We start from the raw sequence: 115,343 nt of genomic DNA on the forward strand, positions 1-115,343 counted from the left end.
TTCATTAGCCACTTTCAATTGATGTGGGCATTAGTACGCTTCAAACCCTCAACAAAAGATGTTCCTAAAATCCCTGTCTACAACTTAAATAGTTTGCTGCGAGAATCGGATCTTGTCCCGTTATTGGGAGAAGGATTGTTAGCTCCCGGTTCCGCAGATCGGGATAGCAAGCAGTGGAAATATATCGTGGGTAATCCGCCTTATATCCGGGCAGAGCGAGTGAAGTATAATGACGAAATGCGCGGTTTGTGGCATCAGGTTTGGGGACCGAATGCTGATACAGGCTTTGTGTTTCTCTACCGCGCTTTAACTGAATCGCTGCAATCAGGTGGATTTTTAGGCATGGTAGTCAGTGGCGGCTATGCTAATTCAGAAGCAGCAGCAAAAGTTTGGAAGTTGCTTTATCCTGCAAGGGAAGCGGCGTTACGTAAGATCGTTTGGTTAGAGTTTGCCGGGAAACAGTGGGATGCGAATGTGATTCCAATGCTCTTGGTTATTGAAAAAACTTCAGCACAGGAAAATGATGAGATTGAACTTTATGTTCCTTCTACCTGGCCAAGCAATGAACCACCTGCTAAAATCAAGTACAAAGATTTTTTTGATGCCAAAGTTAGCCCTAGAGTAACAGAAATCGATCCAAGCAATCCACTCGAAGCCTTCTGGGGAAATTATTTACTACCACTGTTGCATCCCGAAGATATCCCCATTCTCAAGAAGCTGTATCCAAATGGTAATGGTGGCAATGTAGTCGAGCTAAAGGAAGCCGTTGCAAGGCAACTTAATCGGAAAAATCAACCAATTTGGTTTACGTATGGGATTCAAGCAGGTAGAGAAGCACAAGTTACTGAAAGCCCTACTGGTAACCGCCCAATTCAAACAATTCTAGGTAGAAGCATTTCTTTAGGTTGGCATGGAGAACCAGAAGGTTGGATTAATCTTGAAGATGTGCAGAAGTTAAGTATTTGGGGAGATCGGAAAATTCCATCGTTTATTGCTGTTGCTGAAGTGGCACTTGTACCATTTGCTTGCTTAGTCGATAGAGAAGAAGTTGCAGCTCGCAATAGTGTTGTTATTGCGTTGCCAAAAATAGATGGGCCGCCTTCAAAGGCAATTGTAGCTTTTCTTAATAGCAAGTTAGTTCGTTTTTATTACTTGATTAGACTAAGGGCGGGCGTATTGGAAGGCTCATCACGTGCTCATATATACCCTCGTGTTCTTGATGCTTTGCCTTGGATAAAAAATCCAGATTCAACCATCGAGCAACGGTTAGTAGAGAGTTATAATCGGCTAGCACGGTTAGCAGTTATCGCTAAGAATAATCCCGATGAATGGTTGTTATCTGAGGTTGAAACCCGAATTGCTACAAGTCGATATAAATTAAGCGACAAAAGTTTAGGGCTTAACTTCTCCAACTGGAGTCCTGAAGATGTACAAGTGGAAGAACTGAGTTTAGATGGAAACTGCATTCGAGCAGGTTTATTTTCTCTAGAATTGATAAATGCTGATATCGCTGAGTTAGTTAATAAGCTTTTGACACTCAATGCTGATGAAGACACAACCATTTCTAGAGCTATTATTCAAAAATTGCTCGTTCCCCAAGACTATACTGTTGTGATGCAAAACTATCGACAACGATTAGCCAGCTTTCAACAAGTTGAGTCTGATTTCTTTTCAGTACTGGCACACATTGATGAAACAGTTTACGAAATGTTTGGATTAACGGATGAGGAGAAAACCCACATTGAAACCCGTCTTGCCAGTTTTCCCCTCAACAAGCTACAGCCTCGCTATCCCTGGCAAACTGTTAAACCTAGACCTATTAAGGCTTACACAAGCGATCGCTTTGCATGAGGGAAAACACGAATCCTCCATGTAGTCTATTAACCTGCTGAAAATTCTACTTTGTCGTAAAGGTCGATGAGGGATATTTGAAATGGAATGGAGGTTAGGTTGAGGATGGCATTTTCTCCTTCATAACTTGAAAAGAGCCATTTATTGCTTTCGGTTTTTGTATATTGTTCTGCATAAATTTCTGTTTGAGAAATTAGGATATATTCTTTTAGTGTGGGAATGGCACGATAGAGTTTGAATTTTCCAACTCTGTCATACTTTTCTGTGGATTCTGATAGAATTTCTGCGATCGCAATCGGGTTGGTAATTATGTCTTTACGTCCTTCTACCAACTCTATTTGACCGGCAACAACCATGATGTCAGGATACGTATATAGACTATTGCTTGGAATCCACAAGCGCATATCGGTCATGAAGACATCGTAGGGTTGCTTTTTGAGGGCAAAGTTGAGTGCAGCATAAAAGTTGCCTGCTATCCTATTATGATTTGGGGTTCCGCCTGCCATGGGAAATATTTGACCGTTGTAATATTCGCTTCTGTACGTTGCTGCAGTTTCTAGCTCTAGATATTCTTCAGGTGTGTAGTAGTCTTGTTGCTGGGCTTGCATAGTTTTTGGCTTCTTATGTCACTGGTCACTGGTCACTGGTCACTGATACAATACCGATCGCGTCCCTGCTGTTTTGCTTGGTATAATGCCATATCTGTTGTTGCAATTAACGCTGCTGGGGAACTGTTTTCATTAGGAAGAATACTAGCTATACCCAAACTGACAGTGACATAATTCTTAATATCTGAAGATAGATGAGATATCTGAAGTTGGGCGACTTGTTCTTGAATATTTACAGCCACTTGCACTGCTCCTGTCACCGTAGTATTCGGTAGAATAACAGCAAATTCTTCCCCACCGTAACGTGCTACTAAATCTGCTGGGTATTGCACGGCACGGGTAATTGCTCGCGCAATTTCTACTAAGCAGGTGTCTCCTACTGGATGCCCGTAGTTATCATTGTAGGATTTAAACCGATCGATATCGCATAAAATTAAAGAAAGAGGTTTTTGCTCTCGTGTCAATCGCTCCCATTGTTGCTGTAAGTACTCATCGAAGCGGCGACGATTGGCAACATGGGTTAATGCATCAATCTTGGCAAGGCGTTCTAGTTGCTGTTTTGCCTGTTGCAGTTTTTGGTAAAGTTCTGACTGGTGTAGGGCGATCGCTAAATTACTGGCAATTTGACGCAGTAAGTTTACTTCCTCTGTTTGCCATAACCGACGATTGTCACAAGCATGAACGATGAGCAAACCCCATAATTTTACTGTTTGAGATTTGGGGCTTGTTGTATCAATGCTTTCTGAAGTGTTTTCCTCAACACCACTGACAGTTACTAAATGTTCGGAGTGTTGAATAATAGGAGTCACAACCTTAGATTTCACCCCTATCTGCTGCATAAAGCTCTTCAAACAATTGCTTAAATCGTCTTGATTTGTATCAAAAATTATTTGTGACTGTCCCCGCCAGTAAAAGTCATAACACTCAGAGGGAAAACATCGATCTAAAAATTTGAGTCCCAATGTTGTCGGGAAGGCTGGATCTACTGATTCTTGAATCACAACTCCCGATCCATCTGAATTCAACTGAAAAATTAAGACCCGATCGACCTGAAGAATTTGACGCGATTGAGTGACTGTTGCGGTCAAAATTTCATGGAAATCTAAAGATTTGTGAATTTGTTGGGTGATTTCAGCTAATAATCGCTGGCGCTGCATTTGGCTTTGCAAGGCAAGTTCTGTAAGTTTGCGATCGCTTATATCTTCTATTAACCCATCACAAATAATTTCTCCATTATCCTGTCTCGTTAGTCGGCTAGCAATCTGGATCCATTTTATCTGCTGGGAAGGAATAACAATGCGCCCCTCCCATTTCAGGGGTTGCATCGTTTCCAAAGCAACATATACCGATTCTTCTAAAGAACTGACATCATCGGGGTAAATAGAGGCTTGTATAAACTCACCTCCCTGTTGGAAAGACACAAGATTTATTTCAAACAGGTTTTGGAAACCGGGACTGATGTAAAGCCATTGATTCGCTCCATCTAGCTGATGCAGCACCCTATAAATCACACCAGGTAGGTTAGCTGCTAGCTCTTGAAATCTGGCTTCACTTATTTGTAACTGTCTTTCCAACTGAGAACGCCGCAAAGCTGTGGTGATAGTCGCGTGCAGTTCATTACTTTTAAACGGTTTAATAAGATAACCGTAGGGATCGGTAGCCATCGCCCGCGCTATAGTTTGCTCATCAGCGTGTCCTGTTAAGTAAACAATCGGAATATGCAACCGCTCGCGAATTCTGGCAGATGCTTCTATGCCATCCATGTTACCCTGTAGTTGGATATCCATGAGTATCAAATCTGGCTTGAGAGTTGCGGCAAGATCTACTGCCCTTTCACCAGATGCAATGTTACCTGCAACGGTATACCCCAACTTTTCTAAGGTAGCTTGAAGATTCCGTGCGACGACTCGCTCATCTTCAACTATCAAAATGCCAGCCATATATAATAGCTTAGGACAGCTTGAAAAAGGTGATTCCTTATTGTAATCTTTTTATCTGTCTAAAAAATTGCGCTTTTGTTGGAAATAAGCTAATCACTCTCGCTCCCTCACAACGAGGTAATAAAAAGAAGAATTCTGCCACCACTCCCTACTCCTTACTCCCCACTCCCTCTTTCAAGCAAATTAATTTTTCAAGTACTTCTGCCACAAATTCTCAGTTAAATTTTGTTAAGATTAAAGTCGGTACTAACACTTTCGCCTTAAGCGCCAATACCCTACCTTGGAGATACTCAATGCTGCGACTAGAACATATCAGTAAAATATACCCCACAGGCGAAGTTCTCAAGGATGTTAACTGGGAAGTTAAACCGGGCGATCGCATAGGTTTAGTTGGTGTCAATGGTGCCGGAAAATCGACTCAGCTTAAAATTATCTCTGGGGAGATTGAACCAACCTCTGGTGAGATAATACGTCCTGCTAGCTTGCATATTGCTTACCTGAATCAAGAATTTGAGGTCGATCCCAGTCATACCGTTCGCGAAGAATTTTGGACAGTCTTTAAAGAAGCAAATCAAGTGCAACAAGATTTGGCGCAGGTACAGCGAGACATGGAAAGCGCCAATCCAGAGCAACTCGATCGTTTGATTAATAAGTTAGACCGTCTGCAAAGGCAGTTTGAGGCATTAGATGGCTACGTGTTGGAAACAAGAATAGGTAAGATTTTACCAGAAATGGGTTTTCAGATAGAAGATGGCGAGCGTCTTGTGAGTGCTTTTAGTGGCGGTTGGCAAATGCGGATGGGTTTGGGCAAAATTCTTTTGCAGCAACCAGATTTATTACTCCTAGACGAGCCGACAAACCATTTAGACTTAGAAACCATTGAATGGTTGGAGAATTATCTCAAAGGGTTGACAACTCCAATGGTGATTGTTTCTCATGACCGGGAATTCTTGGATCGGCTTTGCACCCAAATTGTGGAAACCGAACGTGGAGTTTCAAGCAGCTATCTTGGCAACTACTCATCATACCTACAGCAAAAAGCTGAAAACCAAGCAGCACAGTTATCTGCTTACGAACGCCAGCAAAAAGAACTAGACAAACAACAAGCTTTTGTCGAGCGCTTCCGTGCTAGTGCTACCCGCAGTACTCAAGCAAAAAGCCGGGAAAAACAACTCGAAAAGGTAGAGCGCATTGACGCACCAACATCTGACGTAAGAACGCTTCACTTTCGGTTTCCACCTGCACCTCGGAGTGGGCTTGAGGTGGTGAAAATTAAAGATTTAACCCATACTTACGATGATAAAATCTTGTTTTTAGGTGCAAATCTTTTGGTTGAGCGTGGCGATCGCATAGCTTTTGTTGCTCCTAACGGTGCTGGCAAATCCACTTTATTACGCCTAATTATGGGTCTGGAAAAACCTACAGAGGGTAACGTGGAACTGGGTCAGCATAATGTAATTCCCGGTTATTTTGAACAAAACCAAGCAGAAGCTTTGGATTTGAAAAAAACAGTCATGGAAACAATCCATGATGAAGTTCCCGATTGGAAAAATGAAGAAGTACGGACAATTTTGGGACGATTTTTATTTAGTGGTGACACTGTATTTAAACAAGTAGCAGCATTAAGCGGTGGAGAAAAAGCGCGGCTGGCATTGGCAAAAATGCTTTTACAGCCGGTGAATTTATTAATCCTTGATGAGCCGACAAATCACTTGGATATACCTGCCAAAGAAATGTTAGAAGAAGCCATCCAAAATTATGATGGCACAGTTATAGTCGTATCTCACGATCGTTATTTCATAACACAAGTAGCCAACAAAATTGTGGAAATTCGCGAAGGTGAGTTTCGTGTATACTTAGGGAATTATCACTACTACTTAGAGAAAATAGAAGAGGAAAAAGAACAAGCAAGGTTGGCAGCGATCGCAGCCGAAAAAGCAGCGAAAAAAGCAGCAAAAGCATCAGGAAAGAAAAAGTAACAAAATGTTAGCGGTTAGTGGTTAGTAGTTAATGGTATAACAACTAACAACTAACAACTAACAACTAACAGCTAATCACACTTAAATAAGCACAAATTCACTTGCGGTTGTGATTAGCAGTGGTATCATTCGGGTATTACAAAAAGTAAAGGGCAATTATACTATGACCAAAGCACCTATTGCTCCCGTGGTGCTAGTCATTTTAGACGGATGGGGCTATTCTGAGGAGACTCATGGAAATGCTATCGCCGTTGCTAAAACTCCGGTAATGGATAGCTTATGGGCGGCTTATCCTCACACCCTCATACGAACATCAGGGAAAGCGGTGGGGTTACCAGAAGGTCAAATGGGCAACTCAGAAGTTGGTCATTTAAATCTGGGCGCAGGAAGAGTTGTACCCCAAGAGTTAGTACGCATCTCAGATGCTGTAGAAGACGGTTCCATCCTCAAAAACCCAGCACTTGTCAAAATCTGCCAGGAAGTGTCTAGTCGCCAAGGCAAGTTGCATTTAATGGGTCTTTGTTCCGAGGGTGGAGTGCATTCGCACCTCAGTCATCTATTCGGATTAATTGACTTAGCCAAATTACACTTAATTTCAGAAGTTTGCATACACGCTATCACCGACGGTCGCGATACTACCCCAACTGACGGGGTAAAAGCATTAGCACAAATTCAAGACTATATTGACCGTATAGGTGTTGGGCGCATAGTGACGATTAGTGGTCGCTACTACGCCATGGATCGCGATCGCCGTTGGGATCGCGTCAAACGTGCTTACGATGTGATGACACAGACAGAACCAGGTGATGGTCGCAAACCTGTGGAAGTTCTACAGGATTCCTATGCAGAGGGTGTCACTGACGAATTCGTCGTTCCAGTGAGAATAGCACCTGGAGCCATCGAGCCAGAAGATGGAGTTATTTTCTTTAACTTCCGTCCCGATCGCGCCAGACAACTCACCCAAGCGTTTGTCAGTCCAGAATTCGACGGTTTTGAAAGACAGCACATAAAGCCACTGTCTTTTGTTACCTTTACACAGTACGAGCCAGAATTAGCAGTTGGGGTTGCCTTCGAGCCTCAAAATTTAAGCAATATTCTGGGTGAAGTTATTGCTCAGAACGGTCTAAAGCAGTTCCGAACTGCAGAAACCGAAAAATATGCCCACGTTACCTACTTCTTCAACGGTGGTTTAGAAGAACCATTTGAGGGAGAAGAGCGGGAACTGGTGAGCAGTCCAATGGTCGCGACTTATGATTCCACCCCAGCAATGTCAGCGCAAGCAGTCACAGATGTGGCGAAAGCAGCCATTGAAAAGCGCATTTATTCTCTAGTTGTCATCAACTATGCCAATCCAGACATGGTGGGACACACTGGAAAAATCGATGCTACAGTCACAGCACTGGAGACTGTTGACAATTGTTTGGGTCATCTACTTGCAAGTATTAGCAAAGTAGGTGGTACAGCAATTATTACCGCCGACCATGGGAACGCCGAGCACATGATAGATAGTGATGGTAATCCCTGGACAGCTCATACCACCAACCCCGTTCCTCTGATTTTGGTGGAAGGAGAAAAAGCAAAAATTCCGGGACATGGCACAAATGTTATCCTGAGAAGCGATGGCAAACTAGCAGATATTGCTCCTACAATTCTGGAAATTTTGCAATTGCCTCAACCACCCGAAATGACAGGACAATCTTTAGTACAACCAACAGGGTACGACCTGCAAGCTTCTCGCACTCCCGTACAACTAGGGCTGTAACAAAGAATATTCAACTACCCCACCCTTCTAAGGTGGGGATTGTCCGGTATCCTACGGTGTTCAGATGAATGATGAATGATGATACGGGAGTTACTAGAATTCAGGATTCATTATTTATACATCTCGATTCATAATTCATACTTCATAATTTATAATTTGTATATCCCAATTCATAATTCATACTTCATAATTTTATGACCATCACTAGCGTTGTACAGGGCATTTGGGCGTTTTCTGCACTTGGAATGATCGTTTTAGTTTTACTGCACAGCCCTAAAGGAGATGGGATAGCCGCGATTGGGGGACAAGCTCAATTATTTAGCAGCACCAAGAGTGCGGAAAATACATTGAACCGCGTTACTTGGGCGCTTACAGTCATTTTTCTGGGTTTAACAGTAGTTTTAAGTGCAGGTTGGTTGCCGAAATAAACAGTGACCAGTGACCAGTGAACAGTGACCAAAAAATTAAGGTTATATATTGCGAGCTTTGTAAGAAACTCAGTTTTTGACGTTGGTGCAAAGGAATTTCCAAGAAATAAATTATCCATCTTGTGGGGCGGGTGTCCTCGCCCGCCTGTTCTGTATCAAGGGCTAGAAGCCCGTACCACAAGAATGAAACTAGGCATTTTTAGGAAAATAAATAGAAAAATCTTTATTTGGCAGCGCTTAATTGCCTCTTTAGTCATGGCGATTGTTACAGCACTGCTTATTATTTTGACTAACCTCTCAATTCTGGCTGATTATAAAATTCCATCCCCTCAACTCTCCCACTCCCTCACTCCCCCACTCCCTCACTCCTCCACTCCCTCACTCCCTCCCTCCCTCACTCCCTCCAAACCCCATCCTCTACCACCAACACTGGCACAATGGCAAGATTCCACAAACAGTGGAGATTATTTTGCACAAGTTGCACCAGTTGAAGAAGGTTATTTAGTTTGGTCGCAATTTCCCGTTCGAGTTTATGTGGAACTGCCAAGGGCAATAAATAGCCAGCAAGCAGAGGCGTGGGTTAATTCTGTTGTACAAGCAGTGCAGGAATGGAACGCGTATTTGCCTCTGAAAGTTATTGAAAAACCAGAGGAAGCTGATATTACTATTGTGCGAAAAGCCCCTCCACTTCAAACTTCTCTTGGTAGCAAAATTAAGCGTGCGCGTTCTGCCCAAACTACCTACAAGTTATACGTAAGCAAAAATAATCTTTTGTCTCATCGCTTCACGATTTTGCTAAGCCCGAGCCAAACGGGTCAGTATGTTTTGGCAGCAGCTCGACATGAACTCGGTCACGCTTTAGGCATTTGGGGGCATAGTCCGCAACAAACTGATGCCTTGTACTTTTCCCAAGTTCGCAATCCACCACCAATTTCTTCGCGAGATGTGAACACTTTGAAGCGGGTTTACGAACAGCCAACTACTTTGGGATGGTTGGTAAATGTAGCAAACCCTAGTCCGCCACTTTGATTGCGAAAGGCAGCCAGATCCCCGACTTCTTCAAGAAGTCAGGGATCTAAATCTGTCGTTATCACTGCAAAAGTGCTTGAAACCGCTTATTTTTTCGCAAACTATCTAAATCTTTATGCTTGCCCCATTCAGCCAATATTAAGCTACGATTGTTTAAGACACGGCGATCTCTAGGGCTGAGAGCAAGAGCACGGTTAAAACTCTCCAGGGACTCTGCGTAGCGCTTCAAATGTCCTAGAGCCAATCAATGACAGCACCAGGCATCACTATAGGTGGGATCGAGCTTCAAAGCTTTTTCCAAGGAAGCGATCGCCATAGTATACTTCCTTGCCTCAAAAAGCTGAAAACCTTCATCAAACAAAGTTTTAGCTTGTGCTTCCGGGTGTTCTTGCATTTTGCTTGCAAAACTAAGATGAAAAATAGGATAACACGGTCAGTCATTCTCATTTATTCTAGAAAAAATTCTCTGAAAGGTACTCAAAGATGGCGAATATTCTAGTGCAAAAAGTCATGTTCAATGCAATTTCTTTCTCCAGATGTACGTTCCCCAATGCAATGCTTAACTCTTGACAGAGAAATTGCTTTTCTCCCTCAGCTAGAACGGATAACTAAATGTAGTGAGGATGAATAATGATTTATTTGGGATATGCGACTTTTTTTCTGATGCTACTGCTAGCGTTGTGTGGGGCAATGATTCAAATGAGTACTGCTCTAGATGAAGCTGACATTCAGGGCTTTTCTGTTTGGACAAGTATTGCGTGTGTCATTGCCGGGTTACCAATAATGCTATGGTAGTTTACTTCCAAGCAAATTGCTTGCGGTTCGGCTTTGCTCGAGTTAGCAGTTGCTGGCGAACCGCTTCTTGAAAGTTAGAGTTGCCCAATGATCGCTTCACTGCGTGGGTAGTTCAACTCAGCCACTCGCGCTTACCTCAGTGCATAGTACGTAATTGTAAAACATTTTCCCATTTTATACTTATTTCATTGTACAAGCGGCGATCCCGTGACTCCTCTACCTGGGCATTGTTCAATTCCGCTTCCAGACGAGCGATCGCAGCTTGTTGAGCTTGTCAATCTCCCTGTTAGGCAGAGAGTGTCAAATTCTGAACAGATGTAGCAGATCGGCATCGGTAAAACGCTCTAATAACCGATCCGCCACATCCTTTATATTATGAGTGACTGTTAAGCACCGCGACTGAACTGAAAGCTGCTCTGCTTTAGAACTTCAGTATAAAGTTCTACCAATTTGGCAACATTTTTATTGAGAGTATAGCCATCTAACACTCTTTGTCTGGCTTTTTGCCCTAACAAAGTTGTTAATTCTGGATGGTCTTGGAACAGTGGCAGAAGTGTTCTTAATTGGGAACGTACTGTTTTAGGATTGAGAATAACTCCTGCTCCTTTATCTAGGACTTCTCCATCAGCACCTACATCCGTTGCTATACAAGCAATTCCACAAGACATTGCCTCTAGCAGTGATAGGGATAAACCTTCTACAAGTGATGGTAAAATAAAGACATCGCCACCTCGTAAAATTTCGATGCGCCGTTGTTCATCTGCTACAAATCCCAACCAAATGATGTTGTATTCTTCACCGTAAAATGTTTCTAGTGATGGCTTTAATGGACCATCACCAACCACAAGTAACTTGCTCTTTGGACCCATATCCGCCTGCTTCCATGCTCGCAGCAAAGCTTCAACATTCTTCTCTGGGGCTATGCGACCTTGATAGACAAACAGACGGTTGGCTCGAAACTCAGCTTTGATGTGAGAAAGTCCGGGAGAATACTTAACAACATCTACACCATTGGGAATCACAGCGATATTCTCTTCTGGGACTCCCAAACGTGCTAACAAATCTCGCTGAATCTGGGAAAACACTATCGTGCGATCGTAGTTGCCCAGAAAAGGTGCGTAGAGTTGATAAGCTAAAAGTTGTGTTCCCGATACAAGTTTTGCTCCTTTACCTGCAAAGGGGGTGTGAAAAGTAGCAATTAAGGGCAAGTTCAGTTTTTCACAAATTTCCGGTAGAACAAAGTCAAGGGGAGACAGAGTCAGCGATGCATGAACTATATCTGGTTTGATGCGTCGCAACGACTCAGTTAAAACCTTAGTCGCGTTCAAAGTCGGAATTGTGTAAACCTGGGACTTGTAAATGAAGGGCAGAGTTACTTCTTGGCAATTAGGCCAATTGTCCGAATCTGATTCTTCTTGAGCAAAATGAAGAAAGCTAACTTGATGTCCCCCGTCTAGCAATGCGTTTGTAATTTCTCTGCTATAGGTGACATTACCGCAAAAGGGAGATTTTTTTCCAATCCAGGCTATACGCATTCTTTGTTAGCTATCAGGAAAGCGAAATTAATTATATTAACTTTTTGTCTTTTTTGATCGGTTCTTTTTGAGATTTTACTTGTTGGATATTGAACCATCATAAATAATTCAAAAATAACTGCCTTTACAGAAAAACTAATATCTTTCCGAACAGTCAATTTTTGACTTCACTTATTCTCTCAATATTATTAATTCCACAAGATATTTCCCAGATACTAGCGATCGTGTCCAGCAGCAGTTTTTGTCGATTCTCAACAAGTATGAGAGAACCGCACTGGTCACTGGTCACTGGTCACTGGTCACTGGTACAACAAGTATGAGAGAACTCTTCAATGTGGTAAGTTTACCATGAAAAGAGAAGCTTTCAGTCAACAAGCAAGCAATAACATCTGAATATTGACTCAAATAATCATTCAAAGATCAAGAATTCTAAGAAATAGTGGCTGGGGATTGGGGACTGGGGAATCAATCGCCAATCGCCTGCTTCGCCAAGCGCTTTTTCATCCTTTCTGATACAAGCAGTTCATGGCGATAACTTTGAGGAGTTATACCAGGTTAATATACCACCTGAAAAGACGATCGCAGCTAATCCCAAAAAGACTGCCTGCAATCCAATAAAGGTTTCTGCCAAACCTGTCAATGCTAGGGGTAGGGTAAGAGCAATGTTAATAACGTTGTTTTGCAAACCAAAAACTTTGCCACGCATTTCTGCTGGGGTTTCTGTTTGGATAGCAGTCTGCATGGGAATACCTATCAATGCGCCAAAAGCACCGACTAGCGTTACCAAAGCCAGAACAACCCAAAGCTCTTTCGTGAAGATCGATAGACCGATGAGAGATGCTCCCATACCCAAACAACCAAATAAACTGAGTTGAGTGTATGAGAAGCGCTGACAGAACAATCCTAAAATTGTTGCGCCTAAGGCTATGCCAACTCCACCAGCTGCAAGCAAAAAGCCGAATTGAGATGCTTTCAAATGAGGAATTAATTCTGCCATCCGAACTGCAAGAACGGTTAAAGCAGCAAAGACGGAGAATAATATTATAAGTTGAAGTAGGGCATTACGAAGACGAGAATTTTCTCCCAAATACCGAAAACCATCCCGCAAGTCAGCTAAAACATGAGGTGGTTCTTCGTCAGGTTGGTGAGGTTTTTCATGAGTTACAAGGAGTAACAAAATAATTCCTGCGATCGCATAGCTACCACCAACCACTATTTCTTTCCCCAACCCATGACTACCACCGAGTAGCAACCAAATTCGATCTGCCACAGCTAACAAAGGTTCCCCTACCGCAAACCCAACTATCACCGATGCCATCATTGTTGTGGTGTAAAGTGAGTTGGCAGAAAGTAAATGTTGCTCTTGTACTACCAAAGGAATTGCCGCTTGCTCTGCTGGTGCAAAAAATTGTGTCAGCGTGGACACCAAAAAAGTGACTGCCAAAATAATGACAAACCCTACTGGCAAAACTCCCAGAAATGGTTGCCAATCTTGAGTGAGCCACAAAAGTGGCGGAATGATCAAAACCAGTATGCCTCGCCAAACATTTGTTGATACCAAAACTGCCTTTTTTGACCAGCGATCGACAAATACACCTGCAAGAGAACCAAATAGCACAGCAGGAATGGTAAAAGCCATCATCAGCGCTGAAACCCAACCACTGATAGTCTGATCGCTTGCTTGGAATTGAGTACTAATGATGGCAATCATCAGTACCAAATAAACCTTATCTGCCAGTTGACAAAAAACTTGTCCACCCCAAAGAGCAAGAAAGTTGGGATTTCTCAATACTGGAAAAAATCCCCCGTCTTGTTTATCGTCTGATGCTATCTTGCCATTAGAATCAGATGCATCTATATTATTGTTATTTCTTGCTGGGGCACGTCCGGAACCGTTGCCATTGCCATTCTCATCACTATAAGTAGGTTGAGATTCCGATTTTTTTTCACAGTCATTTGTAAAATTGGTTTTGAGTACTTCCGATGTTCCTTCTCTATATTTGCCAGAAAGGTCGTTTGCTGACTTTTCTTGGAGGTAAACCTGATTAGAAACAGGTTTAGTCACACTAGTGTGATTTGTCACTTGGTGTACCGAAGCCCTACTTTGTTTCTTGACATGGCTTGGTGGCATTGGCTGGATTTTTGTATCCAAATCAGACGGTTGCATCATGGTGGGTAGCAAAATAAGAATCAATTAAAGCAGCAGAGCGAATAGGACGACCAAGGTGGTATTGAGCGTATTGGCGCAAAATTTGCTCAACAGAAAACCAGCCATAGTTTTTAGCTATATCTTGCATTATCTCTGGTTGTGATAACTGTTGGAGTATTGAAAGTTCTGTAGCATCCAACCGACTGGAAATAACTGGTAATTCTTGCCGATGAACAACGGTTTTGTAACTGGAAGTATTTTCTTTGACAGAAGGTGGAGATTGGGAACTGGCGATCAAGGAGGATATCCCCCTCTCTCCCCCTCTCCCCCTCTCCCCCTCTTCCTTCAAGCGTTTCCATGTTGTTAGGCAAACTGTTCCACCAGTTGGAATGCTAAATCCTACCTGCCAATCAGGGTTTGTAAAATCTGGAGTCAGGATGCTTCCTGTTAGACAGCAGGCTTGTACCTGTGGAGTGAGTCCTGCTATGGCTAAAAGGTGAAATAATCCATGTGCCAAATATGCTATGACAGCAGATGGCTCATGGCTTGGTAATTCTTCTATGCGGCTGAGGTGTTCGTTAAGTAACTCGTACAGTTCTTCTTGAGGTTGCTCGCTTAACGCTTGACACAGTACGACTTCTGCTAAATACTGACTGGCTGCAAGTTTTCCCAAATTTGTTGCGAGTCCTGGGTAAGTTTTTACAGTTTGGGCCTGGGTAATTTTGTCAAGCGATCGCCCCTTAGCAATCAATAACTCATTCACCACAAACATTCCACTTCTACCACCCAAACTAGAGTTATGCTTGCGAGATCCAGGGGCAACAGCGCGAATCAGACCAAATTCTCGTGTCAAAATTGTCACTAGCCTATCTGATTCTCCTATCGCTTGGGTTTTCAAATTAATTCCAGTTGTCTTATAAGTTTTACTCATTTGTCCTTTGTCCTTTGTTCTTTGTCATTTGTCCTTTGTCCTTTGTAAAAATATGAGTAACCAATGACCAATGACTAATGACCAATGACTAATGACCAATGACTACTTACTACGATCCAGCCTATCGCGCTGTCGGAGCAATTCAACACTCCGCGAGGTTCCCAACCGAGTGGCTCCCTCTAATATCAAGTCTAAAGCTTGGTCGATAGTGCGAATTCCCCCAGAGGCTTTAATTCCTACCCTTTCTCCTGCAACTTCCTTCAAAAGTCTGACATCTGCCAGTGTTACACCACCATTCCAACCTGTACTAGTTTTAAGAAATGCTGCCCCAGCTTCCATCGATAGTTCTGCCGCCAGTCTTTTTTCTTCGTCAGTCAACAAGTTTGTTTCCAAAATCACTTTTAATGTTTGCCCCGTTGCTTCACAAATTTCAGCAATTTCTCGATGCACATCATCACTTTTGCCAGCTTTCAACCATCCCAAGTTGAGCATGACATCTAATTCTGTTGCACCATTTTCCACAGCTTCTTGAGCTTCATATAATTTAGTTGCTGAAGTCACTGCGCCTGTAGGAAAGCCAATGACCGTACAGACTTTAGGCTGTTTGCCCTGCAAAAGTTCTGCTGCTTGCCTTACGTGTACCGGGTATACGCAAACTGCCGCGAAATGAAATTTGTCTGCTTCTTCACACCATTGCTTTACCTGCTCTACAGTAGCTGTTGGCATCAGCAAAGCATGGTCAATGAATGGCGCAATATCAATGTCTGTATAATCTGCTGCCATCGCTTTTTTAGTACTTGATTATTAACCTTTATAAAGAAATTTAAAACTCTTTAGATAAATTAAATCATAATTCTTATGAATTTCCGTTAAAGCTTTTTCCTTTATTAAGTGTAATCTATAACTCCGTAAAATATAGATGAACTTAGCTTAAAAACCCGGTTTCTACGAGAAACCGGGTTTCTGGAGTACCCAGATCTTCTTGAATATATTGTATTAATTTATACTAAATATAGATTCAAGGGCGAATAGAATTCGCAGCTATACAGGCAAAACCCCTCTTCGCGGGTTAAACACCAGTCCGCGCAGGCGGACTTCGTTAGTATAGTATCGAATTCTATTCGTCTAAAACTTTTCAGATATCCTCTAAAAAACCCAAAATAGTTTGAGCTAATGCCTTTGAGGCTAGGTAAGGCACACCATTACCAATTGTTTTAAACATATTAGTCAGTGACATACTCTTTGGAAGTGAAAAACTTGCAGGCAAAGACTGAATTGCTAAAGCTTCAGCAACAGAGATTCGCCGCATTTTATAGGGATGTAAATGTACCTCATTGTTGCCGTAGCAAGCTGTGGGAGAATAACGCCATCTGTGAAGGCGTTTGTAAGATTTTTTGGAAACATCTCCTTCATCAATAGTAGCGAATTTTCTGATACCTGCCCTTGGTTGAAAATAGTGCTGAGTATTGGGATGGTTCAGCACATTATTTTTTCTAAACCAGTACTCAACAGTGAGTTCTTGAGGAATATCATCAGGGCAAGGCAAAATAGAGCCTTCTTGAAAGGGTTCGGAACGACTCCAGTTATGCGAAAAAACTTTCTCTTTGGGATACACAATATATTTTTTCCAAGGAAAAGCCCCTATAGATATAAATTTTTTCCGATCTAGTTCTATACCCAAGCTCTTAATTAACGCACTTTGAAAACCAATAAGAATAATTCTTTCTCTATCTTGCGGGACGCCATATTCTATGGTATTTATTAACCGTTCTGTTAGGATATAACCAGCTTGAGTTAACTTTTGCTTCAGCCCTTCAAAAAACAAACGATGTTTTTTTGTCTTCCACAAACCCTTAACATTCTCGAACAGAAAAAAATCTGGTAAAGCTTCAGAAATTAATTCAACATAAGCAGCAGAAAGTTTGCCATGCTCTCCAAATTGCCCTTTATTTTTCCCACCAATAGAAAAATCAGGACAGGGAGGACCACCAATAAATCCCACAATATTATTAGATTTACGGCAATCAGCTACCAATTCACGCAAGCGAACAACTTTTGCTTCTTCAGTCAGTTTGGTTACGTCTCCTTCTTCCCCTAAATGATAACCGTATTCTGGCAATGGGAGGTTGAGAGTAGAACGTGAATAGCGGTATGCCTCCATGAAAGGGGAGAAAATTTCATTCACATAAACAATATTGAAACCACTCGTTTCAAAACCTAAATCAAGGAAACCCGAACCAGCAAAAAAGGAAAATATTCTGGGGCTAAAATTCATTTAACAATTGTGACACGCTTTGATAAAATTTAATGACATTTTTTACTTAATCTATTTTTATTCTGGCTGTTCAAGAAACTCAAGAACTAATGAAATATGGTATTGATTTAAGTGACCCCTGTGTTGTGACATCGCTTGGATGGTACGCCAATAAGTATCCAGAGATAGCAGAACGCTGCAATCAAGCTTTACTAGAACTTATTGATATGCAAGCTGCTGATTTTCCTCAGCGAGTAACCGTATCCTCGGAAATTGATATGGATGGGTTTTAGAATTTAATTCGTAAAGTCAATCTTGATTTGATGTAGAATGCGCTCTTGTGCATTTTATTTTAAGGTTTTACTAATTAAAGTATTCTGGTGCTCTGTAACGTATCAGATTCGGATTTGCTTGTATGCGTATTAGATTATCTGTGGGATGCGATCGCCGTTAGTAACCATAAACCCTTGGTGAAGGTGTAGTAGAGAGGTTGCCAGTGAGAGTCAGGTTTGTTTGAAACCAGTGTTAGATTCTGCCCAATCTGCGGGAAAACTGGAAATAGGCATTTAAGTCATTGCTAGCAGTTGGGTAAGAGTCAGGCATTTATGGATAGCGGTTCACAGATTGACAATGTTCAAAGTTTTGTCGAAATCATTGGTAATAACCATAACTTTTGGTGGAATGGAGTTAATTACCGTCCCGACTTTACAGTTTTTAGTGGAGACAACCAAGGGATAGTTATCGAATATTTCGGACTCGAAGGCGACCCAGATTACGATGCCATGTCTGATGAAAAGAGAATGTATTGGCACAATAACTCTAACTGGCGTTTGCTTGAATTCTCCCCGAAGCATTTAAAAAATGATACGGTAGAAGGTTTTTGTACCTTATTAAAGCAATCCCTTGAAAACTGCGGAATTACTTGCAACCGCTTGAGTGAAGAAGAAATTTGGAACCGTATCAAAAACCGCGCTATAGACCGCTTCACGAAATTAGTAGTGGGATTTACACAACGCTGCCGCAAACTTTCCCTAACTCCAGAAAAATTAGTTAAAATCATTGACAATCATATATTTGCTAGTGATAGCGAGCAACATTTTTTGGAATTAGCAGAGAAATTTTATCAGTCTTATCTGGAATACCTTAAAGCAACAGGGGAAGATGATTTTGATGGACTGATGCAAAAAGCTTCGGAAACTGTCGCATTAAAGTGAAGTCGGAAAGGTTGAAATTGTTGATCTTGGAACGTTTAAACCTACCCCGAAGGAGGAGGAATATCCAGGAGATAGCCTAACTCCTGCTGTATTACGCTTAATCAACAAAGCTATTAAGGACGACAAAGACGTTATTTTACTTAGTCGCAAGAATAGTTTACCATGGTACGTGAATTACGCAAAAAAGCAAAATATACCAAAAGATGGCACTCTCAATAGTTTCTTAACACTAGTGCGCTCTTACTTTCCTGAAGATGTAAGGCATATGGTAAATAGCTCAACGGCTCACAAGTACAAGGGGCTAGAAAAAAAGGTAGTTATCATACTTGATGCCGTTCCTCGTTGTTACCCCTTACTCCATCCCGATTTGATGTTTACTCGTATTTTTGGCGATACCATTGAACAGGTAGTAGAAGAGGAACGCCGTCTTTTTTACGTCGCATTAACTCGTGCTGTGGAGCATTTGTTTATTCTTACTGAGGCTAATAACGTATCTTTTTTCCTTGAGGATTTAAAGAGCAGAAGAACAATTCTGACAATCGATTGGTCTGACTACAGACCTTTAGTTACCTCTATAAGGCGCATCACTGTTAGGGTGGGTAACCAAAACGGACGAGGTGGAAGCAATACCTATGCCATTAGAGACTTGCTTAAGGCTGAAGGTTATCGCTGGAACACAACTGGATGGAAAGCTTGGTGTCGTACCTGTCCTGCACAGGGCTTCTCAGTACAAAAGTTTTTTGGGGAGGCTATGTGGATTTCTCGTGCTGATGGAATCGAAGTGCGGTTTTATGACGATTTAGAGAATGAGGTAGGGATTTATTATATTGACAAAGGGCAATGGACGTGCGAAGTTGATAATCTTCACATTCTTGAATAAGTTGCTAGTAAACAATAACCCAATACGGTTCAGTTAAGGGTCGCGAGGGGAGCAGAAACCCGGTATCTTGAAGATACCGGGTTTCTAAATGCCAATTCTACAGTTAAGCGATCGCGTAATGGATTGGTAAAAAGTTGCACAAAGGTCTAACTATCCTGCAACAGTCAGTTCAGCTTCAGGGACTTCTGGCAAAAGACGCTTAACGCTCTGCTTAACAAAACCCTGTAAGAAACTAATTTGCTGGCTTTGCTGAAACACCCTTTGCAAATTTTGCCCCAACTTATCAAGATTTAACGCAGTTCCAGAATTTGTAGCTATTTCCTGCTGTTGGAAATATTCAATTAAACTTAATCCCGCCAATCGGGTTAGGTAAGCTGCACTGACTCCCTGTACCAAACCACCTGCTACAAAGGTGACAGCATTACTCTTTAGCACTATACCAATTGCTTTGGAAGAAAGTTCCACTAAACCCAGTTTCACCATCAAACTTCCCATTGTTCCAGCTACAGTTTGTGCTTGTTCCAAGGAAAATTTTTGCTGGTAGATTCCACCCAAATCCATAACCATTTGGGCATTAATTGCTGCTGTTGCTAGAACATCAAGCGCTGGGACTGGGTTGGCAAATGCAGCAGCTGCTGCTATCCATTGATATTGTTCAATAATTGGTGTAGCGCGATCGCGTCTCATACCATTGAGCAAGTCTTTTGCTTCAGCTTTCAGCAACAAAGCTTTTCTCATGGTCGTTCCCCATACAAGTTGCGGTGATTGCTGTGCCAAAAGTTCAACTAAGTGCTGGGTTAACTGTTGGACATCTGGGGCTGGTACCTCCAGCCATTCTTGTATGGAACCATCTTCTTGGTGCTTGCGTACTTTGATCGGAAGGGGAGATGCTGCAGTTGCTACTACAGATGAAGGTACACGCTGTTTTAGGGACTGCAAAACGCTAACACGTTCGTCTGGCAAATACTGGTCTTGTTTGTTAAAAACCAGGACTGTGCTTTGATTTGCACCCTTTAGTTGCTGTAGTCCCTGAAATTCAGTATCTGTTAAATCCCCATTTGTTAGAAATAAGACGATATCAGATTTTTTTGCTTCTACAAAAACATTGGCATCTGACTTCTCGCCTGCTTCTACAAACAAAGGAGATGTCTCTTGGAAATGTAGGGAGGATATGTATCCTGTCTCTACATTTTGCTCAAGCACTTTAATCAAAGTAGATTTACCTACTGACTTCCCGCCAGTCACAGTAGCTAGAATCTTTTGCCTATCTAACTCCGCCGTGAGATTTGCAACTTGTTCTTCTTGTAGAGAAGCAATATGTCGCATTTCCACAGAGTTTTCTGCTTCTTGTGCTAGTTGGTTAACTACAGATTGGGTTTTTGCAATAGCAACTTCCACTGTTTCCCTATCTACAGGCATACAATCTAGCAGTTGGGAACTATCCTTAGGACGGTTTTTTTTGAACAACCACAAACCGCCGCCAACTGCCAAGAGACTCAGTAAGCCAAATTCACTCATCTGTAGCAGTGAATCTTGCAAACTGTCTAACATCCAAAGGGAAAAGGACAGTCCCAATCCTCCCACTAAAATTGGTCGCCGCAACTTCACAAAACTAGTTCTCCGTACTCTTTGGATCGATTCTCCTTAAGAATAGCTCACAAGCTCACTTCTCCAAACTCGATAGGTGAATGCACCAATTTTTCTTTACATTCAGCAACTTGCACCATTAATTTCCAAGCATCGCGGTATTTTGCAGAACGTGGCTTGCGCTGCCGTTTATCTGTTTCAACAAAGTGTATTTCGCTACCATAGCTAATGAACACTTCTACAGGGAAAACATAGAATAGATCGAGGGATTCGATATACACAAGAGCAAAATCGAAGTCTGAAGGATTATAGACGTCTCGAAGCATAAGCCGCCTATTTGTTTTAGTACGGCGATTATCTACTACATAGTTGCCAGATGGTTCATCAAACCAGGCATTCTTGACTTGGATTTTAATCAGATTTCCTTGTACATCAAAAGCTAAATCGTAAGGAAGTCGATCCCCAACAGGTTTCAAAACTCCCCAACCACGTTTAAGAGCATGAAGAATTGCGGCTTGCTCTGCTATGTCTCCTTTTAATTTTGTGTCCATTCACTACTAGGAGTCACTGTACATTCAATAAAGAAAATCCCCACAATTATATAATTGTAGGGATTTTCTTTAATTTGGTAGCGGGAAGTGGATTTGAACCACTGACCTTCGGGTTATGCTTACCATCTACAGCTTTCACTGCCTGGATTAACCAGTTTGTGGTCTGGACTGTCCCTTCACCCTCGCCTTTACGTTAGGGTGCCTGCCTACCAGTCTCTACACCTTCCCTATTTCTAGGGCTTGGTTCGGGATTACCGCGCTAATGGCTTCCCCGAGTTTGACAGGTTATCGCACACAAGTTTCTTCGTGTACCGCCCACTGCAAGACTCACTATCAAGCGTTTAGTTTGTCTTACGTATCGAGCCCGACGAGCTACCAGGCTGCTCTATCCCGCGTCGCTGCGTCTTCTTTATTCAGTATAGCAACAGATTTAGAAATTTGACAAGTCCTAAAAAGAAATTTTTAGAAGGGGGTAGAGATTGGCGGTCAGGGGTTAGGGAAAAGAATGCCCATAATTGTGCTCATCTCACACCCTAGCCTCTAACCCCTAACCCCTAACCCCTCACAAAAACGATAATTCTCCAATAACTTCTAAACGCTTGTATTTACCGAAGTTCATAAATTTCTCCGACAGGGCATCAGCTACGCTGGGAGTAATCCAGCCTAACTGCTGAAGTATATGAATGGCAGCAGCGTATTTTGCCCGCTTTGCTCCATCAATAACTTTAATTGCCAATCCCATGCCTTCACCGAGTCTGCCAATGCACTGTACCCCTTCAGCACCTGATTTACTCACCAGTTCACCTGGGATGGCGAGCATCAATTCCGTGTCAAATTCTCCCTCTCCTGCTACCATCACAGGATGATGGGTCATGGCACGGACTATCCGCTCCATATCTAAGGTGCTACGAGAAGCTAGCTGAGCGTATAGCGATCCCATTTGCCCAAGTTGTAACAAGTAGGTGGGCGCACCACAATCGTCATGGGCGCTGATAAATTCTTCGGATGGCATTCGCAGCAATTCTGATACTTTACTAAGAATCAATTGCTGCACCGGGTGTTTGCGCTGCAAATAGTTATTTAGTGACCAATTACACTGCTGACACACAGCTAGCATTCCAGCGTGTTTACCAGAACAATTGTATTCCAGAGGGCTGCGTTTCCCTTCAGGGATAGGGCATTGGAGTGCTGAAGGGTCTACATCAGCCCGCCAAAGAATATTAAATACTTGTCGTACTTGTTCTATCGTTCCCTTGTGGGAACTGGTAATAATTGCTAGGTCTTTGTCACTGAGGTCATAGCGCTCTAGTGTACCGATGCTAGTCGCAGCAAGTGCTTGAAATGGTTTCAGTGCTGAACGAACAAATGTACTTGTTTCAGCATTGCCAGCAACGGATAGAATCCGCCCGCGATCGTCACATATCACTGCTTGGACTATGTGCTTTGACTCTATAATGCCTTCTCGCAGTAACCTAACTTCTAGTGCGGTGGCTTGTGTTCGTTTTCCCATTGTCATGGGTGAAAATCTACCATAATTTTGTCAATTGTCATTAGTCATTAGTCATTGGTCATTGGTCATTAGTCCTTAGGTTTTAATTTTTTACAAAGGACGAATGACAAATGACTAATGACTATTTAAACTAAGTGCCAAACTATCGTACCAGCAACGAACAACACAGCCAAGCCAGCGAAAGAAATTTGTAATCTCTGGAGAATGGGTTTGATGGAGTAGGTCACTATCAGTCGATCGCGTGTGGCGATTTCCTGTGGTTTTGTCCAGGTTTGACCGTCGTACCAACCCGATTCTTCGTAAAAGATAATCGGACTCATCAGGCGGTCTCGGATATAAGACCAACCCAAATATAACCGCACCAGTACTAATATGACTCCGACACTCGCACCTGCGGCACTACTTAAAATAAATTGTACTGTGTGCTTGTGTGGAGCAAAACTTGTTGCCGCTATCGGTCCTGCCACTATTGACGATAAACCCCAAACGATCGCGATTTTAGTGATATACTCGCTCCAATTTAAGGTACAGTCACGAAATAGCCAGGACGATTTTAATTCTTCGTACTCATTGAGCGGTTGTTGTTCTGTAGGTACTGGGCAATTTGAGACCGAAGACTTTATCATGTTGGCTGACTCCCACCATCTGATTTACAAAGCTGATTACTCCAGTTCACGTGCTCCTGTTGCGGATGTTATATACTCTATACGTTCTGCGTGTCCCCAGAACGCTTCTAAATTATAAAACTCCCGTTCCTTGGGAAACATAACATGAACAATAACTTCGCCGTAATCTAACACCACCCATGTTGCTTCTGCTTTCCCTTCTGTCCGCAAAGGGCGTCTTGACAACTCAGTTTCTATTTTATGTTCTACTGCATCGGCTATCGCCCTGACTTGTACCCTGGAATAGCCTGTCATCATGACAAAGTAGTCCGCTAAGTAAGAGACATCGCCTACCTTAAGTATGATAATATCACCTGCTTTACGGTCAGACCCTGCCTCGGCAATAGTAAAAGCCATTTTCCCACTCGCATCGTTATCATCTATGGGTGGGCTTCCTGCCGAACTGTTTGTCACTGTGACAGATTGTCTTGGAAAATTTGATGGAAAATAATCAGTCATTAAACCTCAGCTGCTGTATCTGTTTAGTAATATTTTTTTACAAGTACTGTCAAACAATCAAGAACTGGAATGGATTTGCAACTGTGAGACTTGGTTTCTTTGAATACTAACAAAAAAACAGGTGTCTGTGCATTATGCTCTACACCTAATACCATTCCATTTTCATCGTCGGAGAAACCAATTACGCGTTGCAATGACTCGCGGATGAATTAAACTTTTTGAAAATAGGGAGTGGGGAGTGGGGAGTGGGGAGTGGGGAGTGGGGAGTGGGAAAGAGGTATTTTCATAAAAGACCTTGTGGGCGACTCTACCGTATGCTGTGTACAAAGCACACGGTAGAGTCGCAGGTCAACCACACAGCGCGATCGATATTTTCACAGCTAGTTTTTCGTAAAGCTTGCAATTCGGAGCTGTTGCCGCGTCCGGGTTCCAAGCTATTTCATAAAAACACGATACAGGAAAGCGGACTCATGCCCGGTCTACCCAAAGTGTGATTGGCTATAGCTTGCAATACTTCTTCATCATTCACACCAAATGTATCTCTTGCTAGGATAGCACTTACGTCTGCATATAACAAATGGGGATTTGCCGCCATCACTTCATCTATATCCAATCCCTCTGCCCGTGCCATCTGCAAAAGTTTTTGGGGCTTGTAGTACTTTGCCAAATCGTGCATCAAACCAGTCGTTGCGGCTTTTTGGCTATCTAAATTATGTTGTGCTGCTAAGTTGGCTGCCATTTGCTCAGCCCTAAGAATATGGCCCTTGTCTGGGCAATGGAACATTTTCTGCAAGCCAAGCTATCACTTGTTCGCCCATAAGCCATTGTGCATTTCCACGGCAGTTAGCGACAGAAAAGCTCTCTCGGTAATTTAAATCTTCATAATTCTATATTAACAAGCGCGATGTACAAAACCGTCGCCAAACTTGGCTATCAATTACCAAATAGGTAGGCTAACTCCAACGCTGGTTTTTGAGATTTGTTATGAGGGGTACTCTGTACCTACAAGGTATCCCTATTCCCGCAGGAACAGTTTGTTTGCTGTCTTCTTGCCCTGTAACAGACAGTTAGTCTGTGCCTATTTGTGACCAGAACTACTCTGGCGACCAAACCTGCACGTCTCGACTCCAATAGATCCTCTGGTCTTTCAGAGTTGGGATGGTACAAGCGACGATGCTTATCTCTTTAATTATTGCACGTTAAACAGGTTTAGGCAACAATAGATGATTCTGGGTAAGAAAACGGCTATCTAGTACTGTACGATCGCAAATCTTGTTGATTGTTGACTGTGGACTGTCAACAGTTAACAGTTAGCAAGCAACAACCCATTGCAATAGCCGCAACCATTTGCAAATTAAAATAGCAAGGCTGTGTAGAGTGTACCCTGTTGTGGAGAAAATTAGCCCTACTTTTTAGTTGCAATGGTCTAGCTATATAAAATTCACAATGTTACAAATGCCCCTAATGTGTTACACTTCCTGTTCCGAAACAATTGTTGGCTCAATAACTGAGTTCTCCTCTGTCAGTGAGTAAAACAGTGATTCATACTGGCTTAAGGCTTGCTCAAAAGAATATTGCTCAACAGCAAATTTCCGGCTACTATATCCCAAAGTTTTGACTTTTTCTGGATGTTGATACAAATCTAAAATTGCGTTTGCTAAAGCTTGTGGATCTTCTGGAGGGACAATCACCCCGCCGCCACTTTGTTTAATAGCTCTTGCTGCAGTCCCATTTTTGGGAACAGAAGCAATCAATGCCCTACCACTAGCCAGCAAAACTTGAATTTTCGAGGGCATATTGAAAGAAATCACATTTTTCTTCTGCACAACCAAACCTACGTCAGCAGCAGCCAACATCTCTGGCAAAGCTTTACGGGGCTGAAAAGGCAGTAGTAAAACATTATCTGCACCTGACTCATGACAAGCGTTCTGCAATCGCTGTAAACCTTTCTCTTCGCCAACAATGACAAAAGCAATCTCTGGAATATGTCGCAGCATAGCCGCCGCTTTGACAACTGTCTCCAAGCCTTGGGTGAGAGCGATATTACCAGAATATGAAATAACAAATTTGCCCTCTAAATTGTGTTTGGCGCGGAAAGCATTATTTTCTTTAGACAGAGGGCGAATAAAGTTAGTATCAACCCAGTTAGGAATTTGGACTATTTTTCTTCCTGATACGCCCTTAGCCCGCAAGTTATCCACAAAACCGTCAGCGATGACACTGATTTTGGTAGCACTTGAGTAGGCAAATTTTTCTAGTAATGCAAACGCTCTAATGAGCCACTTGTTCTTCAACAAACCAACGTGAACAGCCGCTTCTGGCAGTATATCCTGAAGATTTAAGACAACAGGGCAGCTGTGCAGCACGCCAAGAAGGGCAGTTGGCAGACAACTCGGTAGAGAGGGAGAAGTCGAAAGAATAACATCTGGACGCCAACCAAACAGCGCCGGGAAGAAACTTGTGAACACGTAGCTTGCATCCAGTAACATTCTATCCAGCAGATTGGGCTGTGGACGAATCCAGACATAACTCCGTTGGATTTCAACCCCATTTTTGTATTCGGTTTGGTACCACTTGCCCCGATATTCCTTGTATATCTGACGTTCGGGGTAGTTAGGCATAGCGGTAACGACACGCACTTGGTGTCCGCGCTTGACTAACCCCTCAGCGAGTTCAGTCATCAAGGGAGCAATACCAATCGGTTCTGGGTAATAGTTGTACGAGTAAATCAAAATACGCATAATAAGTTATTCTTGGACTCCTAGTCTGAAGAACCCTGGTGTCTGATTAATGACAACATTTGCTTGTGACCTGATTCCGCACGTTATATGTGCTTAATTAAAATTTTCGCTTCAGAATCATTCAAATGTCAGTTCTTTTTGTTGAAGATTAAGTAAAATTTCATGCTTTGTTTCTGAGGACACGTAATAATTTTAGAGTTAAGAATATTTTGTATTTATAGTTTTTAAATAGTGTATATACTTAGATAGAAATTTTCTTTCTTTAAGTTAGATTCCCGATGTAAAAATAGAAAAAATGCCGTAAAAGCCATGCATTCCAAAGCCGAGATTTAAAGAAATCCTGGATTTTAACTAGATCGTAAGATATTCCCCACATAATTTTTGACCGACGCTCTAGGACAGCCAATCAAGAAAAAATACGGAGAAAAAGACTGAGAATTCCTCCGTATTTATGTATAAAACGCTATTATAAGCTCTGAACGCGATACCCACTTAAGAGGGCATCGCGCTTATTGCTCAAACAGCGCCACTATTTTTGTTAAACAAAATAATGACTGTTCTAAAAATCAGCTTCAGATCGTATATGAAGCTCCAATTTTTCTGATACTGCAAATCCATACGAATGACATCCTCAAATTTACGAATAGTAGAACGACCATTAACTTGCCATTCTCCAGTCATTCCAGGTTTTACATCCAAACGCTGCCATTCTGGAACCTCATAACGCTCGACTTCGTCTGGCGTAGGTGGTCTAGTCCCTACTAAACTCATATCTCCTTTCAGCACGTTCCAAAATTGTGGCAGTTCGTCTAAACTAGTACGCCGTAAAAAACGACCTATTTTGGTAACTCTCGGGTCATTGTCTATTTTAAAAAATGCCCCTTCTACCTGGTTTTGCTTCTCTAGTTCAGCTTTGCGAGCTTCAGCATCAATATACATTGAACGAAATTTCCAAATCTGAAAGCGCTGTCCCATCCAACCACAACGGGTTTGACAGAAGAAAATCGGACCTGGACTATTAAGGCGAATAGCAAGAGCAATGGGAATCAACAAAATTCCTGTAATAAACAAACCGATTAATGACCCCACAATGTCTGTGAACCGCTTCATCCAAGAACGGACAGAAGGATGAGTGGCGGGTAGTTGCTCTTCAAATTGGCGGTTGATGGATGGAGTTTCCCCTGGAGACTCTAGGTTGAAAACTTTGTCTAACCCTGTAAGATTAAGTACCGCAGTGACCTGCGGGGTCACATTGCGAAGTGTAAATTTAATATTTTTTTCTTGAGCAATTTTGAAGTTACTAACTAGAGCACCTAAACCACTACTATCCATGAAAATAGTTTGATGAAAATCAATGATGATTTCCACCGGGTTGGGGGTTCGTTCGGCGATCTCTTGACAGGTCTGCTTAAAGGCTACAGCCTCTAGCACACTTAACCGTGTGGGTACCTGCACAATTGTCGTGTCATTTGAGAACATTAGGGGAAAATTCACCTCTTTGGGTTGGCTAGTCATGAAGCCCTGCACTTTCATTGCCATGTTTATATAATCTGCCAAACATATTGTGTTCTAGCAAATAGTCACTACTGATAATTTATCAGTGGTAAAAATCACTAATTACTAGGAAATTGCTTGAGAGGGGTTATCGTTAGGAACGATTCAAAATAGAACAAGGAGTTATTTAAAGTATGAAGTTTGAAGAACGAAGGATGATATAAGCATAAAGGAAAAAAACCGAAGTATGAATTACTTTATACTTCAATTCCCACTTTGTCATTCTTTACTTTTGTCTTAAATTCATACTTCATGCTTTATACTTCATACTTCTTTTATGAAAGACATTCTTGTTCTTGTGCCAACTTGGCACATACGCGTTGCTAACATCACATGACTGCTAAAACTACTGTTACACCTACCGCACGCCTGATAGAAATTTTTTCCGCTATACAAGGGGAAGGACTGAATGTAGGGACACGTCAGATTTTTATTCGCTTTGCCCTATGTGACTTGCGTTGTCACTTTTGTGATAGCGCTCATACCTGGAATCCCCCCGCCACTTGTAGGATAGAGCGAACCCCTGGATTACGTGACTTTGAAACTTACTCCAATCCCGTTCCACTACCTATGTTACTTCAGTGGGTTGAGTGGCAGAATTTGCCTTTCGTACATGATACTATTAGCCTAACAGGAGGCGAACCCCTTCTGCACGCATCATTCTTGCTAGAATTCTTGCCTCAAGTACGTTTTATTACAGGTTTGCCAATATACTTAGAAACTGGCGGACATCGTCCAAAACAACTAGCGACCATCTTACCCTATTTAGATTCGGTAGGAATGGATTTTAAGTTGCCCAGTACTAGTGGCGAAAGTTACTGGCAAGAACATACAGAATTTCTCCAACTTTGTCATACTTCAAACGTGGAAGTTTTTGTCAAGCTAATCGTTTCTCAAACAACCAATCCTTTAGAGTTAGAACGTTCGGCGGAATTAGTGGCCTCCGTCGATCCATCGATCCCAGTCTTTTTACAGCCCGTTACTCCAATAGAATCTTCAGTGATGTTGACAAATAAACCAATCCTTGCGCCTTCTCCGGAGCAAGTTTTAACTTGGCAAGCTTTGATGAAGCGGCTTGTTAAGCAAGTACGCGTGATACCTCAGACTCACAAAATGCTGAATCAGCTTTAGTTAATGGTTAGTGGTTAGTGGTTATTGGTTAGTAGTAATAAGGACAACTAACAACTAACAACTAACAACTAACTATTACATAAAGACGCTATCAAGCAAAAACTCTATTTTATGAATTTTTGATGTTATAAATAGTACGTAATAAAGCCTTAACCTATTATTAATACGGAGATCGGATACTCAAAAAACAGTCTCCTATAATGTGACCATAATTCAAATGAAACATCTACTTTCCGCGATTGGCTGCTCGTTCATCATGTCTACTCTGAGTATTGCAGGGTTTGCATCATCAGCACGCGGTATTTCTCTTGCTAGCACTCTTGCCCTTCCCGGTGAAAGTACGGATTTATTCCCGTTTCAAGGCAACAGTGCCAATATTAATCGTTTGGGATATTTTTCCGATCTCTACTACGATCGCTATAACAAAGTGTACTATGCATTAGGCGATCGCGGTCCTGGTGGCGGAGTTATCTCCTACCAAACACGAGTACAAAAATTGACTCTAGATGTTAACCAAAACACTGGAGCCATATCCAACTTTAAGGTACTAGAGACCATTTTATTTACTAAAGATGGTCAGAATTTTAATGGTTTGAACCCCGAAAAACTCAATGGCAATGCAGGAAATTTAGGTCTCAGTTTCGATCCAGAGGGATTTGCCATTGCACCGAACGGCAATTTCTATATTTCTGACGAATACGGTCCCTCTGTATATGAATTCAAACCAGATGGTTCTTTTGTCAGAGCATTCGCAACGCCACAAAATCTCCTACCTAAAGAAGCTGATGGAGATCTCAACTTTGTTGATGGGCGTCCAACCATTACCAATGGTCGTCAGGATAACAGAGGATTTGAAGGGTTAACTCTTAGCCCAGATGCTAAAAAACTCTATACACTATTGCAAGATCCTCTAGTTAATGAGGGTTCCCCAGATGGAAGAGTCAGTCGCAATTTAAGGCTGGTAGAATTTGACACAGCAACAGGACAAAGTACGGCTCAGTACATTTATGAAGTCGAAAGTCTGGCAAGTATTAACGAGCGCATTCCTGGAACAGAAAATGATTTTGGACCCAACTCTCAAGGGCGTAATATTGGAATCAGTGCTATTACAGCCCTCAATGACACAGAATTCTTAGTGTTAGAAAGAGATAATCGCGGGTTTGGGGTAGAAGACCCATTAGGGAATATACCTGTTGGTAGCAAACGAATCTACAGGATTGACTTGACGGGCGCAACAGATGTGAGCGATGTCAGTTTGGCAGGAAGCAACACTTTACCAACAGGTGTTAAATCAGTTGGTAAAACCTTATTCTTAGATATTGCTGAATCTCTTAAGGCAGATGGGCAAACAATACCAGAAAAGTTTGAGGGTTTGGCGATCGGTCCTCAACTCAGTGATGGTTCCTACGCGCTCTTACTGGGAACTGATAATGACTTTAGCGTCACCCAAAATGATGACGATGTTCAATTCGATGTTTGTACTAACAATACTCAAGTCACAATTGACAGTGACTGTCCAGATGGTAGTTCTCTAATTCCTGCATACCTCTATTCATTCAAGGTAAGTGCTTCTGAATTAGGCAAATTTATTCCACCCCAAAAAGTACCCGAACCAACTGCAACTGCTGGGCTGATGTTGCTTGGTTTAAGTAGTTTATTACTCAAGCGACGCAAATAATCTCTCAGTGAGTCACTGGTCACTGGTCACTGGTCACTGGTCACTGGTCACTGGTCACTGGTCACTGGTCACTGGTCACTGGTCACTGGTCAAACGCTCCCTCTTCTAAATTCTTAGATTTTGCCTTTGCTTTATTGGCACTGCGCTTGAGGGAGGAAAGCCTTGCTTCAAATTTAGACCGTTGACGTTTACCAGGAGTTGTATCAATTAAAGTTTTTAAAGCGCTACCCAAGCTTTTGTAGGCGTTGGGAAGAGTATAGCCAAAACGAGTTGCTAGGGCAATAGCCTTCTCATCAGCTTCTACTAATTCTTTTAATTGCTTCTCGCCATTATTTTTTTGGTATAGCCGCCAGCCTGACACGCCGCACAAAGCCAAAGCCAGTACGAGCAGCAAGCCATCTTGAACCCATAGTTCGCCAACAGCACCCCCCAAACCAATTGCGAGGGCGGCCATTTCCCAACCATCTTTGGGAATAGTATCATTTTGAATGCGAGCGACTTCATGCCAGAATAACAGGTTGCGCTGATCCATCGCCAATGCATCCCATTTAGCCAAGTCAATTTGAATTTCTACCTGGTCTTTACCAATTTCTTCAGAACGGATCAGGAGTGGATTCACCTCAGTGGTACCTTCGACCGTAACCCAGCTCTGTAATTCTGGCGGTAACAAGCCTTTTAACCGCCTGAGTTCGCTCATTTCTGCTCTAGCAGTGGAGGTTGCATAAGATGTCATATTATCCAGCAGGGTGAAAACTTCAGTATATAGAGAGTATCACTTTGGAGTATAGCTATTTCACTAGCAAATCGGCTCAGTCGTGAGGAAAACTTCCACGTCTTTTTCGGGCTTCCATTGCCTTTTCTAAAACGTCTAGCAATCCAGGAGCTTGTTCTTGAATGCTCAGTAAAATTCTCTCTCCAAGTTCTACATTCCCAGGATCTTGACCTGTTTCCATAACCTCTGTCAGTCGGGGTAATGCGACAGTATCTACAAGCTGGATTAACCCGTGCAAACAACGGTTAAACTGTTTTTCTGTCAAAATTGAGTCCTCTAGAGGAAACTCAATAATGGCACGAATTTCACCGTCTGATGGGTCGTACTCCCATTGCAACATTTTCGTTTCCCAAGAAATGGAAAGCATTGTTTGCAGTATGGCAGCTTTGTAGGGATGCTCTTGGATTCCCGATAGCACTTGGGGCGCAAAGAGACGGAAGAACCTTCCTTCTTCATCCAGTTGAACAACAATGAGAAAGTCCTCTAAGTTATCACTTTCTACTCCTGTAATAATACGGTCATCTTCTTCATCAATCCGGTATTCCCAACCAAGGTTGTCTAAATACTTGGCGATTTGTTGCAGATTTACTGCCATAAAAGCCTCATAAGTTCAATGGAGCCTGCGTTACCAGACCTAGTTTAACCTGCCAGGGTCAAGACGTAGAATGCGATTGTTACCTTCTGTTTTATTGACTCCTGTTCTCTACGCACAAGTGTTAGTCAAAAAAATGACATTAAAATGACAGAAACCTATGCAGTTTTTCTTTGTCCTTATATAAAATAGGATAATTGTAGAGAGAACAGATACCACTATGACAGAAGAAGAACTACGACAAGAAATTCTCCAAGAGATGGAAGACATAGCCCCTTCAACATTGGAGGAGGTACTACATCTAATTAAAAAACGCAAACAGGAGGAGCTGGAAGAAGATATCAGAGAGTCTCATGCAGCGTTGAAAGAAGAGGGTAGCATTCCTTGGGCTGAGTTAAAGAAAGAACTGGAGTTAAAAAATTGACCAATTCTGAGCTTTATCGCGTGCGTGCAGGCAACTATCGCATCATTTATCAAATCCAAGACGATGTGCTGCTGGTAACGATTGTTCGCGTTGGACACCGTAGAGACGTTTACAAAAATTAATAACATAGTCTCTTGCGGTGTCAGGATTTTTCTGATTTATTACAATTTTTATTGGTATTTTTACCCTGGTCATTCTTACATTTAATCATTTGCTAACGCGAACAGCTTCCACAATCTAAGCCGCCATTTTAAACTGGATTACTTGTTCATTGATACTCACCCTGGTATTAACGAAAAAACTCTTTAGTATTTGTTCTAATACAAAATACCGTTATATGAGCTTTCTTACTTCTCAGAAATCCTCTTACAAAATGCATAACTATGTCTAATTATACGACTATAATAAATGCCATCATTCAACGGACTAAAGCTTTTGAAGATGACCTACCAGTAAAAAATAATGCTTGCCGCTCAAAGTTCTTTCTTCACCCACATCCAACTTCCAAGGTTTGCCTTTTTTTTCATGGATTTACGGCTGGTCCTTACCAGTTTGAACCTATAGGAAAAACCCTATTTGACGCTGGTTATAATGTTTTAGTTCCCTTACAGCCCGGTCATGGAGTTGCAGGAAATTGGGATGGTGATAATCCCCCTCCCCTTTCTACAGAGGCAGAAGTTTATCAAGAGTTTGCACTTTACTGGTTAGAACTTGCACAAAGTTTAGGGGAACAAGTCATAGTAGGAGGACTCTCTACAGGAGGAAATTTAGCCGCTTGGTTATCCCTAGAACGTCCTCAAGAAATTAACAAATCTGTACTATTCGCTCCTTATATTGGTGGAACGAACTTACTAGTAAATTTATTTGTGGAAATTTTGCCTATTTACTATGAATGGTTAAATAAAGATAATCCGGGAAATTTTGGCTACAAAGGTTTTCGCGTTCCGGCTTTACGGATTTTTCTAGATATGGGTGAAGAAATGCTCGACAGGGTGGGAAAGCAACCTATTGCACCAATTTTTGTGATTGTTGCGGAAAGCGATCGCACAATCAATCATGAGGATTTACAAGATTTGTTCCAAACTACACTTCAACGTCAACCTAAGTCCTGGTATTTTTTCTTTGATAAACTTTTTGATATTCCCCACACCATGATGACTCAATCTGAGGGTAATCAATACCAAGATTTACTCATTACTATAGCTAAAGCTTATATTGAGAGTGATATTACTTGGGCTGAGTTGATGGAAATTGGTCATCAAATACTGCAAGGAAAAACTTTTGAGGTTGTTGTTGAAAAACTCAATTTAACTCAACGAATTTCTTTAGATTTGTCTGTTGTGTTAGCCGTGATGGATAAGAAAATAATTATTGATGCTCATTAGTTCAGAGGAGGTTTCAATCCCCGTTCAACAGCTACTTTCAAAGCTCTCGCTTTACGCACCAAGCCTCGTCGGTAGATCTGCAGTAATTCATCTAATTGTCTCACGTCTAGCTCATTAAGTTGACCCTCCCGGTTACGTGCTAAGAGATCGCTCAAAGACTCTTGCTGTTGAGGAATCATCTGTAGATCGCACAAAGCTAAAACCTGTTCGTTCGGCAATGACTCCACAGGTAAGTCGGTAATGGCGCGGTCAATGAATTCTACTAATACATCCTCAAATCGCCGATGGGTAAGGGCAGCAATTTCTTTTACCTGCTGTGCTAGCGTCTCAGGAAGTTCTATCGTGACGATTTCAGCCATTTCTTATCAGCTTAGTTTCTTAAACTTCATTATAAACGAACGTTTATAAACAATCCCAGCAATTTTGTTTTTGTTTTGTTAGATCTGAGAGCGACGGAAATATTTATAAAGCTTCTATAGATATAGAAGAACTTCATGAATTTATTTCAGCTTTTAGATAAGTAGAACGGGCGAGGACGCCCGTGCCACAAGAGCCAAATTAAACCTAAGTTGATGATACTTAGCTTATTTATCTTGGGTAAAAACTTCTAATGTAAAGCAACTGAAGCCAGCAGTGTCAAAATGACGAGTACCACGATATAACAAAGTTGGATGTACTAACCAATCGACAACTAAGCAAAATTCATTTCCACTTTCAAGTTGATGAGGAGAACTAAGAGAAATTCCATCTTGAAAGTGCAGTGTTAGGTAATCTTTATTCAGATCTTCTAGCCTAGTCCATGTTGTTGCTACAGGTTCTGTCGTTGTTAAATTAGGTAGTATTGATTTGCCCTGTCCAGACCAGCGTTCGCGACTTAATTCATTGCCTGAAAGCACAGATGATTCTTCAGTAAAACCTACTAAATTTTCAGGAATTACTGTAATGTAGTTGATTGTACCATTCTGATTATATATAACTGATGCGCTTGCTCGTTTATCTTCATCTCTAAAACCAATTTCAAATCCAAAAGGAGCATTAGCACTTATTTCTGTATTTCCCCAGGAGTAGCTATTATCTAAAAACAATACTGAAAATGACTTGCCCAAAAATAATAATGTTGTGTCAGGTTTAATGTATGAACTAATATTTTTACTCTCAGTCTTACCATCAGCATATGTATAGTAATTTTGATGGATGATTTCATTACCGTCATCATTCAAAGAAAAACTTCTAATGCTTTTAAAAGATTGAATAGCTTTTCCATCTGGAGAGTACCTCGTCCAAATGCCATGCCAATTTTCTCCAGCGTGATACTGGCAAAAATTATTCCAATTTTGGAGTTGAAGGTCTACTGTTGTATCTATCTTTAAATTTGCCATACAAGAGTTCCTCTCTAACTTGATAAAATTCTTTTTTGGAATCGTAAACTTTCAGGAATGTATTTAGACACAATAGATTAAGGAGTAAGCACACTATACCCTCGCCAGCGCAGTAATACTGCTGCTTGGGCTTTCAGTAACATAAAAAGATCTGCTTCATCCCATGAAGGCGGACTAGCAGCTTGCAAAGCACGAAGAATAACTTCTTCCAAAGGGCGTTGTGTCGCATGAGCAGTATTGACTAAGCGCTGATAGAGTATTTCTGGAATTTGAAGTGTAACAGTTTCAGTAGGCATAATTACTTCTTTTCAAGGAGCAAACACAATGAGTTTGACATATCTTTATGATTTAATATTAGTTATAAAATATTAAGAGTATAGTTTGGCTAAACTTTAGTTGAAAAATATGGAATTTTACACAGCGGTACTTAGACAAAATGCAGGTTATTGGGTAGCTTTATGCCTAGAAAATGGAATTGTGGGACAAGGCAATACTCAACAAGATGCGATCGCTAAGTTAAAAGATGCTATTGATTCTTTTGAAGCTGTTTATGAGAGCGATACCAATATTTACAAAGCTTCTGTATCTATAGAAGAACTTCATGAATTTTTAATGATAGAAGGCAAAGAGCAAAGTTCAGATTTTTATGAATTAAGAAAAGTTTATGCCTAAAAATATTCCATCATTAAAACCACGAGAATTAATCAAAATTTTAGAAGAAGGAGGTTGTCTATTTTTAAGACAAGGTAAAGGTGACCATTGTCTGTTTACTCGTGATATTGGAGGTAAAAGGAGAGTTGTTCCAGTAGATATGGGAGCAAAAGAGATGTCTCCTGCCTATGTTTTAAGAATTTTTAGGCAGTTTGGTTTTACAGATGAAGAAATTGAAAACTTTTTAAAGTAAAAGTTATTTCTTAGCAGCTATTAGGTATGATGAAAAATTCACAACTCAAGTAGATATTGACTAGCAAGAAAATGCTAATGTCACGTCTCCTCGTTAACCTAAAATGGCATAGTTACACTTTCCTAGATGTTCTTAGATGAGTAGAACGGGCATCTTGCCCGTTCCACAAGACAAAAAGAGTTCCACAGGACAGAAAGAGAAAAAATCTGTGGTTCTAGATATTAAAAACTGGTAGATTAACCAATCCTAAACACCGATTCAACGGTTGACATAATAGAATCTCGTGCATCTTTTAAAGTTTGGGCTATAGGATGTTTTGTTTGCAAAAAGACTCGCGCACAATTGCGTCCCGGCATTCCTGAAATAGAACCACCTGGGTGAGTTCCCGCACCTGTGAGAAATAAATTTTCAATTGGTGTTCTGTAGTTTGCTATTTCTGGTAGGGGACGGAAAAATACCATTTGATCTAAGGTCATATCAATGTGGTAGTAATTCCCTTTGTACGCACCCAATCTTTCTCCTAATTCTGCCGGACTTTCTACACGACGTGCAATGATTGCGTCTTTCACATTTGGCGCGTATTCTGCTAACTTGTCAACTACTCTATCTGCAACTTTGTTCTTGAGTTCATCCGTCCAACCCGTTCCTTTTAATCCCGTACCGTTTGCATTGGCAATTTGATATGGGGCAAAAAACTCAATCCATACGGTGTGTTTTCCTGGAGGTGCCATTGTTGGATCTAACATTGTTGGCACAACTACGTACATGGATGGGTCGGAATCTGGAATTTCTCCCAAGGTACATTTACTATGAGCTTGCTCTACATGAGCGATAGAATCAGCAATGAGTACGGAACCAATTAGATATTCATCTCTATGTTGATAGCGTTCAAACCGTGGGGCTTCATTTAAAGCTAAGTCTATCTTTAGGATAGTTTCATTGTTATTGACAATGCGACGTTCTAATCTTTCTTTTAAATTAGGATCGGCTGCATTGATATCGCTTGTATCCACTAATTGTAAAAAGACTCGCTGAGCATCAATATTGGAGATGACACCATGTTTGGCACGATACTCTGTACCATTCTCGACTTGTACGCCGACTGCACGACCATCATCGATCAAAATCTTCTTAACTTTTTGGTCTGTTAAGATTGTACCGCCTTTACTTGTTACCAAATTGACCAGAGCTTGTACTAATGCCCCAGTACCGCCACGAGGTCTTGCCATACCAGGATCGTGGCGCATTGCCATCATTATCGCACCAATGGCAATGGTTTTTTGTGAGGGGGGCGCACCTAATTCAGCCGCGAGTCTTGCAAGAGGTGCTTTTAGAAATTCTGAATCAAACCACTCATTCAGAAGATCTTCTGCACTAGTCATCATATTGCGAACAAAATCCAGCGTTTTGTTGGCAGAACCAATCACCGAAAATAAATCTTTTATTTTTGCAATATCGTAGTTGCCTAGAATATCTAATATTGATTTTGGTGGTGCGTTAAACATGGGAATCATCGCACCAAGTGCTCGCTGCCAATACTTTGTATATTCTGCATATTTTTTGGCATCGCGATCGCTATAACGAGCAATTTCTGCACAAGTTTTTTCTAGAGACTTATGACCTAAGAAGTACTTACCATCAGGATGTGGGCAGAAAACAACAGGATCGCACTCTAAATATTCTAAACCATACTTGTGCAGTTCTAATTCTTCGACAACTGGCCCCAGATGAATAAACTCGTGGTCGATCGCACACAAGTTAAATTTAAACCCCGGTGCTTCCTTTGGCAAACATTCCTCCGTTGTCGCCGCACCGCCAGGAACGGAACGTTTTTCCAACAACAAGACGCTGTAACCAGCTTTTAACAAGTAAGCAGCACAAACTAACCCATTATGTCCTGCTCCAATAATTACAACATCATACGTTTGCATACTTTATTTCAAGCCTCTAGTTTTACTTCCGATATTAGAAAACCCTTAGTAACCTTTCATCACTCGTGAGTTATAAAAATTAACCTTTGGAAAGATATATTGAAATATATACCCCCGACTTCTTCAAAAAGTCAGGGGTCTAAATATAGACCAGGTTCATCCTTAACATTAGATATAAAGTCAACATGAAGACAATGTAGGTTGGGTTTCGTTCCTCAACCCAACCTACGGAATATATGATGTTTTACAATTTAAGACGGTAGATTTTTTACATGAGCTTCTACCAAAAGTATCATACTTCCTTTTTGGACTTTCATCTCTTTAACACGTAAAGCCATATCCTCGAACATAAAGTATGGTAGTTCTAGTAGTTCTTTTACCTTTTCCATTAAAGCAACAACTATATCTAGAGCAATACCTTCTCCCTCCGTACAATTAAAGTTTTCCAGCATCACGGGTTTATCCTGAGTTCGAGGACTCGCCATTGCTGCAAAGCACAATGATTGAGTTTTGCCTTTATCTTGTACCAGGATTTTACCATTGAATGTCATTTTACCATTTACTGGCAAGTAAATTTGGATTTCTTGGGGCTTCAGAGTGACAATTCTGCCATCTACATTCAAATCAAAATTTGGCATTTTACTGCGAATGTAGTTGGACTTCAAAGCATTGTTTAAATCTGCTTCTGCTAGCACAACACGAGCAGTAGCATTGACTGGTTGGTTTAGTTCAATTTGACCAAAAAGAGCACTCAAAGGATTAACGGAAACGCCGCCTATTTGCAGTATTAATTCCTGTACGCGGATGTTTTTTATCACTAGCCCCCGACCTGCAACCGAAACTCCATCGGCTTCTCCCTGAATTATCTTCAGCAAGTCAGTTTGTACATCTACGTCTATTTTTTCAACACTATCTAGCTGTTGAGATAGCGTTCTTTCAGCAACTTGTGACAGCATTTGTTCCTCAAAATTTTGCTGTTCTAACATGAATTCACCATCTCCCTACATTTCTTACCGCCTAATCTAGACGTGGATAGTTTGGGAGTGTATCTACATGAGGATATAGAAACTTTTATTGGTCGAGCGTACTTTTGATCGTCATCTTAACGCCACCTGAAGGAACAATAGTAATTCCCCTACGTACTGGATGGACTGGATGATTATCAACCAGTGCTAATTGAAAGCGTGACAAAATTGTTGCCAATACTAATTTTAGTTCGTACATAGAAAATGCTGTGCCAATACAACCGCGATAACCTCCACCAAAGGGTAGGTATTCATAAGGTGAAAATTTCTGCTCTAAAAATCTTTCGGGCTGAAATTTTTTTGGTTCTGGATAAGTTTCAATACGCTGATGTGCTAAATAAATACAGGGAACTAAAACTGTCCCAGATTCAAATGTCTGACCTGCAATCTCTACTCTATCTTTAACCATTCTTGGCGTGCAAATTAAGGCAATGGGATGCGAGCGCAGAGTTTCTTGGCAAACAGCACTCAGGTAGGGAAGTTGAGTAATAACTTCAGGATTTGCTGTATTTTCCAAACTATTTAATTCTTGTAATAACTTATCTTTGACTTGTGGATGTGAGTGAATTAAATAAAACACCCAAGTCAAGACAGCTGCTGTGGTTTCATACCCTAAAAGTAGTAGTGAGACTAATTGGTCGCGTAGTTCAATATCTGTCATCTGTTGTCCGTCTTCGTCACTTGCTGACATTAATAGACTGAGAACGTCTGTACGAGATGATAATTGAAAACTGCTGTCTAAATTCTCATTTTCCAGACGGCGTTCGTAAATTTCTGCATAAATCAGTTTATCGATTTCTTCAATCCGTTTCTTGTAATTCCCCCAAGGACTCCACGCACCTAAATCTTTTTGTAGTGGTGGAAAGAAAAATAAAGTAGAGTATAATGGTTTTGTGATATCTTCTAATAACGAAGTTAGTCGTTCTCTTAATTTTTGATAGCGTTCCCCAGGACGAAGACCAAATACGACTTGCAAAATAATTTGTAAAGTGATATCTGGCATGACTTCTTGCATAGAAATAATTGTGTCTACCTGCCAGTTTTGTGTAGCTTCTTCTGCAATTTTGCAAATAGCTTGACCGTAAGTTGTCATGCGATCGCCATGAAAAGGTGGCATTAATAACTGACGCTGGCGGTTGTGCGATCGCCCTTCTTGTAGGACTATGGAATTTGCTCCAAACAAAGGTTCAAAAACATGAGTTGCTTTTTTGAAATCTAACTCTTTAGCAGGGATTGCAAAGCACTCTGCAATGGCTTGAGGGTGACTAAAAAATACCACAGGTGGTGAATTAAGTCCTAACACTCTTACTGAGAAAGGGTCGCCATATCGAGCAGCACTATTTTCTAGAAATTTTATAGGATTGACTATTAATTGTAATGTCTGTAGTAAGGGGAATTTCATAATCAAAAGATGTCCCAAAATTTCTTGTGGTAGAGGCTTGTAGTCCGCTACTAGTATAGGACAGGCGAGGACGCCTGTCCCACAAGATTGGGATTCCTGTTCCAATACTTTTTTTGGTTGGGTAAGTCCTTGGAGAAACCTAATAAATGTTTTTAACGAAGGAAGAAAAAAGAAGGAAGACCGAAGTTGTATCCCCATCAATAAATTGAGGGGATTTGAAATGGCAAAAATCTTGATTTTTCCATCAATAAATTGAGGGGCTTGTACCTTTTTTGGAAGAAGGAAGAGAAATTCCCTCTTCCCTCTTCCTTCTTTCCTCTTCCTTCTTCCTTATTTCGGTCAATGTTGGGTTTCGTTCCTTAATTCAACCTACTTAGATGGATTTCAAAAGTCAATGTTGGGTTTCGTTCCTCAACCCAACCTACCAGGGATGGATTCCAAATGTTGAGGTTTAATGCTATGTGGACTTGTGACTGTCATTTCTATCGGGCGATGAGGACCTGTCACTAAACCACGACGTTTTGGTTTGATATCATCTTTGGTCACCAGCGCCAAGTCTAGCTGAGAAAGAATTGTTGCCAATACCACTTTCATTTCAAACTGAGCAAATGCAGTACCAATGCAACGCCTTGCACCACCACCAAAGGGCAGATATTCGTATGGGGAAAATTGCCGTTCTAAAAAGCGTTCTGGTTTAAACTGCTTGGGTTCGGGGTATAAGTCCTCGCGCTGGTGAGTCAGATAAATTGAGCCAAGCAGGATTGTACCCGGTTCGAGGTCATAACCGCAAATAGAGACAGGCGTTTTAACTACCCGTGGAAAGGTCAGCATACCTACCGGATAAATCCGTAAAGTTTCAGAGCAAACAGCATTGAGGTAGGGTAGCTTTAACACAGTACTATAATCAAAGCGATCGCTCTTAGCGCAAGCTGTACCCGGCTTATCGCTCAACGAATTGAGTTCCTCTTGCAGTTTTTCTCTGACGGATGGTAGCTTGTGAATCCAGTACATTGCCCAAGTTAGGGCTGTCGCGGTTGTTTCGTGACCTGCTGTTAGTAAGGTCATTAACTCATCGCGTAATTCCTCATCTGTCATGGGCTGACCGACTTCATCTGTAGCAGCCATCAGCAAGCTAAGGATATCAGTACGGGATGGATCGGGTTGTTCTCGTCGTTCTTGAATTTCCTCTTGCAGCAGCTGATGAACTCGTGCTTTATTACGAAGAAATCTTCCCCAAGGGCTTTGTGGACCTAAATCTTTTTGTAAGGCAGGAAAATATAGCTGAAGAACTCTTATGGGAGTATTTTCGCGTTCATCTAACAGCAAACATAAAGTTTTTTCTAAGTCTTCTGCGCGTTCGCTATTATACAATCCAAACACGGCTTGCATGATAACTCGCAAAGTAATTGTTTGCATTGCATTTCTCAGAGAAAATAGCTTTTCTGGTTGCCATTGGCTCATAACTTCTTCAGTGACTTGACTCATCACTTGTCCGTAAACTTTCATTCTGTCACCGTGAAACGGAGGCATTAATAATTGCCGTTGTCTTCGGTGGGCGCTACCGCTTAAGGTAATCACAGAATTCTTTCCAAGCATTGGTTCAAAAACAGTATTCCAGTCGCTAGGTGCTTCAAATTCTTTTGTGTCACTTGTTAATATTTGTTGTAGCGCTTGGGGATTGCTGACAAAAACAACAGGTTGCATCAAGTGTAGTGTAAAAATGTCACCGTAGCGTTTGGCACAAGCTTCCATTTGCGCCATGGGGCTGAGAATCCAATGTAGAATTTGGATAAGACCTGGAGTTTGGGAAATGTTTGGTAGTTTCATAAGCTATTATTATTGCACCTACTTTTTTTGCCAATGAAACTAACTTTAGATAAACATTTTTTTTAAAGTTGATAGATTAGCTACTTATCGGAATTCTCTTTGATTTTTGAAATCTACGTAGGGTGGGCATTACCGAATCTCAAAGCCAAGAAGAGCGTTTGCATGATTTTGAGTGTTTATCTTCTAAATTATAGGTTATAATCTTAACTTGTTACTCAGTCGCAAGGCTAAATGTTTGTAGTGTGAAATTTGTCAAACTAGAATCTTTATAATTGCGAATACCACGTTGCAGTAAATTATGATAAATCTGCCACTCTATCGCTGCTAAAAAAGATTGGCCAATGGCAACTTTTCGCGGACAACTGATGGAAATACCATCGCTAAAATGGAATATCTGGTAATCATCAGCTAGATTTTCTAATGGTTTCCATGATGCCGGAACTGGAGATGATACCATCCAATTAGGTGTCATGTTTTTAGCTGTTCCCACCCAATTACCGCTCAACTCTTTTGCAGAGGGTGGAGATGCATTTTCTGGGAAAATTGTCAGAGTTTCGGGAATGACTGTGATTCTTTCTAAGTTGCCAGCATCATCCCACCCGATAAAAACACTTGCACGCTTGTCTTCATAGCGTAAACCTGTCTCAAAACCAAAGTTTGAACCAGATTCTACCTTTGTAGAACCCCAGGAAAAAGTATTATCTAAAAACAAGCCTCTAGTAATTGGTTTTTTATAGGGACCAAAGGTCTTCGTTTCCTTTGTGCCATCAGCATATGTATAGTAGTTTTGGTGATGAATTTCATTGCCATTATCAATAACATAAAAACTTCTAATACAATGAAAAGTCTCTAGGATTTGTCCATCAGCAGAGTATCTTGTCCAAGTGCCGTACCAGTCGTTATTAGCATGGTATTGGCAAAAATTATTCCAATTTTGTAGTTGTGCTACCGTTGTTTCCGTACTCATAATTACTTTCTGTTTACTCCTAAGTTGCAAAATACTTTAGAATTTGTGATTTCAAAACTGGAGGAAAGATGAAAACCGTTGAAGATTTAATGACTCGTGCTAAAGAACTCAGTAAGCAAGCTGTTGAACTCAGGCGTAAAGGTTCCGAAGTGTACGAAACTAATACCGAACTTGCCAAGCACTTTAGGCAACAGGCTAGAGTTGCTATGAAACGCTGTCAAGTATTGATACAAGAATTGAAACGTCAACAAGTAAGTTAAAAACTGGCAATCCAGATAGACAGCCAGGTTCAAACTCTACGCATTGGAAGCTCCTCCAGCACGAAGGGCTTTTTTCATTTTACTAAAGTAATGTCATTATCAAGCTTTTGTGAGTATAGTCACACGGGTTCTCGAACCATTGTAGATTTCTTCAGTTACGCGGTATCCAGGAATCCTAACAAGAGTCTTCCCAAATCAGTAACGCCAGTTTAGTGTTAACTGTTAAATTTTATTGCGATTTATTTCTGGATTCTTTTTCAGTGCAGTATTGCCGGATAATGACGCAAACGGGTATTCTCGCCTTCTCCTGGGTCAATAAAGCAAATTTTTTTACTGACACTACCATAAAGCCATTCAATTATATAATTCATGACATTTAAGATTACTATCGTTAAATGACTAAATAGTAATTTATGCTGACAACATGAAAGTTGTAAAATTTTTGTTAAATTGAACAAGCATTTATTTTGCCTCTTCAGAACACTTAAATAAAGGTACTCAGCATGACAGCAATTAGCCCAAAGGAAACTTCAACGGCTCCCAATTTTTGTGAAGGAATTCAATACTTTGGCGGATCTATCCCAGGTTTTGAAACTTATGGCAAAAGACCAGCAGTAGAGTCGGGTGATTCTGCGATCGCCAACCCCTCAGATCCAGCAGCCGTCTTCCAAACCTTACTTGCTGCTGATGCTTTGCGCTATCTGACATTGCAGATAACTGGTAGTAAAGCCTCCGGACACCCAGGTGGATTTGCCAGTCAAGCGGAAGCCTATGCATCGCTTGTCATGCTTGGTTACAAAAATATTATTACCGAAGTGGGACATCACGCTCCTGGCTTTTACAGTGCCATGTTCTTGGATCGTTCTCTAGAGGACATGGGAATTCATACAGTGCAGCAATTGCGCGATCGCTTCCGGGAAAAGCACGGGTTGTTAGGGCATCTCTCCGGCTACATTCCCGGTATCTTAGCACCTGCGGGTCCTTTAGGACAGGGGCAACATTTTGCAATGGCGGCTGCGCTGCTGCACAAAGACAAGCTTTTTCCCTTTACTATTGGTGATGGTGGATTGGGCGAACCTTATATCATGAGTTCGATGGCGCACTTCCACACGGCTTTTCCTGGCGTGACTAACTTTTTACCCGTTTTGGTATGGAATGGTTACAGCCAAGAACACCACAGCATGGTGTCTCTCAAAACCAACGAACAGATGATCGCTTACTGGCGGGGTAATGGTTTTGAGGAAGTTGTGTTAGTCGATGCTAAAGAATTTGACGATGCAAACCAATCAGGAGACTATGTTGATAGTACAGCTTTTTCCTTTGAGCAGAGGTTAGCTTTTACTCAAGCTGTACTCTCTGGTGTAGATAAAGCTGCAAGTTCGGCTTTAGGGGGTAAGCTGACTGTTTTTATTATCAAACAACTTAAAGGTGCAGGAGTTCACGCACGAGGTGCGAAGTCTCATAACCTCTATCCTAAAGATACTTTAGATGCACCCCATATTATTAGTGCGCTAGTTGAACGCGCTCTACCTGTGGAAGCTTGGGAATTGGTACGGACAAATTGCGAACGTGCGGGTGGGGGTCCTGCAGCGAAGACTGTTGTGACAGAATTTGAATATCCTTTGCCAGACTTAGGCGAATTGCCTTTGGAAGAATATGCTGTTGGTGGTGATGCAAAAGTTTCTACCACAGCAATGGGACGATTGGTAGCAAAAGTTGGACAGGTAGATCGTGATTTCCTCGTCACGAATGCTGATGGTAACGAAGCATCTGGGATTGCTAATATTAACCAAGCACTGAAGATTATTCACCCTACCACTGACGATCTATACAACCAAACACCAAATGGACAAGTTTACGAACCTTTGAGTGAAGATGCTTGTGCGGGGTTAGCTGTTGGTTTGTCTTTAATGGGTGCGAGAACTTTATGGTGTTCTTATGAATCTTTTGCTATCAACGGATTACCTATTTGGCAAACCGTGACGCAAGCAATGGCAGAATTGCGTCGTCCTACACCTTCGACTATTACATTATTTACTGCAGGCGCATTGGAGCAAGGGCGCAATGGTTGGACTCACCAACGTCCTGAAATTGAAGCTTATTTTGCTTCTATGATGCGGAATGGGAATGTGTTTCCTGTTTTTCCAACCGATGCTAATAGCATTCAAGTTTGTTATGACTGGGCGCTAACGACTAAGAATAAGGGGATTGTCATTACTGCTAGTAAATCTCCTTTACCTATTCGTACTACTTTTGAACAAACTCGTCAGGGATTAAGTGAGGGTGCGATCGTATTGCATGAAAGTTCTGAGAAGAAGAAAGTTGTTTTTGCTGTAATTGGAGATATGACTTTAATACCAGTGTTTGAAGCGGCTGCTTCGTTAGAACAAGAAGGTATTGGAGTGAAGATTGTTTCTGTTATTAACCCGCGTCGTTTGTATCGTCTTGGTGATACTGCTTGGGATACTTGTTCTGAACCTGATGGCGATTTTGTCAGTGATGAAAAGTTTGCTGAATTGTTTGATGGTGATGGGTTGATTGGTGTGACTGGCGGTGCTAGTGCAATGCTTGAACCTATTATGTTGAGGAGTACTAGCAAGCGGGATACTTTTGCTTGGAAGCGTGGGGAAACAACTGCGAGTGCTGGTGAGTTGATGGCTTTTAATGGTTTGACTGCTGCGGCTTTGAAGAAGCGGGGGATTGAGTTGGTGGGTTAAGTTTTGATTTTTAACCGCAGATGCACGCAGACGAACGCGGATAAATCTGGTTTTTTTGCGTGTATTTGCGATTTTGATATTGATGAAGCCATCATGTTAACTAAGTGTCAGTCAACAGATATTTGTTTGCAGTCATACATACCAAAGCCTAGCTATCTTCACATATTTCTATTTTTTTACCCTGACTCACTCAATTTCTTGATTAATTCTCTAAGATAAATTGAAAAGTATGTAATAGATATTACAGGAAGAACAAACAATAAAATAATATAAAAATTTTGAATGTAATTCATTGTTGAGAAAGAATCGGGTGGAGCAGAAGGGGAAGGTTTTACTTCAATTAAAGAAGATGGTTGTTCATTCTGGGATTGCAAGAACAATGAAACCTGTGATACTTTAATCATAAAAATCTCCCTTACCACTAATTTTTATCAACATAAATCTACTCCACCTTTATAAATCGTCTAATCTTTTCCAATTATTTTACTAGTTAACCCAACAAATATTGAAGTTATATATAGCGCTTCCTAGTCTGGTGAGGTACGATTTGAAATCTGTTTGTATTTTTGATAAGGGTTCAAAAAATTTAGGTGTACCTCAGGTGCTTGGGAAAGGCTATAAATGACAATAGACCAAATAGCTACTAAATTTACATTCTTAAAATTTTTCAAGTCTAAGAACATATTAGTATTTAATATAATAGCTAGGAAACTAATCCCCATAAGTATTAAAGCACCATTAATTTGCTACCAGTCATAAGCTATAATGTATGAAATATTTTTTATATAGATACAGCCATGACAAATGCTCAAGAAATAGTTCATTTAAACTTGGATTTATCTCCTGAACTTAACCAAGTGTTAGAAGAGGTTGCTAAAAAGATTGGTGGAACGAAAAGTGATGTTTTGCGTCAGGGAATTACTTTAATGCAAATGATGGCAAAAGCTAAGGAACAAACTCAGAAATTAGGCATTACTGAAGCCCATCAACATACAGCTTCTGAAAGAAGTATTCCATTGGAAGATGTACCAAAAAACCATCCATTAGAAATGTTTATGGAAAGTTTTGGTGCTTGGGAAGACGATCGCACACCAGAGGAAATTGCCAAAGATATCTATGAGACTCGTAGTACCTCTGACAGGGATTATAATTTGTGATTTACTTACTTGATACTGATACTTGTATCTATTGGTTAACCAATCGAGTCTCGGTGAGAACAAAGATTCAACAAGTAGGATGGGATAAAATTTCCATTTGCATCATCACAGTTGCTGAGTTGTACTATGGTGCATATAATTCTAATCGAGTCGAAGAAAATTTAATTCGAGCAGAATTTTTTATTGCACAGTTACCTGTTTTGCCTCTTACGGATTCTGCTGTTAAACACTATGGAGAATTAAAAGCAGAACTTCGCAGATTGGGACAACCAATTGGTGATTTTGATTTACTGATTGCTAGTGTTGCTCTCACAGGTAATTACATTTTAGTTACCAACAATACTCGTCATTACGATCGCATGACTCAATTACAATTGGAAAACTGGTTTCTACCATCATGATAGAATTATGACTGATAAAAAAGAAATGATTCGCTTTCATCTAGATGTATCTCCTGAACTTGACAGGACGTTAGAGAAACTCGCTCAAAAAATAGGTGGTACAAAAAGTGATGTTTTGCGTCAAGCAATAGCTCTGATGCAAATTGCAATAATAGCTCAAGAAAACGGTAAGAAAGTTGGAATTGTAGACACAAATCAAAGTTTGACAACTGAAATTTTGATTCCTTAAATTAATTAAAAAATATTTTTCAATATGCAAAATCCTAACAATATAGAGAATTTGATTACAGGTAGCTTGCTACATCTGTCATCAGCAACAGAGAAATTCGTTACTAAAGGTTCTCTAAATTTATCGTCTCCTGATTTACCATCTCAAGAAGATGCAGTACTTGAGCGAAAACTGCGAGAACTTAAGGCAAAACAGGAACTCAGGAAAGATTGGATTTTATTTATTGTGAGAGATGTTGTAATTTTTCCCACTACCATATTTTTTATCTTAGCTATCAGTGGCTACTCACTATTCACTTTAATAAAAAAATAGGAAACTCAACAAATGTCTGTAAATGTTGGGTTTCGTTCCTCAACCCAACCTACTGGAGGTTACCTTTAATTGTGAAAATTCACCTATTATATAAAAATCATTATAAAAGATTTCCTAGTTTGTTGAGGTACAAATTTATCAGCGTCCATCCGCGTTCGTCTGCGGTTAATTATTTCTTGCGATACCTCGCAAATGCGGGAATCGCTACATATTAATAAAATCTTGCAAGCGTTGCCAAACATCTTCTAATAAATTAGGACTCTCAGCATCAAACCATTCAATCTCGGTATATGCTCTAAACCAAGTCCGTTGACGTTTGGCAAATTGCCGTGTATGTAAAACGGTGAGTTCTTTAGCTTTCTCTAAAGAAATTTCTCCAGCTAAATATTGCTTGATTTCTTGATATCCCAAAGTATTGAGTAAAGCTAAATCCGTTCCGTACTTCTGGCAAAGAAACTCTACCTCAGCTACCAAACCATCTGCAATCATCTTTTCAGTACGCCATGCAATGCGGTTTGTCAGGTGTGCGGGATCGCAATCTAAACCAATTTGCAGAATGGGATAATCTGGAGGGTTTTCACCTTGCTGCTCGGAAATTGGACGACCAGTCACGTAAAATACTTCTAATGCTCTTAAAGTCCGCACGGGATCGTTAGGGTGAATTTTTTTTGTAGCAATCGGGTCAATTTGTTGCAACATGGCGTACAATTGCCTTTGACCTAATGATTCGAGTTGCGATCGCAGTTCTTGATGGGGTGCTACTCTAGGAATCTTCATTCCCCGCGTTATTGATTTAATGTATAGCCCTGTACCGCCAACTAAGAGGAGGGGAGGAAGGGGAGAAGGGGAGAAGGGGGGAGTGAGGGAAGATGCATCTTTATCTCCCGTGTCCCCGTGTCTAATAATAAGTGCTTGTGCTTGTTCTTGATAATCAGCAACTGTCAGAGTGTCTGTGGGGTTGCAGATATCAATTAAGTAATGAGGTACCAACTTTTGTTCATCTGTTGTAGGTTTAGCTGTACCAATATCAAACTCCCTGTATACCTGACGGGAATCTGCACTGAGAATGATAGTACCCAGTCGCAACGCCAAAGCCAATGCTAACCCTGACTTACCTGTTGCTGTTGCGCCACAAATCACAATTAATTTGGTCATTGGTTAATGGTTAGTTGTTAGTTGTTAGTTGTTAGTTGTTAGTTGTTTAAAATTACCACCAACCACTTACTACTAACCACTAACTACTAACTCATGGGGTACATCCCCATATTAAATTTGTCTTCAAATTGCCCTACAGTCGCCAGTAAGGCTTTTGTGTTAGAATTGTGGAGTGTTTTGAACTTTTTCGCCTTTGGGCGACTTTTTCACCCCACTAATCAGGAGAATTTTCATGACGAGCAGTTACAGTGCCGCTCAGATTCAAGTTCTGGAAGGTCTGGAACCCGTCCGCAAACGACCGGGAATGTATATAGGCACCACCGGTCCGCGAGGACTCCACCATCTAGTCTATGAAGTGGTGGACAACTCAATAGATGAGGCTTTGGCGGGTCACTGCACTCATGTGGAGGTGGATCTTAACGCCGATGGTTCCGTTACAGTTGTGGATGACGGACGGGGTATTCCTACTGATATCCACCCTCAAACGGGAAAATCAGCCTTAGAAACTGTATTGACCGTACTACATGCCGGGGGTAAATTTGGCAGTGGCGGTTACAAAGTTTCAGGAGGTTTGCACGGGGTGGGTGTTTCCGTTGTCAACGCCTTGTCTGAATGGGTAGAAGTGACAGTTTGGCGAGATAAAAAGGTTCATACCCAACGCTACGAACGGGGTGTTCCCATGACAGAACTGGTAGCAAAACCATCTCAGGAGGACCGAACTGGAACTGCTGTTAATTTTAAACCAGATACCCAAATTTTTACGACTACCATTGAGTTTGATTACACGACTTTATCAAGCCGCTTGCGCGAGCTGGCATATTTGAATGCAGGCGTCAAAATTACATTTACTGATAACCGTCTAGAACTACTAAAAAACGACCAACCTAGAGTAGAAACTTACGAATACAGGGGCGGGATTCGAGAGTACATTGCTTACATGAACAGAGATAAGCAGCCACTGCATGAAGAAATTGTTTACGTGCAGGGTGAACGCAATAATGTTCAGATAGAAGTGGCTTTGCAGTGGTGTACGGATGCTTATACAGACAATGTCCTCGGTTTTGCTAATAATATTCGGACGGTAGACGGCGGTACTCACCTCGAAGGATTAAAGGCAGTCCTGACTCGGACTTTGAATGCGATCGCCCGCAAGCGCAACAAAATCAAAGAAAACGAACCCAATCTCAGTGGCGAACACGTCCGTGAAGGTTTGACAGGCGTAATTTCCGTCAAAGTTCCAGATCCAGAATTTGAAGGACAAACCAAAACCAAATTAGGCAACACCGAAGTTCGGGGAATTGTAGATTCTTTGGTAGGAGAAACCCTCACCGAGTACCTGGAATTTCGTCCCAGTATCGCCGATTCCATCTTAGACAAAGCCATCCAAGCTTTCAAAGCTGCAGAAGCCGCCCGCCACGCACGGGAACTCGTGCGCCGTAAGTCGGTACTGGAATCTTCTCCATTACCTGGAAAATTGGCAGATTGCAGTACCAGAGACCCTAAAGAGTCAGAAATCTTTATCGTGGAAGGAGATAGTGCAGGCGGGAGTGCAAAGCAAGGACGCGATCGCCGCTTCCAAGCAATTCTTCCCCTACGTGGTAAAATCCTCAATATTGAGAAAACTGACGACTCCAAAATCTACAAAAACACTGAAATTCAAGCGTTGATTACAGCACTTGGTTTGGGAGTTAAGGGTGAAGAATTTGATGCGTCTCAACTCCGCTATCACCGAATAGTCATTATGAGCGTGGCTGGGGATGAACCCACCCTAGTAATGGACAATACAGGGCGTACAGAGTTTGTTTCCATTGGGCGGTTGATTGACGATTGTGTAGAAGGGCGTCGTACTGTTGACGAATACCAAGTTGTCTCTTTTGACCAAGTAACCCATGCTACCCGTTTTCGACCTCTCAAAGCTGTGATTCGTCACGGTCATGAGGAGCCGATGTACAAACTTACAACCCGTTACAACCGCTCAGTCAAGGTAACATCTTCCCACAGTGTTTTCGTTTATGAAGATGGGCAGGTACAGTTAAAGAAAGGTAACGAGGTCAAGACAGGTGATATTTTAGTTGCTAGTCGCCGCTTACCCCGTCCACAAGATTGCCCCACACGCATTGATTTACTGGAAACCTTCTACCGTGCGGAATTAACTAAAGGGCTATATGTCAAAGGAGAAGATGTCCGTCGGGTAGCAGCTTCACGGGTTTTGGCAAAAGTAGAACGCAGCGATTTGTTGAGCGAACCACGAATTGCAGTGGAAACTAATGATTGGCAACGCCTGATCGTAGCACGTCGCCAATCTGGAAAAAGTCAAATGCAGGTGGCAAGTGCCTGTGGAGTGAAGCAGCCAATTACTATTAGTCACTGGGAACGCGGTATTAATAAACCAATTTTGTCCCAATTCCTTAGTTATTTAGATGCAATTGGCTGGGATGATACGGTTGTCTACGAGCAACTGCCATCCAAACTGGATGAATGGCTTGCTCAAGATGATACGAGCAAGAATGCCCGTTGGCGTAAGGTAAGTTGCTACAAGCCATTAGATGAATTTACATCTAGTGAAGTAGCTCAGCTAAGTGATGATGTACAGATTGTCCCGCAAGCGCATGGTGAAAAAGCATTTGCACGTTACTTACCCATTACCCGTGAATTAATGTGGCTTTTGGGCTGGTATGTTGCTGAAGGGACATTGAGCAAACATCAAGTGAGCCTTAACTTGGGTAAAAAGGACGAGCAGTTCATACCAGAAATCAAAGCTGCTGTTGAAGCAGTCTTTGGTGAAACACCACGTCAGTATAACGATCCCAACAGTGATGGTATTAAGCTCTACTTCCACAGTGTGGCTGCAGCTAGATTGCTACGAGCATGGAATGTAGCTGAGCTAGCACATCAAAAGAAATTGCCAGATATTTTGTTTAGTGTGTCTGAAGAACTGCAACTCGCTTTCTTGGAAAGTTATTTCCTTGGTGATGGTACGACAGTAGGTAAACACCTATCGTTTACGACAAACTCCGTTCAGCTTAAGGATGGTTTGTTATACCTGTTAGGGCAACTTGGCATAATTGCTGCGAACAGTTATCATCAACCTTCACAAAATCCTGATGCGCTTATTCAAACAAGGCATCCCTACTACAGCATTACGATTTGTGGTAAAGAGCAAATTGCTAAATGCCGTCAGATTTGGCAGCGACACGCAAATGCCCAAAAGCTAGAGGTGTTACTGGCAAGTGTTGCTCGTAAGGCTCAAGACTACGTGCATATCAGTGATGATTTGATGGGATTGCGTGTCATTCGTGCTGAGGAAATTGAACCAGTCGGTGAGTATGTTTACGACTTCTCAGTTCAAGATGATGAAAACTTTGTCTGTGGAACTGGTGGTTTGTGCGCGCATAATACGGACGCTGACGTAGATGGCGCTCATATCCGTACTCTATTGTTAACTTTCTTCTATCGGTATCAGAGGGCGCTGATTGAGCAGGGCTACATCTACATTGCTTGTCCTCCACTCTATAAGGTGGAAAGAGGCAAAAATCATAAGTATCTTTACAGCGATCGCGAATTACAAGAGCATGTGAGAACTTTTCCCGAAAATGCCAACTATACCATCCAACGCTTCAAAGGTTTGGGTGAAATGATGCCCCAACAGCTTTGGGATACGACTATGGACCCCGCACAGCGTACTCTCAAACAAGTGGAAATTGAGGACGCGGCTGAAGCCGATCGCATTTTCACAATTTTGATGGGCGATCGTGTAGCCCCCCGTCGCGAATTCATTGAAACCTATGGTTCTAAACTTAACCTGATGGATTTAGATATCTAAAAACTTTGTTTGTCAAACCCTGCGTTTTGGGTCATTCTCGTTTCTTCGTTCCCAGGTTCCACCTGGGAATGTTTATTTTGAGGCATTCGCGCTCAAAAAATTTCATCACCAATCATGAAAATCCCTCTTCCCCACTCCCTACTCCCCACTCCCTACTCCCCACTCCCTATTTTCTACACATACGGTTGGATTTATACTTTGAGCAAATATTTTGGCAGTAAATATTTTTAAAGTTTTAGCTTACAATCTTTAAAGTTATTAAGAAAAACTATAAGAAAAATTTATGAATCTCACTCTACAGACACAGTTATTTATTTCTGAATAAACGTATTAAAAGTCACAGTATTTCAACAAAATATATGTAAATTGTAATCATAATATTGTCGATCTCTCTATAGTTGGTGGTATGCACCCTCAACCAATAGCCCTATGACCTAGCACATACTGAGAATGAAATATGTAGCGTTGCCTGTGGGCTACCGTGTTCTGTAAAGTCGCACCACTGTTTTGATGAGATTGAAAATTATTGAAGCATAGAAAGTTACCTGTACTGACTTTCTACTCTAAGGGTCACTACGATTAGCATTAAGGTTAAGCTGTTAAATATATTTCACCGAGCCGTGTTTTGAACTTGAGTATATTTTGTATTTAACCTATGCACTCATGTGTTAAATCAGTTAATATCGATAGTCTCAACTGTCAAATCCTTTTTAAATTGATTAGAATATCGTTGTATACAATAGGAACAGTTTGTCAAGTTTCAAAGGATGGAAATTTCAGCAGTACGCTAACCTGGGAGAAAGACCATTTGAGTTGAGTCTGGATTCCTGAAGTGTCGAGATGATTCTGCCCAAGTCCTTAACTCCCTAGTTAAGATGGCAAGCAGAACAAGGTTGAGTCAATTTCACAAAGCACCACGATTGTCATTCACCTATGGAATGCCTGTTAGAAGAAAATGCAAAACCTCCCTAAGTGACGTTAAGACGACAAACTTTTGCGCGAGTGAGCGTTCTTTAAAGATTCTGCGATAAGTTATGAAGGAAATGTAAAAATGGATGTAAGTGTCTTTCTAGTATGAGAAAGTGTGCGAAGGCACTATTTCTAAGTAATTGCTGTTTTGCTTAATACTTTGAACTAGAGATGAGCACCTGTACCTATAAACTTTCACTCAAGAAAGTTTTGAAGAAAATTCAGAAATATGGGTACCGTTTTTAATTTCTTTTTGCTAGAACAGCCTTGAACCCATTTGAATAACTTCATGGTTACACCACAAAAAGAGTGCATTTTCTGTGAAACAGGCTACAATCGGTACAGTCTTTACAAAAAAATCCCCCAAAAGTCATATTCGGTTGTATGAAGTAGTAAATTTTTTTAGCAAGACAGGTCTTTTTTAGACGAGTCGGTCAACTGTTGTGTTGCAAAACAACATATGCAGTCACGAGCGACAAATATGTTGACCTTCAGGAGAAATGCCCCCTCTGGGCAAAAATCTCACTTGAAAGGCGCATAAAATTCGGAGAAATAGAGTGGCAAAATTGCCAAAAACCCTCTTTTATGTTGGCTAATTAGCTCAATGTAAAGAGCGGTAAATGTAATCTTGAGTCATTGATTCTGCAAGGAGCATGAGGAACGCGGCATGAACCAGGCTAATAACGTACTCGAACAAATAGCATATCAGCCTGACGAACTAGAAATCGAGATGAATCAGCCTGAACTCGAGTTGGAAGAACTCTTGATAGATGATGAAGAGGACTTGCTGATTGGCGATGACGGCGAACTTGATGAATTTTTAGAACCTCAGTCTGATGAGGACGACGCAAAGTCTGGGAAAGCCGCTAAATCGCGTCGTCGGTCCCAAACTAAAAAGAAGCATTATACCGAGGATTCGATTCGCCTTTACTTGCAGGAAATAGGACGAATTCGCCTATTACGTGCAGATGAAGAAATTGAACTGGCACGGAAAATTGCCGATCTGCTTGAATTGGAACGGATACGCGAAAGACTTTCACAACAGTTGGCTCGCGAACCTTACGACAGTGAATGGGCAGAAGCGGTACAATTACCACTGCCACAATTCCGCTACCGACTGCATGTTGGTCGTAGAGCGAAAGACAAGATGGTGCAATCCAACCTGCGTCTTGTAGTTTCAATTGCTAAGAAATACATGAATCGGGGTTTGTCTTTCCAAGATTTGATTCAGGAAGGCAGTCTCGGTTTGATTCGCGCTGCAGAAAAGTTTGACCACGAAAAAGGTTATAAGTTTTCTACTTACGCGACATGGTGGATTCGTCAGGCAATCACAAGAGCGATCGCCGATCAATCCCGGACGATCCGTCTGCCAGTTCACCTCTATGAAACCATCTCTCGTATCAAGAAAACAACCAAGCTGCTTTCTCAAGAAATGGGACGCAAACCCACAGAGGAAGAAATTGCTACGAGAATGGAAATGACTATTGAGAAACTGCGGTTTATCGCTAAGTCTGCTCAGTTACCAATTTCACTAGAAACACCAATCGGTAAAGAAGAAGATTCTCGATTAGGTGACTTTATCGAATCCGACGGCGAAACTCCTGAAGATCAAGTCTCCAAGAATCTGCTGAGAGAGGATTTGGAAAAAGTTCTTGATAGTCTCAGCCCTCGCGAACGAGATGTTCTCAGATTGCGCTACGGCTTAGATGATGGTCGCATGAAGACTCTAGAAGAAATTGGACAGATCTTTAATGTCACTCGCGAACGGATTCGCCAAATTGAGGCGAAAGCACTCCGCAAGTTACGCCACCCAAATCGCAATAGCGTTCTTAAGGAGTATATCCGCTAGCAGTTTCTGTACCTAAAAAATAGGGAGTAGGGAGTAGGGAGTAGGGTGGGCAGTGCCCACCAAGATCTAATCTCTCGCAGTACTCACCCTACTTCGCAAAGGCGGTGAAATTTTTTCATTGGGATTAATGCTTTGACTTTCCCAACTCCCTATTCCCTATTCCCTATTCAAGAAACCCGGTTTTTTTTTGAAACCGGGTTTCTTTCTTGTGCTTTATAGGAAAATTCAAAAGCCCAAATCTAATTCAATATTACAGAATACCCCAGAAGTGCAGGAAGCCTTGACCAGAGAATAACTCAATCAAAGCTGCGGCAGAGAAACCAATCATTGCCAAACGACCGTTCCAAACTTCTGCTTGAGGAGTGAAACCCCAGCGCCAAGTGTTGCGATCGTCGATTACCGGAGTAGTAGCTCTTGTTGTATCTTGCATTGTTAGCTCTCCAAAGTATAATTACTTGTCTTTTAAAATTTACAGAATACCCCAGAAGTGAAGGAAGCCTTGACCAGAGAATAACTCAATCAAAGCTGCGGCAGAGAAACCAATCATTGCCAAACGACCGTTCCAAACTTCTGCTTGAGGAGTGAAACCCCAGCGCCAAGTGTTGCGATCGTCGATTACCGGAGTAGTAGCTCTTGTTGTATCTTGCATGGTTGGTACCTTACTTCTTTGAAGAATGTTACCTTATGTAAACAAGTATAATAAATTTTCTTAAGAAATGTCAGAGTATTTTACATTTTTTGTATTTGTTTGACTTATATATCAATGGGTTAGTACTTAGGGCTTGCTGAAAAAGAAAAAAAGGAGACAGTCTCTAAATTCTCAGACTATAGAAGTATATTCAGGTGCAAGAGAGGAGGGTAGAATAGCCAAAAATGCTTGCATCACTGCGATCGGCAGCATCAAGTATGCTGTTAGTAACCATGTACCGAAAACAGGGACAAACTTCAATCCCAACTGAAAACTTTGAACTCCCGTTCGAGGGCAAGTTATCAGAAGATAATCGTTGGGTAATGATGGCTGCTTTCATTCCTTGGACAGAATTTGAAGAAGAATATTCTTCATTTTTCTCAGTAGAGATGGGAGCACCTGCCAAATCTTTTCGGATGGCATTAGGGGCATTAATAATCAAAGAAAAGTTGGGGATAAGCGATAGAGAAACAGTAGAGCAAATTAAAGAAAATCCTTATCTACAGTACTTTATAGGAATGTCATATTATAGTAATGAAGCTCCATTTGATGCATCAATGTTGGTACATTTTCGGGAAAGAATTAGTGTGGAGCTTGTTAACAAAGTGAATCAAGAAATGGTGAAGAAGATGCTAGAAGCAACATCTTCTAAACTATCTGAAAAAAAAACAGAATCACCAGAAGAAGAAGGTGAGACACCCAAAAATCGGGGAAAATTAATAATAGATGCAACTTGTGCTCCGGGTGATATCAGCTATCCGACAGATTTAGAGCTACTCAATCAAGCAAGAAAACAGACAGAGAAAATTATAGACTTACTTTACGAACAGACTTTGGGTCAATTAGAGAAAAAACCAAGAACCTATAGAGAGAGGGCTAGAAAGGATTATCTAGCAGTCGCTAAAAAACGTCGCGTTTCCCAAAAAGACAGGAGAAAAGCAATTAGAAAACAACTTCAATATATCAAAAGAAACTTATCTCATATTGAACAGCTAATTATTTCAGGAGCCTCTCTGGAAGATTTAAGTCACAGACAATATAAGATGTTGCTTGTAGTTGCAGAAGTCTACCGTCAACAACTCTGGTTGTATGAAAATAAAAAACAGAGTATTGACGACCGCATTGTCAGTTTAACCCAACCACATATCCGTCCAATTGTCCGAGGGAAAGCTGGTAAATCGGTAGAATTTGGGGCAAAATTGTCTGCTAGTTGCTTTGAAGGATATATATTTTTAGACCATATAAGTTGGGATAATTTTAATGAATCAGGAGACTTAAAAGCTCAAGTAGAAGCCTTTAAAAATTACACAGGGTACTATCCAGAATCTGTTCATGTTGATAAAATTTATCGCACAAGAGAGAACCGAGCTTGGTGTAAAGAAAGAGGTATTATAATGAGCGGACCTCCTTTAGGAAGACCCCCAGCTAATGTTAGTAAAGAAAAAAAGAAACAAGATTTAGAATCTGAGAGAATTCGTAATTGTATTGAGGGAAAATTTGGACAGGGGAAAAGAAGATTTAGCCTCAATCGCGTGATGACGAAACTTGCTCATACTTCTGAAACTGCAATTGCTATTACTTTTTTAGTGATGAATCTTTCTACTCAGCTCTCGCGGCTATTTTATGCTTTTTTATGTCTATTTTTTAAAACTACACCTTTTTCCCCATTTACTATTATTGAAAATAATCAGTCCTTAAATCATAGATAGCATCTGCTTATATTAGACCCTTGTTGAGTAACTAATCAATTCTTATCTTGCTGTTTTCTGACTTTTTCAGCAAGCCCTACTTAGTAGTTAGTAGTTAGTAGCTCTTAACCACTAACCACTAACCACTAACCACTAACCACTAACCACTAACAAGTGGAACTACCGTAATAACCTTTTCATCTCGATTAAGTTGAAGTACTTTGTCGCCCGTGCTATCTCTGCCTAAGGTCGCTACTGTTTCTACTGCAAGGCGAACGACTCGCTGGTGATTGGTAATCAACGCGACCTCAGCCCCTGCGATCGCTCTTACCATTGCTGCAAGTGTATCAGTTTTGTCAGTAAATTTAAAGAATTGAGTCCCAATATCTCCACGGTTAGCAGGTCGCAACCCCTTTATAGATAAGCGTTTAGCATACCCCGCCTGAGTGATAAGTAATAAGTTTTCCTCTGTCTCACAAGTTACACATCCCACCATGGCTTCCCGTTGACGCAGGCGCAAACTTTGCAAACCCATAGCTGTACGACCCATGATTGGGAGTTGTTCGTCATTCACCACAAACCTTAAAACTCGCCCTCCCGAACTTGCGACAAACACGTGTTTCCCTGTGTTAGCAAACTGGGTACACAACAATTCATCATCATCTTTGAGCTTCAAAACTGTAATTCCACGACGAGTGATGTTCGTAAATTCTGTTAGGGACAGACGCTTGATTCGTCCTTGCTTGGTCAAAAAAACCATCTCACTACCATCGGAATTTTCCGGCAGTACAAAGCGGTTAATAACAGTTTCTTGTGTACCTTGAGCGGTACTTGAGAGCAAGGTGATAAGAGGTGTTCCCCGTGCAGAACGTCCGTTGGTAGGAGGAATATCACCCACCTTAACCGGGTAAACTTTCCCACCACTCGAAAGTACAAGCAATTCTTTTTCCGTGTCAGTAGAAACGGTTTGGAGAATGAAGTCATTATCCGACGTACCATTTTCAGCTTTTGACTTTTTAGCTGAAGGCTGAAGACGGCGTACATATCCCCGGTGGCTAAACTCTAAAACCACATCTTCTGCTGGGACTTCCAATTTTGGACTCGTTCCCAAACTCCCGTCTGAGAATGGGGATGTTGGGTTCTCCTCTGCTCCGCCGCTCATTCGCTCATTCGCTTTTCTACCCCCCTGGGTTCCCTCTCTCGGTACTAAGATTCTGGTACGACGAGCATCACCGTACCTGCGCTTAAGGGTACGCAGGTCTTTTTTCATTGACTTCAATAACTCTTTGCGATCGCTCAGCAATCTCCCCAAAAACTGAATTTGCTCGCTGAGTTGTTCGTATTCCTTTTGTAAATTTTGCTGTTCCAAACCTGTTAAGCGTCGCATTGGCATCGCCAAAAGTGCATCTGCTTGTACCTCACTTAAACTCAGTTGTTGAGCCAAGCTAATTTTTGCCGTAGTTCCATCAGCTGCACTTCTCAAAATCTCAATCACTTCATCTAAATGAGAGAGTGCTTTGAGTAAACCTTCCACTAAGTGTTGGCGACTTTCTGCCTTAACCAACTCATAACTGTAGCGACGGTTGAGTGTTTGTTCTCGAAAGTGCAAAAACTCTTGCAACAGTTGACGCAAGCTTAACTGGCGGGGTTGCCTATCGACCAACGCTAGGAGAATCGCTCCGAAGTTGCTTTGCAGGGCAGTTTGATGATACAAGTTCTGGAGAATTTCTTGAGGATTGGTATCGCGTTTGAGTTCAATCACCACGCGTATTCCCTCGCGATCGCTTTCATCCCGAATATCGGAAATTCCTTGTAAGCGACCCTGATTGACGAGTTCTGCAACCTTTTCAATCCAACCTGCTTTATTCACTTGATAAGGCAATTCCGTCACCACAATTGCCGTGCGCCGCTTAGTTCCTTTACTACCAGCAACTTCTTCAATTTGGGCAACTCCTCGTAGCACGATACTCCCTTTACCTGTGGTGTATGCCTCGCGAATTCCGGTGTTCCCCACAATTTCGCCCCCTGTGGGGAAATCCGGGCCTGGTATCAACTCGAACAATTTTTCGTCTGATAGATCGGGAGTATCAATTAACGCAATCAATCCATCAACGACTTCACCCAAGTTATGGGGTGGAACGTTTGTTGCCATACCTACCGCAATGCCAGAACTACCATTAAGTATCAGGAATGGTAACTGTGCTGGTAGTACTGTTGGTTCTTGCTGGGAGTTATCAAAATTTCCTATAAAATCTACTGTTTCATCTCCAATTTCCGCCAACATACCTTCGTAGCTGATTGGCGCAAGACGCGTTTCTGTATAACGCATCGCGGCTGGAGGGTCATTATCCACACTACCGAAATTGCCATGTCCTGCTAGTAAGGGGTAGCGACTGGAAAAGTCTTGTATCAGTCTTACTAGGGCATCATAAACTGCCTGATCTCCGTGGGGATGGTATTTACCCAATACATCTCCCACTACACGGGCGCACTTACGATAGGGTCGGTCAGGAACAAGACCTAGTTCGTGCATAGCATATAAAATGCGCCGATGAACTGGTTTTAAGCCATCTCGCACGTCTGGTAACGCCCGTCCAACTATGACACTCATGGCATATTCTAGATATGACCTTTGCATCTCAGTATGCAAGGCGGTGGTAATGACCTGTCCCTCCGAGAGGAGGTTTAACTGTTTCGCCATGAGTTTTGTTTCCCTAAAATTTCAACTACACAAAATTTGCCATTAATAAAGACTGCAGCAACCACAGCATAGCGGATGAACTGCTCTTCATTACAAAATCTTGATAGTCATGCAATAGAAAGCAGTAGTATTATCCTTGTTGAAGACAATTTATTATTCATTATTTCAACAGCAGGCAGCACTCCTAGTTTTTACGGGTAGTCATCCCCCTGACAACTATTGCGTGCCTCTGGTTAAGATGAGCTATCTGAATGTTAAATTCTCATGAAAACTGTTTTGATTGTCGAAGACGATTTGATTAATGCTCGCGTTTTTTCTAAAATTTTGACCAAGCGTGGCGGCTTGGACGTAAAACATACTGAAAACGTGGACGAAGTCATGAAATTTGCCCAAGGAGGGGAAGTTGACATTATTTTGATGGATGTTTCTCTGTCACGAAGTGTTTATCAAGGTAAATCTGTGGATGGGATCAAAATCACACAAATGTTGAAATCCGATCCACAAACAGCTTCTTTACCTATTATTCTCGTGACAGCACACGCTATGGAGGGCGATCGCGAGAATTTTCTAAAAGCGAGCGGTGCAGATGGTTATATCTCTAAACCTGTTGTCGATCACCAACAGTTTGTTGACCAAATCATAGCACTGCTGCCTAAGAGCGATAACTAAGCTGACTTTTTGGGGAGGGATCACTTCTGGAATCCACTCTTGTTGTAAGTTGCACCTGAGAACTTTAATGGTAATGTTCTTGGCTTAAGAACACAAGTCTGAAATGGGGAATGGGGAATGGGGAGTAGGGAGTAGGAAATGATTTTTAATCATACCCGATGCCCGATGCCCAATGCCCAATCCACAACACCTCTTCCGTTCTCCTCTTACTTAATATATATGTACTACTATATGGCACATAGAGCAAGTATTTTTGGCGAGTAAAGAGTGGGGATAACAATTTAGCATCAAACACACCACTTCCTACTCACCGTATACTCGCTTCCTTCATTGTGGAGGCTGCTGTTGTGGCAGCTTTGTTGGAGATTGAGAGCCAGATACATCTTGTTGGAGAGCAGATTGAATACTAGGTAATTCCAAAAATTTCTTTGTATCAGATAGTAAGCGATCGCCCCAGAGGTTTTGTTTGAGGAAATCGACATCAGCATAGCGATCGTCAATGCGGAGTGCCGCTTGCCCCATTGTCAACCCTTGTTTTTGGTCACCTTTGGTATACAATGCCACAGCAAGAGCTAACAAAGGTTCAGCCGCCTGCTTATCAATAGCAACAGCACTTTGCCATTGTGCGATCGCGCCTTGAACATCACCTTGCTCGTACAAAATTAATCCAATGTTATTAATGGCGGGCCAGAATTTTTTGTCAAAGGAAACGGCTCTTCTAAACTGGCTGACTGCATCTGGAAATTTACGCAGCATAAAGTAAGCATTACCCAAATCAAAAAACCCCTCTGGATCGTTGGGTTTGAGCGCCAATCCCTTTTGATAGTAGCTCGCAGCTTCCTGGTATTTTTGCTGTTGAAAATGAGCAGAACCCAGAGCAAATTGAACATCCCCGTTTTTGGGGTTGAGCGTTGCTGCTTTATTCAAAGCAGAAATTGCCGTATCTACGTCCTTCGTTTGTAGATACAAACCACCCAAGAGAAACCACACTTTATCATTGTTCGGAGCGAGCTGCGATGCCAACCGCGCTCTTGGTAAAGCGAGTTCATATTGTTGAAACTGAGCGAGTTGAGCCGCTTCCTTTGCTAAACCCAAACCTTGCTGTTCCAATTTGGCTGCATCCAGTTGCAGTGTATGAGGTACTAATGCTTGTGCAGTTCCTGGTTGCGGTATGCTGCACAAACCACAGATAATGAGAAGAGAAATTAAACCAATTCGTTTAGGCACACTACCGCCCCTTCGCCAAAAATTATAGAATCTGTCAGCTAGCTTAAACGATTTCCCCTGTAGACGGCAGCAAAATTTTACCCTCATTCAGATTTTCTGGTAGCAAGTGTGTTCGCGTATGACTCACGGTTTAACAGCCCTTCGGGTAAGGCAGAGGGCAGAGGCTTGATTGCAGAAGGGAAGAAAAAAGTTTTCAGACAAATTTATACTTTAAGAATATGACTATACTTAAGTGATGCCATGGAGTTAATTCGAGCGGGCCAGAATAAAAAATACTCCACATTTTATTGGTCTAAAAATACATCAAAATCTTCCTTATTAAATCTCCCACTTTCAAGTATAGGAATTAACTGGTCACTGGTCACTGGTCACTGGTTACTGTTCACTGGTCACTGTTCATAGTACCTTAGTCACTTATTAAGTTAGGACTTACGACTCAAGTTATTTATTAAAATTAGTTATAACATAGTGGTGTTAATCGCATATTTTTATCGGTACATGGAAGAAAGAATTAAACACCAGTCAAAGAGTAGAAAATGCTGAAATAAATGATTAAGATTCAACAAACAGCATCAATCTTGACTGTATGTTTAGCAGACTATAGTTATTTTAAATCTGGCAGCAGTGTCTTTTGGTAGCCATTCTTTATACACAAAACTAAAAATGACACTTGATACATCAAAACCAGTAAAATCCTCACAATTATTACGAAAAAAAACTCTCAAGAAACAGAGAATTACTAATTGGCTACCTTGGCTACTTATCCCTTTTATTTTGGGTGGAATGAGCTATGTGGTTTATCGCCAAGTGGTCATTGTTCCCCGTCAAGAAGCAATCAGGAAGATTTTAACTGTTCCCGTAGAGAGGCAAAGCCTACCGATAACGGTTTCTGCAAATGGAACTATTAAACCAGAAAGATCGATTAACATTAGTCCAAAAAATGCGGGTGTACTGAAAACACTCCTTGTAAAGGAGGGAGATACTGTTAAACAAGGGCAAGCGATCGCTTACATGGATGACTCAAACCTTAAAGGACAACTCATGCAAGCACGGGGACAATTAGCACAAGTGGAAGCTAATTTGCAAAAATTGATTGCGGGTACCCGTCCTGAAGAAATTGCTCAAGCAAAGGCTCAACTGGACGAGGCTTTAGCAAATTTACAAAAAGTTATTGTCGGTCACCGTCCTCAAGAAATTGCTCAAGCTGAAGCACGCTTAAAAAGTGCTAGAGCTAGTTTAAGAAAAGTAGAGGACGATTTTCGCCGCAATAAAAATTTGTATGATGCTGGCGCTATTTCTCTTCAGACTTTAAATCAAAAACGTGCAGATCGAGACAGCGTTGAAGCTCAAGTTATGGAAGTGCAGCAAGCACTGGCATTGCAAAAAGAAGGATCGCGTCAAGAAGATATCGAACAAGCACGAGCTGTCGCTAGGCAAAGAAAGCACGCCCTGACACTGTTAGAAGTAGGGACGCGCAAAGAAGACATTGATGCAGCACGCGCTCAAGTGATTTCTGCTCGCGGTTCATTACAAAATATCCAAACACAAATCAATGACACGATCATTCGCGTCCCGTTTGATGGCGTTGTGACTAAAAAGTTTGCCGATCCTGGGTCTGTTGTGACTCCTACAACCTCAGCAAGTTCTGTTTCTTCCGCGTTGTCTTCCTCTATCTTGTCCCTAGCGTCTACAAATCAGGTTGTCACAAATGTTGCTGAAACAAACATTGCAAAAATACGCCTCAGTCAGAAAGTCACGATTACAGCAGATGCTTATCCAGGAAAAACTTTTGAGGGACAAGTCAATCAAATTGCTGCCCAAGCAACATTAGAGCAGAATGTCACTAGTTTTGAGGTCAAAGTTACAATTATTTCTGACTCGGAAAAGCTACTAAAATCTGGGATGAATGTGGAAGCACAGTTTCAAGTTGATCGCTTGCAAGATGCTCTAGTCGTTCCCACTGCAGCAGTCGTGCGCCGAGAAAATTTAACGGGTGTATTAGTAGCAGGTATTGATAATATGCCCGTGTTCGTACCTGTTGAAATTGGCGTCACGGTGGAAAACTTGACTGAAATTCGGTCGGGGTTGAAAGGAGATGAGAAGGTATTGCTAAGTATTCCAAGGAATTATGAAGTTGAATCGGCTAAGCAGTTATCGTAACGTAGCAATTTTAGAAATCTTTTCAATCGCAGCAGAGGCATTATGGAGCAATAAATTACGCACGGGACTGACTATGCTTGGCGTAATTATTGGGATATCTTCAGTTATTTCTATTACTTCTGTTGGTCAAGGCGTACAAAAGGGAGTGGAGAAAGAAATACAAGCCTTGGGTACAAATGTTTTGCAAGTCTTTGCTGGTGCTGCTAGAAACGGAAATATCAGTCAAGGACAGGGGTCTGCAAGTACGTTGACATGGGAGGATGCTAAGGCGATCGCAAAGCAAGCACCTTCTGCGGAGGCTGTTTCTGCTTACTTACAATGGACAGCACAGGTAGTTTATGGAGGACAAAATACCTCAACAACAGTCTACGGTACGGATTTAAATTATCCAGAATTAAGAAATACGTACTCCCAACAAGGGAGATTTTTTAATCAAGAGGAACTGGAAACGGCGAAGCAAGTTGTTGTTTTGGGTCCAACCGTTCAAAAAACTCTTTTTAAAGAAGGGGTCAGGGTGATAGGTGAAAGAATCAGAATTCAAGGAGATGCTTACAAGGTGATTGGGTTGATGGAAGCTAAGGGTGCTCTCGGACCAATGGATCGAGATGACCAAGTTTATATTCCCTTGAGCAGTATGTCAGCAAGATTGGTTGGTAGAAATGCTTTATCTAGTGTTTCTGTTGATGGAATTTTGATTAAAGCTAGCGATCGCGAAACGCTGGATGCAGCCCAATTTCAAGTGACTAATCTTTTGCGTTTGCGTCACAATATTCACCCACCACAAGCTGATGATTTTAAAATTACTAGCCAAGCGGATATTATCAATACTTTTAGCAGTATCGTGGGTTTGTGTACGGTTATGGTAGTTGCGATCGCCAGTATTTCGTTAATAGTGGGAGGGATTGGGATTGCTAATATTATGCTGGTTTCTGTTGTGGAAAGAACGCGAGAAATTGGAATTCGCAAAGCAGTAGGAGCTACTTATTCAGTGATTCTCAATCAATTTTTAATAGAAGCGATCGTGATTTCTACTGTAGGAGGTTGCATTGGTACTGTCACTGGTATTTGTATTGCAGCTTTAGCATCTGTTGTATTTGGATTTCCGTTTATCGTTGCATCTTGGTCAGTTATTGTTGGTTTTGGGCTTTCGTTTGTGGTTGGGCTATTGGCTGGAGTTATGCCTGCACGTAATGCAGCTAAATTAGACCCGATTGCTGCTTTAAGAAGTGATTAAAGGTTGGGTTTTTGTTGTTTTGAATGTACAAATTTGAGATATGGCAGTCCTATTTGATTGGTAAAAATTATTAACCGCAAAGACGCTAAGAGCGCTAAGAAAAGAGTAATACCATTTCACTTTAATCGCGATACATTTAAATTCTGTAAAGACGCGCCATGGCGCGTCTCTACGTTTTAGATTTGTATCATCCTTTTCGTAAAATGGTAGAAAGAAGGAATTTGGCGAATGATTTGGGCAACTAGAATGGAACTGGAAAATTTTCTAATGAACCGCAGAGGCGCTGAGGGCGCAGAGGGAAGAAAGAGAGAATTGCCAAAATTCAATTGGGTTTTGATAGAGAGTGTTTCTTTCTATTTGAATCCAAAATCTAAAATCCAAAATTGGTATATGAAGTATTACTCAGTCTTCATGCATTCTCTTGGGATTGCGGTAGGAGCAGTTTTTTGTGTCTTTGCTTTTCAAAAAGCGGCTGCAACAACTCCTGAGATAAATAAAATTACAAAAATTTTTCAAACTCCTGATGCTTTAAAGGTTTCTGATTAACTTAATCCCAATCCAAATTTTTTACCAATATTGCTCGGTTAACGACAATTGAGGTGTCAGAACCCCGGTTTCTTCAAGAAACCGGGGTTCTAATTTCCGCTTAGGGGTTTTAATTTCTGTTACCAGTTAAGCTTCTGCGTTTGCTGAAGTCAAATTAAATTGAGATGTGTTTAGTTCTATGACTTTTCTTAGCCTAGAAATAACAAAGGGTTTATCTAGATAAGAGAGTAAGGCACCTGCTTTTGGTCCACGTTCCTTAGCTACAAAAGATAAGTACACGGCTTTAAATGCATTAGCCTGTTGAATTTGTAGCTCTTTTGAAGTAGCAAAAAGGGTCGTTTGTAACTCTTCACTTTCCCAATTTGTAACTTTCTCCAAATTTTCTGCTAGTTTTTCAAGGTATGAAAGCTGTTCTTCAGTTAATCCTGTAGCCTTATCTGGAACTTGTTCAAGATGAATAACTAACTTTTCTTCTTCCTCTGCATAATCTTGTAGCCACTTTTTAGCAGCAGCAATCCTTTGATTTATAATTGACCAATCGTACTCACTTAAAGGTTTAGTACTCCGTTTTGCGACTTCCTCTTGAATATCAAGGTGTGGAATTTGTAATAGCGAAATCAGCGTACTGAAATCAAATGGATTATAAGATTTTATCTCGTCTTTAAGCTGGGCATAAAATAGAGGCATAAACTCTTGAGCCAATTCTGGATTTTCAGGTTGAGTCTCAAGGTAAGCTTGATAGTTTTCAACTAAAGTATCATAGTCTCGTAAAAGACGAGTTACAGTTTCATAGTTGGGAGCAAAGTTAATCACTGTTCGTGGTTGAGTACGCAACATTAGAAAGCGTAGTAACTCGGGAGGAAGTAGTTCAGCAATTTCTTTGGCACTTGAACCCACACCCTTGGACGAACTCATTTTAGTTCCATTCACTAGGATAAATTCATAGGGAGAATGGAATGGGGGCTGTTTTTTTAAAACTTTACGACATATGGAATTTGCCACATCTCTCGAACCACCTTTTTGAGAGTGGTCTTTACCTGCCATCTCGATAGTCACACCTAATAAATCCCACTTGGCAACCCATTCTACTTTCCAAGGCAGCTTACCATTTCCATCAAAGGGAGAAACCCAACCTGAGTGACCGCAACCTTGTACCCAGTTTGTAGCATCTGGTTTACAAGTATAAAAAACTTCTGAGTCGTTATAATCCGTAACGCTGGTGGTAGCGATTTTACCGCAGTTTTCACAAACAATTTGAAACGGATACCAGTTATCGGGGCGATCTGCCTTGCTTATCTCTTTATAAGCTTCTCGAACTAGGTGAGCATTTTTGAGGAAAATATCGATGTGGCTGTTAAGTTGTCCAGAACGATATAAATCTCGCAAGTAGTATACTTCTGGTTTAACTCCCAAAAACTCAAAGACTTCCAAAAATTCACCCATAAAATACTTAGCGTAATCACTCGCTGTATCCTCTGGAGAGGGTACATGACTCAGCGGACAACCAAGATAAGGAGAAAATTTTTCTTTATTTAGGTACTTGGGAACGGTATCCAACGCGTCGTAGTCATCAACACCGTACAAAAACTTTACAGGCTTACCTGCGTGTTTTAAGGCACGATAAATAACATCATGTATAATAACACCACGCAATGACCCTACGTGTACTCTTCCAGAAGGAGTCTTGGAATCATTGATTACTTGGTTACCTTGTGAATCAGCAGCGATTTTATCAGCCCAAAACATTGTTTGACATCTGTGCTTTAGAGTCTCCATATTCTAACTCTATCCCCGAATTTCTCACAAGTCAGTCAAAAAAATCACAGTCTTTCCCAGCTATCGTAATTCGGGCGATCGCAAATCTGATACCATTTTGGATTTGAGATGCGTAGATGCGTGGATTGAGAAAGCTGATTAAGGAATGTGAATTTAATAAAGTGCAAGACTCTTGTGGAGTGGGCGTCAAAGCCCGCTTGTTCTCTGGGACGGGCAAGATGCTGGTTGTCCGTCGTTGGCTCCTTGTATACTTCTGCGTCAAGGCCTGCTCGTTCTCTGGGACGGGCAAGATGCCCATCCCACAAGAAATATAATTTATTTTGTGTTCCTAATAAAGATTGAATTCCTAAATGCTTACATTGCTTGCGCATCCCACAAGAAATATAATTTATTTTGTGTTCCTAAGCCTGCCGAAGATTCAGTGCGGATCTTTATTTTAGACGTTGGGTTAGTAAGCAAGACGATTACTTAAGGTTCCAGTAACCTCGACACCAAGAGATAATAATATTATGATTTTAGAGAAGTCTTATAAATTTTTGGCAAGGCAAAGCACGGGCAAAAACCCCCCACCTCCCGCCAAATCGACAGAACCTAGACAAATCAATAGTTTTAGCAATTGAGGTATGAGCATAGAGCTTGTTCGTGAAAGCCAGAAATGGACTTTTAAAACACTCCCGCCAAAAATACTCGTGGAAATGGCTCTACAGTTAGCTTTGATAGGCTGCCCTCTTTCAAATAAATGAAACCCGTTCGCGGGATTGAAACAAAGAACAAGATATCAAGACTGTTGATAAAAAACTCTTTCAAATAAATGAAACCCGTTCGCGGGATTGAAACAAAGCAATTATGCAATCTCTGTAATATTATCTTTAACCTTTCAAATAAATGAAACCCGTTCGCGGGATTGAAACCTTAATCAAAAAGATCAAGCGCCAACTTTACTAGACTCTTTCAAATAAATGAAACCCGTTCGCGGGATTGAAACTGCTACTGGGTGTGCGGTGTCCAATGAATTTTTCAACTCTTTCAAATAAATGAAACCCGTTCGCGGGATTGAAACATAATAATATTTCCTCTGAGGTATCATCTACTCCAGCTCTTTCAAATAAATGAAACCCGTTCGCGGGATTGAAACTTGAATTTTCCCCTTTTACTTCTGTTAGCAAGAATTCTCTTTCAAATAAATGAAACCCGTTCGCGGGATTGAAACCCCTCCATCTACAGAAGCGTTTGATGATTTTATAGAACTTTCAAATAAATGAAACCCGTTCGCGGGATTGAAACCGCTAGATGACCTTTAGGGCTGCTTAGTAGGTTCCGCTTTCAAATAAATGAAACCCGTTCGCGGGATTGAAACACGCAAGTGCCTATATAAAGAAGTTAGAAACGTTGTCTTTCAAATAAATGAAACCCGTTCGCGGGATTGAAACTCATCACTGGCTAGCCAGGTAGTAGAAGGACTTAAGCTTTCAAATAAATGAAACCCGTTCGCGGGATTGAAACATGTTGTTGAAATCAAAAAAAGTAGAAAGACTTTCTTTCAAATAAATGAAACTTCATTCTTGAATGTTTTCTAATAATTGTGTTTCCATTGCCACTACTTTGGCTAGCTGTTGTTCTAAAGCTTGCTTGCGTTGGCGTATTCTTTGTAATCTTTCCCTCTTCGCTTCCTTACTAAAAAACTGGTCAAAGAAAAAGTCTTGTTCTCCTTTTGTTAATCGCCCTATGCAGGGGTCTTTATCAATTTCATCAAGTGCTTGAAAAATAGCAATCTGTTCTGATGTTGGCGTATTGTCGGGAGACTTCATATTATTATACTTAACCCTAAAGGCATTGTTTCAATTCCGCAAGCGGAAGTCATTAATATGAAACGCCGCTCAACAATTTGCTTCCCCAGATTTCGACTTGTTTCAATTCCGCAAGCGGAAGTCATTAATATGAAACTAAAATGGCGATTGCGCTCCCATGACAAAACCCACGTTTCAATTCCGCAAGCGGAAGTCATTAATATGAAACCCGAAATTTGAAACCCTGTACCATCTTAGTTTCTACGAGCATTTTTGGCAGGGGAGGTCAAAAACTCCATTTCAGCAGATCGCAGAAACTGTCAAATAATTGACTTTACAAGACAAATTCCTGTCATGATAAGGGTTACAGACTTTTGGCGGGAGGTAGGGGGTTTTTGCCCGTGCTTTGCCCCGCCAAAATTTTGAGCATATTCCAATCTCAAGGTACAGAAGTGACCGGAGCTTGCTGAAAACAGACTGCGGTACTGTATAAGCTAAAGATAAATGCTCTCATGAAAATTGTCAAATTGATTTTTTTTATTCTTTTTCTGTTTTTTAACGTCTATATTTAATTTAAGTTTTTCTGTTTGATATCCCAATGCAGACGCTTTTCCTAACTCAATATTAGACTTCTTGTATCAGAAAATTTTATCTGCGTGCATCTGCGTGCATCTGCGGTTAATTATTCATTTTTTTGACTTTTGCAAGAAGTCTATTCCTTTTGCGATCGCTGGCGGCATTGATAAGTCAGTCGTCACGGCATTTGAAGTGAACTTGTCCAATTCTAAAAGGAATTTGCACAAACAGGATACACCCTACAAATAATATCTATTTCCTTATTATTTCATAACAATCGCGTCTTTCTTTGCGCCTTTGTGTGAGATGTAATCAATTTTCATCTGCCGATAATTTTTCCCATATCTTCTGATACTCTTCTTTCATCTCATCAGCCAACTTTTGCGGACTGAGAATTTGAACATTTTCTCCATATTTCAAAATACGCTGACGAAACCAAAACCAATAATCTATCGTGGCTTCGATGTCGCGAAATTTTCCTTCCGGATCGCTGCAAACAATGACTTCATCCTTCCGTCGAGGTTTGTAATTGGCTAATTGTCCGCTCGTGCGATAACGTACTTTCAATGTGGGAAAGTCACATGATGACCAACGAGTATCTGATGCAGCACCAACATTGACTATTCTATCAAGGCGAAAGATATGATTCTGGTCGATGTTGGGCCAATAGTCAAAACGCTTGGAACGCCAGTCTGGTCTAAATGCAAACAGGTAGAGAACACCGTCGTGCAATCGCAACTCCGAACGGTCAATATCCCAGATTCTCCCTTCTCCTGGTTGGCTTTGATAGCGAATTGTATAACGACACTGTTGCTGAAAGCGTTCTTGGAGTTGACGCACAATGGTATCCAAATTGCGATCGCTATAATCAACAGGAGGACTAAAATCGACTTTAACAAACGCTGGAATGTCGGATTCTGAAAGGTTCCCAATGCGCTGAATTTGGCTGGCTTGAGCCGAAAAGCCCATATCAGAAAGGAAATAAGCCGCTATTGCTAGGGCTTGTCGCTGTTCGGCGGACAGGAGTAGGGGAAATTTTGACTCGACGAGTTCGTAAGGGCTGTGAGTTGTACTTTTAATTTCGATACCGCAGTCCCTCAGCTTGCGAATTGTGCGGGTCAGTTTTTGCTTAACATCAGCATTATCTATAGATTGACCGTGCTGTTCGAGAAAGATTGATAGTAAATCTGTGAGTTCATCGCGTCGTCGTGGTTTTTCGGCTAGAAGTCTGAGGATTTCTAGAGCAAAGGCAAGCTGGTTGTAACTTGCATCCACTTTGGGCGGCATTGTTGGAAAGCGTTTTGCGTATTTGACTCTATTAGTGTTCCCAGAATTTTTCCATTGTAGTCAAAAAATGATACCAAAATTTTTGAACCTAGTACTAGACTTGGTTCAAAGGAAATACAGGGAAGCAAATGAAGCTTTTGTTACAACCCCTCTACTCTCAGCTTAACCCAGGAGTTGAGAACTGTCCGCTTGGGTGTACTTCTAAATGCATTGTCACTCAACAGGCTCCCAATCTTAAGCCACCGCCGGGATGTGTTTGTCCCTTGTCATCGCACCAAGCAAAAACTTATAAAGAAATTATACACGGAAATGCAGATATTATTTGTAATAAATCGGCAACTGGTGATGGTAAGTCGTTGGCTGCAAATTTACCGGGACTCATTAACCCAGACTTCCGCATCATGGCTTTGTATCCCACTATCGAACTTGTGGAAGACCAAGCCGAACAGCAAAAGCACTACAACAGCCTATTCAATTTAGATGCTTCTCAACGGGTTGACCGTCTATTTGGGGCGGAATTAAATAGACGAGTTAAGCAAGCAGATAAGAGTGATAAGTTTCAAGAACTCCTGTTGGCGATTTATCAAAAGCCTGTTTTGCTAACCAATCCCGATATTTTTCATTACATGACTCACTTTCAGTACCGCAATCCGGCTTATGGTAACGCTCAATTACCATTGACATTGGCTGAATGGCCTGATTTATGGGTGTTTGATGAGTTTCCTATTTTTGGCAGCCATCAAGAGACTGCTGCTTTAAATAGTTTGGCGTTCATTCGCCGCAGCCAAGAAAACCAACCTCGTCCCAGACGGTTTTTGTTTACTTCAGCAACACCAAAACCCGATTTTATCGAACAACTCCGCAAAGCTGGTTTTAAAGTGGCTTCAGTTGAGGGTGTTTATGCAAATGAGGATACACCTGGGTTTCGACAAATTCTTCAACCAGTGGACTTGGAGTTTGTGGAATTACCGAAGGACAAAGACACCCAGACGTGGTTAGAGGAAATGATTCCGACTCTTCAGCAAATTCTGAATGTGGAGTCAAAAGCGAGGGGCTTGATTATTATGAATTCGGTGGCGAAAGCCGGTCAGGTCACTCGTTTACTACAAGCTTTGTTACCAGGGGTGATTGTTCGAGAAATTAGCGGACGTATCGATCGCCAGCAAAGATTGCAGGTGCAAAATGACTTGAAAGATTCCAGTCAACCAGTTCTCGTTGTCGGTACATCTGCAGTTGATGTTGGCGTTGATTTTAAAATTCACCTGTTGATTTTTGAAAGTAGCGACTCTGCAACAGTGATGCAGCGTTTGGGACGCTTGGGGAGACATCCCGGTTTTAATCAGTACACGGCTTTTATTTTGATTCCGGGTCATACTCCTTGGGTGACGGCTCGACTGCAAGAAAAACTCACACCCAATCAAACAGTTACACGGGATACTTTAGCAGATGCGATCGCTTATGCATTTGACCCACCCAAAGAATTTCAAAAATATCGCCAACGTTGGGGTACATTGCAGGCGCAGGGAATGTTGTCACGGATGACTCAAGAGAATAGGAAAGTCAGCGAACTAGTCCGTCAACACATGACCGAAGACTTGCAGCGTATTTACTCGCAAGATTTTGCGTCAGCAAGCAGACAGTGGTTTGCGATGCAAAATAATCCTGTTGGTAAAGCAACCCAAAAAGAACTTTTACGCTTCCGAGGAGGTTCAACGCTACAAGCTGCCGTTTGGGATGGCAATAATTTCTATACTTATGACCTGCTACGACTTTTACCTTATGCACGAGTTGAAATTATTAACCGCGACACATTTTTAAATGCAGTTACTCAGTCGGGAAGAGGAGAAGAAGAATTTCCTGATGAATTTATCAATGTTTATCTTCGCATTCAAGAATGGTTAGATAAGCGAGTGGATAATCTTAGCTTGCACTGCAACCGTAACAGCAGCGAGTTACCAGTTGGCGAACTCTATTTAATAGATAAGTTAAGTTTAGTTGGAGATTTGCAAGCTGAAGTTGTTAATTGTTTGCATCACAAGAAATTACTCACTTTTTTAGTTCCAGTCAACAAAAGTAAACTCAGCAGCCATTGGGAAGTGAGCCGCACTCTTAACCTCAGCCCGTTATTTGGCTTATATCGTTTGGTTGATGCTAGCGAACAAGCTTATGCGTGTGCCTTTAATCAAGATGCTTTACTTTTAGAAGCTTTAAAGTGGCATTTGAAAAAGTTTACAAGCACGCGATTTGAATCCACCATTTTTTGAATATGAAACATTTTAATGGAGTTTTTGCCAATATTTTTGTGAATGGTTTGGCAAATATTTTGGCGAATGTTTTGGCGGTTTGAAGAATGTTTTAGCGAACGTTTTGGAGTTGTGGAGTTGTGACGAATGTTTTGGCGAATATTTTGGCGAATAGAATTCGCGACTATACAAGCAAAGTCCGCCTACGCGGACTCAAGAAAAAACTGGGTTCTGAAACCCACGTAGGTGGGTTTTGCCTGTATAGCCGTGATTTCCAATCACCTAGGCAAATAAATCCAAAATCGTAAATCTAAAATCCAAAATCATATTATGTCTACCCTTCTTCAAACACTGCTCATCGAAACTTTACCAGAAGATACAGACCCGATTTTGCGTTTGTATATCGAGAAGCTACTACCACCACTCGAACGAGAATTTAGTGTCATTTCAGCTTTAGGTGGTTCTTACGAAGCACACTATCAAGTATTATCTTTGCTTGGGGATCCCTATGCTCAAGAAAAAGCTCAAAGGTGGTCGAGTCGTGCAGACCAAAATTTATTGGTTCACGTTCTCAATGGCTTACTGACTGCTTGGAACATCAGTAAATATTTACCTCAACCCTTATCAGATATTGAAAAATATTTACTTTGTTTGGGATTAACTCTGCACGACTATAACAAGTATTGTAACGGACAAGGAGAAGAAACACCGAAAAATTGGCAAGTCGAAGAAATTATTGATTTGTGTCGCGATTTAGGAGAAAAACTTGAATTTAAATTATTTTGGTCGGAATGGCAAGACTATTTACCTGAAATTGCTTATTTAGCACAAAACACCCAAAATAAAGTTGGGACAAATCCTTACCCTGCTAACTGGCCAGTTCCTAAAATTAAAGATCGCCGTCGTTTAGGCAATCCCCTTCATTATCTACTTGCTTTTGGTGATATCGCTGTGCATTTTAGCGATCCAGCAGATATAGATACTCAAACCGGAGGACAAAGACTGCGGGAACAATTGCGATTTTTAAAAATTAACAAAAATTTGGTTTATCATCGCTTGCGAGATACTGTAGGTATCCTCAGTAATGGTATTCATAACGCCACAATTTTGTTTGCTAAAGAACTCCATTGGGAACCAATTCTGTTCTTTGCTCAAGGTGTCATTTATCTAGCACCACCAGATAATGAAACTCCAGAAATTCAAAAACTTCAAGAATTTATTTGGATTCAAGTGAGTGGAGTCTTAGCGAGTAAAATGATGGGCGGAGATATTGGTTTTAAGCGAGATGGCAAAGGCTTAAAAGTTGCACCGCAAACCTTGGAATTATTCTCTCCAGCAGAACTTATTCCCAAATTACCGCGAGTCATTGAAGTTAAAGTCGCCAATAGTAAAGACCCCGCAACACCCAAACGTTTGGAGAAGTTACCTTTAACTGAAACTGAACGAGAATTTCTCAGCAAAGGTGCAGATATTCGAGCCGATCGCATTGCCGAATTTATTTTTCTAACCCAAAAAGAGTTTTTTGCTGAGTCTCCAGAGTACATAAACTGGATGCTTAACACTCTGGGAATTAGTAACGAAATATCACCAGAACAAACACAAGTCCAAGCAGGAGGTGTAAATTATGGATGGTATCATGCTGCTGCTTATTATGTTGCATCTCATGCGTCTTTAAAACCAGAAGATGTATCGGAATCTATTGAAAGATGGGCAGAAAATTTAGCAATTTGGGCAAGTGAAAATAACTTACTTCTCTCACACTCAAGTCCTATCCGCGATATTTTCTATGATTACTTAACTCAATATCTAGAAGTCCAAGGATGGGATAGCGATCGCACCTCATTTGATACTGAATTTACCGCTTATGCCAATGCCAAAACAAAGATAGCAAAACAACCTATTTGTTCTTTAAGTTCGGGTGAATTCACCTCGGAAGACCAAATGGATTCGGTAGTTTTATTTAAGCCACAGCAATATAGCAATAAAAACACTCTTGGAGGGAGACAAATCAAACGAGGTATTTCCAAAATATGGGCTTTGGAAATGTTACTCAGACAAGCTTTTTGGTCAGTACCAGCAGGAAAGCTAGAAGAACAACAACCCGTCTTTTTATATATCTTCCCTGCTTATGTCTATTCTCCTCAAACTGCTGCTGCTATTAAGTTGTTAGTTAACAACATGAAGTCCATCAATTTGTGGGATGTCCGCAAGCAGTGGCTGGAGAATAAGATGGATATTCATGCTTTGCAATCCGTTGCTTGGTTAAGTCATGAAGCAAATTTAGGACGCTTTGAAAAGGATAAATATGCGAGAGAAGACTTGCCTTTTATGGCAATGAACTACACGACAACACGAGGAAAAACACTCACCGATGCATGGGTACAACCTGCTTTTCTTGCTTTATCGCTTCCCGTATTGCTAGGAGTCAAGGTGATAGCAACCAGTAGTTCCGTTCCGCTTTATGACAGCGATAGTGATTTTAAAGAATCAATAGTTCTTGATGCACCCGCGTCATTTTGGAATTTACTTGGATTGTCTAATTCATTGCGAATTCAAGATTTTCAAAATGCAATGCAGCGACTTTTGATTGCATACAGCCTGCATTTGGAAACTCGTGGTTCTTTACAAGATGCTAGATGGCGAGATTTGATTAAAACAGTTAGGGAGGTGACAACAAATGTACTCAATATTTTTTGTCTAGCAGCAGAACGTTTACGACGGGATAAACGAGATCCTAGCCAAGAAGAAGTTAAGCGTTATTGGCAATATGCCCAACTCTGGGTAAAACAAGATGATTCAAACCAAAATGGAGGTGTTTTTCTTATGAAGTTAATGGAAAAGCTAGTGCAGCAATATCGCGTGTTTTATCAAGCAAGTTTGGGGGAATCAAGTCATACAATTTTACTTCCTTTGTCAAAAGCTTTGGAAATGATTTTGTCAGTTCCTCAGCAAGTTGATGTTGACGATCTAATTTTGCAAGCTTCTGGACAAATTCAAGATGCTTTGAAGCGTCAAGAAGTTTACAAACGTCCTTTAATGATGGATAAATCATTGGAGAAAACTAAAAGAGAGGAGCAAGAATTAATGGCGATTCATGCTTTTATGACAACTTGTGTTCGGGAACTATTTCTTGGAATTTATAAAGGCGATCGCGCTTTGCTGCAAGAAAATCGCAACCGGATTAAATCTGGAGCAGAATTTGCTTATCGTTGGTTAGTTTTGCAAGAGAAATCTGCTAAGGTGTCCTAGATTTTTTTAATTCTTGCAAAAGAAAAAATGAATGATTAACCGCAGATGCACGCAGATGCACGCGGATGAGTTTTTGAGTCTTGTCTTAATCTATATTACTAGGAGCACGATCGTGAGCGTTCTTACAACTTTGAAGTCTGAATTTCAATCTGCGTTTCCCCGTTTGGCATCAGGAAAGTATATCCATTTTATCTTGTTACGTCACAGTCAATCGTTCCCTGTATTTCAAACAGATGGAATCCTTAATACTGCACGCACGCAAGGGGGTTTGGGTAATACAGATGAAGGCAAAAAACAAATTAGCCGTTTGGTGATGTTTAAGCGCAAACAAACGACTCCCGAACGACTTGCTGGACGGGAATTACTCCGTGGTTTAAGTCTGACTAGCGCTGATGACACGAATAAGGATAAACACTGTGAATATAATGGCGAGAAATCTTGCAAAAAATGTCCAGATTGTATTATCTATGGATTTGCGATCGGTGACAGTGGTTCCGAACGTTCTAAAGTCTATTCTGATTCAGCTTTTTCCCTGAGTGCTTACGAAGAGTCCCATCGCAGTTTTACATTCAATGCACCCTTTGAAGGTGGAACGATGAGCGAAGCAGGAGAAATGCGAAGCAGTATCAACGAATTAGATCATGTAATTCCAGAAGTGACATTCCCTACAGTGGAAACGCTGCGCGACTCTACCTATGAAGGCTTTATCTACGTTTTGGGTAACTTACTGCGTACTAAAAGATACGGTGCTCAAGAATCGCGCACGGGAACAATGCGAAATTACATTGCTGGAATTGTTTTTGGTGATGGTGAAATTTTTAGTAATTTACATTTCACTCAAGCACTTTACGATGCTTTAAAAGGAGATATCGATGCTCCTATCAGTGATGTTTTACAGCAGGTAGAAACAGTGGCGAATAATTTATTGAATGATGAGCCTGTTCGGAAAACTAAGTTAATTTTTGGTTCTCAGTTAGATGATTTAGTCGGTGAAATTAATGCTCTATATCAAGATGAAGCTCGCTTGTTAGAAACTATGACTGCATTATATGGGCAAACTAAAGCTTATGCAGAGTCTTTTGGAGCTTTGAAAAAGAAGGGTAAGTGATCGCTCTTTTGCCTTAAAGATTTTCAAGAAATAAATCACCCAATCTTGTGGGATGGGCGTCCTCGCCCGTCCTACACTAGGAGCGGGCTAGAAACCCGTACAAACTTTTCAAACCTTCTCTAATCCAAAATGATTTCAATATGGCTTTATATCACTGTACACTGACGCTACACGATAATGTTTTCTTCGCTACAAGGGAAATGGGAATTCTCTATGAAACTGAAAAATATTTGCATAATTGGGCGCTAAGTTTTGCACTTTTTTCCATTCATTACATTCCCCAACCCTATCGCCTGCAAGGGGAACAGGCACAAAAACCGACATATTTAGATGCAAGTGCCGAACAAAATCTTTTGCATCTCAATCAAGCTGGAATTTATGTATTCCCTGCTCAACCTATCAATTGGTCGTATCAAATTAATACCTTTAAAGCTGCTCAAGTTGGCTATTATGGTAAGTCAAAACAGTTTGGTGATAAAGGTGCTGAGAAAAATTATCCAATTAATTACGGAAGAGCTAAAGAATTAGCTGTTGGGAGTCAATATCGCACGTATATTGTTGCTCCTGAAAATATCAAAATTCCTCGTTGGATACGGTTGGGAAAATGGGCAGCAAAAATCCGAGTTGAAGTCATAAAAATTCCAGAAAATATCTTGCGAAGTAAATCTGGAGATTACACCTGTTTGCATCCTTTAAATCCCTTAGATTTACCAAGTGAAACTCGGATATTGCTGTATAACAGAATTGTTATGCCTCCTGTGAGTTTGGTAAGTCAAGCACAATTACGGGGTGAGTATGTATTTGCCAAGAAAAATGATGACGTGAAAAAGAAAGACTGGGAAGCTTTTAAGGCAACATTAACAGTAGGACAATATCAACAATTACCTGAAGAAATTTATTTACCAAAGGTCACTTTTTATGGAGCAGGAAATGTCGTTGCAACAGCATAAGTTTACTACATTGCATTCTATTGTTATCGAACTTGCAGCAGCAGATGTAGGAGAAATTGCCCCGACTTTATCTCGTGCATTGCACGCACTGGTACTTAAATGGTTAGCAGCAGCAAATCCATCTGTTGCAGAAGCTATCCATGCAAGTCAAAGTTCGCCATTGACGATTTCCGGGCTGTTGGGAAATCGCCGTCAGGGTGGGGTGCGTGTGGGGGATTACTTTTATTTTCGGATTGCTTTATTGGATGGTGGTTTGGTTGAACCATTGATGCGGGGATTTGAACTGTCAGAAACTCAATCTTTGGTGTTAGCAGATTTCCCCTTTGTATTGCGGAATATGTACGCCTTACCTGGAACACATCACCTAGCTGGTGCGGCTGATTATGCACTGCTGTCACACCCAGCCCCAGTTTTGACTGATATCGAGATGTATTTTCTGTCTCCCACTAGCTTTAAGCAAAATCAGAGCGTGCAGACTTTTCCCTTACCTGAATTGGTGTTTAACTCACTGCATCGGCGGTGGAATGTTTTTGCACCGGAACAATACCAGCTTCCGGCTTGTGAATGGAATGCTGCAGTTACAGGTTACGAACTGAAAACCTACGCACTCAAGATGGAAGGGGGTGCGGAAGTTGGGGCGCAGGGCTGGGTACGCTACCGATTTAGTTGTGCTGAAACAGCTCGAATTGCAACGATTTTGGCTAATTTCGCCTTCTTTGCAGGTGTGGGACGTAAAACTGCCATGGGAATGGGACAGACACAGTTAGGCAATTCACAATTCACAATTCAAAATTCAAAAACTCAAAATTATAAAAAACCTCGTAGAAAGGCTAACGCGAAATGAACGAACAATTCTACCTTCCCCTTGCTTATCTAAATGCTTGGGAATATTGTCCGCGCCGCTTTTTTCTGGAATACGAACTCGGAGAAAATGCTGACAACGAGCATATTATCATTGGTCGTCACTTGCACCGCAATGTTGATGATGAAGGGAAATCTGTGGAAGGTGACAAGGTGGTTTATCGACATCAGTGGGTGTGGAGCGATCGCATTCTCATCAATGGCATTATCGATGCAGTGGAGGAAAAAGACAACCAGTTAGTGCCTTTAGAATTTAAAAAAGGACGCATGGCAAACCACTTGAACGATCATTTTCAACTGTGTGGTGCGGCTATGTGTTTGGAAGAACGTACAGGAAGTCCCATTCCTTACGGAGAAATTTTTTACTATGCCAACCGTCGTCGCGAGCGTATCAATTTTACACCCGAATTGCGACTGGCAACAGAACAAGCAATTCAAGCAGCGAGGTTAGCAATTGGAGGCGTAATGCCACCACCGATTGACAATGCGAAAAAGTGTCAAGATTGCAGCTTGCAGAAAATTTGTTTGCCCAAAGAAATTAAAAAACTACGCCTTGAGGTATAAATTATGTCTATTCTCTACGTCACTCAACCAGATGCAGTTTTAAGCAAAGCTGCAGAAGCTTTTAAAGTCGCCCTCAAACAAGAAGATGGTAACTGGGAGAAAAAATCCGTTCCCGCCCAAACTGTCGAACAAGTGGTGTTGATGGGAAATCCCCAGATTACAGGCGATGCTCTAGTTTATGCTTTAGAACTGGGAATGCCAGTGCATTACCTGTCTGGTTTTGGTAAATACTTGGGTTCTGCGCTTCCCGCCTACTCTCGTAACGGTCAGTTGCGGTTAGCACAGTATGCTGCTTATTATGATGCAGACCATCGTTTAGAGATTGTCAAAACAATCGTAACAGGCAAAATCCACAATCAACACGCTGTATTATACCGTCACGACCAAAAAGATAATCCCCTGAAATCCCGCAAACAGCTAGTTAAGGAACAAACAACCCTCAATGAGTTGCGCGGTGTTGAAGGATTAGCGGCGCGAGAATATTTTGCTGCTTGGTCAAAGATGCTTGAGGAAGAATGGTCATTTAATGGTAGAAATCGCCGCCCTCCCACAGATGCAGTCAATGCATTATTGGGATTTGCCTACGGGCTTTTGCAAGTACAGGTAACGGCTGCAGTCCATATGGCTGGTTTAGATCCTTACGTTGGTTACTTACACGAGGCGACAAGAGGACAACCCGCTATGGTTCTTGATTTGATGGAAGAATTTCGCCCGTTGATTGCTGATAATTTGATTCTTTCAGTCATCAGCCACAAAGAAATTAAACCCGATGATTTTACCGATAATCTTGGTGCGTATCGACTTTCCGATAGCGGACGCAAACAGTTTTTGCAAGCGTGGGAACGAAAAATGAACGATGAGTTTAAGCATCCCACTTTTGGTTATCATTGCAGCTACCGACGTGCGATCGAATTGCAAGCACGATTGTTAAGTCGGCATTTACAAGAGGGAGTTCCCTATAAAGCGCTGTCACTGAGATGAGTACTTTGTTTTACCTCGTCATTTACGACTTGCCAGACAATAAAGCAGCAAATAAGCGGCGAACAAAACTACATAAACTACTTTCTGGCTATGGGACATGGACGCAGTACAGCGTGTTTGAATGTTTTTTAACCGCCGTGCAGTTTGCTAAACTAACAGTGCAAGTTGAGAACTTGATTAAACCAGCCGAAGATTCAGTACGGATCTATGTTTTAGACGCCGGATCGGTACGCAAGACCATCACCTATGGTTCTGAGCAACCTCGACAGCAAGACACAATAATATTATGATGTTAGGGTCTTACAGATTTTTGGCAGGGCAAAGCACGGGCAAAAACCCCCCACCTCCCGCCAAATCGTCAGAACCTTGACAAATCAATAGTTTCAGCGATTGAGGTATGAGCGATGAGTCTCTGAGCGAAAGCTAGAATAGACTTTTAAAACAGTCCCGCCAAAAATGGTCGTGGAAACGGCTCTACTGTTAGCTTTGGTTAGCCGCCCTTTCAAATTAATGAAACCCGCTTGCGGGATTGAAACAGCTACTTACCAAGAGTTATAGGATAATGCAACTATTCTTTCAAATTAATGAAACCCGCTTGCGGGATTGAAACGCTTGAAATCCTTTTTTAGCAATATTGATAAAATGCTTTCAAATTAATGAAACCCGCTTGCGGGATTGAAACTCGTATCATCTGGAGTGGTAGTTACAATTTCGGGGTCACTTTCAAATTAATGAAACCCGCTTGCGGGATTGAAACTTTCTTCAGCTTTTGCGTATTGGGTGTCTACTGGAAACTTTCAAATTAATGAAACCCGCTTGCGGGATTGAAACTGCCTATTACAGAAGCACCTTCAATTTGAATAGCATCTTTCAAATTAATGAAACCCGCTTGCGGGATTGAAACGTATTCAGCATCAACATATGCCCCACACCATCCTTCACTTTCAAATTAATGAAACCCGCTTGCGGGATTGAAACAAGCTAAAAACATTGAACAAGCTTTATCTTATATAACTTTCAAATTAATGAAACCCGCTTGCGGGATTGAAACTTTTTCAAGAGTTTATTGAAGAATCTACAGAACTTTCAAATTAATGAAACCCGCTTGCGGGATTGAAACGGTACTTCTGTTTGTTCCAAAATGAAGTCTACTTTTGCTTTCAAATTAATGAAACCCGCTTGCGGGATTGAAACATTTCATATTTATCAAGAAACCAGAATCGGCACTAAACTTTCAAATTAATGAAACCCGCTTGCGGGATTGAAACTGTGCTACTCCCGGTTTGTTCGCGACGATCGGAGGCTATCTTTCAAATTAATGAAACCCGCTTGCGGGATTGAAACTCCATTGGACGAGGTGATGCAAGCAGTTGAGTTTTACCTTTCAAATTAATGAAACCCGCTTGCGGGATTGAAACCAGCATTTTCAGTCTCAGCTAACTCAAAAACAAACTTTCAAATTAATGAAACCCGCTTGCGGGATTGAAACAGCCCAATCTTCATTAAGAAAATCTGGTAATACAACTTTCAAATTAATGAAACCCGCTTGCGGGATTGAAACTATTTCTAATACAATATAATATACTGGGAAACCTTGATTCCTTTCAAATTAATGAAACCCGCTTGCGGGATTGAAACACAGAAAATCTCAGAAAAGTAACCATTCGTATCTATGCGACTTTCAAATTAATGAAACCCGCTTGCGGGATTGAAACAACACGGTTTTTATCTGGCACCCGTTAACGTTCTCCAACTTTCAAATTAATGAAACCCGCTTGCGGGATTGAAACGCAAGAGTTGAGGGACTTTTCGTAACACTTGCTTGGTCTTTCAAATTAATGAAACCCGCTTGCGGGATTGAAACACTCAAAAAATCTCTACGCTATCGCAAAATATTGGCTTTCAAATTAATGAAACCCGCTTGCGGGATTGAAACATTCATATGAAATTATAAATTTTTTCTCTGGGACTTCTTGCTTTCAAATTAATGAAACCCGCTTGCGGGATTGAAACGAGTCCAACTCACGGCTCCCATTAAAATGTGGTACCTTTCAAATTAATGAAACCCGCTTGCGGGATTGAAACCAATGATTCCAGATAGCTTTTCAATTACGCCAATCTCTCCAAATCCCGAAATCTCGTCATATATCGAACCTCGCCAAAATACTATCAGTGATTGGTGAGTTTTGGCGAGATTGAGAAAGAACAACCATTATTCCTCAGCTGTGCTTACGCTATATCTACCCTAAAGTATAGGACTAGGTGCTATACTTTAAACAAAGAGACTATAAAATGAAAATTTACAAAAACCGTACTTTTGACCGTTGGGCGCGAAAGGAAGGCTTAAACAATCTTAGTCTCTGTAACGCTGTAAATGAAATGGCAGCAGGGCTTTATGATGCTGACCTTGGAGGTGGACTGTTTAAAAAACGCATAGCAAAACCTGGGAAAGGTAAGAGTGGTGGATTTCGGACACTAGTAGCTACGAATAATGAAGATCGTTGGTTTTTTATTTTTGGCTTTTCAAAAAACGAACGCAGTAACGTTGACAAAGATGAAGAAGAAGCTCTGAAAATGTTATCCAAGCAATTACTTGCTTATACACCAGAAGAGCTTGAGCAGGCAAAAAATAGTAATGTGTTAATAGAGGTGAATTGTAATGCGGAAGAAAAAATCAGCAATTCTTGAAGCAGTTCATGAGACAGCTACAGACCTACACAAAGCTGGACTAATGAATCAAATTACATTGCGCGAATTTGAACACCTATGCCTACCTCCTATTGAATCTCTAGAACCTAATCAAATTAAAGAAATACGGGAATCATCTCAAGTCAGTCAAGCTGTTTTTGCACGTATTTTGAATATAAGTCCTTCAACGGTTCAAAAATGGGAAATAGGACAAAAGCGACCTAGTGGAACATCTCTTAAACTACTGCACTTGGTAAAGAATCGTGGGTTAAACAGTGTGCTGTATTAAAATGGTTAACCCCTAAAAATCAGTTGTTATGTTCAAATAACCCCTAAAAATAGGGGTTATGATTTTCTAAAGTGACCGTAGAAAATCGCTAATTAGTCTAGATTCATTGATTGCACTACGCATGATAAATTCTCCTTGGCTATGATTATTAGGCATTAAAAATCAGCCCAATCTTGGTGCGTATCGACTTTCCGATAGCGGACGCAAACAGTTTTTACAAGCGTGGGAGCGAAAAATGAACAACGAGTTTAAGCATCCTACCTTTGGCTATCATTGCAGTTATCGGCGTGCGATCGAATTGCAAGCACGATTACTATCTCAACATTTACAAGAGGGAGTTCCCTATAAAGCGCTGTCACTGAGATGAGTACTTTGTTTTACCTCGTCATTTACGACTTGCCGACAATAAAGCAGCAAATAAGCGGCGAACAAAACTACATAAACTACTTTCTGGCTATGGGACATGGACGCAGTACAGTGTGTTTGAATGTTTTTTGACTGCCGTACAGTTTGCTAAACTAACAGTGCAAGTTGAGAACTTGATTAAACCAGCCGAATATTCAGTGCGTATCTACGTTTTAGATGCAGGGTCAGTACGTAAGACAATTACCTATGGTTCTCAGCAACCTCGACAGCAAGACACAATAATATTATGATGTTAGGGTAATCTTACAGATTTTTGGCAGGGCAAAGCACGGGCAAAAACCCCCCACCTCCCGCCAAAACGTCAGAACCTTGACAAATCAATAGTTTCAGCGATTGAGGTATGAGCGCAGAGTCTGTTTGCGAAAGCTAGAATAGACTTTTAAAACAGTCCCGCCAAAAATAGTCGTGGAAACGGCTCTATAGTTAGCTTTGGTTAGCCGCCCTTTCAAATTAATGAAACCCGCTTGCGGGATTGAAACCTTTTCTCCCGTCAAGTCTAATCTACCCCCGACTAAGCTTTCAAATTAATGAAACCCGCTTGCGGGATTGAAACGAATAAGGGAGACTCATTAAAATTTAAACTTGACTTTCAAATTAATGAAACCCGCTTGCGGGATTGAAACGATTGACTTTATGTCTCATGAAGAATTAATTTCTTCTTTCAAATTAATGAAACCCGCTTGCGGGATTGAAACATTCCACCTACAACGTAAATAAGCAAAGTATATAACCTTTCAAATTAATGAAACCCGCTTGCGGGATTGAAACATTTCTTCTATAATTTCAACTGTCATGACAATACCTCTAACTTTCAAATTAATGAAACCCGCTTGCGGGATTGAAACGAATTCCTCTAAGACAATAAGTGACCAAAAGACACAACTTTCAAATTAATGAAACCCGCTTGCGGGATTGAAACTTGTCGCTTGGCTGTTTTCAACAAGTTTGATTCATCTTTCAAATTAATGAAACCCGCTTGCGGGATTGAAACACTATCCACAACGTTCTCAATTGGTTGCAACGGGTTGCTTTCAAATTAATGAAACCCGCTTGCGGGATTGAAACATTCCGGCTGTGAGTTTCAAGCCTGGGAGTGGGTCAACTTTCAAATTAATGAAACCCGCTTGCGGGATTGAAACAGTAAGGCTGATTGCTCTATCACCCTCCATCCCTCTTTCAAATTAATGAAACCCGCTTGCGGGATTGAAACCGATTCTTTGGTCAAGAAAATTAATTCTTTAGCGGAGCTTTCAATTAAATGAAACCCGCTTGTGGGATTGAAACCGGCACAAATGTATCTAAATTATGCAACAATCCTACTTTCAATTAAATGAAACCTAAGCGATCGCAATAAATATATAGAGTTAAGCCTTTCAGTTATCAATTCCTTCGACTAGCGCACACTGAAAGTCATTTAATAGTAAACTGACTCAAGTTGATTGAGAGCAAAGAGTATGCGGCGTGACCCCATTTTTTATCAGATGTTTCAGAGATCCCCTCAATTGCTTTTTGATTTGATTGGCGCTCGACCAGACAACGCCGAAGATTATCGGTTTGATTGTGTCGCGGTTAAGGAACCGAAGTTCGAGATTGATGGGGTATTTCTGCCACCTGATTCGGAACCGGGAACGGTTTATTTCTGTGAGGTTCAGTTTCAAAAGGATGAGGAACTATACGAACGGTTATTTGGTGAATCGTTGTTATATTTTTACCGCAATTGCAATCAGTTTTCCGATTGGCAAGCAGTGGTCATTTACCCATCACGCAGCATCGAACAGAGCAAAGTCTATCCCCATCGCTCGCTGCTCAATGGCGAACAAGTGCATAGAGTTTACCTTGATGAGTTAACAGAGGTGCCCTCGCTGCCCGTTATGGTGGCAGCAACGGTATTGACAATCGTACCGGAAGCAGAAGCCCCAGAATTGGCAAGGGAATTGCTCTCTCGGACGGAGCAAGAGGAATTTACAGCTAGGGAACGAGGGGACATCATCGATATTATCACCTCTATAATGGTCTATAAGTTTGCCAATTTAAGTCGAGCGGAGATTATAGCAATGCTAGGATTGGATTTGACTCAAGAGCCACGGGCAATTCGGGAGGCGAAGGAAGAAGGACAAGAAGTGGAAGCGATGGTGCTGATTACTCGACAGTTAACGCGACGATTAGGACAAGAACTTTCTGATGAGATGCGATCGCTTCTCTCAACACTCTCACTTTCGCTACTCGAAGACCTCAGCGAAGCTCTGCTAGATTTCAACACTATAGCGGATTTGGAACACTTTTTAGCAGAACATCAGCGTAGCCCAATGTAGATCTATAAGTTACTTCAGGCAAACTGATAATAGTCCAAATCGAACGGATTTGTCTTTTAGTGTATTTAAAGTTATGGGAGTTTCTGCATCTGCCTTTGACTTCTTCCAATTGTGACAAAAGCAACGAGCTGACTTGCCAACGCCAACCTAACAGCAATAAACATCACCAAGCGAAAGCTATCCACAAACGCAAGAGCAAGCTCCTACAGAAGTCCCTCATTAATGGTGATTTGTCTACCTAATTGTTCATCTATAATTAGGGCTTGCTGAAAACAATCGAAAGGTTGGACAGAGAAGGATTTCAAGCCTTTTTTTGCCAAATAAATGCACGGTTATAACATCTATAGTCTCAAAAACCTTGCATTTTCGTTGGCGATCGCTGGAATAAAATTCAGTAATAAATTTATAATGATAATCTCTCAATTAGCTATATCGGCTAACATAACACACGACAGAAATGTTTTACTATCTGTTCTGCGAATTCACAAAGTTGATTCAGTCGAGATTCTCAGTGATATATCGGGTACTGCTCAGGCAGTAGTTTGAAGCGTGTTAGGTTCAGGTATAGATTCACCTTCTGCTTGCCAAGCTTCCAAGTACATCTCAATCACTTCTTCACCATTACGAATTGCAGCCTCACGAGTTTCGCCGTGAGTGCAGGGCATGACAACGCGATCGGCAAATTCTGGAATTGTAACTAAGAAAAGCCGATCTTCTTCTGACCACTGAACAACCATGCTGTATCGACTCATGAATCCTCCTCCCCTATTTCTTTTAGTTCATTTAATAACCGATCTAATTGTTTTTCTAGGTATATTGGCACATCATCTCCATCTTTGCCAGGAATTGTTAGTGTTTTTCTAAGCATTGGATGTCGCCAACGCTCATGGCTACCTTTACCACGCTTAGGCAGGTAAACAAATCCTTCGCGAGCAATTTGGGTTTTCAACTCTCGAATTTTCCTGGGCATAGAATTATTAACTTCTCACCCTATTTTCCTACTTCCTCATTTGTATTTTAAGATATCAGATGGTTAAAGATTTAAAGTTATGGGAGTCTCTGCATCTGCCTTTGACTTCTTCCAATTGTGACAAAGGCAACGATCGCACTTGCCAACGCCAACCCAACAGCAATAAACATCACTAAACGAAAGCTATCTCCAAACGCAAGAGCGATCGCCTGTTTTAATTTTGCACTTAATTCAATACTGTACGTTCGCTCATTTTTGAAGGGAGAGAGGAATTAATACCGGACTGGGTAAGGTTTCAAAGGAATGATGGATCGGCTAAAACCCAACCCGTGTAATACGTGGTAAAGGATGGAGGGGGAGTGACGGTGTAATACATGGAAAAGGAATTCCGCCGCGCTTATGTTACATGAAGATAGGTGATACTGTGTAATACAGGGGACAGCAGCACTATTTTCCGTTGAATCTCCGGTGTAATACACGGTAAAAGTTTATGTTGAAATGGGATGGCAATGAGGGTGTATTATCCATGCCTATGGTAAAATCATGCCGAGCTACTCACCGAATCTATCTGATAAAGGGAATCGGGCATTTTCATTAAATAAAGAATCTGTTTTTGGAGCTCAGACAAAGGCGTCATGAAGATGGTAGCATCAGGTAAAAAATAGAGAGTTAAATGACAAAAAGCGAGGAGCATTTTCTCTGCTGATGGGCGTTCAGTTTTGCGCTTGGGATTGCCATCGTAAAGACCAGCCAAAGATTGTTGAGTTTCTATAAGTGCCTGTCGCACCACAAACTCCATCAAAGTAAATATCCGTAAAGCAATGTTCAACAAGAACATCAAGCCAGTGATTCGGTTTTGGTCAGTGAAGTAAATGGGTAGGGCGGGTAGAGAACCGCGTTTAAAACGGTGAAACCCTCGCTCCAATACCCATTCATCCCGGTAATACATGATAGCAAGTGATAGACTTAGTTGAGCAAGGGGTGCGTTAGTGACGTACAATCTCCACCCTGCCAAAGTTTCTGCTTCCTTGATTGCAGCATCTTGAAGTTGGATCTCAAGTTGAAGACAAATACTATTTACCAATTCAGTGGGAGAATTTTTTGATGGTCGTCCTCGTCCAACATGACGAGTTTTTTGAATGATTTGTTCAGTAATTGTCGTGTTGAAGAAATCTTTGACACGATAGCGCTCAAGTATGTTTTCTACTTTATGGGCTAATACTTGTGGATCTTCTCCTGGTTTGGCTGCTAATTTATCCAGAGCCGTTCTCGCGGTCAAGATGCGTTGCTGTTGACCACGGATAGTAGATGCTGCAAGGCTAGTGGAATAAACTACCAAATAGCGTTCATGCCAACGTACCCACTTGTTGGTTTCTGGGTTTAACCAAAACTTGCCTAACTCCACTTCAAAACCCTTGCCCACATCCGGTTCATCTTCATCCTGATGCGGGAAACGAATGGGCTGAATTTCTGTAGGTGGGTTTAGTACCCATTGCTGAAGATATTGGGGGTGTTGTCCACTCATAGGTACAGGGAAACAATAAATACCGCCACTTGCGGCAATTTGACCGCGAGTTGCAATCGCACCGGCTTTACAATCAGCAACGAAGACGAACTTTTTATGCCCAATCACTCTCACCATTTTTTCCCAAGTGGGAAAATATAATGGGTCATCGGCTCCATTACCTTCAACCGTAGCGCTCACCAATGGCATTCCCATTGGGTCGAGGGTTGCTAATAATTGACGGTATTGCAATAAATCTGGACGCTTGTCTTTGGAATAGCCATAGCGCAGTAGATTTTCTTCAACTGAATCTCCAGGATTATGATTTACACTAAAACTACTTGTATCCGCTCGTGCTACAACAGTTGGCAATTCGTAGGCACGAATCAAATGCCGTCCTAACTTTACCTCAATTTCCTGTATTGCTTGTGTTTGTTTCCCTAGCTCTTCGACTACCCTTGCCAATCTGTCATCCGTGGCATCTTTTTCCGCGATTGACCATCCCGTAGTTAACTCTAAAATCCTTCGATGTGTCTGCACCCAAGGTTCCACGGCAGATAACCGATGGTCTGACTGCGTGATGATGTATGTTAATAACAATACACTCAATTGACCGTAACTCAGCCCTTTGTGATTTCCGTGTGGTTCACTCAGTTTCTGGTCAATACATTTGGCTATCTCCATCTGTTTGAGCCACTCCACTATTACGGGAATATCGTCAATGCGCTCAGAAGTTATTTCCATGATTGTTTCTGCAAGAATTATGTTAGCGAGCACGGATTGTTACGTATACTAGCTTGAGAGTGCCGCAATAAAATCATTGAGGGCTTTCAGTGCTGCTTTATAACCAGGAGCTTGCTTACCCAATTTTAATCGTCGTAAAACTTGGTCACGTAAAGTCTCAAGTGTTGCCACCTGTTGTGGCGTAGTCGTTGGTTCCACAAAAGTAGCTAAGGCTCGATCTATTGGCTCTTTTTTCCGTGTAATACTTGGACTAACATTCCCCCTCATCAACTGTTCCAAGTAGTCAGCTCTACTCATCCCCAAGCATTCAGCCTCAATCCCCATAATCTTCCAAGTTTCGTCAGTTAATCTCACTGAACGCACTTGACGATAATCATCATTTTTCAGTGCAAACTTCCCTTGAATGTCCCGCTTCAACATGACTCGGATTCGGTGTATTACATCGTAAGTTTAACGTGCTTATTGGTGAAGCTTTGATGTAATACTCTGTATTATCAAACCGTTCTTGATAACGAACTACACCCATGTGATACATGGTGAATCCTCATTTGACTCCTTCCATGTACTACACAGTTAAGCCCTCTCTGCTCCCCCAGGTATTACACGGAGAGGTTTTAGCCGATCCATAATCGTATTGAAACCTTACCCAGTCCGGTATTAATTCCTCTCTCCCTTCAAAAATGAGCGAACGTACAGGAATAACTGCTTCATCACACGGCTGTTTGACGATGTTAGCCATCTTATACTTAGTAACCTCGACAGCAAGACATAATAACCTTATGATATTCTTAGTGGTCTTCCAAATTTTTTGGCAGGGCAAAGCACGGGCGAAAAACCCCCACCTCCCGCCAAAACGTCAGAACCTAGACAAGTCAATAGTTTTAGCGATTGAGGTATAAGCACAAAGCCTGTTCGCGAAAGCCAGAATGGACTTTTAAAACAGTCCCGCCAAAAATGGTTGTGGAAACGGCTCTATTATTGGCTTTCGTTGGCTCCCCCTTTCAAATAAATGAAACCCGTTCGCGGGATTGAAACAGATTACAACCTACGCTGATGCTCATGCCCGATATGTTGAACTTTCAAATAAATGAAACCCGTTCGCGGGATTGAAACAGCTTTGGACGTATGCAGTAATATCTTTGTTTGGGTAGCTTTCAAATAAATGAAACCCGTTCGCGGGATTGAAACTTTTTCACAATCTTTCTGGGTTATTTTTGCCACTCTATCTTTCAAATAAATGAAACCCGTTCGCGGGATTGAAACTTACACTATTTAGGGCAACTCTTTGAAAGCTAATAAACTTTCAAATAAATGAAACCCGTTCGCGGGATTGAAACTAGTAAGGAAGGGTACTACTGGGAACAATATCCTGACTTTCAAATAAATGAAACCCGTTCGCGGGATTGAAACTACCCTAGTATCTCTATTAACTCACGAGCATACCAACTTTCAAATAAATGAAACCCGTTCGCGGGATTGAAACCTATCAATATTACTCCAGATACTACAGCGATAGTACAGAACTTTCAAATAAATGAAACCCGTTCGCGGGATTGAAACGAGTCAAGCGCTGTTTTATTAGGAGGTTCTTCTCAACTTTCAAATAAATGAAACCCGTTCGCGGGATTGAAACCCCCTTAGCATAAACCTCTGTATATCCAGCTGGATAACTTTCAAATAAATGAAACCCGTTCGCGGGATTGAAACATTTACATAGCAACCTATTTTGCTTGAGGTCATCATAGCTTTCAAATAAATGAAACCCGTTCGCGGGATTGAAACCGATATCCATCCACCAATACCCCTTTGGGGCTTCAAGCCTTTCAAATAAATGAAACCCGTTCGCGGGATTGAAACGAGGAGTTTGCAATTAAAGCTGGATATGTCTCACTTTCAAATAAATGAAACCCGTTCGCGGGATTGAAACTTCAAGTTAAACCTGATATACCTGTTGTAGATGCTTTCAAATAAATGAAACCCGTTCGCGGGATTGAAACAAGTAAGAGTATAAGAAGCAGACATACCAGAAGTACTTTCAAATAAATGAAACCCGTTCGCGGGATTGAAACCTCCGGAACAATTTCTCACGAAATTTGAAAGTGACTTTCAAATAAATGAAACCCGTTCGCGGGATTGAAACATTGATTTTATGCGGAACGACGTTTTGTTTTTCTACCTTTCAAATAAATGAAACCCGTTCGCGGGATTGAAACGACAACCATTTATCTTTGTCATTTTTGAATTGTTGGAACTTTCAAATAAATGAAACCCGTTCGCGGGATTGAAACCGGTCGGTTCCGTTGACTTGCTCAGCCACAACTTTCAAATAAATGAAACCCGTTCGCGGGATTGAAACAGCTTTTGAGTCTCTCTAAATCGACGATCCACAAACCTTTCAAATAAATGAAACCCGTTCGCGGGATTGAAACGAAAAATGAAAGCATACTTTGTTATGGGGGTATTTCATGCTTTCAAATAAATGAAACCCGTTCGCGGGATTGAAACAAGTACTGTGGGTCAAAACTGGCAACGCATTGCTCTTTCAAATAAATGAAACCCGTTCGCGGGATTGAAACATCAATAGTTTAGCGTAATTCTCAAGAGTAAATTCCTTTCAAATAAATGAAACCCGTTCGCGGGATTGAAACATTGTTGAGCCAACCGCAATGATTGTTGAGCCATTAAACTTTCAAATAAATGAAACCCGTTCGCGGGATTGAAACAATTTATTACCAAGACAAAATTGGGTTTCGTTAGCTTTCAAATAAATGAAACCCGTTCGCGGGATTGAAACGTTAGATTTATATTTCATCGGTTTCGGGGATAGTGCTTTCAAATAAATGAAACCCGTTCGCGGGATTGAAACCGGTTCCTCAATCAATCACAGTTCGTGAAATGCGTGAATCTTTCAAATAAATGAAACCCGTTCGCGGGATTGAAACATAAATCCATCCGCAACACCTACATTTGAATAATTCTTCTTTCAAATAAATGAAACCCGTTCGCGGGATTGAAACACTTCACCAGGAGATAAACTAAAGTTAGAGACAGCACTTTCAAATAAATGAAACCCGTTCGCGGGATTGAAACGCACAATTCCTAAAACTCGCCCCCAAGGAAAAATTGCTTTCAAATAAATGAAACCCGTTCGCGGGATTGAAACCCGTCATCAATGTTGTTCTTTTGCTGCTGTTGATAGCTTTCAAATAAATGAAACCCGTTCGCGGGATTGAAACCTAAAGTTCGTTTAACTTGGTCTTTTGCATAGTCACGGCTTTCAAATAAATGAAACCCGTTCGCGGGATTGAAACGAGCCTCAAAAATTGTCCGCAGAGGGATTAAATCTTTCAAATAAATGAAACCCGTTCGCGGGATTGAAACATTCCTGGATACATTTGCTGAGCGATATCAAATGAGCCTTTCAAATAAATGAAACCCGTTCGCGGGATTGAAAAAGAGCGATTTTTGGTGCGAATAATCACAACATTTTCGTTGAGAACCTACTTACTCTGCCTGCACCCGTTCAACACTCGCTCTAGTTGAGTGGGCTAACTCAACGACTCATGCTAGGATATACTACAAAATGAGGCAAGCACTCAATGAGAGCGATTGAAGTTACGGGAGGAATTGTGCTCAAATTAAGTAAATTGGGAGGCTAAAAAATGAATACTACTCAATTAATAATGAATGGAGATAAACAAACAGTTATCTTACCTAAAGATTATCAATTACAAGGTAATGAAGTTTACATTAAAAAAATAGGTAATGCTGTTGTACTGATTTCTAAAGAAAACCCGTGGCAAACATTATTTGATAGCTTAAATCTTTTCTCTGAAGATTTTATGGAAAATAGAGAACAGCCTTATTTAGAAGAAAGAGAAGTTCTGGAATGAGATTTTTGTTAGATACAAATACTTGCATCTATATTATTAAACGTAAACCAAAGAAAGTACTAGATAAATTTCAATTGTTAGATATTTCTGATGTAGGAATTTCATCACTTACAATTGCAGAACTTGAATACGGTGTGTACAAAAGTCAACGTCAGGAACAAAATCGGATAGCGCTGACTCAATTTCTAATTCCTTTACAAGTTGTATCTTTTAATGAGCAAGCAACACAAACCTATGGAAAAACTCGAGCAGAGTTAGAGCACCAAGAAATTGTAATTGGTTCAATGGATATGCTCATCGCATCTCAAGCGATTAGTCTGGGCTTAATTTTAGTCACCAATAACGTGAGAGAATTATCGCGAATCCCAGCACTGATGTTAGAAAATTGGGTTGATTAGTCCATTAAGGAAGAAGAGTTTTGATTGTTAATAGTATAGTGATCGCAGTGGTCTAATTGTTCTCCAAAAGTTCTCTAGATAAGAACAAACGTATATACAAGTATATGAACCTTTGTAGATTTTTTAAACCCGCGTAGGCGGGTTTTGCTTGTATAGCCGCGATTTCTAATCGCTCAGGCAAATGAGGTGAGTTCTCAACCAAAAATCAACAAATACTGTGCCACTATTGCAACTGGCTCTCACCAACACTCTCCAGTAAAAGTCATCCATTCAGGTGAAGCCATATACAAGCAGAACCAAATATTATGAAGGAAAGTTAAATCTTTTATTAAAATTATTAAGTCAAAAAGAATACATTATTAGTAACATGACTACATATTTAGAAATTCCTATCATAAATAAAAAAGTTAAACACCCCTTACGTTGGGCGATCGCTCTCGTAACAACTGGTGCTTTAGTTGCAGGTACTGCCACAACATACAATGCAGTTATCGAACAAGCGGCAAAAAAACAAGACATTACAGCCCTCACTATCCCAGTAGGAGCAAAAGATGTCGTTTTAAGAATTTCCGCGAGTGGTAAGGTTGTCCCAATCCAAACCGTAAACATTAGCCCGAAAAACTCTGGAACTCTTGTAGAGTTGTACGTTGAACAAGGCGATAAAGTCCAGCAGGGGCAAATTATTGCCAAAATGGATAGCGCAGACATTCAAGCTCGCATCCTTCAAGCCCGTGCTAACTTAGCACAATCCCAAGCTCAGTTAGACCAAGCCCTTGCTGGAAATCGCCCTCAAGAAATTGCCCAATCTAAAGCACGTTTGGCACAAGCAGAAGCGCAACTTGCTGAAGCAAAAGCAGGTAATCGTCCCCAAGAAATTTCTCAAGCTCAAGCTCAAGTAGATGCAGCGAAAGCAAGAGCAGATTACACGAGCGAACAGGTGAGGCGTTATCGATATTTGTATCAACAGGGTGCGGAGAAAAAACAATTACTAGACCAAGCTGTTAGCGAAGATAACTCTGCTAAGGCAAATTTGCGAGAAGCTGAAAAACGCTTGGCACTCCAACAAAGTGGGACTCGTTCTGAGGAAATCTCTCGTAGAGAAGCGGCTGTCTCCGAATCACGCGCCTCTTTACAGCTTTTGGAAAGTGGCACTCGTTCTGAGGAAATAGCTCAACGCCGAGCGGCTGTTGCTGCTTCTCAAGCTCAACTCAAAGCAGAGCAAGTAAGTTTAGATAATACAATTATCCGCGCTCCTTTCTCAGGAGTTGTCACCCAAAAGTATGCCAATGTTGGTGCCTATGTAACACCAACAACTTCTGCATCTACAAGTGCATCGGCTACTTCGAGTTCAGTTGTGGCTGTCGCACGAGGCTTGGAAGTTCTGGCTAGTATCCCAGAAGCGGATATAGGTAGAATCAAACAGGGTCAGCAGGTAGAAATTGTGACTGATGCCTATCCCGACCAGGTTTTTAAAGGTCATGTTCGCCTGATTGCTCCTGAAGCAGTTAAGGAAGAAGGTGTCACTCTGTTCCAAGTGAAAGTGGCAATTGATACTGGTGTAGATAAATTGCGTTCTGGCTTGAATGTAGATATGACGTTCTTGGGGGACAAGGTACAAGATGCTTTGTTAGTACCAACAGTCGCAATTGTGACAGAGAAAGGTGAGACAGGTGTCTTGGTACCGGATGAGAAAAATCAACCTCAGTTCCGTTCAGTGACTATTGGAGCACAAGTTCAAGACCAAACTCAGATTTTAGATGGTGTGAAACAGGGCGATCGCATCTTCCTCAACCCACCACCTAACTACAAAATTCAGAAGATGCAAGAACAGCAGAAAAAATGAACATCCTAGAAAGCGTTAAAATGGCAGGCAAAACCCTGCTGTCAAATAAATTACGTAGCGCCCTCACAATGTTAGGTATTGTTATCGGTAATGCCTCAGTCATTGCCATGATTGGTGTTGGTGAGGGTGGGCAAAAATACGTTAACAAACAGTTGGAGTCTTTAGGTCCAAACGTGCTGTTTGTCATTCCTGGGAATCGCGAAACCCAACGCATCTCCAACGAAGTGCCGAAAAACTTAGTGTTGGAAGATGCAGAAGCGATCGCATCTCAAGTCCCAACAGTCGCAGGAGTTGCTCCAGAGTTAAACAGGAGATACGTTGTTACAAGTCGTAATAAAAACACCAACGTCAACATTATTGGTACAACAGCCAGCTTTCCATTGGTACGAGATTTTGACACGACCAAAGGGCGCTTTTTTACAGAAATCGACTTGAAGCGTAACAATCAAGTCACTGTACTGGGTGCTGAGTTAGCAGAAAGATTATTTGGTAACAGTAACCCGGTAGGCGAGCAGTTGCGGATTAAAAGTTCTAGTTTTCAAGTAATTGGTGTATTGGAAGCAAAAGGCTCAAGTCTTGGCGCAAACTACGATGAAGCAGCCTTAGTCCCAATTACAACTTCAGCAAACCGACTCGTGGGCAAAAATTCTCCCTACGGCATCGCCCTAGATTATATCGTTGCTTCTGCACGTGATAGCAACAGTGTTGATGCAGCAGAATTTCAGATTGCCAACTTGCTGCGCCTGCGGCATAAAATTACTACCGAAGATGACTTTAGTCTCCAAAGTCAGAAAGATGCACTGCAAATTATCAGTCAAATCACTGGCGCTTTGACAACTATGCTAGCAGCAATCGCAGGAATTTCTCTATTCGTTGGTGGTATCGGCATTATGAATATTATGCTTGTCTCCGTGAGCGAACGAACTCATGAAATTGGTTTGCGTAAAGCTATTGGTGCAACTCCTCAAGATATCTTGCTGCAATTTACAATTGAAGCCGTGATTCTTTCAGCTGCAGGTGGTTTGATTGGAACTGCGGTTGGTGTCAGTGGTATTGTGCTAGTAGCAGCTTTGACTCCATTAGAAGCAGGGATTTCGCCTTTTGCGATCGCAACTGCTGTTGGTATTTCGGGTGCTATTGGTTTGTTTTTTGGTATTGTTCCCGCACGTCGTGCTGCTCAACTCGATCCAATCGTAGCTTTAAGAAGTGCTTAATCAGTGACCAGTGACCAGTGACCAGTGACTAGTGACAAATGACAAATAATAAACTAAAAACTCAAACCTCACAACTGACAACTGTTCCCCAAACAGTTATTATTCGGTTAGAAAATATTTTTAAAGTCTATGGCAGTGGTGAAACTGAAGTGCGGGCGATTGACGATGTTAATCTCACTATAGAAGAAGGCGAATATTGTTCCATTATGGGACCTTCTGGTTCTGGTAAATCTACAGCCATGAACATCATTGGTTGTTTAGATCGCCCCACGTCAGGACATTATTATTTGGATAATGTCGATGTTGCTCAAATGAATGATACGGACTTGGCACATATTCGCAATAAAAAATTGGGGTTTGTGTTCCAACAATTTCACCTGTTACCCCAACTTTCTGCAATAGAAAATGTGATGTTGCCAATGGTATACGCTGGGGTCAAATCAAGCGAACGTCGCGACAGGGCGGCTGAAGCACTTAAAAGAGTTGGTTTGGAAAAACGTTTTAACAATAAACCAAACCAACTCTCTGGAGGACAGCAACAACGGGTAGCAATTGCGAGGGCGATCGTCACGCGTCCCGTTGTCCTCCTCGCCGATGAACCCACAGGTGCTCTTGACTCGCGCACTACTCAAGAAGTTCTCAATATCTTTGGCGAACTGAATGCTAGTGGTATTACCGTTGTCATGGTAACTCACGAACCAGATGTTGCCCGTCAAACTAGGCGCATCGTTTGGTTTCGTGATGGTCAAATTGTTCACTCCAACTTAACTCCATCCGATTTAACTCAGATGGCTAATAGCCATTAGCAATTTACAAACTAGATGTTTTACCAGTTTGAGCTTGTGTTTCTATGGGCTTAACATCGGTGTAACCCATTTGTCCAACAATTGTCCGCAATACAGACATTTGTTGTTCAAATTCCAATCCTTCTATTTGAGAAAGTACATTGTTAATTGCATCAGTTGCTTTGTAATTTGCTGGCATATCAACTACGCTCTGACCCATAGCAACTGCCCATGCGAACCAGACAAAAAGCTGGTTGTTTTCTTTTATTGCACCGTATGCACGAGAGTATTCCGTGTCCTCACGATTCACAACTTGTCGCATAATTGCTAATTGTTTATCGTCAGATAGTTGAAGATATTCATCACCTACAAGTTTTGGTGCTAGTTCTGGTTCTGCAGCTGCGGGTGCAGCTGGAGTAATAGAATTGCCCATTTTTTTATAGACATAATACAACCAAGCAAGTTTAGCATCAGTATCCAAACGATTAAATGCATCAACTACTTTTTGAGTTTCATTGCTTAAAGCTTGGGGGGCTTGTTTATTGTAACTTGCAGTCATAATGTATCTCCAAAGTTATTTAAAATTGTTAGTAGTAAGTTGTTAGTTGTTAGTTGTTAGTAGGAACTAACAGCAACTAACCACTAACTACTATAGCCATCCTATTTGATTTTTGAAATCTATGTAGGTAGGGCTATGCCGCACACATAAAGTTTGTGTGCGGCATAGCCCTACCTACAGTACTGAGATTTTTTCATAAATCATTTATGATTCCTGTAACTCTTACTTGTTACTAAGGCGTATCAAAGTTTGACAATCTAATTCCACCACCAAGAGAAAGAGATTCAAAAAAAATATTTTATCAGCCTTTTAATAGAGGTAAAAATCTACCTTAGGATGCCAAGCACAAAGCATATGGCCTTGATACAATCGCTACATTGGAAAAATTACCTACGAGGTGACCTATGCCTGAAGAAATTAAACCCAATCCATCCCAAGCTCCTACCCATGATGCACAATTAGCAGCAGAGAACATGGTGAGTGGTGAAGAGAAAACACCAAAAGTTGATATTGAAGCCGATTATCAAGCAGCGCAGCAATTGAGTGTTAGTGATATCGATCGCACTGGTGAAGGTGCAAAAGCTGCGTCTGAAGCAACTGCACCAGACCGGAAATTACGCACATCGGGAGAAACAAGCACGGGAGCAGTCTAAATGGTTAATGGTTAGTGGTTAGTGGTTAGTTGCTGTTATTTCCTACTAACAACTAACAACTAACAACTAACATTTCTTTACAACTTCTAACAATTCACTTGGATGATTAATGAGAAAATCTGGATTTTGTTGTGCAAGAACTTCTTGTGAATTGAATCCCCAAGTGACTGCTACAACTTTGATATTTGCTTTTTTAGATGCTTCTATGTCTCTGGTTTCATCTCCAACATAAATAGCCTCTTGAAGCTTGATTTGCTTCTGTCTTAAAACGTTGTTAATTATTGTAGTTTTACCAAAAATAGTAACTCCTGAATAAATAAATTCAAACAGATTATCTAATTCATTCGCGTTCAGAAAATCTCTAACATTCTCTTGAGAATTAGAAGTAATAATTCCCAACCTATGACCTTCACTCTTAAGTTTTATCAGAGCTTCTTTAATCCCTAAAATAGGTTTTAATTCTTTGATTTTATTTTTTAACGCTGCTTTCACCCTTTTCACTAGAAATGGTATTCTAAAAACTGAAATACCTGAATAGTTAATAACTTCCCTAGAACTGAGGTTTCTCAAAAGAGCAAGCTCTTCTGGCGCGATCGGTATATAGCCAAACTCTTCAGCAAGGCGATTGGCAATAACTACAAGGGCATCAAGCGTATCCGCAACAGTACCATCAAAATCAAAAATAATGACTTTCTGAATCATCTGAAGTATAAAGTATGAAGTATGAAGTATCACAGGAAGGTGAAGGTAAAAACTATGAGGTATGTAAAGAAGTGCAAAGCGTGAAATATAAAATATGAAGTTATGGAATGTAATTTATCTTGCATCCTTCATCCTTCATCCGACCTCCTGAATCTTTCATCTTTTATGCTTCATCCTTTACCCTTCATGCTTTATCCTTACCCTTCATGCTTTTTAATGCGTCCAGATTAACACGAGAATTTCGTCGTAACATTTCTGGCTTAATCCGTCGCAAGGCTGATGCTGGAAATCGTTTATCCCAGTCTCGATCTGATATTTCCGCCAATTCTACCAGCTTTGGTGCAATATTCCCAGGGTACGGTTGAAACTCTGGAATATCTGTTTCTTTGGCAAAACGCTGGTTCCAAGGACAAACGTCTTGACAAATATCACAACCTGCAACCCAGCCTTGTAAATTGGATTTTACTGTCTCGGGTAATTCTTCATTGCGATTTTCAATCGTATGGTAAGCGATACATCGATTGGCATCTATCACAAATGGCTCTATAATAGCACCTGTGGGACAGGCGTCCATACAACGAGTGCAATTTCCGCAGTGTTGGGTGTGGGGGCGATCGCATTCTAACTCTAGATTTGTCAGCACTTCTCCTAAAAAAACCCAAGAACCGTATTCGCGAGTGATGACGTTGCCATTTTTAGCAATCCAACCTATTCCAGCTTTTTGCGCCCAGACTTTATCTTGAACTGGACCAGTATCTGCATAATAACGGGCTTGCACTGTCTCATCGCTTTCTTGCAGCCACGTTGTTAAAGCTTTGAGTTTTTTATGCATGACCTTGTGGTAGTCCCTTCCCCAAGCATAACGAGAAATCTTGGCATACTCTTGTCCTTCAGGACGCTGGTGCGAAGTGTAATAGTTGAGAGCAACACAAATTACGGAACGAACTTCTGGCATGACACTAAAAATATCCTGGCGCTTGGGGTTAGTCATCCATTCCATGCTGCTGTGATAACCCAACGCCAGCCACGCTTGTAACCTCTGATTTTCTGCACTTTCAGCCCCATCCACAGCAACAATGCCCACTTTGTGAAATCCCAAACTTAGGGCTTTTTCTTTAATCTCACTGCTACGTGTTCCTGGGGATCGATTCATTTCCCTTATCTAAAAGTTTGCCATAGGCTTTGCTCGTCTATCATACATGAGTTGGACAATATCTTATTTCTTTTTCCCAATACTGGTATATGTAAATTTTATTTGCCATTTGTAAATAAATGATAGCAATTATAATTGAATCGTGAAATAAAGAAACCCGGTATCTGGGAGATACCGGGTTTCTCAGGCTCAGCAATTGTTCAAAAATCAAATCGGATTCCTATATATAAGGAAATACTCCAAAAGCAGCTTTCATAAACAACTACTTTTTTATTCAATTAATAATTAAGCCATACGCTACAGGTATATTTATGACTGCTGCCAAATTCATATCTCCAGAGGTTGGCGAACAATTTCAGATTGAGGGAGTTGCAGAGCCAACTCTATTGCGCTATTTTCAAACTTTAAACATGGGAGAGTTTGAGGAAACTGCTGCCTTGTTTGCAGAAGACGGAGTTATGCATCCCCCTTTTGAATCTGGTATCGTCGGACGAGATGCGATCGCACGTTATTTGCAACAAGACGCTCAAGGTATTAAAGCTGCTCCTCGTGAAGGCATTTCCGAAGCATTGGATGAGGAGCAAATTCAGTTCCAAGTGACAGGTAAAGCACAAACATCTTGGTGTGGTGTGAATGTTTTGTGGTTCTTTACCCTTAATCAACAACGACAAATTGTTTATACAAAGATAAAATTGTTGGCTTCTCCCCAAGAGTTACTGGCTCTACAAAAGAGTTAATGGTTAGTGGTTGACTACGCTTTTAGATGACATGTGGGTTGAGATAAGGTTTGTACTGCCTCTGGTAAACTGACTTCTAACTTGAGACAATTACCACCATTGACTTGTAGTTGATATTCAACCTTATCCATTAAACGATTTATAATCAGCCAACCATATCCTCCTTCTTGCTTGTCAGAGGGGGAAGGAGGGAAGTAGTTCGACAAATCAAAGCCTTCACCGCGATCCCAAACTTCCAAGGCAATATCCCTGTCTTTTAGTTCCAAACGAAGCAAAACGGGTAGTAGTGGTTGGTCTTTATGAGCATGACACACTACATTAGAGTAGGCTTCCACTAAAGCCAAGCGTAAGCGACTTGATTGCGTTGACCAATCAACCGAGTCTTTGAGATGGACTTCTAAGCATCCGAGCAACCAACTTTCTACTATGGTTAAAAATTTTAAGTCGCTTGGTACGTGAAGCTCACTTTTCATGATTTACAAAACCTCGAGCGAAAGAATAGTTTGGTCATCCTCCTGCACTTGATTATCTGGCTGGATGCGAGCAAGTAGAGATTTAAGGTTGAGAGGTTGCGGTTCCTCTTTTAAAAGCTGCCACAACCCCTCTTGATTTAGCATAGAACGGCTGACTGGTTGAAGGCTCCCCAAAGAATTTACGGTTAAAGGCGTCTTTTGTGAAACCATGGCTTCAGTAATACCATCACTTGCTAGCAGCAGGATATCTCCGGGTGCAAGCACTAATTGTCCGTACTTTGACATCCATATTGGTAGGATACCCAAAGGAACGCTGCGTGTTTTAAGATACTGAGGATATTCTGCTAAATTTCCCTGGGATGACCAATGAAGTGGATAGATATGCCCTGCATTAGCATAGACTAATTCTCTAGTGCTAGGAGTGTAACGTGCTAAGACGAGAGTAATAAAGCAATTGTTGCTGATTAGATCGTTACCCATAGCTTGATTGAGATTGTGCATCACCACATTTGGCATTGGTGGGCTTTCTTGAGATAATTCCCGACGCAATACCGAAATAGCACTAGCCATAAACAAAGCAGCTGGAACTCCCTTACCTGAAACATCACCTACTGCTAACCATAAATCTCCTTTGGGATGGGCAAAAACTTCAAAAAAATCACCTCCCACCTCTCGGGCTGGATAGCAACAGGCTTGCACCTGCAAACCTTTGATATCGGGCATGGTTTGACGCAGAATGTTATTTTGAATTTGGCGGGCAACCTCTAACTCAGTATGAATCTGCTCCTGTTTTTCTTGCAAGCGCTGGTACAGTTTTGCTTGAAACAGCCCTAATGCAGCTTGCTCGGCAACACCCGTAATGAGTTTAATATCTTCTTCTTGCCAGTGCCGGATATGTTTGTATTGATTGAGAGCAAGGACTGCAAGCAACTGTTGTTGGTACACAAGAGGCACAACTAATTGCTGGTAGTCTTTATCATCTCGGATAGTGAGTGCAAATTGGTATTGCTTGGTCTCTAAAACTTTTTCTATTAGAGGATCGAGAGCGCAGGTAAAATCCGTTTCTCGCGATCTGGGATCTTGGTAGTAAGATAAACCTATTGTCAGGCGATCGCTTTCCACGGGTTTCAGTTGACAGCAACTCGCTTCAAAGGTCTGACCGATAGTTGCTACTATTTTTTGCAGCATACTGTGGTAGTCTAACGACTCTCTAATTGCTGTTGTTACAGCATTGAATAGCGATTCTCGCCGCAAAGCGTGAGTTAACTCTTGAGTTCGTTTCTTAACAACTCGATATATATCAGCCGCTTGTTCGACAACTTCCTTAAGTCGCTCTGGTTTCCAAGGTTTGGTAATGTACTTGAATACCTGACCGGAGTTGATTGCTTCTACCAAGTCTTCGACATCTGTAAAACCAGTTAGGAGAATCCGAATAGTATCTGGAAACCTTTCCACAGTACGACTGAGAAGTTCAGTGCCGTTCATATCTGGCATTCTCTGATCAGAGATAATCACAGCCATCTCACCTTCTTTATCCAAGATTTCTATGGCAGTGAGGGCATTACTGGCTTTGTATACTTGGAAATCTCGCCTAAAAGTACGGTAGAGTAAATCTAAATTATCTGGCTCATCGTCTACTACCATGAGCCTCAGTTTACCTTCCTCTGTATCAGTCATTTGTCATTGGTCAAAAATCATTTGTTATTGGTCACTGGTCACTAGTCACTGGTCACTGATAAGAGTTTCTGGCATTTTTACATTTGCTAACATAGTTTTGTTTATTCCCGCTTACCTACTTATTACCTGCTATTTATTAACAATAGGTTAATCAAATGTGTAGCATTGTAACAAAGGCAATAATTGTTATTCATGACGATATATCTTACTGATAAATTCCTTAAACTCGCCACAATCTGAAATTATTCTTATCCTACCAACCCAGAACGCAAAGCCCGAACGGCTGCTTGAGTTCGGTCATCAGCACATAGCTTGTTCAATATATTTCGGACATGAGTTTTCACAGTTCCAACCGTAATGTAGAGCCTTTCCGCAATCACCGCGTTGCTACAGCCTTCCACAATCAACTGCAAGACTTCCAACTCCCTTTCCGTTAAAGTATAGGAATCGATATTTTCCTCCGTTTTTCCCTCAACAGATTCTGAACCAGTCGCAGCCAGCTTGGCACTAGCTAACGATACTTCAGAACTGGGGGGATTTTGCCGTGCTTGTTGCAGTACAATACGAGCGATCGCCGGATCGATCCAAGCGTTGCCATTGTAAGTTACGCGTACAGCTTCCAGCAAATTATCAAACTTAATATCCTTCATGCAGTAAGAATCAGCCCCTGCAGCAAAAGCTGCCAACACAGCTTCTTTGTTATCCCGCAAAGTTAAAATCAGTACTTTTGTGGCTGACTCATTCCCACCTGTCGATTTCAGATCTTTTGTTAGCTCAATTCCATCTTTATCTGGTAAACCTATATCAACAATAGCTATATCAGGTTGTAGCGTTTTTAACATTTTCAATCCGTCAGTAGCATTGCTAGCTTCTCCTACAACCTCAATCTCTTCTTTTTGCAAGAGAGCTGTCCGAATACCTACACGAGTTAGATCGTGATCCTCAATCAAAGCAACACGAATTTTAGTCATAACAATTCTTGTCCCTACGCTCTAGCTGTAAAACGAGTATAGTATTATTGATAGCGGCGTTCACCTCTCTATCAATCATCAAGTATAATTTACTAATATTCTCGGTTTGATGTGTCAGTAACAACTATTTCATTAAAGTTAGAGGGCGCGAAGCCGCATCACTTTAGTGCGGGGTGCTGACCTTATAGCTAAGAATTTGAGATATGTAGGCTGGATTGACTGCAACTACCCAAACCCCTAAAGTTTATAAGGAAAAAGGTTGAAAACCCTGTGGCTAAAGCCAAGGGAGTCGTCAAACTATCATTGCTTTTAACTCCTGCATCTGCGTGTTATGGCAGCCAGTTTTAGAAGGTGCCGATCGCGTCGGAATTTTAATCATAAACTCTGTTCCCTGCCCAGGTGCTGAAAAACACACGATCTCACCACCATGTTTGGAGACAACAATTTGGTGGCTGATCGACAAGCCTAAACCCGTCCCTCTACCTAAGGGTTTTGTCGTAAAGAAGGGGTCAAATAGGCGATCGCGTACTTCCTCAGTCATACCGGGACCAGTATCGCCAATCCAAATAGTCACAAACTCATTGTCAGTGACTTCGGTGCGAATCCGAATCGTGCTGCGACAAAAGTAAATTTCTTGGGGCGATCGCTGTTTGTCGTACTCCTCCAAAGCATCAATTGCATTCGCCAGTAGATTCATAAACACTTGGTTGAGTTGTCCCGCATAGCACTCCACAAGCGGTAGGTTGCCATAGTCTTTGACGAGTTGAATGCCTAGCTGGTTAGAACTGGCTTTGAACCGATTGTGCAAAATTAGCAGCGTGCTATCTAGCCCAGCGTGAATATCCACTGGCTTCATTTGGGCTTCATCCACGCGGGAAAAAATCCTTAATGACTGAATAATTTCGCGGATGCGGTCAGCCCCAACCTTCATCGAACTCAGCAATTTGGGCAGATCTTCACTCAGAAATTCTAAATCTATCGCCTCAGTCAGCTTCTGAATTTCAGGTACTGGTGAGGGAGTGTACTTGGCATAGAGGTTTAAGAGTTCGAGCAAGTCTTGGGTATATTGATAAGCATGAGTCAGATTCCCATAGATGAAGTTGACGGGATTGTTAATTTCATGAGCAACACCCGCCACCAATTGCCCCAGACTGGACATTTTTTCACTATGAACCAGTTGGCTTTGAGTTTCTTGAAGTTGACGAAAGGCAACTTCAAGCTGATTGGCTTGTTCTCGATAGCGTGCTTCTGATTCTTGCAATGCTTGCTCTGTACAAATGCGCTCTTGGATTTCCTCTTGCAGCAGCTGATTAGATTGCCCAAGAGCAGCAGTCCTTTCTGTCACCCGTTCTTCTAACTCAGATGTCAGTTTTAAGAGTGCATTCTCTGCCTTAGTTCGCTCTTGAATTTCCTGCGCCAGATGTACATTTTGTTCTTGCAGTCTCTTAGTTAGATTTCGTATGCTTAAATGGATTTTGACACGGGCTAAAACCTCTTCATGCTGAAGCGGCTTAGTGATGTAATCCACCGCCCCAAGATTCAACCCTCTGACCTTATCTACTGTCTCAGAAAGCGCCGTCATAAAAATTACGGGGATGTCTTTAGTTGATTCTTTTGCTTTCAAGTGCTGGCAAGTTTCAAAGCCGTCCATTCCGGGCATGAGTATATCTAACAAAATGAGATCGGGAAGAGCATATTCAACCTGCTCAATTGCATCCTCGCCATCCTGTGCCACTAACACTTGAAAGCCAGAATCAGCCAAGAAATCGAATAACACTCCTAAATTTGTAGGGTTGTCATCAACAATTAAGATAATGCCATTTTCAATGTTTGAAAGACTCATTAGTTTATTCCTATATTTTTGAGAAGTTCACGAATTTTTTTAACTTGAAAACCTTTAGCTAATTGACGCAACTCTGAAGAAAAAGTGGCATATTTAACATCCAATTCTTCTAAGTGGGCCACTCGCTCTACAATACCTTTGAGATCGCCTTTCATTGCTAAATTCAACAGAGCCGCAACTTCTTCTACTGGGGGAGCCACCAGTGATTGCTGAGAATTTTCTTCTGTGTTACTTTGACAGACTTGAGGTTCACCCTCTTCATAAATCCATTCTAGTTCTAAGTGTATCTGTAACTTTTCTAAAAGCTCTGTTATCCGGATTGGCTTAGGTAGAAAATCATTGCAACCTGCCTCTTTACTTTTGTTAATATCGAAATCAAAAACGCTGGCAGAAGTACCAATCACGATCGCATTCTTGAGTTCTGGCGATCGCCTCAGCCGACGAGTCGCTTCCAAGCCGCTCATTTGAGGCATCATCAAGTCCATCAAGATACAATCGGGATTCCATTCAGATGCCTTATTAAGGCAATCCTGACCATCTATTGCTTGCACAATTTCAAATCCTAAAGGTGATAGCATCTTGACTAAAAGTGAGCGATTTTCTGGTCTGTCATCTGCCACGATCACCTTCCGCTTATGGCCTTTAAAACCTTGAATAGTTCGTTTCTCTTCTTTGACAACATCAGCGTATTGAGAAACTTCAGGCAAATCTAAATCAAAGAAGAAAACACTTCCTTTTCCTACGCTGCTCTTCACCTGGATTTCACCACCCATCATCTGAACTAATTGGCGGGTAATTGCCAGTCCCAATCCCGTTCCTTCCGCTTTGCGATCGCGAGAGCCTACCTGTTGGAACGGCAAAAATATCTCTTCTAATTGCTCTGGTGCCATGCCAACTCCTGTATCTTCCACCTGAAACCGAATTTTCCCTTCGCGATCGCCGACTTTAAAAGCCACGCCTCCAGTTTCAGTAAACTTAACGGCATTACCCAGTAAGTTAATCAAAACTTGTCGCAACCGTTTTTCATCAGCCTTGACACCTGTAGGAAGTTGAGTAATCTGTTCAAAAATTAAGCAAATACCTTTTTGTTCGGCGCGGATGCGGCAAATTTCGGCAATGCCTTCTAGAAATTCTGGAAAATGAAAATCCGTTGGGTGGAGTTCCATTTTTCTCGCTTCAATTTTGGAGAGGTCTAAAATGTCATTGATCAGGTTCAAGAGGTGGTCGCCACACTGATGAATAATACCTACACTATCTTTTTGTGAGTTGGTTAAACTTTTGTCTCGCATGAGGATTTGAGCGTAACCCAAAATGCCATTAAGCGGTGTTCTCAGTTCATGGCTCATGTTAGCAAGGAAATCACTCTTAGCTCGGTTAGCAGATTGTGCAGTTTCTTCAGCTTTTTGCAGATGCACATTTTTTTCCTGTAACTCCAGAGTTCGCTCTTGTACTTTGGCTTCTAAGTTAGTGTTTGCTAATTTTAAGTCTTTATAAAGACGAGCATTATCAATGGAAATCGCCGCTTGAGAGGATAACATCTGTAAGACTTCTAAGCGATCTGATGTAAATGCGCCAATGGTGAGATTGTTTTCTAAATAAAGGATGCCACTAAGTTTTGCTTGATAGATGAGCGGGGTACATAAAACAGATTTTGGTTGATGAGTGGCGATGTATGTATCTGTGGCAAATATTCCATCACAAGTCGCATTGCTGAGGACAACATTTTCTTGGGTTCGGGCTACATAATTAATCAAGGAAATTGGTAGCTGCTGACTAGTTGATACTGGAATTCCTTGTAGCACAGTTACATCGGTTTTGTCTACTGTTCCTGATGCTTCTATTAGCAAATCTCCTGAGTTTTCTAAAATTAAGTAGCCCATTTGAGCGCCAGCATTTTCTAGCATAATTATCATTAATTTAGCTAGCAACTTGCCCAAAACTATTTCTCCAGAAAGAGCTTGAGATGCTTTCATAACTGTGGCTAAATCCAACGATTCGGAAGCACTTTCACCTGTAGAGCTAATTATCCGAGTTACGTCCGTACTGACAGTTTCTCGCTTTGATATCCGAAATAGTTGAGGATATCTTTTTTCCAAGTCTTTGACTTTTGCCTTCGCTCCCCAGCGAATATAGCCATAGTGAGCATCGGTCAGATAGACTCTAGCAAACTTCTCTCTTCCTTGATCGATATAGAACTCAGCTGCTAGTTCATTGGCTAGCGCTTCTTCCTGGATGTATCCGTGTTCTCTAGCTCCTGCGATCGCGCGATCGTAAAGTTGCATCGCTTTGTCAATTTTCCCCAATACCCGCGCTTTCTCTGCCTCCACTAACTCATACTTATGTTGATAATTCATCGGTCCATGTATAGCCCACTGCTGCATTTTTTTCTGATTTTTTACCACTTGTTTCAAGGAGTTTTTTTGTTGGCTTTGAGAAACTTCCGGATATTGAGCGAGGAGAGCTAGAGAATAGTAAAAACTGTGTTCAGCGCCAGTCATTAAACCGGTTACACCTTCTTCATATTTTTCTCCTGAAGAGGCATTTTTTACCGATTCTTCGTAATCTTTAAATAAATAAAAACGAATCGTTTTTGCCAAATAAGCTGCAAAAACAAACGTAGCTTGATTGGCAGCAATTAATTTTTGTAGGATTTCTTCTTCGTTCAAGATTTCGCCATCGACCCGGTAGTTTTCTGTCGGTGCATCGAGTAATTTTAATACTATTACTATCCCTACTTTTATATAAGCACTATGCATTTCTTGTTTCAGTTTCAGCATTAAATCAAGATGTTGCACCTGCTTCTGATAAACCCCTTCTAGCGGTTGACCGGCAAAAAATATGTGGTCGCAATAGTAGAAAGAATTGTAGCCAGCCCAGTCTGTATTCCCTGTTTCTAGACCGCTTTGAATTCCCTCAAGCAAAGGGGTAAAGGTTTCCTTAACGTGTTCTTTCCAGTGTCTGATGTGAGCGTTAAATATTGTTGATATTTGAGCTTTGTGTGAGCGGGCTTCAAGTCGATCGAGCAGCTTCACAGCTAGTTGTCCAAATTGATATCCCGAATTAATTCCTGCGGGCGAACCACACAATATCAAGGCATAAAATCCATAGCCAATAGGGGCAAGTGGTGAATTTCCATATTGAATAGAAAGAGCGATCATTGTAAAGGGAACTTGCGGAAACATGGCTGGAGCCCCGAAATAAATAGGAGGGGCAATGAGCATTAAGAGCCGCATAGCTGCGAGCCGATCGACCGCCGTCATTTCTGGCAGATTAGCTAGCTCTTCAGGGTTCATCTGCCTTGGGGGTTCCTTAGAAAGCGAGATACCCAGCATATCTAGAGCTTGCAGACCAACCTCTAACGCAGCTTGCATCTGGTTTTGAGCAATATAAAACTGCACCTGTAGTTCATAAACCTTGACTCGACCGAGGACAGTTTTTGCGTGTTTCAAAACCACCTCAGATAGCAGTTTTGCCCGCTCAAAGTTGATGTTTAAAAATTCTGCAGCCGTCGCTTCGGTATACAGAGGCAACGTTAAATCATAGTTAGTTTCCCAGCTATCTTCTGCGAGGAGTTCTAACCCTGTTGTTAAATACTTAACTGTCGGTTCATAAGCCATCGCTGCCTTGGCTTTTTTACCGGCAATTAGGTTGAGGGAAGCCAGTCGATCTTTTTGAGCCTGCTGGGTGATAAATTCAGATCCAACATTCAATTGGTTGACAATCTCAAAGATGTTCTCTTCAATCTCTGTTTCCGGGGTATGTTTCAGGATCAGTTCACCGATTTTTAGGTGAGTCTGTTTTTTATGAGAATCTTGGATGAGAGAATAAGACGCTTGCTGCACCCGGTCATGCAAAAACTTGTAGGCAACTTTTAAGGTCTCACCTGGCAAATTTGCAGATGTCTCCTGGTCAAATAGCAGTGGAATTTTATAAGACTGGTTCAGGGGCAGAACTAGACCTGCTTGCAGTGCTTCCCACAAATCTAATGCCGTTTCTGACTGAGATTTTTCATTGACGATCGCCAGTACATCTAAACTAAATTTGTCCCCTACGCAGGCAGCTAGCTTCAAAACATTTTGCGTATTTTGTGACAATTTTTGAATTTGACTAACCATCAATTCGATGACATTATCAGTTATACTAATGCCTAGAAGAACCTCAATGTTCCATTGCCAAATACCTTGCTCAAAGTCAAACGACAACAAGTTTTCTTGATAAAGAGATTTGAGGGTCTGAGTTAAGAAAAACGGGTTGCCTTGGGTTTTATTAAAAACTAACTCAGCCAGCGGTTTTGCCTTGGAAATTTCACTGCGAAGAGTATCAGCGACTAACTGGCTGACATGAGCGATATCCAAAAACCTGAGGATGATGTTATTCACAATCGCTCCGGTGTTTTGAATCTCCTCCAAGGTCAAGATTAACGGATGAGTTGCACTGACTTCGTTATCTCGATATGCTCCAATCAGCAATAGATATTGACTATCGGGATCGGTCATAATGAGCTGGATCAGCTTGAGGGAAGGCAGATCTGCCCACTGTAAGTCATCTAAAAACAAAACTAGGGGGTGTTCGGGTTGGCTAAATACATGAATGAATTGCTGAAACACCCGATTAAATCTGTTTTGGGATTCTGATGGACCTAATTGAGGAACGACTGACTGCGAGCCAATAATTCGTTCTACTTCGGGAATAACATCAATAATGACTTGACCGTTAGAGCCGAGGGCTTCTAAAAGTTTGGATTTCCAAACGGCAATTTGGTCATCGGTTTCTGTGAGTAGTTGGCGCATCAATTCCTGGAATGCTTGAATCAAGGAAGCATAAGGAATATTCCGCTTGAACTGGTCAAATTTACCAGAGATAAAATAACCCCTCTGGCGCACAATTGGTTTGTGAACTTCGTGAACTAAGCATGATTTACCGATCCCTGAGTAACCAGAAACTAGCATCATTTCCGTAGTACCAGAACTGACGCGATCGAATGCTTCTAATAAAGTAGCAACTTCTATTTCCCGTCCGTAGAGTTTTTGCGGGATGGAAAATTGGCTGTATGAATCTAGCTGACCGACAATAAAGTGGGAAATCTCTCCATCTGTCTGCAACTGAGTGAGACAGGTTTCTAAATCAGCTTTTAGTCCTAGAGAGCTTTGATATCTATCTTCAGCAGTTTTAGCTAACAATTTCATGACAATGTCAGAAACCGCTGGGGGAATTTTTGGATTTAGCTCTTGAGGCGGTATTGGTGTTTTTGCAATATGGCAATGAACAAATTCCAGAGGGTCAGTGGCATTAAAGGGCAGGGAACCTGTTAGCATTTGATAAAAGGTAACGCCTAAAGAATAGAAGTCGGTACGGTAGTCAATTGACCGATTCATCCGTCCAGTTTGCTCCGGTGACATATAGGCGAGAGAGCCTTCTAGTAAATTGGGATTGCTGATGCTTTGATTTTCTTTTTCTAAACGCGATGCAATGCTGAAGTCGATGATTTTAACTTGCCCGGTTTCTGGGTTAATGACGATATTATGAGGTTTAATATCTTTATGAATAATCTTGGCTTGATGCAGTTGAGTGAGAGCGGATGCTAGCTGAATGGCTATTGTGAGAAATTCGGTTAATGATAATTGGCAATCGCTAATATACTTTTTCAGAGATTCTGCACCAAAATCTGCCAAAATTAGGGCTAGACCGTTATAATGATTTTCTAAAGCTATTGGTTCAACAATTCCTTCTATATCTAATAAAAGTTTTAATATTTTATATTCATGTCTTAGTCGGGTTAGCTCTTCGAGGCTGGGATACTCCGCTTTGAGGGCTTTAACAATCACAAGGGTTTGATCCGACTGCTTGAAAGCACGATAAATAACGGTATTGACGCCTTCATGCAGGGCTTCAATAAAGTTGTAACCGGGAAGAGCAGATATCATTTTTCTAAGCCTGAGTAATAGAATAAACTGGGCATGAGGCTAATGAGCATTAGTTACCACTGTCAATAACAGGACAATGAGGTACTTTATTTAGCATTCCCAACCAGTCAAAAAATTCTCTACAGCTAAATAAAGCTCAACATTTAGAAATATTAAGTGGCGGGTGAGACGCCCGCACTACAAGAAATTTTGGGAGATTTTTGTATTTGGAAGTCGCTTGATGGGTTAAGTTGGTCTAGATCCCCGACTTCTTCAAGAAGTCGGGGATCTAGCAGCCTCTCAAAATCAGTGTATTTGAGTACTAGTAACAAAAGTTAGCGCTCTACTGAACGTGTTCGATGTGAGGCTGTTTGCGCTAAAATTGCCGGACAAGAAAAAATTTCTGAGAAAAATGAGGTTAAAGTTTTATTCTGCAAGCACTGCTCCTTCTGCCAAAGAGTCAATCTTTGTTTTAGAATTCGAGCTAAGGCTTACAGAATTAACTTGGCTTCGCTATTGTTCTATATAATTTGCTGTAAAGCTCATATAAAATAAGCTATGTCTGAACGCAAGAAAGCGTTTTCAATATTAGGGCTACCA

At 41.3% G+C, this 115,343-nt stretch carries 98 protein-coding genes, 4 pseudogenes and 4 CRISPR repeat arrays (2 of these 106 only partly in view); of the genes and pseudogenes, 52 read left to right on the top strand and 50 right to left on the bottom strand.

Going from position 1 to position 115,343, the window contains the following annotated elements; all coding sequences use genetic code 11:
• A protein-coding gene (locus tag WA1_RS12185; protein WP_026135320.1) for an HsdM family class I SAM-dependent methyltransferase crosses the window boundary here: on the top strand, positions 1-1,851 show its 3' portion. It extends 1,437 nt beyond the left edge of the window; only the last 1,851 of its 3,288 coding nucleotides appear in the window; its start codon lies off the left edge, out of view; it ends in the stop codon at positions 1,849-1,851.
• A gap of 29 nt (positions 1,852-1,880) precedes the next feature.
• Here the strand turns inward: WA1_RS12185 and WA1_RS12190 are convergent, their stop codons facing one another.
• Positions 1,881-2,459, bottom strand: a complete 579-nt coding sequence (locus WA1_RS12190; protein ID WP_017749472.1) for a Uma2 family endonuclease — start codon at positions 2,457-2,459, stop codon at positions 1,881-1,883.
• A 32-nt stretch (positions 2,460-2,491) separates the two neighbouring features.
• Complete coding sequence (locus WA1_RS12195; protein ID WP_017749473.1) at positions 2,492-4,399, bottom strand: diguanylate cyclase domain-containing protein; 1,908 nt, start codon at positions 4,397-4,399, stop codon at positions 2,492-2,494.
• Between the two features lie 293 nt (positions 4,400-4,692).
• Between WA1_RS12195 and WA1_RS12200 the strand changes: the two genes are divergently transcribed.
• From WA1_RS12200 to WA1_RS12215, 4 genes are all read left to right on the top strand, one after another.
• Positions 4,693-6,378 carry an ABC-F family ATP-binding cassette domain-containing protein gene (locus WA1_RS12200; protein ID WP_026135321.1) on the top strand — a complete coding sequence of 562 codons (1,686 nt, stop codon included), beginning with the start codon at positions 4,693-4,695 and terminating at the stop codon, positions 6,376-6,378.
• A 163-nt stretch (positions 6,379-6,541) separates the two neighbouring features.
• On the top strand, positions 6,542-8,140 hold the full coding sequence (gene gpmI, locus WA1_RS12205) for a 2,3-bisphosphoglycerate-independent phosphoglycerate mutase (protein ID WP_017749475.1): 1,599 nt from the start codon (positions 6,542-6,544) through the stop codon (positions 8,138-8,140).
• Between the two features lie 194 nt (positions 8,141-8,334).
• The gene (gene secG, locus WA1_RS12210; RefSeq protein WP_017749476.1) at positions 8,335-8,568 is read left to right on the top strand and encodes a preprotein translocase subunit SecG; all 234 of its coding nucleotides are present in this window, start codon (positions 8,335-8,337) and stop codon (positions 8,566-8,568) included.
• A gap of 24 nt (positions 8,569-8,592) precedes the next feature.
• Positions 8,593-9,597, top strand: a complete 1,005-nt coding sequence (locus tag WA1_RS12215; RefSeq protein ID WP_017749477.1) for a hypothetical protein — start codon at positions 8,593-8,595, stop codon at positions 9,595-9,597.
• 61 nt (positions 9,598-9,658) lie between these two features.
• On the opposite strand, the gene WA1_RS12220 is transcribed toward WA1_RS12215, so the two are convergent.
• Both WA1_RS12220 and WA1_RS52685 read right to left on the bottom strand, forming a co-directional pair.
• On the bottom strand, positions 9,659-9,826 hold the full coding sequence (locus tag WA1_RS12220) for a hypothetical protein (protein WP_158516632.1): 168 nt from the start codon (positions 9,824-9,826) through the stop codon (positions 9,659-9,661).
• Positions 9,827-9,841: 15 nt separating this feature from the next.
• On the bottom strand, positions 9,842-9,991 hold the full coding sequence (locus WA1_RS52685; protein WP_017749479.1) for a tetratricopeptide repeat protein: 150 nt from the start codon (positions 9,989-9,991) through the stop codon (positions 9,842-9,844).
• Positions 9,992-10,227: 236 nt separating this feature from the next.
• Between WA1_RS52685 and WA1_RS58080 the strand changes: the two genes are divergently transcribed.
• Complete coding sequence (locus WA1_RS58080) at positions 10,228-10,392, top strand: hypothetical protein (RefSeq protein WP_017749480.1); 165 nt, start codon at positions 10,228-10,230, stop codon at positions 10,390-10,392.
• A gap of 386 nt (positions 10,393-10,778) precedes the next feature.
• On the opposite strand, the gene WA1_RS12225 is transcribed toward WA1_RS58080, so the two are convergent.
• From WA1_RS12225 to WA1_RS12245, 6 genes are all read right to left on the bottom strand, one after another.
• A complete protein-coding gene (locus WA1_RS12225; RefSeq protein ID WP_017749481.1) occupies positions 10,779-11,927 on the bottom strand; it encodes a glycosyltransferase family 4 protein in 1,149 nt (382 codons plus the stop codon).
• A gap of 154 nt (positions 11,928-12,081) precedes the next feature.
• Positions 12,082-12,216, bottom strand: a complete 135-nt coding sequence (locus WA1_RS59670) for a hypothetical protein (RefSeq protein WP_272819124.1) — start codon at positions 12,214-12,216, stop codon at positions 12,082-12,084.
• 234 nt (positions 12,217-12,450) lie between these two features.
• Complete coding sequence (locus WA1_RS12230; protein ID WP_017749482.1) at positions 12,451-14,094, bottom strand: MFS transporter; 1,644 nt, start codon at positions 14,092-14,094, stop codon at positions 12,451-12,453.
• A complete protein-coding gene (gene recO, locus WA1_RS12235; protein ID WP_066612860.1) occupies positions 14,081-15,007 on the bottom strand; it encodes a DNA repair protein RecO in 927 nt (308 codons plus the stop codon). The genes WA1_RS12230 and recO overlap by 14 nt, the downstream gene beginning before the upstream one ends.
• Before the next feature lie 102 nt (positions 15,008-15,109).
• Complete coding sequence (gene deoC / locus WA1_RS12240; RefSeq protein ID WP_017749483.1) at positions 15,110-15,790, bottom strand: deoxyribose-phosphate aldolase; 681 nt, start codon at positions 15,788-15,790, stop codon at positions 15,110-15,112.
• A 352-nt stretch (positions 15,791-16,142) separates the two neighbouring features.
• The gene (locus WA1_RS12245) at positions 16,143-17,282 is read right to left on the bottom strand and encodes a DNA cytosine methyltransferase (protein ID WP_017749484.1); all 1,140 of its coding nucleotides are present in this window, start codon (positions 17,280-17,282) and stop codon (positions 16,143-16,145) included.
• Between the two features lie 89 nt (positions 17,283-17,371).
• On the opposite strand from WA1_RS12245, the gene WA1_RS12250 reads away from it, so the two are divergent.
• From WA1_RS12250 to WA1_RS12260, 3 genes are all read left to right on the top strand, one after another.
• Positions 17,372-17,554 carry a hypothetical protein gene (locus tag WA1_RS12250; RefSeq protein ID WP_017749485.1) on the top strand — a complete coding sequence of 61 codons (183 nt, stop codon included), beginning with the start codon at positions 17,372-17,374 and terminating at the stop codon, positions 17,552-17,554.
• Positions 17,555-17,866: 312 nt separating this feature from the next.
• Positions 17,867-18,475, top strand: a complete 609-nt coding sequence (locus WA1_RS12255; protein ID WP_017749486.1) for a hypothetical protein — start codon at positions 17,867-17,869, stop codon at positions 18,473-18,475.
• Positions 18,476-18,644: 169 nt separating this feature from the next.
• On the top strand, positions 18,645-19,355 hold the full coding sequence (locus WA1_RS12260) for a 3'-5' exonuclease (protein ID WP_017749487.1): 711 nt from the start codon (positions 18,645-18,647) through the stop codon (positions 19,353-19,355).
• Between the two features lie 150 nt (positions 19,356-19,505).
• Here WA1_RS12260 and WA1_RS12265 read toward each other — a convergent pair whose 3' ends face one another.
• From WA1_RS12265 to WA1_RS12300, 8 genes are all read right to left on the bottom strand, one after another.
• Complete coding sequence (locus WA1_RS12265; protein ID WP_017749488.1) at positions 19,506-20,963, bottom strand: YcjF family protein; 1,458 nt, start codon at positions 20,961-20,963, stop codon at positions 19,506-19,508.
• 47 nt (positions 20,964-21,010) lie between these two features.
• On the bottom strand, positions 21,011-21,493 hold the full coding sequence (locus tag WA1_RS12270) for a group I intron-associated PD-(D/E)XK endonuclease (protein ID WP_017749489.1): 483 nt from the start codon (positions 21,491-21,493) through the stop codon (positions 21,011-21,013).
• Positions 21,494-22,055: 562 nt separating this feature from the next.
• A complete protein-coding gene (locus tag WA1_RS12275) occupies positions 22,056-23,009 on the bottom strand; it encodes an asparaginase (protein WP_017749490.1) in 954 nt (317 codons plus the stop codon).
• Positions 23,010-23,128: 119 nt separating this feature from the next.
• Positions 23,129-23,629, bottom strand: a complete 501-nt coding sequence (locus tag WA1_RS12280) for a CGLD27 family protein (protein WP_017749491.1) — start codon at positions 23,627-23,629, stop codon at positions 23,129-23,131.
• A gap of 36 nt (positions 23,630-23,665) precedes the next feature.
• Entirely contained in the window at positions 23,666-24,127 is a 462-nt protein-coding gene (gene rsfS / locus WA1_RS12285; protein WP_017749492.1) for a ribosome silencing factor, read from the bottom strand.
• A gap of 439 nt (positions 24,128-24,566) precedes the next feature.
• Positions 24,567-24,866 (bottom strand): bis(5'-nucleosyl)-tetraphosphatase (symmetrical) YqeK, encoded by a 300-nt coding sequence (gene yqeK, locus WA1_RS59675; protein ID WP_017749493.1) that lies wholly within the window; start codon positions 24,864-24,866, stop codon positions 24,567-24,569.
• 730 nt (positions 24,867-25,596) lie between these two features.
• The gene (locus WA1_RS12295; protein ID WP_017749494.1) at positions 25,597-26,868 is read right to left on the bottom strand and encodes a glycosyltransferase family 4 protein; all 1,272 of its coding nucleotides are present in this window, start codon (positions 26,866-26,868) and stop codon (positions 25,597-25,599) included.
• A 516-nt stretch (positions 26,869-27,384) separates the two neighbouring features.
• The gene (locus WA1_RS12300; RefSeq protein ID WP_017749495.1) at positions 27,385-28,407 is read right to left on the bottom strand and encodes an anti-sigma factor antagonist; all 1,023 of its coding nucleotides are present in this window, start codon (positions 28,405-28,407) and stop codon (positions 27,385-27,387) included.
• 348 nt (positions 28,408-28,755) lie between these two features.
• On the opposite strand from WA1_RS12300, the gene WA1_RS12305 reads away from it, so the two are divergent.
• The gene (locus tag WA1_RS12305; protein WP_066612862.1) at positions 28,756-29,553 is read left to right on the top strand and encodes a 7-carboxy-7-deazaguanine synthase QueE; all 798 of its coding nucleotides are present in this window, start codon (positions 28,756-28,758) and stop codon (positions 29,551-29,553) included.
• A 208-nt stretch (positions 29,554-29,761) separates the two neighbouring features.
• Positions 29,762-31,231 carry an esterase-like activity of phytase family protein gene (locus tag WA1_RS12310; RefSeq protein ID WP_026135322.1) on the top strand — a complete coding sequence of 490 codons (1,470 nt, stop codon included), beginning with the start codon at positions 29,762-29,764 and terminating at the stop codon, positions 31,229-31,231.
• Positions 31,232-31,313: 82 nt separating this feature from the next.
• On the opposite strand, the gene WA1_RS12315 is transcribed toward WA1_RS12310, so the two are convergent.
• Positions 31,314-31,964 (bottom strand): DUF3318 domain-containing protein, encoded by a 651-nt coding sequence (locus WA1_RS12315; RefSeq protein WP_017749498.1) that lies wholly within the window; start codon positions 31,962-31,964, stop codon positions 31,314-31,316.
• A 76-nt stretch (positions 31,965-32,040) separates the two neighbouring features.
• Positions 32,041-32,598 carry a type III secretion system chaperone family protein gene (locus tag WA1_RS12320; RefSeq protein WP_017749499.1) on the bottom strand — a complete coding sequence of 186 codons (558 nt, stop codon included), beginning with the start codon at positions 32,596-32,598 and terminating at the stop codon, positions 32,041-32,043.
• A 217-nt stretch (positions 32,599-32,815) separates the two neighbouring features.
• Here WA1_RS12320 and WA1_RS52690 point away from each other — a divergent pair, with 217 nt between their 5' ends.
• From WA1_RS52690 to WA1_RS12330, 3 genes are all read left to right on the top strand, one after another.
• Complete coding sequence (locus WA1_RS52690; protein WP_017749500.1) at positions 32,816-33,019, top strand: hypothetical protein; 204 nt, start codon at positions 32,816-32,818, stop codon at positions 33,017-33,019.
• On the top strand, positions 33,016-33,141 hold the full coding sequence (locus tag WA1_RS52695) for a type II toxin-antitoxin system RelE family toxin (protein WP_017749501.1): 126 nt from the start codon (positions 33,016-33,018) through the stop codon (positions 33,139-33,141). The genes WA1_RS52690 and WA1_RS52695 overlap by 4 nt, the downstream gene beginning before the upstream one ends.
• A gap of 261 nt (positions 33,142-33,402) precedes the next feature.
• The gene (locus WA1_RS12330) at positions 33,403-34,404 is read left to right on the top strand and encodes an alpha/beta hydrolase (RefSeq protein ID WP_017749502.1); all 1,002 of its coding nucleotides are present in this window, start codon (positions 33,403-33,405) and stop codon (positions 34,402-34,404) included.
• Here the strand turns inward: WA1_RS12330 and WA1_RS12335 are convergent.
• The 3 genes from WA1_RS12335 to WA1_RS12345 all read right to left on the bottom strand — a co-directional run bounded on the left by WA1_RS12335 (position 34,401) and on the right by WA1_RS12345 (position 36,079).
• The gene (locus WA1_RS12335; RefSeq protein WP_017749503.1) at positions 34,401-34,763 is read right to left on the bottom strand and encodes a hypothetical protein; all 363 of its coding nucleotides are present in this window, start codon (positions 34,761-34,763) and stop codon (positions 34,401-34,403) included. The genes WA1_RS12330 and WA1_RS12335 overlap by 4 nt on opposite strands.
• Positions 34,764-34,988: 225 nt before the next feature.
• Positions 34,989-35,783 (bottom strand): DUF3598 family protein, encoded by a 795-nt coding sequence (locus WA1_RS12340; protein ID WP_017749504.1) that lies wholly within the window; start codon positions 35,781-35,783, stop codon positions 34,989-34,991.
• A 77-nt stretch (positions 35,784-35,860) separates the two neighbouring features.
• Positions 35,861-36,079, bottom strand: a complete 219-nt coding sequence (locus tag WA1_RS12345; protein WP_017749505.1) for a hypothetical protein — start codon at positions 36,077-36,079, stop codon at positions 35,861-35,863.
• Between the two features lie 109 nt (positions 36,080-36,188).
• On the opposite strand from WA1_RS12345, the gene WA1_RS12350 reads away from it, so the two are divergent.
• Together WA1_RS12350 and WA1_RS12355 are read left to right on the top strand one after the other, a co-directional pair.
• The gene (locus WA1_RS12350; protein ID WP_017749506.1) at positions 36,189-36,455 is read left to right on the top strand and encodes a type II toxin-antitoxin system HicB family antitoxin; all 267 of its coding nucleotides are present in this window, start codon (positions 36,189-36,191) and stop codon (positions 36,453-36,455) included.
• Complete coding sequence (locus WA1_RS12355) at positions 36,448-36,687, top strand: type II toxin-antitoxin system HicA family toxin (protein WP_017749507.1); 240 nt, start codon at positions 36,448-36,450, stop codon at positions 36,685-36,687. The genes WA1_RS12350 and WA1_RS12355 overlap by 8 nt, the downstream gene beginning before the upstream one ends.
• Positions 36,688-36,923: 236 nt before the next feature.
• Here the strand turns inward: WA1_RS12355 and crtO are convergent, their stop codons facing one another.
• From crtO to WA1_RS12380, 5 genes are all read right to left on the bottom strand, one after another.
• Complete coding sequence (crtO, locus tag WA1_RS12360) at positions 36,924-38,618, bottom strand: beta-carotene ketolase CrtO (protein ID WP_017749508.1); 1,695 nt, start codon at positions 38,616-38,618, stop codon at positions 36,924-36,926.
• Positions 38,619-38,869: 251 nt separating this feature from the next.
• Positions 38,870-39,604 carry an LmeA family phospholipid-binding protein gene (locus tag WA1_RS12365; protein ID WP_017749509.1) on the bottom strand — a complete coding sequence of 245 codons (735 nt, stop codon included), beginning with the start codon at positions 39,602-39,604 and terminating at the stop codon, positions 38,870-38,872.
• Positions 39,605-39,689: 85 nt separating this feature from the next.
• Positions 39,690-41,045, bottom strand: coding sequence for a cytochrome P450 (locus tag WA1_RS12370; RefSeq protein ID WP_026135324.1), 1,356 nt, complete (start codon positions 41,043-41,045; stop codon positions 39,690-39,692).
• Between the two features lie 411 nt (positions 41,046-41,456).
• The gene (locus WA1_RS12375) at positions 41,457-42,872 is read right to left on the bottom strand and encodes a cytochrome P450 (RefSeq protein ID WP_017749511.1); all 1,416 of its coding nucleotides are present in this window, start codon (positions 42,870-42,872) and stop codon (positions 41,457-41,459) included.
• Positions 42,873-43,083: 211 nt separating this feature from the next.
• Complete coding sequence (locus WA1_RS12380) at positions 43,084-43,839, bottom strand: DUF3598 family protein (RefSeq protein WP_017749512.1); 756 nt, start codon at positions 43,837-43,839, stop codon at positions 43,084-43,086.
• A gap of 68 nt (positions 43,840-43,907) precedes the next feature.
• Between WA1_RS12380 and WA1_RS12385 the strand changes: the two genes are divergently transcribed.
• The 6 genes from WA1_RS12385 (at position 43,908) to WA1_RS12420 (ending at position 48,915) form a co-directional block, all read left to right on the top strand.
• Positions 43,908-44,099, top strand: coding sequence for a hypothetical protein (locus WA1_RS12385; protein ID WP_017749513.1), 192 nt, complete (start codon positions 43,908-43,910; stop codon positions 44,097-44,099).
• Positions 44,100-44,602: 503 nt separating this feature from the next.
• Complete coding sequence (locus WA1_RS12390) at positions 44,603-46,816, top strand: phosphoketolase family protein (protein WP_017749514.1); 2,214 nt, start codon at positions 44,603-44,605, stop codon at positions 46,814-46,816.
• A gap of 797 nt (positions 46,817-47,613) precedes the next feature.
• A complete protein-coding gene (locus WA1_RS12405; RefSeq protein ID WP_017749517.1) occupies positions 47,614-47,973 on the top strand; it encodes a ribbon-helix-helix domain-containing protein in 360 nt (119 codons plus the stop codon).
• A complete protein-coding gene (locus WA1_RS12410) occupies positions 47,970-48,374 on the top strand; it encodes a type II toxin-antitoxin system VapC family toxin (protein ID WP_017749518.1) in 405 nt (134 codons plus the stop codon). The genes WA1_RS12405 and WA1_RS12410 overlap by 4 nt, the downstream gene beginning before the upstream one ends.
• A 7-nt stretch (positions 48,375-48,381) precedes the next feature.
• Positions 48,382-48,603 carry a hypothetical protein gene (locus tag WA1_RS12415; protein ID WP_017749519.1) on the top strand — a complete coding sequence of 74 codons (222 nt, stop codon included), beginning with the start codon at positions 48,382-48,384 and terminating at the stop codon, positions 48,601-48,603.
• Between the two features lie 24 nt (positions 48,604-48,627).
• A complete protein-coding gene (locus WA1_RS12420) occupies positions 48,628-48,915 on the top strand; it encodes a hypothetical protein (protein WP_017749520.1) in 288 nt (95 codons plus the stop codon).
• Positions 48,916-49,119: 204 nt separating this feature from the next.
• Here WA1_RS12420 and miaA read toward each other — a convergent pair whose 3' ends face one another.
• Positions 49,120-50,070, bottom strand: a complete 951-nt coding sequence (gene miaA, locus WA1_RS12425; RefSeq protein WP_017749521.1) for a tRNA (adenosine(37)-N6)-dimethylallyltransferase MiaA — start codon at positions 50,068-50,070, stop codon at positions 49,120-49,122.
• Positions 50,071-50,302: 232 nt separating this feature from the next.
• Here miaA and WA1_RS61315 point away from each other — a divergent pair.
• The 4 genes and pseudogenes from WA1_RS61315 to rpoD form a co-directional block, all read left to right on the top strand.
• Positions 50,303-51,823: pseudogene (locus WA1_RS61315) on the top strand (DNA gyrase subunit B); the annotation flags it as partial.
• Between the two features lie 24 nt (positions 51,824-51,847).
• A pseudogene (locus WA1_RS61320) lies at positions 51,848-53,455 on the top strand (LAGLIDADG family homing endonuclease); the annotation flags it as partial.
• A 12-nt stretch (positions 53,456-53,467) separates the two neighbouring features.
• Positions 53,468-53,893, top strand: a pseudogene (locus tag WA1_RS61325) (DNA gyrase subunit B); the annotation flags it as partial.
• A 1,636-nt stretch (positions 53,894-55,529) separates the two neighbouring features.
• Positions 55,530-56,711, top strand: a complete 1,182-nt coding sequence (rpoD, locus tag WA1_RS12435) for an RNA polymerase sigma factor RpoD (RefSeq protein ID WP_017749524.1) — start codon at positions 55,530-55,532, stop codon at positions 56,709-56,711.
• 250 nt (positions 56,712-56,961) lie between these two features.
• Here rpoD and WA1_RS12440 read toward each other — a convergent pair whose 3' ends face one another.
• Both WA1_RS12440 and WA1_RS12445 read right to left on the bottom strand, forming a co-directional pair.
• On the bottom strand, positions 56,962-57,141 hold the full coding sequence (locus WA1_RS12440) for a chlorophyll a/b-binding protein (protein ID WP_017749525.1): 180 nt from the start codon (positions 57,139-57,141) through the stop codon (positions 56,962-56,964).
• Between the two features lie 39 nt (positions 57,142-57,180).
• Positions 57,181-57,360, bottom strand: a complete 180-nt coding sequence (locus WA1_RS12445; RefSeq protein ID WP_017749525.1) for a chlorophyll a/b-binding protein — start codon at positions 57,358-57,360, stop codon at positions 57,181-57,183.
• Positions 57,361-57,632: 272 nt separating this feature from the next.
• Between WA1_RS12445 and WA1_RS12450 the strand changes: the two genes are divergently transcribed.
• Positions 57,633-59,108 (top strand): IS5 family transposase, encoded by a 1,476-nt coding sequence (locus tag WA1_RS12450; protein ID WP_026135401.1) that lies wholly within the window; start codon positions 57,633-57,635, stop codon positions 59,106-59,108.
• A 139-nt stretch (positions 59,109-59,247) separates the two neighbouring features.
• Here WA1_RS12450 and WA1_RS12455 read toward each other — a convergent pair whose 3' ends face one another.
• A complete protein-coding gene (locus tag WA1_RS12455) occupies positions 59,248-61,788 on the bottom strand; it encodes a DNA gyrase/topoisomerase IV subunit A (RefSeq protein ID WP_026135369.1) in 2,541 nt (846 codons plus the stop codon).
• 264 nt (positions 61,789-62,052) lie between these two features.
• Here WA1_RS12455 and WA1_RS12460 point away from each other — a divergent pair, with 264 nt between their 5' ends.
• Positions 62,053-62,457, top strand: coding sequence for a response regulator (locus tag WA1_RS12460; protein WP_017749992.1), 405 nt, complete (start codon positions 62,053-62,055; stop codon positions 62,455-62,457).
• Between the two features lie 327 nt (positions 62,458-62,784).
• Here WA1_RS12460 and WA1_RS12465 read toward each other — a convergent pair whose 3' ends face one another.
• On the bottom strand, positions 62,785-63,684 hold the full coding sequence (locus tag WA1_RS12465) for a tetratricopeptide repeat protein (RefSeq protein WP_017749993.1): 900 nt from the start codon (positions 63,682-63,684) through the stop codon (positions 62,785-62,787).
• Between the two features lie 663 nt (positions 63,685-64,347).
• On the opposite strand from WA1_RS12465, the gene WA1_RS12470 reads away from it, so the two are divergent.
• The 3 genes from WA1_RS12470 to WA1_RS12480 all read left to right on the top strand — a co-directional run bounded on the left by WA1_RS12470 (position 64,348) and on the right by WA1_RS12480 (position 67,624).
• The gene (locus tag WA1_RS12470; RefSeq protein ID WP_017749994.1) at positions 64,348-65,844 is read left to right on the top strand and encodes an efflux RND transporter periplasmic adaptor subunit; all 1,497 of its coding nucleotides are present in this window, start codon (positions 64,348-64,350) and stop codon (positions 65,842-65,844) included.
• A complete protein-coding gene (locus WA1_RS12475; protein WP_017749995.1) occupies positions 65,813-67,078 on the top strand; it encodes an ABC transporter permease in 1,266 nt (421 codons plus the stop codon). Before WA1_RS12470 ends, WA1_RS12475 begins: the two co-directional genes overlap by 32 nt.
• 228 nt (positions 67,079-67,306) lie before the next feature.
• Positions 67,307-67,624: a hypothetical protein gene (locus WA1_RS12480; RefSeq protein WP_017749996.1), complete on the top strand. Its 318-nt coding sequence runs from the start codon at positions 67,307-67,309 to the stop codon at positions 67,622-67,624.
• A gap of 126 nt (positions 67,625-67,750) precedes the next feature.
• On the opposite strand, the gene lysS is transcribed toward WA1_RS12480, so the two are convergent.
• The 4 genes from lysS to WA1_RS12495 form a co-directional block, all read right to left on the bottom strand.
• Positions 67,751-69,370, bottom strand: a complete 1,620-nt coding sequence (lysS, locus tag WA1_RS12485; RefSeq protein ID WP_017749997.1) for a lysine--tRNA ligase — start codon at positions 69,368-69,370, stop codon at positions 67,751-67,753.
• A 74-nt stretch (positions 69,371-69,444) separates the two neighbouring features.
• A complete protein-coding gene (locus WA1_RS58085; RefSeq protein ID WP_017749998.1) occupies positions 69,445-69,771 on the bottom strand; it encodes a hypothetical protein in 327 nt (108 codons plus the stop codon).
• 357 nt (positions 69,772-70,128) lie between these two features.
• Positions 70,129-70,903: a CRISPR direct-repeat array (repeat unit 37 nt; unit sequence CTTTCAAATAAATGAAACCCGTTCGCGGGATTGAAAC).
• A gap of 53 nt (positions 70,904-70,956) precedes the next feature.
• Positions 70,957-71,208, bottom strand: coding sequence for a hypothetical protein (locus tag WA1_RS61665; protein ID WP_026135370.1), 252 nt, complete (start codon positions 71,206-71,208; stop codon positions 70,957-70,959).
• A gap of 867 nt (positions 71,209-72,075) precedes the next feature.
• Complete coding sequence (locus WA1_RS12495; protein ID WP_017750000.1) at positions 72,076-73,050, bottom strand: helix-turn-helix transcriptional regulator; 975 nt, start codon at positions 73,048-73,050, stop codon at positions 72,076-72,078.
• A gap of 128 nt (positions 73,051-73,178) precedes the next feature.
• Here WA1_RS12495 and cas3 point away from each other — a divergent pair, with 128 nt between their 5' ends.
• From cas3 to WA1_RS12555, 13 genes and pseudogenes are all read left to right on the top strand, one after another.
• Complete coding sequence (cas3, locus tag WA1_RS12500) at positions 73,179-75,314, top strand: type I-D CRISPR-associated helicase Cas3' (protein WP_017750001.1); 2,136 nt, start codon at positions 73,179-73,181, stop codon at positions 75,312-75,314.
• A 309-nt stretch (positions 75,315-75,623) separates the two neighbouring features.
• Positions 75,624-78,542, top strand: a complete 2,919-nt coding sequence (gene cas10d, locus WA1_RS12505) for a type I-D CRISPR-associated protein Cas10d/Csc3 (RefSeq protein ID WP_017750002.1) — start codon at positions 75,624-75,626, stop codon at positions 78,540-78,542.
• A 112-nt stretch (positions 78,543-78,654) separates the two neighbouring features.
• Positions 78,655-79,650, top strand: a complete 996-nt coding sequence (cas7d, locus tag WA1_RS12510; RefSeq protein ID WP_026135371.1) for a type I-D CRISPR-associated protein Cas7/Csc2 — start codon at positions 78,655-78,657, stop codon at positions 79,648-79,650.
• Between the two features lie 140 nt (positions 79,651-79,790).
• On the top strand, positions 79,791-80,600 hold the full coding sequence (cas5d, locus tag WA1_RS12515) for a type I-D CRISPR-associated protein Cas5/Csc1 (protein WP_026135372.1): 810 nt from the start codon (positions 79,791-79,793) through the stop codon (positions 80,598-80,600).
• Positions 80,569-81,444: a CRISPR system precrRNA processing endoribonuclease RAMP protein Cas6 gene (cas6, locus tag WA1_RS12520; protein WP_051077158.1), complete on the top strand. Its 876-nt coding sequence runs from the start codon at positions 80,569-80,571 to the stop codon at positions 81,442-81,444. Before cas5d ends, cas6 begins: the two co-directional genes overlap by 32 nt.
• Entirely contained in the window at positions 81,441-82,025 is a 585-nt protein-coding gene (gene cas4, locus WA1_RS12525) for a CRISPR-associated protein Cas4 (protein ID WP_017750006.1), read from the top strand. Before cas6 ends, cas4 begins: the two co-directional genes overlap by 4 nt.
• Before the next feature lie 3 nt (positions 82,026-82,028).
• Positions 82,029-83,006 (top strand): type I-D CRISPR-associated endonuclease Cas1d, encoded by a 978-nt coding sequence (gene cas1d, locus WA1_RS12530; RefSeq protein ID WP_017750007.1) that lies wholly within the window; start codon positions 82,029-82,031, stop codon positions 83,004-83,006.
• Positions 83,003-83,296, top strand: a complete 294-nt coding sequence (gene cas2 / locus WA1_RS12535; protein ID WP_017750008.1) for a CRISPR-associated endonuclease Cas2 — start codon at positions 83,003-83,005, stop codon at positions 83,294-83,296. Before cas1d ends, cas2 (WA1_RS12535) begins: the two co-directional genes overlap by 4 nt.
• Before the next feature lie 209 nt (positions 83,297-83,505).
• A CRISPR array of direct repeats spans positions 83,506-85,091; the repeat unit is 37 nt; unit sequence CTTTCAAATTAATGAAACCCGCTTGCGGGATTGAAAC.
• A gap of 207 nt (positions 85,092-85,298) precedes the next feature.
• Positions 85,299-85,694, top strand: coding sequence for a type II toxin-antitoxin system RelE/ParE family toxin (locus WA1_RS12540; protein ID WP_017750009.1), 396 nt, complete (start codon positions 85,299-85,301; stop codon positions 85,692-85,694).
• Entirely contained in the window at positions 85,666-85,983 is a 318-nt protein-coding gene (locus tag WA1_RS12545; protein ID WP_017750010.1) for a helix-turn-helix domain-containing protein, read from the top strand. Before WA1_RS12540 ends, WA1_RS12545 begins: the two co-directional genes overlap by 29 nt.
• A gap of 235 nt (positions 85,984-86,218) precedes the next feature.
• Positions 86,219-86,350 carry a hypothetical protein gene (locus WA1_RS52700; protein ID WP_272819125.1) on the top strand — a complete coding sequence of 44 codons (132 nt, stop codon included), beginning with the start codon at positions 86,219-86,221 and terminating at the stop codon, positions 86,348-86,350.
• A 103-nt stretch (positions 86,351-86,453) separates the two neighbouring features.
• Positions 86,454-86,639: pseudogene (gene cas2 / locus WA1_RS59680) on the top strand (CRISPR-associated endonuclease Cas2); the annotation flags it as partial.
• Positions 86,640-86,851: 212 nt separating this feature from the next.
• A CRISPR array of direct repeats spans positions 86,852-87,693; the repeat unit is 37 nt; unit sequence CTTTCAAATTAATGAAACCCGCTTGCGGGATTGAAAC.
• Positions 87,694-87,863: 170 nt separating this feature from the next.
• The gene (locus WA1_RS12555) at positions 87,864-88,721 is read left to right on the top strand and encodes an Rpn family recombination-promoting nuclease/putative transposase (RefSeq protein ID WP_017750012.1); all 858 of its coding nucleotides are present in this window, start codon (positions 87,864-87,866) and stop codon (positions 88,719-88,721) included.
• A 530-nt stretch (positions 88,722-89,251) separates the two neighbouring features.
• On the opposite strand, the gene WA1_RS12565 is transcribed toward WA1_RS12555, so the two are convergent.
• The 5 genes from WA1_RS12565 to WA1_RS56895 form a co-directional block, all read right to left on the bottom strand.
• Complete coding sequence (locus WA1_RS12565; protein ID WP_017750014.1) at positions 89,252-89,473, bottom strand: type II toxin-antitoxin system HicB family antitoxin; 222 nt, start codon at positions 89,471-89,473, stop codon at positions 89,252-89,254.
• Positions 89,470-89,691, bottom strand: a complete 222-nt coding sequence (locus WA1_RS12570) for a type II toxin-antitoxin system HicA family toxin (protein ID WP_017750015.1) — start codon at positions 89,689-89,691, stop codon at positions 89,470-89,472. Before WA1_RS12570 ends, WA1_RS12565 begins: the two co-directional genes overlap by 4 nt.
• 541 nt (positions 89,692-90,232) lie before the next feature.
• Positions 90,233-91,939: an IS1634 family transposase gene (locus tag WA1_RS12575; RefSeq protein WP_017750183.1), complete on the bottom strand. Its 1,707-nt coding sequence runs from the start codon at positions 91,937-91,939 to the stop codon at positions 90,233-90,235.
• Positions 91,940-91,987: 48 nt separating this feature from the next.
• The gene (locus WA1_RS12580) at positions 91,988-92,359 is read right to left on the bottom strand and encodes a hypothetical protein (RefSeq protein ID WP_017750184.1); all 372 of its coding nucleotides are present in this window, start codon (positions 92,357-92,359) and stop codon (positions 91,988-91,990) included.
• Between the two features lie 145 nt (positions 92,360-92,504).
• Positions 92,505-92,678 carry a hypothetical protein gene (locus WA1_RS56895; RefSeq protein WP_158516634.1) on the bottom strand — a complete coding sequence of 58 codons (174 nt, stop codon included), beginning with the start codon at positions 92,676-92,678 and terminating at the stop codon, positions 92,505-92,507.
• Positions 92,679-92,937: 259 nt separating this feature from the next.
• A CRISPR array of direct repeats spans positions 92,938-95,394; the repeat unit is 37 nt; unit sequence CTTTCAAATAAATGAAACCCGTTCGCGGGATTGAAAC.
• A gap of 207 nt (positions 95,395-95,601) precedes the next feature.
• Between WA1_RS56895 and WA1_RS12585 the strand changes: the two genes are divergently transcribed.
• The 5 genes from WA1_RS12585 to WA1_RS12605 all read left to right on the top strand — a co-directional run bounded on the left by WA1_RS12585 (position 95,602) and on the right by WA1_RS12605 (position 100,093).
• Positions 95,602-95,832: an antitoxin gene (locus tag WA1_RS12585; RefSeq protein ID WP_017745093.1), complete on the top strand. Its 231-nt coding sequence runs from the start codon at positions 95,602-95,604 to the stop codon at positions 95,830-95,832.
• Positions 95,829-96,230 carry a type II toxin-antitoxin system tRNA(fMet)-specific endonuclease VapC gene (gene vapC, locus WA1_RS12590; protein ID WP_017745094.1) on the top strand — a complete coding sequence of 134 codons (402 nt, stop codon included), beginning with the start codon at positions 95,829-95,831 and terminating at the stop codon, positions 96,228-96,230. Before WA1_RS12585 ends, vapC begins: the two co-directional genes overlap by 4 nt.
• 367 nt (positions 96,231-96,597) lie before the next feature.
• A complete protein-coding gene (locus WA1_RS12595) occupies positions 96,598-98,073 on the top strand; it encodes an efflux RND transporter periplasmic adaptor subunit (RefSeq protein ID WP_017745095.1) in 1,476 nt (491 codons plus the stop codon).
• Positions 98,070-99,287 carry an ABC transporter permease gene (locus WA1_RS12600; RefSeq protein WP_017745096.1) on the top strand — a complete coding sequence of 406 codons (1,218 nt, stop codon included), beginning with the start codon at positions 98,070-98,072 and terminating at the stop codon, positions 99,285-99,287. Before WA1_RS12595 ends, WA1_RS12600 begins: the two co-directional genes overlap by 4 nt.
• Before the next feature lie 38 nt (positions 99,288-99,325).
• A complete protein-coding gene (locus WA1_RS12605; RefSeq protein WP_017745097.1) occupies positions 99,326-100,093 on the top strand; it encodes an ABC transporter ATP-binding protein in 768 nt (255 codons plus the stop codon).
• 4 nt (positions 100,094-100,097) lie between these two features.
• On the opposite strand, the gene WA1_RS12610 is transcribed toward WA1_RS12605, so the two are convergent.
• Positions 100,098-100,631 carry an orange carotenoid protein N-terminal domain-containing protein gene (locus WA1_RS12610; protein WP_017745098.1) on the bottom strand — a complete coding sequence of 178 codons (534 nt, stop codon included), beginning with the start codon at positions 100,629-100,631 and terminating at the stop codon, positions 100,098-100,100.
• Positions 100,632-101,035: 404 nt separating this feature from the next.
• On the opposite strand from WA1_RS12610, the gene WA1_RS12615 reads away from it, so the two are divergent.
• On the top strand, positions 101,036-101,284 hold the full coding sequence (locus WA1_RS12615; protein WP_017745099.1) for a hypothetical protein: 249 nt from the start codon (positions 101,036-101,038) through the stop codon (positions 101,282-101,284).
• Between the two features lie 66 nt (positions 101,285-101,350).
• On the opposite strand, the gene WA1_RS12620 is transcribed toward WA1_RS12615, so the two are convergent.
• Together WA1_RS12620 and queG are read right to left on the bottom strand one after the other, a co-directional pair.
• Positions 101,351-101,986, bottom strand: a complete 636-nt coding sequence (locus tag WA1_RS12620) for an HAD-IA family hydrolase (protein WP_017745100.1) — start codon at positions 101,984-101,986, stop codon at positions 101,351-101,353.
• Between the two features lie 184 nt (positions 101,987-102,170).
• Complete coding sequence (gene queG / locus WA1_RS12625; protein ID WP_017745101.1) at positions 102,171-103,139, bottom strand: tRNA epoxyqueuosine(34) reductase QueG; 969 nt, start codon at positions 103,137-103,139, stop codon at positions 102,171-102,173.
• Positions 103,140-103,450: 311 nt separating this feature from the next.
• Here queG and WA1_RS12630 point away from each other — a divergent pair, with 311 nt between their 5' ends.
• Positions 103,451-103,876 carry a nuclear transport factor 2 family protein gene (locus WA1_RS12630; RefSeq protein WP_017745102.1) on the top strand — a complete coding sequence of 142 codons (426 nt, stop codon included), beginning with the start codon at positions 103,451-103,453 and terminating at the stop codon, positions 103,874-103,876.
• Between the two features lie 14 nt (positions 103,877-103,890).
• Here the strand turns inward: WA1_RS12630 and WA1_RS12635 are convergent, their stop codons facing one another.
• The 5 genes from WA1_RS12635 to WA1_RS12655 form a co-directional block, all read right to left on the bottom strand.
• Positions 103,891-104,349, bottom strand: coding sequence for an ATP-binding protein (locus WA1_RS12635; protein WP_017745103.1), 459 nt, complete (start codon positions 104,347-104,349; stop codon positions 103,891-103,893).
• Positions 104,350-104,352: 3 nt separating this feature from the next.
• Positions 104,353-106,026 (bottom strand): SpoIIE family protein phosphatase, encoded by a 1,674-nt coding sequence (locus WA1_RS12640; RefSeq protein WP_017745104.1) that lies wholly within the window; start codon positions 106,024-106,026, stop codon positions 104,353-104,355.
• A 248-nt stretch (positions 106,027-106,274) separates the two neighbouring features.
• Positions 106,275-106,997: a response regulator gene (locus WA1_RS12645; RefSeq protein ID WP_017745105.1), complete on the bottom strand. Its 723-nt coding sequence runs from the start codon at positions 106,995-106,997 to the stop codon at positions 106,275-106,277.
• A 292-nt stretch (positions 106,998-107,289) separates the two neighbouring features.
• The gene (locus WA1_RS12650; RefSeq protein ID WP_017745106.1) at positions 107,290-108,840 is read right to left on the bottom strand and encodes a hybrid sensor histidine kinase/response regulator; all 1,551 of its coding nucleotides are present in this window, start codon (positions 108,838-108,840) and stop codon (positions 107,290-107,292) included.
• Entirely contained in the window at positions 108,840-114,764 is a 5,925-nt protein-coding gene (locus WA1_RS12655) for a hybrid sensor histidine kinase/response regulator (RefSeq protein WP_066612864.1), read from the bottom strand. The genes WA1_RS12650 and WA1_RS12655 overlap by 1 nt, the downstream gene beginning before the upstream one ends.
• A 537-nt stretch (positions 114,765-115,301) precedes the next feature.
• On the opposite strand from WA1_RS12655, the gene WA1_RS12660 reads away from it, so the two are divergent.
• Positions 115,302-115,343, top strand: partial view of a WecB/TagA/CpsF family glycosyltransferase gene (locus tag WA1_RS12660; protein WP_026134848.1) — the 5' portion only. It continues 714 nt past the right edge of the window; 42 of the gene's 756 nt are visible here — the first part of the coding sequence; its start codon is at positions 115,302-115,304; its stop codon lies off the right edge, out of view.

This window comes from Scytonema hofmannii PCC 7110 (genome assembly GCF_000346485.2).
Classification (GTDB): domain Bacteria; phylum Cyanobacteriota; class Cyanobacteriia; order Cyanobacteriales; family Nostocaceae; genus Scytonema; species Scytonema hofmannii.

What these genes read in the sequence shown, in the direction of transcription:
- WA1_RS12545 (WP_017750010.1), top strand. Translation starts at nt 85,666, where the DNA reads ATGCGGAAGAAAAAATCAGCAATTCTTGAAGCAGTTCATGAGACAGCT.
- WA1_RS12620 (WP_017745100.1), bottom strand. Translation starts at nt 101,986, where the DNA reads ATGATTCAGAAAGTCATTATTTTTGATTTTGATGGTACTGTTGCGGAT.
- WA1_RS61665 (WP_026135370.1), bottom strand. Translation starts at nt 71,208, where the DNA reads ATGAAGTCTCCCGACAATACGCCAACATCAGAACAGATTGCTATTTTT.
- WA1_RS12275 (WP_017749490.1), bottom strand. Translation starts at nt 23,009, where the DNA reads ATGACAATGGGAAAACGAACACAAGCCACCGCACTAGAAGTTAGGTTA.
- cas10d (WP_017750002.1), top strand. Translation starts at nt 75,624, where the DNA reads ATGTCTACCCTTCTTCAAACACTGCTCATCGAAACTTTACCAGAAGAT.
- WA1_RS12315 (WP_017749498.1), bottom strand. Translation starts at nt 31,964, where the DNA reads ATGACATCTTATGCAACCTCCACTGCTAGAGCAGAAATGAGCGAACTC.
- WA1_RS12630 (WP_017745102.1), top strand. Translation starts at nt 103,451, where the DNA reads ATGACTGCTGCCAAATTCATATCTCCAGAGGTTGGCGAACAATTTCAG.
- WA1_RS12580 (WP_017750184.1), bottom strand. Translation starts at nt 92,359, where the DNA reads ATGTTGAAGCGGGACATTCAAGGGAAGTTTGCACTGAAAAATGATGAT.
- WA1_RS12370 (WP_026135324.1), bottom strand. Translation starts at nt 41,045, where the DNA reads ATGAAATTCCCCTTACTACAGACATTACAATTAATAGTCAATCCTATA.
- WA1_RS12570 (WP_017750015.1), bottom strand. Translation starts at nt 89,691, where the DNA reads ATGCCCAGGAAAATTCGAGAGTTGAAAACCCAAATTGCTCGCGAAGGA.
- WA1_RS12280 (WP_017749491.1), bottom strand. Translation starts at nt 23,629, where the DNA reads ATGATAAAGTCTTCGGTCTCAAATTGCCCAGTACCTACAGAACAACAA.
- WA1_RS12440 (WP_017749525.1), bottom strand. Translation starts at nt 57,141, where the DNA reads ATGCAAGATACAACAAGAGCTACTACTCCGGTAATCGACGATCGCAAC.
- WA1_RS12415 (WP_017749519.1), top strand. Translation starts at nt 48,382, where the DNA reads ATGACTGATAAAAAAGAAATGATTCGCTTTCATCTAGATGTATCTCCT.
- WA1_RS12305 (WP_066612862.1), top strand. Translation starts at nt 28,756, where the DNA reads ATGACTGCTAAAACTACTGTTACACCTACCGCACGCCTGATAGAAATT.
- WA1_RS12190 (WP_017749472.1), bottom strand. Translation starts at nt 2,459, where the DNA reads ATGCAAGCCCAGCAACAAGACTACTACACACCTGAAGAATATCTAGAG.
- WA1_RS12270 (WP_017749489.1), bottom strand. Translation starts at nt 21,493, where the DNA reads ATGGACACAAAATTAAAAGGAGACATAGCAGAGCAAGCCGCAATTCTT.
- WA1_RS12250 (WP_017749485.1), top strand. Translation starts at nt 17,372, where the DNA reads ATGAAATATGGTATTGATTTAAGTGACCCCTGTGTTGTGACATCGCTT.
- cas6 (WP_051077158.1), top strand. Translation starts at nt 80,569, where the DNA reads ATGGAGCAGGAAATGTCGTTGCAACAGCATAAGTTTACTACATTGCAT.
- WA1_RS58080 (WP_017749480.1), top strand. Translation starts at nt 10,228, where the DNA reads ATGATTTATTTGGGATATGCGACTTTTTTTCTGATGCTACTGCTAGCG.
- WA1_RS52690 (WP_017749500.1), top strand. Translation starts at nt 32,816, where the DNA reads ATGACAGAAGAAGAACTACGACAAGAAATTCTCCAAGAGATGGAAGAC.
- WA1_RS58085 (WP_017749998.1), bottom strand. Translation starts at nt 69,771, where the DNA reads ATGCGCAAGCAATGTAAGCATTTAGGAATTCAATCTTTATTAGGAACA.
- gpmI (WP_017749475.1), top strand. Translation starts at nt 6,542, where the DNA reads ATGACCAAAGCACCTATTGCTCCCGTGGTGCTAGTCATTTTAGACGGA.
- lysS (WP_017749997.1), bottom strand. Translation starts at nt 69,370, where the DNA reads ATGTTTTGGGCTGATAAAATCGCTGCTGATTCACAAGGTAACCAAGTA.
- WA1_RS12595 (WP_017745095.1), top strand. Translation starts at nt 96,598, where the DNA reads ATGACTACATATTTAGAAATTCCTATCATAAATAAAAAAGTTAAACAC.
- secG (WP_017749476.1), top strand. Translation starts at nt 8,335, where the DNA reads ATGACCATCACTAGCGTTGTACAGGGCATTTGGGCGTTTTCTGCACTT.
- miaA (WP_017749521.1), bottom strand. Translation starts at nt 50,070, where the DNA reads ATGACCAAATTAATTGTGATTTGTGGCGCAACAGCAACAGGTAAGTCA.
- WA1_RS12350 (WP_017749506.1), top strand. Translation starts at nt 36,189, where the DNA reads ATGGAATTTTACACAGCGGTACTTAGACAAAATGCAGGTTATTGGGTA.
- WA1_RS12385 (WP_017749513.1), top strand. Translation starts at nt 43,908, where the DNA reads ATGAAAACCGTTGAAGATTTAATGACTCGTGCTAAAGAACTCAGTAAG.
- WA1_RS12600 (WP_017745096.1), top strand. Translation starts at nt 98,070, where the DNA reads ATGAACATCCTAGAAAGCGTTAAAATGGCAGGCAAAACCCTGCTGTCA.
- WA1_RS12340 (WP_017749504.1), bottom strand. Translation starts at nt 35,783, where the DNA reads ATGGCAAATTTAAAGATAGATACAACAGTAGACCTTCAACTCCAAAAT.
- WA1_RS12645 (WP_017745105.1), bottom strand. Translation starts at nt 106,997, where the DNA reads ATGACTAAAATTCGTGTTGCTTTGATTGAGGATCACGATCTAACTCGT.
- WA1_RS12615 (WP_017745099.1), top strand. Translation starts at nt 101,036, where the DNA reads ATGCCTGAAGAAATTAAACCCAATCCATCCCAAGCTCCTACCCATGAT.
- WA1_RS12295 (WP_017749494.1), bottom strand. Translation starts at nt 26,868, where the DNA reads ATGCGTATTTTGATTTACTCGTACAACTATTACCCAGAACCGATTGGT.
- WA1_RS12575 (WP_017750183.1), bottom strand. Translation starts at nt 91,939, where the DNA reads ATGGAAATAACTTCTGAGCGCATTGACGATATTCCCGTAATAGTGGAG.
- cas1d (WP_017750007.1), top strand. Translation starts at nt 82,029, where the DNA reads ATGTCTATTCTCTACGTCACTCAACCAGATGCAGTTTTAAGCAAAGCT.
- vapC (WP_017745094.1), top strand. Translation starts at nt 95,829, where the DNA reads ATGAGATTTTTGTTAGATACAAATACTTGCATCTATATTATTAAACGT.
- WA1_RS12640 (WP_017745104.1), bottom strand. Translation starts at nt 106,026, where the DNA reads ATGACTGATACAGAGGAAGGTAAACTGAGGCTCATGGTAGTAGACGAT.
- rsfS (WP_017749492.1), bottom strand. Translation starts at nt 24,127, where the DNA reads ATGACTGATTATTTTCCATCAAATTTTCCAAGACAATCTGTCACAGTG.
- WA1_RS12390 (WP_017749514.1), top strand. Translation starts at nt 44,603, where the DNA reads ATGACAGCAATTAGCCCAAAGGAAACTTCAACGGCTCCCAATTTTTGT.
- WA1_RS12320 (WP_017749499.1), bottom strand. Translation starts at nt 32,598, where the DNA reads ATGGCAGTAAATCTGCAACAAATCGCCAAGTATTTAGACAACCTTGGT.
- WA1_RS12540 (WP_017750009.1), top strand. Translation starts at nt 85,299, where the DNA reads ATGAAAATTTACAAAAACCGTACTTTTGACCGTTGGGCGCGAAAGGAA.
- WA1_RS12375 (WP_017749511.1), bottom strand. Translation starts at nt 42,872, where the DNA reads ATGAAACTACCAAACATTTCCCAAACTCCAGGTCTTATCCAAATTCTA.
- WA1_RS12445 (WP_017749525.1), bottom strand. Translation starts at nt 57,360, where the DNA reads ATGCAAGATACAACAAGAGCTACTACTCCGGTAATCGACGATCGCAAC.
- WA1_RS12255 (WP_017749486.1), top strand. Translation starts at nt 17,867, where the DNA reads ATGGATAGCGGTTCACAGATTGACAATGTTCAAAGTTTTGTCGAAATC.
- yqeK (WP_017749493.1), bottom strand. Translation starts at nt 24,866, where the DNA reads ATGGCAGCCAACTTAGCAGCACAACATAATTTAGATAGCCAAAAAGCC.
- WA1_RS12495 (WP_017750000.1), bottom strand. Translation starts at nt 73,050, where the DNA reads ATGCCGCCCAAAGTGGATGCAAGTTACAACCAGCTTGCCTTTGCTCTA.
- cas4 (WP_017750006.1), top strand. Translation starts at nt 81,441, where the DNA reads ATGAACGAACAATTCTACCTTCCCCTTGCTTATCTAAATGCTTGGGAA.
- WA1_RS12200 (WP_026135321.1), top strand. Translation starts at nt 4,693, where the DNA reads ATGCTGCGACTAGAACATATCAGTAAAATATACCCCACAGGCGAAGTT.
- recO (WP_066612860.1), bottom strand. Translation starts at nt 15,007, where the DNA reads ATGAGTAAAACTTATAAGACAACTGGAATTAATTTGAAAACCCAAGCG.
- WA1_RS52700 (WP_272819125.1), top strand. Translation starts at nt 86,219, where the DNA reads ATGAACAACGAGTTTAAGCATCCTACCTTTGGCTATCATTGCAGTTAT.
- cas2 (WP_017750008.1), top strand. Translation starts at nt 83,003, where the DNA reads ATGAGTACTTTGTTTTACCTCGTCATTTACGACTTGCCAGACAATAAA.
- WA1_RS12230 (WP_017749482.1), bottom strand. Translation starts at nt 14,094, where the DNA reads ATGCAACCGTCTGATTTGGATACAAAAATCCAGCCAATGCCACCAAGC.
- queG (WP_017745101.1), bottom strand. Translation starts at nt 103,139, where the DNA reads ATGAATCGATCCCCAGGAACACGTAGCAGTGAGATTAAAGAAAAAGCC.
- WA1_RS12480 (WP_017749996.1), top strand. Translation starts at nt 67,307, where the DNA reads ATGATTTGGGCAACTAGAATGGAACTGGAAAATTTTCTAATGAACCGC.
- WA1_RS12585 (WP_017745093.1), top strand. Translation starts at nt 95,602, where the DNA reads ATGAATACTACTCAATTAATAATGAATGGAGATAAACAAACAGTTATC.
- cas5d (WP_026135372.1), top strand. Translation starts at nt 79,791, where the DNA reads ATGGCTTTATATCACTGTACACTGACGCTACACGATAATGTTTTCTTC.
- WA1_RS12650 (WP_017745106.1), bottom strand. Translation starts at nt 108,840, where the DNA reads ATGAGTCTTTCAAACATTGAAAATGGCATTATCTTAATTGTTGATGAC.
- WA1_RS12610 (WP_017745098.1), bottom strand. Translation starts at nt 100,631, where the DNA reads ATGACTGCAAGTTACAATAAACAAGCCCCCCAAGCTTTAAGCAATGAA.
- WA1_RS52685 (WP_017749479.1), bottom strand. Translation starts at nt 9,991, where the DNA reads ATGCAAGAACACCCGGAAGCACAAGCTAAAACTTTGTTTGATGAAGGT.
- WA1_RS12380 (WP_017749512.1), bottom strand. Translation starts at nt 43,839, where the DNA reads ATGAGTACGGAAACAACGGTAGCACAACTACAAAATTGGAATAATTTT.
- WA1_RS12330 (WP_017749502.1), top strand. Translation starts at nt 33,403, where the DNA reads ATGTCTAATTATACGACTATAATAAATGCCATCATTCAACGGACTAAA.
- WA1_RS12355 (WP_017749507.1), top strand. Translation starts at nt 36,448, where the DNA reads ATGCCTAAAAATATTCCATCATTAAAACCACGAGAATTAATCAAAATT.
- WA1_RS56895 (WP_158516634.1), bottom strand. Translation starts at nt 92,678, where the DNA reads ATGGCTAACATCGTCAAACAGCCGTGTGATGAAGCAGTTATTCCTGTA.
- WA1_RS12635 (WP_017745103.1), bottom strand. Translation starts at nt 104,349, where the DNA reads ATGAAAAGTGAGCTTCACGTACCAAGCGACTTAAAATTTTTAACCATA.
- WA1_RS12335 (WP_017749503.1), bottom strand. Translation starts at nt 34,763, where the DNA reads ATGGCTGAAATCGTCACGATAGAACTTCCTGAGACGCTAGCACAGCAG.
- WA1_RS12655 (WP_066612864.1), bottom strand. Translation starts at nt 114,764, where the DNA reads ATGATATCTGCTCTTCCCGGTTACAACTTTATTGAAGCCCTGCATGAA.
- crtO (WP_017749508.1), bottom strand. Translation starts at nt 38,618, where the DNA reads ATGCAAACGTATGATGTTGTAATTATTGGAGCAGGACATAATGGGTTA.
- WA1_RS12470 (WP_017749994.1), top strand. Translation starts at nt 64,348, where the DNA reads ATGACACTTGATACATCAAAACCAGTAAAATCCTCACAATTATTACGA.
- WA1_RS12605 (WP_017745097.1), top strand. Translation starts at nt 99,326, where the DNA reads ATGACAAATAATAAACTAAAAACTCAAACCTCACAACTGACAACTGTT.
- WA1_RS12195 (WP_017749473.1), bottom strand. Translation starts at nt 4,399, where the DNA reads ATGGCTGGCATTTTGATAGTTGAAGATGAGCGAGTCGTCGCACGGAAT.
- WA1_RS12300 (WP_017749495.1), bottom strand. Translation starts at nt 28,407, where the DNA reads ATGGCAATGAAAGTGCAGGGCTTCATGACTAGCCAACCCAAAGAGGTG.
- WA1_RS12365 (WP_017749509.1), bottom strand. Translation starts at nt 39,604, where the DNA reads ATGTTAGAACAGCAAAATTTTGAGGAACAAATGCTGTCACAAGTTGCT.
- cas3 (WP_017750001.1), top strand. Translation starts at nt 73,179, where the DNA reads ATGAAGCTTTTGTTACAACCCCTCTACTCTCAGCTTAACCCAGGAGTT.
- WA1_RS12450 (WP_026135401.1), top strand. Translation starts at nt 57,633, where the DNA reads ATGTACCGAAAACAGGGACAAACTTCAATCCCAACTGAAAACTTTGAA.
- WA1_RS12460 (WP_017749992.1), top strand. Translation starts at nt 62,053, where the DNA reads ATGAAAACTGTTTTGATTGTCGAAGACGATTTGATTAATGCTCGCGTT.
- WA1_RS12345 (WP_017749505.1), bottom strand. Translation starts at nt 36,079, where the DNA reads ATGCCTACTGAAACTGTTACACTTCAAATTCCAGAAATACTCTATCAG.
- WA1_RS12420 (WP_017749520.1), top strand. Translation starts at nt 48,628, where the DNA reads ATGCAAAATCCTAACAATATAGAGAATTTGATTACAGGTAGCTTGCTA.
- WA1_RS12475 (WP_017749995.1), top strand. Translation starts at nt 65,813, where the DNA reads ATGAAGTTGAATCGGCTAAGCAGTTATCGTAACGTAGCAATTTTAGAA.
- WA1_RS12225 (WP_017749481.1), bottom strand. Translation starts at nt 11,927, where the DNA reads ATGCGTATAGCCTGGATTGGAAAAAAATCTCCCTTTTGCGGTAATGTC.
- WA1_RS12245 (WP_017749484.1), bottom strand. Translation starts at nt 17,282, where the DNA reads ATGAATTTTAGCCCCAGAATATTTTCCTTTTTTGCTGGTTCGGGTTTC.
- WA1_RS12565 (WP_017750014.1), bottom strand. Translation starts at nt 89,473, where the DNA reads ATGAGTCGATACAGCATGGTTGTTCAGTGGTCAGAAGAAGATCGGCTT.
- WA1_RS12405 (WP_017749517.1), top strand. Translation starts at nt 47,614, where the DNA reads ATGACAAATGCTCAAGAAATAGTTCATTTAAACTTGGATTTATCTCCT.
- rpoD (WP_017749524.1), top strand. Translation starts at nt 55,530, where the DNA reads ATGAACCAGGCTAATAACGTACTCGAACAAATAGCATATCAGCCTGAC.
- deoC (WP_017749483.1), bottom strand. Translation starts at nt 15,790, where the DNA reads ATGGCAGCAGATTATACAGACATTGATATTGCGCCATTCATTGACCAT.
- WA1_RS12455 (WP_026135369.1), bottom strand. Translation starts at nt 61,788, where the DNA reads ATGGCGAAACAGTTAAACCTCCTCTCGGAGGGACAGGTCATTACCACC.
- WA1_RS12555 (WP_017750012.1), top strand. Translation starts at nt 87,864, where the DNA reads ATGCGGCGTGACCCCATTTTTTATCAGATGTTTCAGAGATCCCCTCAA.